The sequence below is a fragment of the Myroides sp. ZB35 genome, from assembly GCF_001865835.1.
Taxonomy (GTDB): domain Bacteria; phylum Bacteroidota; class Bacteroidia; order Flavobacteriales; family Flavobacteriaceae; genus Flavobacterium; species Flavobacterium odoratimimum.
In genome coordinates this window covers 230,687-346,029 of sequence record NZ_CP017769.1, presented here as the reverse complement: position 1 = coordinate 346,029, position 115,343 = coordinate 230,687, and the positions used below count along the sequence as shown (strand labels likewise).

At 35.5% G+C, this 115,343-nt stretch carries 90 protein-coding genes, 16 tRNA genes, 6 rRNA genes and 1 pseudogene (1 of these 113 cut by a window edge); 79 read left to right on the top strand and 34 right to left on the bottom strand.

The genetic code is table 11. The annotated features are described in order from the left end of the window. Positions 1-836: the 5' portion of an SIS domain-containing protein gene (locus BK054_RS01515; RefSeq protein WP_006260210.1), read on the bottom strand. It extends 130 nt beyond the left edge of the window; 836 of the gene's 966 nt are visible here — the first part of the coding sequence; its start codon is at positions 834-836; the stop codon falls past the left edge of the window. Between the two features lie 89 nt (positions 837-925). Between BK054_RS01515 and BK054_RS01510 the strand changes: the two genes are divergently transcribed. After that, positions 926-3,121, top strand: coding sequence for an ATP-dependent DNA helicase RecQ (locus BK054_RS01510; protein ID WP_006260209.1), 2,196 nt, complete (start codon positions 926-928; stop codon positions 3,119-3,121). A gap of 77 nt (positions 3,122-3,198) precedes the next feature. Next, on the top strand, positions 3,199-3,651 hold the full coding sequence (locus BK054_RS01505; protein ID WP_006261953.1) for a hypothetical protein: 453 nt from the start codon (positions 3,199-3,201) through the stop codon (positions 3,649-3,651). A gap of 547 nt (positions 3,652-4,198) precedes the next feature. On the opposite strand, the gene BK054_RS01500 is transcribed toward BK054_RS01505, so the two are convergent. Next, positions 4,199-4,435, bottom strand: a complete 237-nt coding sequence (locus BK054_RS01500) for a hypothetical protein (protein WP_006261952.1) — start codon at positions 4,433-4,435, stop codon at positions 4,199-4,201. A gap of 262 nt (positions 4,436-4,697) precedes the next feature. On the opposite strand from BK054_RS01500, the gene idi reads away from it, so the two are divergent. From idi to BK054_RS01445, 11 genes are all read left to right on the top strand, one after another. Beyond that, the gene (gene idi / locus BK054_RS01495) at positions 4,698-5,225 is read left to right on the top strand and encodes an isopentenyl-diphosphate Delta-isomerase (protein ID WP_006264407.1); all 528 of its coding nucleotides are present in this window, start codon (positions 4,698-4,700) and stop codon (positions 5,223-5,225) included. A gap of 4 nt (positions 5,226-5,229) precedes the next feature. Continuing rightward, complete coding sequence (locus BK054_RS01490) at positions 5,230-5,643, top strand: 6-pyruvoyl trahydropterin synthase family protein (RefSeq protein WP_006264406.1); 414 nt, start codon at positions 5,230-5,232, stop codon at positions 5,641-5,643. Positions 5,644-5,750: 107 nt separating this feature from the next. Continuing rightward, entirely contained in the window at positions 5,751-6,719 is a 969-nt protein-coding gene (locus BK054_RS01485; RefSeq protein ID WP_006267057.1) for a type I phosphomannose isomerase catalytic subunit, read from the top strand. Positions 6,720-6,784: 65 nt separating this feature from the next. Continuing rightward, complete coding sequence (locus BK054_RS01480) at positions 6,785-7,048, top strand: hypothetical protein (protein WP_006260203.1); 264 nt, start codon at positions 6,785-6,787, stop codon at positions 7,046-7,048. 81 nt (positions 7,049-7,129) lie between these two features. Further along, positions 7,130-7,203, top strand: a tRNA-Thr gene (locus BK054_RS01475). Positions 7,204-7,244: 41 nt separating this feature from the next. Next, a tRNA-Thr gene (locus tag BK054_RS01470) sits at positions 7,245-7,318 on the top strand. Positions 7,319-7,360: 42 nt separating this feature from the next. Beyond that, positions 7,361-7,434: transfer RNA gene (locus tag BK054_RS01465), tRNA-Thr, on the top strand. 41 nt (positions 7,435-7,475) lie between these two features. Next, positions 7,476-7,549: transfer RNA gene (locus BK054_RS01460), tRNA-Thr, on the top strand. Positions 7,550-7,585: 36 nt separating this feature from the next. Continuing rightward, positions 7,586-7,659 (top strand) — tRNA-Thr (locus BK054_RS01455). 144 nt (positions 7,660-7,803) lie between these two features. After that, positions 7,804-9,279, top strand: coding sequence for a cardiolipin synthase (gene cls / locus BK054_RS01450; RefSeq protein WP_006261950.1), 1,476 nt, complete (start codon positions 7,804-7,806; stop codon positions 9,277-9,279). 61 nt (positions 9,280-9,340) lie between these two features. Further along, positions 9,341-10,285 carry an alpha/beta hydrolase gene (locus BK054_RS01445; protein WP_006264405.1) on the top strand — a complete coding sequence of 315 codons (945 nt, stop codon included), beginning with the start codon at positions 9,341-9,343 and terminating at the stop codon, positions 10,283-10,285. Between the two features lie 94 nt (positions 10,286-10,379). On the opposite strand, the gene BK054_RS01440 is transcribed toward BK054_RS01445, so the two are convergent. Further along, the gene (locus tag BK054_RS01440; protein ID WP_006267058.1) at positions 10,380-12,779 is read right to left on the bottom strand and encodes an outer membrane beta-barrel family protein; all 2,400 of its coding nucleotides are present in this window, start codon (positions 12,777-12,779) and stop codon (positions 10,380-10,382) included. Positions 12,780-12,950: 171 nt separating this feature from the next. Between BK054_RS01440 and BK054_RS01435 the strand changes: the two genes are divergently transcribed. The 6 genes from BK054_RS01435 to BK054_RS01410 all read left to right on the top strand — a co-directional run bounded on the left by BK054_RS01435 (position 12,951) and on the right by BK054_RS01410 (position 18,263). Next, the gene (locus tag BK054_RS01435; protein WP_006267059.1) at positions 12,951-13,520 is read left to right on the top strand and encodes a TIGR00730 family Rossman fold protein; all 570 of its coding nucleotides are present in this window, start codon (positions 12,951-12,953) and stop codon (positions 13,518-13,520) included. 5 nt (positions 13,521-13,525) lie between these two features. Further along, a complete protein-coding gene (locus tag BK054_RS01430) occupies positions 13,526-14,104 on the top strand; it encodes a Crp/Fnr family transcriptional regulator (RefSeq protein ID WP_006267060.1) in 579 nt (192 codons plus the stop codon). A gap of 68 nt (positions 14,105-14,172) precedes the next feature. Then, positions 14,173-14,610 carry a MoaF-related domain-containing protein gene (locus tag BK054_RS01425; RefSeq protein ID WP_006267061.1) on the top strand — a complete coding sequence of 146 codons (438 nt, stop codon included), beginning with the start codon at positions 14,173-14,175 and terminating at the stop codon, positions 14,608-14,610. Between the two features lie 88 nt (positions 14,611-14,698). After that, positions 14,699-15,451, top strand: coding sequence for an NYN domain-containing protein (locus BK054_RS01420; RefSeq protein ID WP_006261944.1), 753 nt, complete (start codon positions 14,699-14,701; stop codon positions 15,449-15,451). Positions 15,452-15,564: 113 nt separating this feature from the next. After that, positions 15,565-16,128: a DUF1572 family protein gene (locus BK054_RS01415; RefSeq protein ID WP_006261943.1), complete on the top strand. Its 564-nt coding sequence runs from the start codon at positions 15,565-15,567 to the stop codon at positions 16,126-16,128. Positions 16,129-16,226: 98 nt separating this feature from the next. Beyond that, positions 16,227-18,263: a dipeptidyl-peptidase 3 family protein gene (locus tag BK054_RS01410; protein WP_071306887.1), complete on the top strand. Its 2,037-nt coding sequence runs from the start codon at positions 16,227-16,229 to the stop codon at positions 18,261-18,263. 49 nt (positions 18,264-18,312) lie between these two features. Here the strand turns inward: BK054_RS01410 and BK054_RS01405 are convergent, their stop codons facing one another. Both BK054_RS01405 and BK054_RS01400 read right to left on the bottom strand, forming a co-directional pair. After that, positions 18,313-18,630 carry a hypothetical protein gene (locus tag BK054_RS01405; RefSeq protein ID WP_006267063.1) on the bottom strand — a complete coding sequence of 106 codons (318 nt, stop codon included), beginning with the start codon at positions 18,628-18,630 and terminating at the stop codon, positions 18,313-18,315. Between the two features lie 17 nt (positions 18,631-18,647). Further along, on the bottom strand, positions 18,648-19,430 hold the full coding sequence (locus BK054_RS01400; RefSeq protein WP_006264400.1) for an AraC family transcriptional regulator: 783 nt from the start codon (positions 19,428-19,430) through the stop codon (positions 18,648-18,650). A gap of 100 nt (positions 19,431-19,530) precedes the next feature. Here BK054_RS01400 and BK054_RS01395 point away from each other — a divergent pair, with 100 nt between their 5' ends. Further along, the gene (locus tag BK054_RS01395) at positions 19,531-20,727 is read left to right on the top strand and encodes a CynX/NimT family MFS transporter (RefSeq protein WP_006267064.1); all 1,197 of its coding nucleotides are present in this window, start codon (positions 19,531-19,533) and stop codon (positions 20,725-20,727) included. A gap of 46 nt (positions 20,728-20,773) precedes the next feature. On the opposite strand, the gene BK054_RS01390 is transcribed toward BK054_RS01395, so the two are convergent. The 3 genes from BK054_RS01390 to BK054_RS01380 form a co-directional block, all read right to left on the bottom strand. Further along, a complete protein-coding gene (locus BK054_RS01390) occupies positions 20,774-21,235 on the bottom strand; it encodes a hypothetical protein (RefSeq protein ID WP_006261938.1) in 462 nt (153 codons plus the stop codon). Continuing rightward, a complete protein-coding gene (locus BK054_RS01385) occupies positions 21,225-22,475 on the bottom strand; it encodes an ATP-binding protein (RefSeq protein ID WP_006267065.1) in 1,251 nt (416 codons plus the stop codon). Before BK054_RS01385 ends, BK054_RS01390 begins: the two co-directional genes overlap by 11 nt. Before the next feature lie 107 nt (positions 22,476-22,582). Beyond that, positions 22,583-22,798, bottom strand: coding sequence for a DUF2905 domain-containing protein (locus BK054_RS01380; protein WP_232234329.1), 216 nt, complete (start codon positions 22,796-22,798; stop codon positions 22,583-22,585). A gap of 140 nt (positions 22,799-22,938) precedes the next feature. Between BK054_RS01380 and BK054_RS01375 the strand changes: the two genes are divergently transcribed. Further along, positions 22,939-23,643, top strand: coding sequence for a DsbA family oxidoreductase (locus BK054_RS01375; RefSeq protein WP_006264397.1), 705 nt, complete (start codon positions 22,939-22,941; stop codon positions 23,641-23,643). A 78-nt stretch (positions 23,644-23,721) separates the two neighbouring features. On the opposite strand, the gene BK054_RS01370 is transcribed toward BK054_RS01375, so the two are convergent. Beyond that, positions 23,722-24,189 carry a hypothetical protein gene (locus BK054_RS01370; protein WP_006264396.1) on the bottom strand — a complete coding sequence of 156 codons (468 nt, stop codon included), beginning with the start codon at positions 24,187-24,189 and terminating at the stop codon, positions 23,722-23,724. A 100-nt stretch (positions 24,190-24,289) separates the two neighbouring features. Then, positions 24,290-25,051, bottom strand: a complete 762-nt coding sequence (locus BK054_RS01365; protein ID WP_006264395.1) for a hypothetical protein — start codon at positions 25,049-25,051, stop codon at positions 24,290-24,292. A gap of 362 nt (positions 25,052-25,413) precedes the next feature. Here BK054_RS01365 and BK054_RS01360 point away from each other — a divergent pair, with 362 nt between their 5' ends. The 3 genes from BK054_RS01360 to BK054_RS01350 all read left to right on the top strand — a co-directional run bounded on the left by BK054_RS01360 (position 25,414) and on the right by BK054_RS01350 (position 30,135). Beyond that, a complete protein-coding gene (locus BK054_RS01360; protein WP_006264394.1) occupies positions 25,414-26,631 on the top strand; it encodes an exonuclease SbcCD subunit D in 1,218 nt (405 codons plus the stop codon). A gap of 6 nt (positions 26,632-26,637) precedes the next feature. Beyond that, positions 26,638-29,682 carry an AAA family ATPase gene (locus BK054_RS01355; protein WP_006267066.1) on the top strand — a complete coding sequence of 1,015 codons (3,045 nt, stop codon included), beginning with the start codon at positions 26,638-26,640 and terminating at the stop codon, positions 29,680-29,682. 150 nt (positions 29,683-29,832) lie between these two features. Beyond that, complete coding sequence (locus BK054_RS01350; protein WP_006260186.1) at positions 29,833-30,135, top strand: helix-turn-helix transcriptional regulator; 303 nt, start codon at positions 29,833-29,835, stop codon at positions 30,133-30,135. 36 nt (positions 30,136-30,171) lie between these two features. Here BK054_RS01350 and BK054_RS01345 read toward each other — a convergent pair whose 3' ends face one another. From BK054_RS01345 to BK054_RS01320, 6 genes are all read right to left on the bottom strand, one after another. Then, complete coding sequence (locus BK054_RS01345) at positions 30,172-31,335, bottom strand: MFS transporter (RefSeq protein WP_006260185.1); 1,164 nt, start codon at positions 31,333-31,335, stop codon at positions 30,172-30,174. Positions 31,336-31,411: 76 nt separating this feature from the next. After that, complete coding sequence (locus BK054_RS01340; protein ID WP_006267067.1) at positions 31,412-36,253, bottom strand: DNA repair ATPase; 4,842 nt, start codon at positions 36,251-36,253, stop codon at positions 31,412-31,414. 117 nt (positions 36,254-36,370) lie between these two features. Then, entirely contained in the window at positions 36,371-38,446 is a 2,076-nt protein-coding gene (locus tag BK054_RS01335; protein ID WP_006267068.1) for a hypothetical protein, read from the bottom strand. 25 nt (positions 38,447-38,471) lie between these two features. Beyond that, on the bottom strand, positions 38,472-39,197 hold the full coding sequence (locus tag BK054_RS01330) for an OB-fold-containig protein (RefSeq protein WP_006267069.1): 726 nt from the start codon (positions 39,195-39,197) through the stop codon (positions 38,472-38,474). 216 nt (positions 39,198-39,413) lie between these two features. Next, positions 39,414-41,747 (bottom strand): TonB-dependent receptor, encoded by a 2,334-nt coding sequence (locus BK054_RS01325; RefSeq protein WP_006267070.1) that lies wholly within the window; start codon positions 41,745-41,747, stop codon positions 39,414-39,416. A gap of 202 nt (positions 41,748-41,949) precedes the next feature. Next, positions 41,950-43,617, bottom strand: a complete 1,668-nt coding sequence (locus BK054_RS01320; protein WP_006267071.1) for a formate--tetrahydrofolate ligase — start codon at positions 43,615-43,617, stop codon at positions 41,950-41,952. Between the two features lie 303 nt (positions 43,618-43,920). On the opposite strand from BK054_RS01320, the gene BK054_RS01315 reads away from it, so the two are divergent. Further along, positions 43,921-44,502, top strand: coding sequence for a PhnA domain-containing protein (locus BK054_RS01315; protein WP_006260179.1), 582 nt, complete (start codon positions 43,921-43,923; stop codon positions 44,500-44,502). 275 nt (positions 44,503-44,777) lie between these two features. On the opposite strand, the gene BK054_RS01310 is transcribed toward BK054_RS01315, so the two are convergent. After that, positions 44,778-45,188, bottom strand: coding sequence for an NUDIX hydrolase (locus BK054_RS01310; RefSeq protein ID WP_006264387.1), 411 nt, complete (start codon positions 45,186-45,188; stop codon positions 44,778-44,780). Positions 45,189-45,565: 377 nt separating this feature from the next. Here BK054_RS01310 and BK054_RS01305 point away from each other — a divergent pair, with 377 nt between their 5' ends. From BK054_RS01305 to BK054_RS01295, 3 genes are all read left to right on the top strand, one after another. Beyond that, positions 45,566-46,159: a cell wall assembly protein gene (locus BK054_RS01305; RefSeq protein ID WP_225581973.1), complete on the top strand. Its 594-nt coding sequence runs from the start codon at positions 45,566-45,568 to the stop codon at positions 46,157-46,159. A gap of 107 nt (positions 46,160-46,266) precedes the next feature. Further along, positions 46,267-46,620, top strand: a complete 354-nt coding sequence (locus tag BK054_RS01300) for a CD225/dispanin family protein (protein WP_006261922.1) — start codon at positions 46,267-46,269, stop codon at positions 46,618-46,620. Between the two features lie 9 nt (positions 46,621-46,629). Continuing rightward, the gene (locus BK054_RS01295) at positions 46,630-47,007 is read left to right on the top strand and encodes a DUF2752 domain-containing protein (protein ID WP_006260175.1); all 378 of its coding nucleotides are present in this window, start codon (positions 46,630-46,632) and stop codon (positions 47,005-47,007) included. A 58-nt stretch (positions 47,008-47,065) separates the two neighbouring features. On the opposite strand, the gene BK054_RS01290 is transcribed toward BK054_RS01295, so the two are convergent. Next, positions 47,066-47,476, bottom strand: coding sequence for a hypothetical protein (locus BK054_RS01290; RefSeq protein WP_232234328.1), 411 nt, complete (start codon positions 47,474-47,476; stop codon positions 47,066-47,068). Positions 47,477-48,287: 811 nt separating this feature from the next. Here BK054_RS01290 and BK054_RS01285 point away from each other — a divergent pair. The 19 genes from BK054_RS01285 (at position 48,288) to BK054_RS01195 (ending at position 69,745) form a co-directional block, all read left to right on the top strand. Further along, entirely contained in the window at positions 48,288-49,358 is a 1,071-nt protein-coding gene (locus BK054_RS01285) for a type II asparaginase (protein WP_006267073.1), read from the top strand. 113 nt (positions 49,359-49,471) lie between these two features. After that, positions 49,472-50,818 (top strand): anaerobic C4-dicarboxylate transporter family protein, encoded by a 1,347-nt coding sequence (locus BK054_RS01280; protein WP_006267074.1) that lies wholly within the window; start codon positions 49,472-49,474, stop codon positions 50,816-50,818. Positions 50,819-50,848: 30 nt separating this feature from the next. Then, complete coding sequence (locus BK054_RS01275) at positions 50,849-52,036, top strand: porin (protein WP_006260171.1); 1,188 nt, start codon at positions 50,849-50,851, stop codon at positions 52,034-52,036. Between the two features lie 686 nt (positions 52,037-52,722). Continuing rightward, positions 52,723-54,240: ribosomal RNA gene (locus tag BK054_RS01270) — 16S ribosomal RNA — on the top strand. A 79-nt stretch (positions 54,241-54,319) separates the two neighbouring features. Then, positions 54,320-54,393 (top strand) — tRNA-Ile (locus BK054_RS01265). 91 nt (positions 54,394-54,484) lie between these two features. Continuing rightward, positions 54,485-54,558 (top strand) — tRNA-Ala (locus BK054_RS01260). A gap of 109 nt (positions 54,559-54,667) precedes the next feature. Continuing rightward, positions 54,668-57,561: ribosomal RNA gene (locus tag BK054_RS01255) — 23S ribosomal RNA — on the top strand. A 109-nt stretch (positions 57,562-57,670) separates the two neighbouring features. Beyond that, positions 57,671-57,780 (top strand): 5S ribosomal RNA (gene rrf / locus BK054_RS01250). A 264-nt stretch (positions 57,781-58,044) separates the two neighbouring features. After that, positions 58,045-59,562: ribosomal RNA gene (locus BK054_RS01245) — 16S ribosomal RNA — on the top strand. 80 nt (positions 59,563-59,642) lie between these two features. Beyond that, positions 59,643-59,716 (top strand) — tRNA-Ile (locus BK054_RS01240). Between the two features lie 91 nt (positions 59,717-59,807). Further along, positions 59,808-59,881 (top strand) — tRNA-Ala (locus BK054_RS01235). A gap of 151 nt (positions 59,882-60,032) precedes the next feature. Continuing rightward, positions 60,033-62,916 (top strand): 23S ribosomal RNA (locus tag BK054_RS01230). Between the two features lie 108 nt (positions 62,917-63,024). Then, positions 63,025-63,134, top strand: a 5S ribosomal RNA gene (gene rrf, locus BK054_RS01225). Together the 16S, 23S and 5S rRNA genes with 4 tRNA genes alongside form the textbook arrangement of a ribosomal RNA operon. Positions 63,135-63,393: 259 nt before the next feature. Then, positions 63,394-63,870 carry an Lrp/AsnC family transcriptional regulator gene (locus tag BK054_RS01220; RefSeq protein WP_006261921.1) on the top strand — a complete coding sequence of 159 codons (477 nt, stop codon included), beginning with the start codon at positions 63,394-63,396 and terminating at the stop codon, positions 63,868-63,870. A gap of 2 nt (positions 63,871-63,872) precedes the next feature. Continuing rightward, on the top strand, positions 63,873-64,895 hold the full coding sequence (locus BK054_RS01215) for an EamA family transporter (RefSeq protein WP_006258797.1): 1,023 nt from the start codon (positions 63,873-63,875) through the stop codon (positions 64,893-64,895). Between the two features lie 267 nt (positions 64,896-65,162). Then, positions 65,163-66,917 (top strand): 30S ribosomal protein S1, encoded by a 1,755-nt coding sequence (gene rpsA, locus BK054_RS01210; RefSeq protein WP_006258796.1) that lies wholly within the window; start codon positions 65,163-65,165, stop codon positions 66,915-66,917. Between the two features lie 180 nt (positions 66,918-67,097). Beyond that, positions 67,098-67,889 carry a hypothetical protein gene (locus BK054_RS01205; protein ID WP_006258795.1) on the top strand — a complete coding sequence of 264 codons (792 nt, stop codon included), beginning with the start codon at positions 67,098-67,100 and terminating at the stop codon, positions 67,887-67,889. Further along, a complete protein-coding gene (locus tag BK054_RS01200) occupies positions 67,889-68,647 on the top strand; it encodes a hypothetical protein (RefSeq protein WP_006258794.1) in 759 nt (252 codons plus the stop codon). The genes BK054_RS01205 and BK054_RS01200 overlap by 1 nt, the downstream gene beginning before the upstream one ends. A 9-nt stretch (positions 68,648-68,656) precedes the next feature. Next, on the top strand, positions 68,657-69,745 hold the full coding sequence (locus BK054_RS01195) for a toxic anion resistance protein (RefSeq protein ID WP_006258793.1): 1,089 nt from the start codon (positions 68,657-68,659) through the stop codon (positions 69,743-69,745). Between the two features lie 77 nt (positions 69,746-69,822). Here BK054_RS01195 and pepT read toward each other — a convergent pair whose 3' ends face one another. Then, positions 69,823-71,067, bottom strand: coding sequence for a peptidase T (gene pepT, locus BK054_RS01190; protein ID WP_006258792.1), 1,245 nt, complete (start codon positions 71,065-71,067; stop codon positions 69,823-69,825). 838 nt (positions 71,068-71,905) lie between these two features. Here pepT and BK054_RS01185 point away from each other — a divergent pair. The 3 genes from BK054_RS01185 (at position 71,906) to BK054_RS01175 (ending at position 74,423) form a co-directional block, all read left to right on the top strand. Then, positions 71,906-72,733, top strand: a complete 828-nt coding sequence (locus BK054_RS01185) for an alpha/beta hydrolase (RefSeq protein WP_006265949.1) — start codon at positions 71,906-71,908, stop codon at positions 72,731-72,733. Between the two features lie 104 nt (positions 72,734-72,837). Beyond that, positions 72,838-73,407, top strand: coding sequence for a pseudouridine synthase (locus BK054_RS01180; protein WP_006258790.1), 570 nt, complete (start codon positions 72,838-72,840; stop codon positions 73,405-73,407). An 11-nt stretch (positions 73,408-73,418) separates the two neighbouring features. Continuing rightward, the gene (locus tag BK054_RS01175; protein ID WP_006258789.1) at positions 73,419-74,423 is read left to right on the top strand and encodes a cation diffusion facilitator family transporter; all 1,005 of its coding nucleotides are present in this window, start codon (positions 73,419-73,421) and stop codon (positions 74,421-74,423) included. On the opposite strand, the gene BK054_RS01170 is transcribed toward BK054_RS01175, so the two are convergent. Next, complete coding sequence (locus BK054_RS01170) at positions 74,407-75,192, bottom strand: ABC transporter ATP-binding protein (protein WP_006265948.1); 786 nt, start codon at positions 75,190-75,192, stop codon at positions 74,407-74,409. The two genes, BK054_RS01175 and BK054_RS01170, sit on opposite strands and share 17 nt — an antisense overlap. A gap of 249 nt (positions 75,193-75,441) precedes the next feature. Between BK054_RS01170 and BK054_RS18770 the strand changes: the two are divergent. From BK054_RS18770 to BK054_RS01145, 5 genes and pseudogenes are all read left to right on the top strand, one after another. Continuing rightward, positions 75,442-78,610 (top strand): annotated as a pseudogene (locus BK054_RS18770) (SusC/RagA family TonB-linked outer membrane protein). Positions 78,611-78,621: 11 nt separating this feature from the next. After that, the gene (locus BK054_RS01160; protein WP_006264377.1) at positions 78,622-80,094 is read left to right on the top strand and encodes a SusD/RagB family nutrient-binding outer membrane lipoprotein; all 1,473 of its coding nucleotides are present in this window, start codon (positions 78,622-78,624) and stop codon (positions 80,092-80,094) included. Positions 80,095-80,099: 5 nt separating this feature from the next. Further along, the gene (locus BK054_RS01155) at positions 80,100-82,565 is read left to right on the top strand and encodes a phosphocholine-specific phospholipase C (RefSeq protein WP_006265946.1); all 2,466 of its coding nucleotides are present in this window, start codon (positions 80,100-80,102) and stop codon (positions 82,563-82,565) included. Between the two features lie 189 nt (positions 82,566-82,754). Beyond that, positions 82,755-83,606: a transketolase gene (locus BK054_RS01150; RefSeq protein WP_006258784.1), complete on the top strand. Its 852-nt coding sequence runs from the start codon at positions 82,755-82,757 to the stop codon at positions 83,604-83,606. 21 nt (positions 83,607-83,627) lie between these two features. After that, positions 83,628-84,590, top strand: a complete 963-nt coding sequence (locus BK054_RS01145; protein ID WP_006261912.1) for a transketolase family protein — start codon at positions 83,628-83,630, stop codon at positions 84,588-84,590. Positions 84,591-84,723: 133 nt separating this feature from the next. Here the strand turns inward: BK054_RS01145 and BK054_RS01140 are convergent, their stop codons facing one another. Next, positions 84,724-85,902, bottom strand: a complete 1,179-nt coding sequence (locus tag BK054_RS01140; RefSeq protein WP_006261911.1) for an EF-hand domain-containing protein — start codon at positions 85,900-85,902, stop codon at positions 84,724-84,726. Positions 85,903-85,982: 80 nt separating this feature from the next. Here BK054_RS01140 and BK054_RS01135 point away from each other — a divergent pair, with 80 nt between their 5' ends. Genes BK054_RS01135 through BK054_RS01125 form a run of 3 tightly spaced genes read left to right on the top strand, consistent with a single transcriptional unit; the run spans position 85,983 to position 87,490 of the window. After that, entirely contained in the window at positions 85,983-86,423 is a 441-nt protein-coding gene (locus BK054_RS01135; protein WP_006265945.1) for an RNA-binding S4 domain-containing protein, read from the top strand. Next, complete coding sequence (locus BK054_RS01130; RefSeq protein ID WP_006265944.1) at positions 86,416-87,000, top strand: SAM-dependent methyltransferase; 585 nt, start codon at positions 86,416-86,418, stop codon at positions 86,998-87,000. Before BK054_RS01135 ends, BK054_RS01130 begins: the two co-directional genes overlap by 8 nt. Next, positions 86,993-87,490 carry a phosphoribosyltransferase family protein gene (locus tag BK054_RS01125; protein WP_006265943.1) on the top strand — a complete coding sequence of 166 codons (498 nt, stop codon included), beginning with the start codon at positions 86,993-86,995 and terminating at the stop codon, positions 87,488-87,490. Before BK054_RS01130 ends, BK054_RS01125 begins: the two co-directional genes overlap by 8 nt. Here the strand turns inward: BK054_RS01125 and BK054_RS01120 are convergent. After that, positions 87,487-88,005 carry a shikimate kinase gene (locus tag BK054_RS01120; RefSeq protein ID WP_006264370.1) on the bottom strand — a complete coding sequence of 173 codons (519 nt, stop codon included), beginning with the start codon at positions 88,003-88,005 and terminating at the stop codon, positions 87,487-87,489. The two genes, BK054_RS01125 and BK054_RS01120, sit on opposite strands and share 4 nt — an antisense overlap. A 129-nt stretch (positions 88,006-88,134) precedes the next feature. Here BK054_RS01120 and BK054_RS01115 point away from each other — a divergent pair. From BK054_RS01115 to BK054_RS01090, 6 genes are all read left to right on the top strand, one after another. Then, positions 88,135-88,207, top strand: a tRNA-Lys gene (locus tag BK054_RS01115). Positions 88,208-88,243: 36 nt separating this feature from the next. Continuing rightward, positions 88,244-88,316, top strand: a tRNA-Lys gene (locus BK054_RS01110). Between the two features lie 48 nt (positions 88,317-88,364). Further along, a tRNA-Lys gene (locus tag BK054_RS01105) sits at positions 88,365-88,437 on the top strand. A gap of 39 nt (positions 88,438-88,476) precedes the next feature. Further along, a tRNA-Lys gene (locus BK054_RS01100) sits at positions 88,477-88,549 on the top strand. Between the two features lie 34 nt (positions 88,550-88,583). Further along, positions 88,584-88,656, top strand: a tRNA-Lys gene (locus tag BK054_RS01095). A 90-nt stretch (positions 88,657-88,746) separates the two neighbouring features. Beyond that, positions 88,747-88,828: transfer RNA gene (locus BK054_RS01090), tRNA-Leu, on the top strand. 72 nt (positions 88,829-88,900) lie between these two features. Here the strand turns inward: BK054_RS01090 and BK054_RS18415 are convergent. Then, entirely contained in the window at positions 88,901-89,059 is a 159-nt protein-coding gene (locus BK054_RS18415) for a hypothetical protein (RefSeq protein WP_006258775.1), read from the bottom strand. Positions 89,060-89,523: 464 nt separating this feature from the next. Here BK054_RS18415 and BK054_RS01085 point away from each other — a divergent pair. Further along, a tRNA-Lys gene (locus BK054_RS01085) sits at positions 89,524-89,596 on the top strand. Positions 89,597-89,648: 52 nt separating this feature from the next. Here BK054_RS01085 and BK054_RS01080 read toward each other — a convergent pair. Together BK054_RS01080 and BK054_RS01075 are read right to left on the bottom strand one after the other, a co-directional pair. Further along, entirely contained in the window at positions 89,649-90,167 is a 519-nt protein-coding gene (locus tag BK054_RS01080; protein WP_006265942.1) for a DUF4252 domain-containing protein, read from the bottom strand. Positions 90,168-90,169: 2 nt separating this feature from the next. After that, the gene (locus BK054_RS01075; RefSeq protein ID WP_006258772.1) at positions 90,170-90,400 is read right to left on the bottom strand and encodes a hypothetical protein; all 231 of its coding nucleotides are present in this window, start codon (positions 90,398-90,400) and stop codon (positions 90,170-90,172) included. 168 nt (positions 90,401-90,568) lie between these two features. Between BK054_RS01075 and BK054_RS01070 the strand changes: the two genes are divergently transcribed. From BK054_RS01070 to dnaB, 7 genes are all read left to right on the top strand, one after another. After that, positions 90,569-91,714, top strand: coding sequence for an ABC transporter substrate-binding protein (locus BK054_RS01070; RefSeq protein WP_006265941.1), 1,146 nt, complete (start codon positions 90,569-90,571; stop codon positions 91,712-91,714). A 2-nt stretch (positions 91,715-91,716) separates the two neighbouring features. Beyond that, complete coding sequence (locus tag BK054_RS01065) at positions 91,717-92,730, top strand: iron ABC transporter permease (RefSeq protein WP_006265938.1); 1,014 nt, start codon at positions 91,717-91,719, stop codon at positions 92,728-92,730. Between the two features lie 90 nt (positions 92,731-92,820). After that, positions 92,821-93,951 (top strand): tRNA guanosine(34) transglycosylase Tgt, encoded by a 1,131-nt coding sequence (gene tgt / locus BK054_RS01060; RefSeq protein ID WP_006265937.1) that lies wholly within the window; start codon positions 92,821-92,823, stop codon positions 93,949-93,951. Between the two features lie 38 nt (positions 93,952-93,989). Next, entirely contained in the window at positions 93,990-95,063 is a 1,074-nt protein-coding gene (locus tag BK054_RS01055) for an LptF/LptG family permease (protein WP_006258768.1), read from the top strand. Continuing rightward, positions 95,050-95,943, top strand: coding sequence for a DMT family transporter (locus tag BK054_RS01050; RefSeq protein WP_006265935.1), 894 nt, complete (start codon positions 95,050-95,052; stop codon positions 95,941-95,943). The genes BK054_RS01055 and BK054_RS01050 overlap by 14 nt, the downstream gene beginning before the upstream one ends. 63 nt (positions 95,944-96,006) lie before the next feature. Next, positions 96,007-96,960 (top strand): acetyl-CoA carboxylase carboxyltransferase subunit alpha, encoded by a 954-nt coding sequence (locus BK054_RS01045; RefSeq protein WP_006258766.1) that lies wholly within the window; start codon positions 96,007-96,009, stop codon positions 96,958-96,960. A gap of 135 nt (positions 96,961-97,095) precedes the next feature. After that, positions 97,096-98,673 (top strand): replicative DNA helicase, encoded by a 1,578-nt coding sequence (gene dnaB / locus BK054_RS01040; RefSeq protein ID WP_006258765.1) that lies wholly within the window; start codon positions 97,096-97,098, stop codon positions 98,671-98,673. Between the two features lie 62 nt (positions 98,674-98,735). On the opposite strand, the gene BK054_RS01035 is transcribed toward dnaB, so the two are convergent. The 7 genes from BK054_RS01035 to rsfS all read right to left on the bottom strand — a co-directional run bounded on the left by BK054_RS01035 (position 98,736) and on the right by rsfS (position 104,337). Next, positions 98,736-99,536: a superoxide dismutase gene (locus BK054_RS01035; RefSeq protein WP_006261858.1), complete on the bottom strand. Its 801-nt coding sequence runs from the start codon at positions 99,534-99,536 to the stop codon at positions 98,736-98,738. Beyond that, positions 99,523-99,795, bottom strand: a complete 273-nt coding sequence (locus tag BK054_RS01030) for an acyl-CoA-binding protein (RefSeq protein WP_006258762.1) — start codon at positions 99,793-99,795, stop codon at positions 99,523-99,525. The genes BK054_RS01035 and BK054_RS01030 overlap by 14 nt, the downstream gene beginning before the upstream one ends. Before the next feature lie 3 nt (positions 99,796-99,798). Further along, on the bottom strand, positions 99,799-100,452 hold the full coding sequence (locus BK054_RS01025) for a phosphatidylserine decarboxylase family protein (RefSeq protein WP_006258761.1): 654 nt from the start codon (positions 100,450-100,452) through the stop codon (positions 99,799-99,801). 2 nt (positions 100,453-100,454) lie between these two features. After that, on the bottom strand, positions 100,455-101,255 hold the full coding sequence (locus tag BK054_RS01020; RefSeq protein WP_006258760.1) for a phosphatidate cytidylyltransferase: 801 nt from the start codon (positions 101,253-101,255) through the stop codon (positions 100,455-100,457). A 1-nt stretch (position 101,256) separates the two neighbouring features. Then, entirely contained in the window at positions 101,257-101,868 is a 612-nt protein-coding gene (locus BK054_RS01015) for an LUD domain-containing protein (protein ID WP_006258759.1), read from the bottom strand. Between the two features lie 114 nt (positions 101,869-101,982). Continuing rightward, entirely contained in the window at positions 101,983-103,947 is a 1,965-nt protein-coding gene (ftsH, locus tag BK054_RS01010; RefSeq protein ID WP_006258758.1) for an ATP-dependent zinc metalloprotease FtsH, read from the bottom strand. A gap of 18 nt (positions 103,948-103,965) precedes the next feature. Then, positions 103,966-104,337, bottom strand: coding sequence for a ribosome silencing factor (rsfS, locus tag BK054_RS01005; protein WP_006258757.1), 372 nt, complete (start codon positions 104,335-104,337; stop codon positions 103,966-103,968). 99 nt (positions 104,338-104,436) lie between these two features. Between rsfS and BK054_RS01000 the strand changes: the two genes are divergently transcribed. After that, positions 104,437-105,168, top strand: coding sequence for a biotin--[acetyl-CoA-carboxylase] ligase (locus BK054_RS01000; protein WP_006258756.1), 732 nt, complete (start codon positions 104,437-104,439; stop codon positions 105,166-105,168). 357 nt (positions 105,169-105,525) lie between these two features. Here BK054_RS01000 and msrB read toward each other — a convergent pair whose 3' ends face one another. Together msrB and BK054_RS00990 are read right to left on the bottom strand one after the other, a co-directional pair. Continuing rightward, the gene (gene msrB / locus BK054_RS00995) at positions 105,526-106,002 is read right to left on the bottom strand and encodes a peptide-methionine (R)-S-oxide reductase MsrB (protein WP_006265933.1); all 477 of its coding nucleotides are present in this window, start codon (positions 106,000-106,002) and stop codon (positions 105,526-105,528) included. A gap of 4 nt (positions 106,003-106,006) precedes the next feature. Then, positions 106,007-106,873 (bottom strand): alpha/beta hydrolase, encoded by an 867-nt coding sequence (locus tag BK054_RS00990; protein WP_006261855.1) that lies wholly within the window; start codon positions 106,871-106,873, stop codon positions 106,007-106,009. A 115-nt stretch (positions 106,874-106,988) separates the two neighbouring features. On the opposite strand from BK054_RS00990, the gene BK054_RS00985 reads away from it, so the two are divergent. The 6 genes from BK054_RS00985 (at position 106,989) to BK054_RS00960 (ending at position 115,310) form a co-directional block, all read left to right on the top strand. Further along, positions 106,989-107,804: a M48 family metallopeptidase gene (locus tag BK054_RS00985; protein WP_006265932.1), complete on the top strand. Its 816-nt coding sequence runs from the start codon at positions 106,989-106,991 to the stop codon at positions 107,802-107,804. 51 nt (positions 107,805-107,855) lie between these two features. After that, on the top strand, positions 107,856-109,154 hold the full coding sequence (locus tag BK054_RS00980) for an MFS transporter (protein ID WP_006261853.1): 1,299 nt from the start codon (positions 107,856-107,858) through the stop codon (positions 109,152-109,154). Between the two features lie 87 nt (positions 109,155-109,241). Continuing rightward, positions 109,242-110,213, top strand: a complete 972-nt coding sequence (locus tag BK054_RS00975) for a hypothetical protein (protein WP_006261852.1) — start codon at positions 109,242-109,244, stop codon at positions 110,211-110,213. 201 nt (positions 110,214-110,414) lie between these two features. Continuing rightward, positions 110,415-112,883: an endopeptidase La gene (lon, locus tag BK054_RS00970; protein ID WP_006265931.1), complete on the top strand. Its 2,469-nt coding sequence runs from the start codon at positions 110,415-110,417 to the stop codon at positions 112,881-112,883. Between the two features lie 319 nt (positions 112,884-113,202). Continuing rightward, positions 113,203-113,889 (top strand): (d)CMP kinase, encoded by a 687-nt coding sequence (gene cmk / locus BK054_RS00965; protein ID WP_006265930.1) that lies wholly within the window; start codon positions 113,203-113,205, stop codon positions 113,887-113,889. An 80-nt stretch (positions 113,890-113,969) separates the two neighbouring features. Continuing rightward, positions 113,970-115,310: an MFS transporter gene (locus tag BK054_RS00960; RefSeq protein WP_006258747.1), complete on the top strand. Its 1,341-nt coding sequence runs from the start codon at positions 113,970-113,972 to the stop codon at positions 115,308-115,310. Positions 115,311-115,343 lie beyond the last annotated feature (33 nt).

Here is a 115,343-nt window from a genome sequence, read left to right as displayed (position 1 = left end):
CTCTCTATTGATTTAGGGTTGATAGACATAATGTCTTTTGCCTTATAATCGTTTAGATTACTACTTTTTTGTAGCATACGGCGCAAGTCTCCATCTGTTATGATTCCTATGATTTGCTCATTATCTACTACCGCAGTTACTCCTAAGCGTTTCTCTGATATCTCTACGATTACTTCTTGGATAGAAGAATCTGGAGATACAGCAGGTTTGTTTTCGCTTTTTAGTATGTTTTGCACCAAAAGTAACAATTTTTTACCTAATGCTCCACCTGGATGGTACATTGCGAAGTCTTCTGCAGTGAAGTTTCTCAATTCTATAAGACAAGCTGCTAAGGCATCTCCTAAAACTAGCTGAGCAGTTGTACTGTTCATAGGTGCTAGATTATTCTGTTCTGCCTCATGGTCTATTTTAGATAATAGGATATAGTCAGCACTTTTTGCTAAAAACGAGTTCTCATTAGCTGTGATAGCAATAAGCGTATTGTTGTGTCTTTTAAGGATAGGTGCTAATACTTTTATTTCTGGGCTATTACCACTATTAGAGATACAGATAATACAGTCTCCTGGTTGGATTAGACCTAGATCTCCATGCATTGCCTCTGCAGCATGCATATGGATAGATGGTGTTCCAGTAGAATTGAATGTTGCTACTATTTTCGCTCCAATTAGTGAACTTTTGCCTATTCCTGTCACAATTATTCGCCCCTTGCAGTTGAAAATCGCTTTAACAGTTTTTTCAAAATCATCCGTTAGATAATCGATTAGTTTTTTAATGCTTTCACTCTCAGAAAGTAAAGTATTCTTGGCGGTGTTTAATATGTTAATTGATGTATTCAAAATGAGCGAATGTTAAATATTATGATTGAACTAAAGAAATTTTGTACCTTTAGGTACTGCAAATTTATGTAAAATACCATACAAAAATAATGAAATCAACTGAAATTGACTTGCACAAAGAGTTAAAGAGATTTTTTGGATTTTCTCAATTCAAAGGTCTTCAGGAAGATGTGGTCAAAAGTATTATTTCTGGACACAATACTTTTGTGATTATGCCGACTGGAGGAGGGAAGTCTCTTTGTTATCAATTACCTGCATTGGTGTTAGAGGGAACTGCTATTGTTGTTTCACCGTTAATTGCTTTGATGAAGAATCAAGTAGATGCTATTAGAAGTTTATCTTCAGAGCATGGTGTGGCTCATGTGCTTAATTCATCTCTTACGAAGACTGAGATAGCTCAGGTAAAGGAAGACATTAAAAGTGGGATTACAAAGTTGCTATACGTAGCACCTGAATCTTTAACTAAGGAAGAGTATGTTAGCTTTTTACAAGGGGAAAAATTATCTTTTGTAGCTATTGACGAGGCCCATTGTATTTCTGAATGGGGACATGACTTTAGACCAGAGTATAGAAATCTGCGCAACATTATTAGAAGTCTTGGTGATATACCTATTATAGGACTGACTGCAACAGCCACTCCTAAAGTACAAGAGGATATCTTAAAAAACTTAGAAATTCCAAACGCGAATACCTTCAAAGCATCGTTTAATAGACCTAACTTATTCTATGAGATACGTCCTAAAACGAAAAATGTAGAGACGGATATTATTCGCTTTATTAAACAACACCAAGGAAAGTCAGGAGTGATCTACTGTCTAAGTAGAAAGAAAGTAGAAGAAATCGCAAATGTACTTCAGGTAAATGGGATCAGTGCTGTGCCTTATCACGCAGGACTAGATGCCAAGACCCGTGCTAAACATCAAGATATGTTCTTAATGGAGGATGTAGATGTAGTAGTAGCTACTATCGCATTCGGTATGGGGATAGATAAGCCAGATGTACGCTATGTAATACACCATGATATTCCTAAATCATTAGAAAGTTATTATCAAGAGACGGGTAGAGCTGGACGTGATGGAGGTGAAGGACACTGTCTAGCCTATTACTCATATAAAGATATAGAGAAGCTTGAGAAGTTTATGGCTGGTAAGCCTGTCGCTGAGCAAGAGATAGGGTATGCATTATTACAAGAAGTAGTAGCGTATGCTGAAACATCGATGTCTAGAAGAAAATTTATCCTGCATTATTTCGGAGAAGAATTTGACGAAGTCAATGGCGAAGGGGCTGATATGGATGATAATATCCGTAATCCTAAGACTAAAGTAGAAGCTAAAGATAGTGTAGTTCAATTATTGAAAGTAATTAGAGACACGAAACAATCTTATAAGACGAAAGAAATAGTATTCACTCTACTTGGGAAAATCAATGCATTGTTAAAAGTAAATAAGACAGATACATTAGACTTTTTCGGTTGTGGTAAGGATCACGATGAGAAGTACTGGATAGCTCTTATTAGACAAGTATTAGTAGCAGACTTATTGCGCAAAGATATTGAAGCTTATGGAGTGTTAAAACTGACAGAAGCTGGGCTACAGTTTATAGATAATCCTAAGTCATTTATGATGACTGAAGATCACGAATATTCTGATGCTGAAAATGATTTGGATGTGATCGCTAGTAAAGCTAGTCTAGTGATAGACGAGGCTCTGATCGGTATCCTAAAAGATCTGCGTAAGAAAGTAGCGAAGAAATATGGTGTACCTCCATTCGTAGTATTCCAAGACCCTTCATTAGAGGAGATGGGGCTTAAGTATCCAGTTACTCTAGAGGAGATGTCTAATATTATAGGAGTAAGTGAAGGTAAGGCTAAGAAATATGGTAAGGAGTTCGTAGATGTGATTAGTAAGTATGTAGAAGATAATGATATCATCAGACCTGATGATTTAGTTGTTAAATCTACAGGTGCTAATTCCGCATTAAAACTTTATATTATTCAGAATGTAGATAGAAAGTTATCTTTATCGGATATAGCGAGTGCTAAAGGATTAGATATGGATGGTCTGCTAAAAGAGATGGAGCAGATCGTATATTCTGGTACGAAGTTGAATATATCATATTGGATAGATGATGTCTTAGACGAAGATCAGCAAGAAGAAATCTATGATTACTTTATGGAATCAGAGACAGATAATATTAAGGCTGCGATGACTGAGTTTGACGGAGATTATGATACTGAAGAGTTGCGATTAATGCGTATTCAGTTTATTAGTAAAGAAGCGAACTAGTTCATAGTAGAAATAGAACAATTAAAATCTTCAGTAGGTGACTACTGAGGGTTTTTTTATATACTCTTTTTAAAAATATGGAAAAAATATTTAAATCGTGTTTTAGACGATCTTCGTTAGTCAAGATTAGTATCGTTACTATGGTGCTTTTAATGATAAATATTTTATTTATAATCTTAATATTAAAAGCAAAGAAAGGCGATATCGGGGTGAGTAATATCGAGAGTGCTATAGCAAGTGGAGTAGTGACGGCTTCTATATTAGTCTACTATGTAGTTAAAATATATCCTTATCTCAACAAAATAACGATTGATGGAGAAAAGATATATTATAAGAAAGTATTGGGACAGGAGAGAGTTATAGATATAGCTGCAGAAGATGTGCAGATACATATAGATACATTATATATGCGGTGGACTAACCAAGATGGCTATATAGAAGTGAATAGTGGAAAGAAAAAAATCAAGATTATAGAAAGTTATTATAAAAACTATGTAGTGCTAAAAGAAACTTTGGTCGCTTTAGCTTAACAAAAGATATATAGATAAAAGGTGTTCTTATAGAGCACCTTTTTTTGTGGATATTAGACACTTTGTTTAGGTAGGTATTTAGTAATCATACAGTTTAGATAGAAGGAGAATAGGTGATGAGTAAATGGAGGATTGTTCGACAAAGTCACCTCTAGCTCCACCAATCTCGAGTAATTGTCCATGAATTGTCGAGCGAATTGCTTATAACACCTGTATTATAAGGGGATATGCTATAGAGGGTGTTTGTGTTTATAAAGGATATTTTTTGTTTAACTTGTTGTTTGTTAGTGTTTTGTGTTGTTTTAAGGGCTAAAAAGTACATCTTTTTTTCTTATAAGACAGATCTTTGCTCTTATTGAGGAGATAGAATAGAAAAAAAGACCTTTCAGAACATGAAAAAGTACTTATAAAAGTGAAATATAGATTCGAATATTAAAAAAAATAGTGTCCTTTTTCTTAATAGTTAAAAGATGTACTGAGTTGTAAAAAAGAAAGAGGTAACTTATTACATAGGTTACCTCTTGATATATGTATTCACAGATGCGGTCTATTCGTATAGCTCTCCTCGATGTGGTTTTAGGATATCTCTTAGTTGTCTCATTTGCTCATCATTGACTACCATATACGCGATAGTATGCTCTGGTGCTAGTACTGTATAGTCTATGATAGAGATAGGTAGTTGTTCTATAGCGACATACTCTTTAAGATGTATTACGTGATGTTCGGCTGTTTTTTCTCCAGCAGGCCCTTTAAAATCCCAAATAAGTTTGATTTGTCTTTCCATTTTCTAATTGTCATTTGTACAAAAGTAGTCAAAAAATAAGTAGAAATAGTTGAAGAATCAGTAGAAGTGGTTAGAAGGAAAAGCACTGCGTACGAATAGTATTGAAAGATAAAACGAGGGAGTAGATAACAAAAGAAGGAATGTAGTCGTTTATAAATGAGTATTATAGAATAAAGACAGGTTTATAACGATGCTATCTGATAAAGAGATTAGTTTAACCGTATCTTTTTTGTATTTTTGAGGTTGATATAAATTATTAGGTATGAAAGAAGAGTTAGTGGTATTAGTAAATGAACAAGATGAACAAGTAGGAGTAATGGAAAAGATAGAAGCTCATGAAAAAGCTTTGTTACATCGTGCATTTTCTGTTTTTATTTTGAATAAAAATAATGAAGTAATGTTACAACAACGTGCTTCAGAAAAGTATCACTCGCCTTTATTGTGGACTAATACTTGTTGTAGTCATCAACGTGTAGGCGAAACAAATATAGAGGCTGGTAGACGTAGATTAATGGAAGAAATGGGGTTCGAAGTGCCCCTAAAAGATGTTTTTAGTTTTATCTATAAAGCCCCATTTGACAATGGTCTGACAGAGCATGAGTTTGATCATGTGATGATTGGATATTACGATGATGAACCAAATATCAACCTAGAAGAAGTAGAGGCATGGAAATGGATGTCTATAGAAGGGATAAAGGAAGATATGGAGGCTAATCCTAATATATATACAGCTTGGTTTAAAATCATTTTTTCTAAGTTTTATCATTTTATAGAAGCTCAAAAGAAATAATAGTATGAGATTAACTGTTAGTAGAAAAGCTCATTTTAATGCAGCACATCGCTTGCATAGAAAAGAATGGTCAGAAGAGAAGAACCAACTTGTTTTTGGTAAATGTAATAATCCTAACTATCATGGACATAATTATGAATTAATTGTTCAGGTAACAGGAGAGCTAGATCCAGAGACAGGATTTGTGATGGATTTAAAAGAACTATCCGATTTAATAAAATCGGAGATAGAAGAGAACTTTGATCATAAAAACTTGAATTTAGATGTACCAGAGTTTTTAGAGTTAATCCCTACAGCAGAAAATATCGCAGTAGTGATATGGCAAAAATTAAGACCTTTTATTAATGATGATAAAGAGTTAGAAGTGATATTGTATGAAACTGCTAGAAACTTTGTTTCTTTTAAAGGAGATTATTAATTATAGGGTATGCTAATGGGAAAAGTTGTAACTTGCACCCTCGTTTTTTATAGCGATTGGGAAAGATAAATAAGCAATAGCTTATTTTTAATAGAAGTGATTAATATATGGGTTTTAAACAATATCCGATACTATTTCAACCGATTCTGAAAGACAGAATTTGGGGAGGAACGAAGTTAAAATCAATACTTGGTAAAGATATTGATTCAAATGAGGTAGGAGAGAGCTGGGAGATTTCTGGTGTATCTTCTGATGTAAGCGTTGTCGCAAATGGGGTATATGAAGGATTAAGTTTAAATGATTTAATTCAGAAGTTTCCTGAAGAAATCTTAGGTGATTATATTATAAACCGTTTTGATAAGAAGTTTCCTCTTTTGTTTAAGTTTCTAGACGCAAAAGAAGATTTATCTATACAGTTACATCCGAATGATGATTTAGCTCAGAAGCGCCATGGGTCTTTTGGAAAGACTGAGATGTGGTATGTGATGCAAACGGATGAAAATGCAAGAATAGTAGTAGACTTTAAAGATGGAGTGACTCAAGAGGACTATCTACATCATTTAGAGGCTAAGACATTGCCTTCTATATTAAAAGAGATACCTGTAAAGAAAGGAGATGTATTCTTCATCGAGACAGGTACTATCCATGCTATTGGGGCTGGTGTATTATTAGCTGAGATTCAGCAGACTTCAGATATTACTTATAGAGTATATGACTGGGATAGACTAGATGCTTCGGGTAATTCTAGAGAACTCCATATCGATATGGCACTAGATGCTATCAACTATGATAAGAAAGAAGTAGAGTTGACTTATACTAAAGATGCGAATGTATCTAACGAAATAGTAGCGTGTCCATTCTTCTCAGTGAATTATATACCTCTAAAAGGAAGTTATCACAAAGAGAAGGATGCTTCTAGATTCTATCTATATGTGTGTACAGAAGGAGAAGGAGAGATCACATTAGGTGATGAAGTGTATTCTATACGATGTGGACAAACTGTGCTAATACCAGCAGCAGTATCACAAATAAGTTTAAGTGGTGAGGCTACAATCTTAGAGATATTTGTTTCTTAAAAGAGTAGTATACCCCATTTTTATATTGTAGATTTGCGTAAAATTAATACTAAATAAAGGAAATTATGGCAAGCGTAAGAAACCTAAAAAAAGATATTCACTATGTATTAGGTGATATCATCCAAGCAATTTATATTCAAGAAATGACAACTGGAGGACCAACTGCAGAGACTAATGCATTACTTGAAGAAGCGTTTGTTTCTTTCGATGAATTAATCGGAGCAGTGAATGCAAAAAACGTTGAGAATAAAAAAGCACATTTTAAAGGAGTTTATAAAAAACTAGAAGATGTTGCAGGTCAGTTAGTTGAAAAAATCAACGCAATGTAATCGAAAAAAAGATTTAAAAAAGATACATTTTGTGTTGCAAGATTGAAAAACCATGCTATCTTTGCACTCGCAAAATGAGTCGCCGGTGTAGCTCAGCTGGCTAGAGCAGCTGATTTGTAATCAGCAGGTCGTGGGTTCGAGTCCCTCCATCGGCTCAGATGTTTTTTGAAAAATTGATATTGTAATACTTTGAGTCGCCGGTGTAGCTCAGCTGGCTAGAGCAGCTGATTTGTAATCAGCAGGTCGTGGGTTCGAGTCCCTCCATCGGCTCAAAAGTTTTAAAAGAGATTAGTATTACAATAATATTGAGTCGCCGGTGTAGCTCAGCTGGCTAGAGCAGCTGATTTGTAATCAGCAGGTCGTGGGTTCGAGTCCCTCCATCGGCTCAATAATTTTTTGAAGATTAAATATTGCAATATATTGAGTCGCCGGTGTAGCTCAGCTGGCTAGAGCAGCTGATTTGTAATCAGCAGGTCGTGGGTTCGAGTCCCTCCATCGGCTCAAATGTTTTAATATTGTATTGCAGGCATTCATTTTGCCGGTGTAGCTCAGTTGGCTAGAGCAGCTGATTTGTAATCAGCAGGTCGTGGGTTCGAGTCCCTCCATCGGCTCAAAAGTCTCCCCTTAAAGGGAGACTTTTTTGTTTTCAAATACTTTGTGTACTAAATGCTCTTCTAACTGCTTTTTATTTTTTACTTTTAGATAACCTAAATCTAACTTATATAGAAAGGTTATTATTAAAAATACGCTGAAGTATGTTTTTGAGAGTTCAAGCAGATTGGTTTATCTATTTGGAGATAGTATATTTTATTATAGCTATTGCTGTGGCTGTACGCATTATCTATGATACAGACTCTATCTCGAAGACATTAGCTTATCTGTTGTTAGTTTTCTTTGTGCCTATCTTTGGTATTTTATTTTATTTTTCTTTTGGGATCAATTATCGACGAAGAAAGATGTATTCTAAGAAGCTTAAGGTAAATGATGAGTATAGCACTAAATTAACAAAACGTCTAAATGACATTCACCTAGATCAGAGACAACAAGGAAACCCTATTGTACAAAGGAATCGTTCTTTCATTAAGATGTTGTCTAGTGCGACTATGGGAGAAGGTCCATTATTAGTGGATAATAAAGCCGAAATATTAGAGAATGGAGAAGAGTTCTTTCCAAGACTAATAGAAGACTTAAAAGCAGCTAAAAGTACGATTCATATCGAGTATTATATTTATGAGAATAATGATATCGGTAAGGAGATAGAAAGTATCCTGATCAATAAAGTAAAGGAGGGGGTTAAGGTACGTTTTATCTATGATGACTTTGGGTGTAAAAGCATTCGAAAGAATATTGTCCGCAATCTTCGTGCGAATGGAGTCGAAGCCTATCCCTTTAATAAGATTATTCTATTAGCTTTTGCTAACCGTATGAATTATCGAAATCACCGCAAAATAGTGGTGATAGATGGAACGATAGCTTATACAGGAGGGATAAATATCTCTGATCGCTACGATAACCGTAAGAAAGATTCTAATCAGTATTTTTGGAGGGATACGCATATTAGAATAAAAGGTTCGGGAGCTTATGGGTTACAATATATCTTTTTGGCAGATTGGAATTTCTGTAGTAAGCAAGACTTAGCCTTTGATGAGAAGTATTTCCCTATTCATGATAATGATGAGATAGGAGTGCCGTTACAGGTTATTTCGTCTGGACCTGACTCAGATGTACCTTCTATTCTATATAGTGTCTTAAAAGCGATACAAACTGCTGAAAAAGAGATCTGCATCACTACGCCATATTATATACCTGACGAATCATTACAACTAGCTATTAAAATGGCTGCATTAAGTGGTAAGCGCGTTAGAATGATACTGCCTGGAATTACAGATTCTAATATCGTGAAATGGGCTTCGGAGTCTTATTTTCAAGAGTTATTAGAGTTTGGTGTAGAGATTTATTTATATAAGAAAGGATTTATCCACGCGAAGACCTTTGTTACAGATGCAGGAGTGAGTTCTATAGGTACATGTAATTTAGATCACCGTAGCTTTGATTTGAATTTCGAGGTGAATGTTGTGGTTTATGACGAGGCTTTTGCACGTAAAATGAAAACAATGTTTGATAGAGACTGTAGAGATTCTATTAAACTAGAGTTACACAGGTGGAATAAAAGATCTTGGAAACAACGTCTTAAAAACAGTTTTATTCGTTTGTTCTCTCCTTTATTATAGCATGTGTAGACATCAAATAAAGTGAGTAATGAAGGATAAGTAAACTTTAAATAAGGATACTATGAATTTACATTTGACATTTGATAAATATATAACACATCAACATCCCTTTGAGAATGATTATGAAGGGAAGGTAATCACCACATTAATAGAATCAAGAGGAAATAAGAAAGAGCATAAGCAGACTATTCTGTATATACACGGATTTTGTGATTACTTCTTTCAGATACACTTGATGGATTATTTTAATGAGCATGGAGTAAACTTCTATGCAATAGATTTGCGCAAGTATGGTCGTTCGTTATTGCCTCATCAGCATCCGAATTATTGTAAGTCGATGCGAGAGTACTTTCCTGATATCGATTATGGAATAGAGTATATTCTAAAGGAAAAGAGAGATACCCAACTATTTTTATTAGGGCATAGTACAGGAGGATTATTAGCAACGTATTATGCTATGTTTGGGTTGTTAAAAGAAAGGTTGTCAGGACTAATATTAAATTCTCCTTTCTTTGATTTTAATGTACCTTTTTATGTAAAGCCTTTTATGGGGAGTGTTGCTAGGAGTAAAGTGAGTAAGGATATCTTTGCTAATGCAGAGCAGATGCCTGAGTTATATGGTAAGACATTGCATAAAGATCATGAAGGAGAATGGGAGTACAAGAAAGAGTGGAAACCAATAAATCCTTTTGCTGTATACTATAGTTGGATATTAGCAGTGCAACATACACAGGAGTTAATTCAGGAGGTAGTATTGCATGAAGACTTTCCTATTCTACTAATGTATAGCGATAAGTCTGGAAGTACTTCAAAATGGACTGCTACTTCTATGACATCAGATATCGTCTTGAATGTAAAAGATATTGAGAAGATAGGTAGTAAGATAGGACATCGTGTAGAGAAAGCTGTAATAGAGGATGGAATGCATGACTTATTTCTCTCGAAGAAAGAAGTTAGAAATAAAGCAATGTTTAGTGTATTACAGTTCTTAGAGAAGCACAGATAGATATTAAAAGTAAAAAGCTGTTACCATTTAAGGTAACAGCTTTTTTAGCAATAATTGAAAAAAGTTGTTGTTGATTGGTTGGTAGGGGAGCTTTTTAGAATAATCCTCCAGCACCTCCACTTTCTTTTGTATTCGAATCTCTGTTCTTTCTTTGTAATGCACGTCCTTTTCCTCCTCCGAACATATAGTTTACTCCGATGTAAACTGATCTACTTTCCCATGTAAATTGTCCATTAGAAGCATAAGGGTACTGAGAACTGTATTTGAACTTCATAGTATTGAAGATATCATTGAATCTTGCACTGATACTTAATTTGTTTTCAAGTAAAGAGTATCTAGCTCCAGCATCTATTTTATACATCTCTTTAGAGTCCATTGTGATACCATCTACGGGACCTCTATAGAATCCGAATAAGTTAAATCTTAAGTTTTTAGTCGCTTTGAAGTTACTGTTTAAACGAGCATTGAATGCACTAGCAGTAATATCGCGTTCGATAAAATCCATTTGATTTGTCGTACTGTTTAACTGAGATACAAAACCAGTCTGTTTAATACTAGAGAAATCAATACCAGGTTGCATATCCCACCATGGAGTTAATTTGATATTAGCAGAAAGTTCAAATCCATAAGCATCATTAGACTTATAGTTATCAAAAGTCATTAATAAAGCATTTGGGTTATCATTGTCTGGGTCATCGTAGATAACGTGGTTGATTTCTTTATTGATCTTTCTATAGTACACTCCAGCAGTCACACTACTTTTGTTATTAAACATTCTTGTGTAATTTAATTCTACAGAGTTCGTAAACTGTGGTTTTAATTCAGGATTACCTACCATTGTCATTAATGGAGTAGAGAATTGTCTAACAGGGTTAGTCTGAGAAATACTAGGTCTATCTACACGTCTACTATAACTTAAGTTGAACATATCATTATCTGTCATAGAATACCCTAAGTATACAGACGGATATAAGGTAACGTAATCATCTTTAAAAGTAGTTGTTCCTCCTAATTTAGATTCTACTTTATAGCTTTCTAATCTTGTTCCTACTTGGTAGTTAAACTTACCATAAGTTTGACCAAAAGTTACATAAGCAGAGAAGATATCTTGGTTGTATTCATTGTTAATCTTTTTATTCTTCTCAGGAATCAAAGGATTATTAGAATCAAAGTTGTTATCCGCTCTAGAGATTCTAGCTTCAGCTCCTACTTCTAGTTTAGTATGATCGTTTAAAGGATTCACATAATCAATGTTGATTGTTGTTAAATCACTTTTATCATTGTTTCTATCTTGATAAATTTGGTTAGGATTTTTACCTATAATCGTATTGTAGTCTCCGTCATTCGTAGATTTGTTACGACTAAAGTTTCCTTCGATATCTAAAGTATGACCTTTTTTCTCAAATAGGTGTTTATAAGCTAAGTTATACGCACTATATCTATTATCTCCATCATAAACAGTTTTTTGGAATATATCTTCGAATAAGTTTTTAGGATATGTAGTCGCGTTATCCATATCTGTTGTTCTATCATTTGTACTTTGATTAGTATAGAATGACAATGTATTGTTATCGTTGATATAATAATCCATACCTACTTTATAGAAGTAGTTCTTGTTCTTATTATTCATACGAATTTCTGTAGGAGACATAATATCTGTACGTAGCATATCACCATCGTTTTTATACTTTCCATACGAGTAGCTACCATTAGCGAAGAAGTTTAACTTACCTTGTCTATAGTTAGCATTGATAGAGTTAGTATTCTTAACAGTATGAGCAAATGTAACTCCTGTGTCTACAGAACCATTAAAGCCATCCATTGTATTTTTGTGTAACACGATATTGATAATACCTGACATTCCTTCAGGATTATACTTAGCACTAGGGTTAGTAATTAACTCAATGCTTTTAATAGAAGTAGAAGGAATTTGTTTTAATACCTGTTCAGAAGACATATTAGTAGGACGCCCATCGATAAGGATACGTACATTTTCATTTCCTCTTAGAGATATCTTACCATCTTTATCCACATTTACAGAAGGGATATTATTCATAATCTCACCAGCAGTAGCACCAGCAGTAGTTAAGTCTTTACCTACATTGATTACTTTTCTATCTATCTTTTGTTCTATCGTAGATGATTCAGCGATAATATTAACTCCTTCTAAAGTTGTCGCTTCAGGAGTTAAGTTAATTGTACCGAAGTTATAAGTAGCTTCAGTTAACTCAAATTCTTTAGTATATGTTTGGTAACCGATAAACTGCACTTCTAAAGTATATTTTTTTTGAGGAACAGTTAATTCGAATTTTCCATTGTCATCAGACATAGCACCTGTTACAATCGTCTCTCCATCTTTAATAGAGATAGTTGCATAAGGAACGGATTGATTAATTGATTTGTCAAAAATCGCTCCTGTGATTTTTCCTTTTTGTTGCGCATAAATAGAGCAAACCATGGTAAGGAAAAGGATAACACTTAATTTGAATTTCATAATAGTTCTTTCGTTAAGTTTATTTCTAATAATTGATTAAGGTTTCTATAATAGTCATACTTTTGAGTAAATTGTTACAACAAAAAATGTTTGATTTTATATAAAATATTTATTTTTATTTGTAATTTATTGATATTCAGTTTTTTATTTCGCTATTTAAAATTAATATAAATGAGATATACAGTGTTTTGTGGTTCTAGTTCAGGTACTAAGGATATTTATGTTAAACAAGCTTTTGCATTAGGAGAACAATTAGCTAAACATCATATCGGGCTTGTATACGGAGGCGCTAAAGTTGGATTAATGGGAGCAGTTGCTGACGGTGTTCTTAAGGGGGATGGCGAAGTTATCGGTGTATTACCTAGTTTTTTGGCAGATGTAGAGTTAGGTCATAAGGGATTAACAGAATTAATTATGGTCGAAACAATGCATGAACGCAAAGCTAAGATGGACGAATTATCTGATGGTGTAATCACAATGCCTGGTGGATATGGTACCTTAGAAGAATTCTTTGAAATGCTAACATGGGCTCAATTAGGATTACACAAAAAGCCTGTGGCATTATTAAATATAGATGGATTCTATAATCCACTATTAGAAATGATAGATACGATGGTAGCTATGGGGTTCTTAAAAGAGATAAACAAAGACATGATTGTGGTAGCTGATGAGGTAGAAGAACTTTTAGAAAAGATGAAAGCTTATGAAGCGCCTAAAGAAGGTAAATGGATTCAAAAATAAATAATATGAATAAAGCCTCATTAATAGATAATTTTGAACGCAAAGGCGTTATATTAACACAAGAAGAGAAGGAATTAATACTCTCTTCTTTTCAGACTGTTTATGTAAAGAAGAAAGATTATCTATTAACAGCAGGTGCTGTATGTGACTTCGAAGCCTTTGTAGTACAAGGATGTTTTAAAGAATATTGTTTGGATGAAAAAGGAGAAGAACACATCATACATTTCTCTATAGAAGATTGGTGGTTAGCAGATCTAGAAAGCTATAATTATGAACGACCATCGAAGATATTTATACAAGCATTAGAAGATAGTGAGGTATTACTCATAAAGAAAGAACGCAAAGAAGCGCTCTATGATGAAATACCTGTCTTAGAAAAGATATATAGAAGGATGACTCAGCAAGAGTGTATCGCTCTTCAGCGTCGTATTGTAAATAAGTTGTCAATGGATGCTACAGCAGAGTACGAAGATTTCTGTAAGCGATATCCATCCTTAGTACAACGTCTAACTAATATTCAGATAGCTTCTTATCTAGGTATTTCCCAAGAGTTTTTGAGTAAAATACGCAGTAAGAAAAAATAATAATTATTGAACTAGTTCAATGTTTTTGATCTTAGAGCAATTTAATTTTGCTTTAAAATTATAGAATAATGAACAACAAAATAATAATAGCTTCATTGGCAATAGCCTTGTCAGCAGGAGCATGTCAGTCAAAGACAGAGAAAGAATCTACTCCATCAGAAATATTAGAAAGTACTAGTGCTAGCCACACTAGTACCTTAATTGGGCATAAAGCAGAAATACAGTTCCCAGAGATGAAAGCTACTATTGAGTACACGAGTACAGATACCTTACACTGGAGTACAGTAGGTGAGAATGGAGCAGTAAATGAAGGCGATGAGAAAATGAGTTACAAAGCACTTGGTGAGGACTTACACTTTCTGAACTGGATAGAACAAGATGGCTTTACAGTTAGTCAAATCATCAATACGAAGACAGGAGAAGTAACTGCTTTTTGGTCTTATGACGGAGCTGATCACAAACGTGAAAGTCAGTTTGTAACAGGAACTTTTAGATTAATTGATTAAAGAAATCAATTATTAACAGATGTTTTGGACATCAATGCCCTTTACGTAGTTCTATTTTTTGTATTTTAGAGCTTTCGAAAAGGAAAATATGATGGAAAAACAAAATAACAACATTGCAATCTTAGTGGATGGGGATAATGCTCAAGCTAAGTTGTTGGATAAGATTTTAGAAGAAGTTTCTAAATATGGGAAGGTGACTGTCCGTCGTATTTATGGAGATTGGACAACACCACAAATGAATAGCTGGAAGGAATTACTAAATGACTTGTCATTTTCGCCTATACAGAAGTTTAATTATACTAGTGGAAAGAACTCTACAGATAGTTCACTCATCATAGATGCTATGGATATTCTCCATGCTAAGATGGTAGATGGATTCTGTATCGTATCTAGTGATAGTGACTATACTGGTTTAGCTAAGCGTATCAGAGAAGAAGGTATCTTTGTGATGGGAGTAGGAGAGAAGAAGACTCCGAATGCTTTCGTTCAGTCATGTGAGATATTTACTTATTGTGAGACCTTAATGCCTAAAGCAACTACAGCAGTTAAAGAAGCGAATGGTAATGCTAAAAAGGTAGAAGCTACAGATGATGACGATACTAAATCATTGACTAAGAAAGAGTATAGACTGATAGATAAAGCGTTCGATATGTCTGTAGATGAAGAGGTAGAAGCTTATATCGCTACAGTAGGAGGTAACCTTCGTAAGCTTAATCCAAGTTTTGATGCGAGAGACTATGGTTTTAGAAACTTGACAGAGCTTTTCAAACATCTAAAGACATACGATGTAATTAACAATAATGTTAAGGGGTTAAATCATCCCTTAGTAAAGAAAAAATAACCTTCGGGTTATTTTTTTTGCTCATAAACGAATGGTATGGTCTATAAACTTTAAATTGCAAATGGTCAAATATTGACTATAACAAAAAATACTAACTCAATACAATTTATATTATGACTATACAAGAATTAGCAGGTATTCGCAAGCAATTCGAGTACTATAGAATGATCGTAGATAAAACAGTTTTAGTTCTATCCCAAGATGAATTAAATCAAAAGGTCAATGTAGAGAGTAACTCTATAGCGATGTTAATGCGTCATATTACGGGTAATCTGCTTTCTCGTTTTACTAACTTTTTTACAGAAGATGGAGAGAAGCCATGGAGAAACAGAGATGATGAGTTCACAGATGGGATTTATGACAGACATGAACTTATAACGAATTGGGACAAGGCATGGAATGTTCTCTTCAGTACCATAGATAGTATTAATGAAGAGAACATTAATACAGTAGTAAAAATCAGAAACCAAGACCATACGGTAGCAGAAGCTTTATATCGACAGTTAGCACATTACCCTTACCATATAGGGCAGATCGTATTTATCGGAAAGATGATACGCAATGAAGAGTGGAAGTCTTTAACCATTCCTAAAAATAAATCAAAAGAATACAATCAAGATAAATTTGAAAATCCTAATTCAGAGACTCATTTTGTAGATGATTATCTAAAGAAGTAAGAGATAATTTTTTAGATTCCTAATTTTGAATGAGAATTAGTAGAGTCGTTCAGTGCAATATTTTATATATTTGTCAAAAGACGGTAAAAAACTACAATATGAAATTAAATACAATGGCCTGTATCGTATTGGCTTCCGCTATGTTATTATCATGTGGAGACAAGAAAGAGGCAGAAAAAGGAGCAAGCGAAGTGACTACAACAGAAAAGTTTGATTACAGTGTGGATCAGTTTGGAGATATCGAAGTATTGAGATATCAAGTACCTGGATGGGACGATCTAACATTAAAAGAAAAAGAATTAGTGTATTATCTAAGTCAGGCAGGGTATGCTGGACGTGATATCATCTGGGATCAGAACTATAAACACAATTTGACTATTCGTAAAGCATTAGAGAATATTTACGAAAACTATAAAGGAGACAAAGAATCAGAGGATTGGAAAGAGTTCGTGACGTATGTGAAGAGAGTATGGTTCTCTAATGGTATTCACCACCATTATTCTAACGAAAAGATAAAACCTGGATTCTCTCAAGCTTATTTCTCTATTTTATTAAAAGAGACTAATACTACATTAGATCAGAATGTAGCGAATGTTCTATTTAATAATGTAGATAGTAAAAAAGTAAATCTTGATTTAGCGAAAGGTCTTGTAAAAGGATCTGCAGTCAACTTCTATGGAGAAGGGATTACAGAAGATGAGGTAGAGGCATTCTATAATGCGATGAAGAGTCCAGACCCACATCGTCCATTATCTACAGGACTAAACTCTAAAGTAGTAAAAGAGAATGGTAAGTTAGTAGAGAAAGTATGGAAGAGTGGTGGAATGTATGGAGCAGCTATTGATCAAATCATCTTTTGGTTAGAAAAAGCTGTTACAGTTGCAGAGAACCAAGAGCAAGCAGATGCGCTTAAGTTATTAATCAAATATTACCAAACTGGAGATCTTCAGCTTTGGGATGATTATAACGTTGCATGGGTGAAAGCTACTAAAGGAAATATTGATTACAACAGTGGATTTATCGAAGTATATGCAGACCCATTAGGACATAAAGGATCTTACGAAAGCGTTGTTCAAATCAACGACTTTGATATGTCTAAGAAGATGGCTGTTCTTTCTAAAGAAGCTCAGTGGTTCGAGGATAACTCTCCATTAATGGCAGAGCATAAAAAGAAAAATGTAACAGGAGTATCGTATAAGACAGTGATCGTAGCGTCTGAGTCTGGTGATGCATCGCCAAGTACACCTATCGGAGTGAATTTACCGAATGCGGATTGGATTAGAGCAGAGCACGGTTCTAAGTCTATCTCTTTAGGTAATATTATCGATGCATATAATCATGCAGGTGGTTCGGATAAATTAAAAGAGTTCGTTCACGATGAGGAAGAATTACAATTAGAGGAGAAATATGGTGAGTTAGCAGATAAGCTACACACAGCTCTTCACGAGGTAATCGGACATGCATCTGGACAAATCAACAAAGGAGTAGGACAACCAAAAGAAACATTGAAGAGTTATGCTTCTACATTAGAAGAAGGACGTGCTGACTTAGTGGGTCTATTCTATTTATACAATCCTAAGTTACAAGAGTTAGGATTAGTTGACGATTGGAAGTCAGTAGGTAAAGCAGCTTATGATGGATATATCCGTAACGGATTAATGACGCAGTTAGTGCGCTTAGAGCCAGGTGCTGATATCGAAGAAGCTCATATGCGTAACCGCCAATGGGTGAGTGCTTGGGTATTCGAAAAAGGGAAGAAGGATAATGTAATAGAGAAAGTAGTTCGCGATGGTAAGACATATTATAATATTACGGATTATGATAAATTACACGATCTATTCGGACAACTTTTAAAAGAGACTCAACGTATCAAATCTGAGGGTGATTATAAAGCAGGACAAGCGTTAGTAGAGACTTATGGTGTGAAAGTAGATCAAGCTATCCACAAAGAAGTTTTAGAGCGCAATGCTAAGTTTAACTCTGCTCCATATAGAGGATTTGTAAACCCATACATTGTACCAGTGAAGAATGATAAAGGAGAGGTGACTGATTATGTAATCGAACAACCTAAATCATTTGAAGAACAAATGTTGCGTTATGCTAAAGAATATGGTTTCTTACCACTTGTAAACTAATTACAAGAAGATTATACAAGAAAGTCGGTTTATAATAAACCGACTTTTTTTATTTTTTGACTATAATGATATCTCCCATACACATCTCTATAGGACGATTATGAGGAGTATATTCTATCCAATCTACGGGGTCACTACTTTCACAGTCTATCATCAGGTGATAATAAGACATACCATGAGTAGTATCAGGTAGAGCATGTACATCATAGTGATTAACCGTGTCTAACTGATGATCTTCTACCATCGTTAGCCAAGAGATAGACTTGTCTAATTGGGCTATTAGGTATTGATTAGTGGTATCACCATGTTTTAGCTCTATGATTATGTCTTGTTTCTGTTTTTGTAGTAGAGAGATAATATCTTTCATATACGATAGGATATAAGTTATAGCGTGAATGTATGTTGTATAAACTCAGTCGGGCGTTGTCCCATCAGTTTAGTGAATACATTACTGTAAGACTGAGCACTGTTATACCCTACGAGTAACGCTATCTCATTGATAGTATATTGTCCTTCACTCAGCAGTTCTATAGACTTGATGATACGTGCCATCTGTATATATTTAGCGATACTGATACCCGTTTCTTTCTTAAACTGACGTTCTAAGGTACGAATACTCATAAAGGACAGTTGAGCTAACTCATCTATAGTGATAGTAGATTGATAATGTTTATGTATATAAGCAGTTACTTCTAGTAGTGCATTGGTACGTGGTACGGGAGTGATAAGAGGTACAGCATTCTGTACAAAAGAAGGCAATTCTAATAAGATAGCTCTTAAGAACGTCTGTTCACTCTCCTCATATTCCATATTCATAGACCACTTCTCAGTGTACATAATCATTTCTCTTAATACACTAGGTATAGAGAATAGGTATAACTCATCATAAAACGGAGGTAAGTCATCCACATCGAAGTATAGTGTATGTAGAGAGATATGCTCAGACGCATGCGTAGTCTTATGCGGCATATTGGATGGGATATAGGCCACATGATTTTGAGGTAATAAGAATTGGCACGACTCTACGTGTAGATGTTGATATCCTGATTCTACATATACGAGTTGAGCTTTCTTATGATGGTGAAACTCATTGTTGTGCTTCCAAAGCTCAGCATGCCAAGAAAAACCTTTCTTTCCAACTTGATCGACTAATTGTGATGTATTCATTCTTGTCGTTTTAGTTATGATTTATGGCGAATATAAACATTTATAATCATTTAATTTTGCACCTAGAAATAACAATGTGTAAATAATAAATTAAATAACAATGGAAAATAAGATAGAAGAGATATCTAAAATGAAGAAATTACTGATGTTGTTAGGTATCATATTTATTGCTTCTAATCTAAGAGCTCCACTTACATCTGTAGGTCCTGTTATATCAGAGATAAGTAAATCACTAGCTCTGTCTAACACTACAGCAGGATTAGTAACGACGATACCCTTAATGGCATTCGGATTCTTATCTAGTATGGTGCCAAAGATCTCACGTAGATACGGTATGGAGCTTGTATTATTAGGATCATTAATTCTATTGAGTATAGGATTAGTCATTAGACCTTATGGTAGTTTAGTTACTTTGTTTTTAGGAGCTGCCTTAGTAGGGATAGCGATTACAGTAGGTAATGTATTGATGCCAGCTTATATCAAAAGTAATTATCAGAAGAATGTAGGGACCATGATGGGAATATATTCAGTAGCTATGAACCTAACAGCAGCGTTAGCAGCAGGGTTTAGTATTAGCTTGGGTAAATTCACAGAGATGGGATGGAAAGGTTCGATAGGAGTATGGTTAGTACTGAGTATCGCGACTATATTGATTTGGCTTCCTCAAGTAAAAAAGAAACAAGCAATCGAAGGAAGTAATAGAGGCTTCACAGAAGAGAAAAAAGTAAATATGTACTCATCTAAGCTAGCATGGGCAGTTACAGTATTTATGGGAGTACAGTCTCTACTGTTCTACTGTTTAGCAGCATGGTTACCTAAAGTGGCTATCACATGGGGTATACCTAAAGAGGATGCAGGATGGTTATTGTCTTATATGCAGTTCGCACAGTTGCCTATGACATTCATTGGAGCTATTATAGCGAGTAAGTTATCTAATCAAAAACTGCTAGCTATCGGTACAGGAGTATTGTTTGCCATAGGGATAGCAGGTTTATTGATCTTTAAGGTAAATATGATCGCGCTATGGTGTGTATTAATCGGTACAGCGAGCGGATTAGCCTTTAGTTTATCGATGCTATTCTTCGTATTGCGTACAAGTAGCACTACCCAAGCAGCAGAATTATCAGGTATGGCACAGTCTATCGGATACCTAATCGCAGCATGTGGGCCTCCTGTATTTGGAGCATTATTCGATGTGACACAGTCTTGGTCTATGTCCTTGATATTTTTATTAGTTATGTCTATTACTTTGATTGTATCAGGAGGTATCGCTGGTAAGAACGATTGGGTCAAGTAATCCATAATAACTAACAAAGGAGACTAAATCATATTAGTCTCCTTTGTTAGTTTATAGGTTCTTCGTGTTTAATACTTTTAGGGATTACTTCTCCTTTATATGATTTTACTAGTGTTTTTAGTTTTTTCATTTTAGTCGTAAGTAATGCAGGTGTATTAAATTTCTTAGCTACTAGTATCGCATATAGTTTAGTGACAGAAATATTAGGACGTTTGATTAATACATCTATTGTCTGTATTAACTGTTCAACTCCATCATCTATATTTCCTCCTTTTAGTTCTATCAGACGGACAGAATCCGATGATGGTACATAGATAGCGAAGTCACACTGTTTCGTTTCATTTGTACTAATGAGTCCTTTATCCACTCTATATACAGTATACTCTATCGCATTTTTATTAGTACCGATGTACTTAACACCTTTAGTCTCTTCTAAAGATAAAGTTTTACGATTATCATCACAGTAGATATGTTGCTTTAAGGAATAGTATTTCTCATTAAACTTCATGGTACTGTGTATCTAATAGATTATCAAACTCATTATTTAACAGCTGAGATACCTCGTCTATCTTGCTAGCATCTATTTGTCTTTCTTCATAATCTAGTATATCTTCTACTACACCATCTCTAACGAACCATACTCCTACATCATTAAAATCAACCCAATACTCTTCCCCTATGATATCTTTTACTTCTTCACTAGCTGCCTTAGCACAGTCATTCGCATAGATAAGATTATTCAGCGTAGTCAGTATATAAGGACTATGCGTAGTCAGGAACAGACTGTGTTCTCTACCTTCAGCATTGTGATAGGTTGATTTAACTAGATGTTTAACTAATTCTCTTTGAGTAACAGGAAACAAGTTTACTTCTGGTTCTTCTAAGAATATATTAGATTGTTGTATGTTTTCTAAATTATTTATAACAGATTGAAGTACATATTGAAAAGAAGATTCTGTAGTTTTTAGTTCTAATTTAATCTTATCTATAACACTTAAATCTTTTTCTGCTGATTTATAGATACTGTTTTTTAATTCTCTTTTTACACTAACCTCTTCTACACTGTCTTTTGTTTCTTGATTATATACTTCATTATTAATGTATTCAGTCAACATATATAGTGGAACGATAGATTGTAATCCGCTTGATGCATTCTTGATATTAATTGTCTTATTGACAGAAGTTAAATACAATTCGTCTGTATCTTTTTCTTTATTGTATTTATAATTAACTCCTAAGTCTAAGATAGGTTGGAATTTATCACTAAATGAATATCTCGTTTCTTGCCAATGTGCAAGAAAGTTTCTTAAGTTGGTGTTTTCTAGTTTTATTTGAAACCAATTTGGAATAACAGCAACTATATTTCGTTCAGCAGGGATGTATATGGTCTTATTTCGTTTATAAGACCACCAATAATCCTCAGTTTTCCATTTAAAACTAAAGGTGCTTTTATCATATGAAAAAGAAAAATCGATAAGATCTGTCTCAAATTTTATATATGAATGTTTGCTAAAGAATCCCTCTAGTTTATGGAATTCAATTAGGGTTTCTATAAAATAAGATGAGATTTGTACATGATTAAGCATAGGATTAGTGTATAATTCTTTCTCTACCCATGAGCAATGGCACGCTATCTTGTTAATAGTACTTTTACCTGAGCTTTGAAGTCCTATCAAAACATTAATGCGTTTTAAATCAATAGTTATTGATTTAATAGGGCCAACATTTTTAATAGTTAATCTTCTCATCTTTAGTATGATATTAGTGTTTATAGATATAGCATAACTGCTGTTATACAAAAGTAATAAAATTATTGTAGCAATTGTGTTTATAGATTAGGTGAAGTAAACCTTTATCAGCTAAAGAACTTTCTGTATAACCATAGTAATCCTGTGCCTACTACAGATACGATAATCATAGAGGTAATCGGCATAAAGAATGAAAAACCTGGGCGCTGGATACGGATATCACCAGGCAATTTGCCAAACCAATCCAGATTAAACGAAGTGAATTGTATCAATAGACCTATGATGACGATGATACAACCGATAAATATGATTGTTTTTCCCATAAGAGTAAAGGTATAAAAATACATGCACTTCCCTTTAGGAAACTATTTAATTATTGTTAAGGAGACAGGTATTAGGGTGTTTTAATAGTATCTTTGAGTATAGAGTTATTTAGGTAACTCCTCATTTAAAAAGATAAGATATGAAAGTAGAGATATGGTCGGACATTATGTGTCCGTTTTGTTACGTCGGAAAGAAGAATTTTGAGAATGCATTGGTACAGTTGCCTTTCGCAGATAAGATAGAAGTAGAGTGGAAGAGCTTTCAGCTAGATCCAGACTTACCTGTAGAAGGGTTGGATATGTCTACTAAGGAGTACCTAGCTAAGCGCAAAGGTATGCCAGAGCAACAGATACAAGGGATGCTAGAGAACTTAAAACAAGCAGGTAAAGCAGTAGGTATCGAGTTTAACCAAGACCAATCTATTCCTGTGAATACGATTAGAGCTCATCGCTTTGTACACTTTGCACAGTTACAAGGAAAAGGGAATGAGGCTAAAGAAGTAGTGTTTAAAGCTTATTTTACAGATGGAAAAAATGTAGGTGATATTGAGGTTTTAGCTGCTTTAGGTACTGAAATAGGACTGAGTGCTGAGGAAATCAAAACATTTTTAGCTACTGATGGACAACTAGAAGAAGTGAATGCAGATATTACAGAAGCACGTGCTCTAGGGATATCAGGAGTGCCATTCTTCGTATTAGATAGAAAATACGGTGTATCAGGAGCTCAACCTACAGAGTCTTTTGTAGAAGCACTGACACAAGCATTCCAAGAAAGCCAACCTAAATTCGAAATGAAAGGTGGTAGTGATGCGGCAGCATGTGGCCCAGAAGGATGCGAGATATAAGTACCTATAGTTGATTTATAAATACGAACAGCCCATTTATACAGTGTATGAATGGGCTGTTTTATTATTAGATATATTTTAATCAAAGTCTATATAAACAAAGTAATCATACTTGTTTTTAGGTTTTTCGTTTTTCTCTAAACCGTCTAAGTATAGCTTTGCAGGAGTGCCTTTATTGAGAAATTGCTCATGAAGTTTATATAACAACTCTAAGGCAGGAAAATTTTGGTTATTATCTGCTTTTAAAGTTGCGTGAATAGTACTATAAAATTCGGGTCTATCTGATCCTGCCTCTTTCCAATGTGGTAGTAATTCGAATTTGATAATTTCTTCATTATTGTATTTGTCGTCTTTAGAATACATGATTGCATCGTAACAAATCACTACCTCTGGCTGATCTATTATAATCTCAGTAGGATCCCAATTGTCGGAGTTTCCGAAGTTTCTAATTTGCTTAGCAATTACTTCTTGGTTTAGTTCTTCTCGGGTTTCAGGTAATTCTTCTGAGAAGTCCCATATCACATTGTGAAATATTCTCTTTTCCATCTTTTTATTTTAAAGATAGTAAAATAGTAACCTCTATTAAATTGAAGGAGAATAATGTTTGAATAGTGTAAGGAATTTATTCTACTCTAATAAGAGCATTCTATTGAGGAAGTCTTCGATCCTTGGTAGGTGTGTCATTGTATTGCATATACGCCCATTCTCCTCGGTATAGATTGTTGAACACAAGATCTTTGTACTTATTGTTGATACTGAACAGTCTTACTTGTACACGAGAAGGAGTGTAAACTTCTTGTTCTTCAGCAGAGATATGTTCTGCTATAAAGGGAGGTTCAGTTATCTCGTGGTAGCGCACTACTAAGGCTAATACCCTGTCCTCTTTTTGCCAAGTATAGACGATACAGTCATACACCATAAAAGCGATTTTCTCTACAGGTTCTCCTTCTTTAGAGATGATATAGTCACGGAGTTGTATAACCTTGTTTTCGTCACCTTTTAGGTCAGAGCAGGCTACCCCGATTAGGTCTTTATTTAGACTCTGTAGCATATCTACCTTATCGAAGTAATAGTCCCCATACTTCGCCACACTGTCAGACTCTATCCACATCCTCATACTATACTCTTTGCCGATTATGTCTCTAAGAGAATCATTATATCTCTTAGGAGCTACTCTATAGTGTGTGATCTCTATAGGTTTAAGTTCTTTAACTACTGTCATCACACTAGCATCTGCATCAGCTGTGATACTCCCATCGTTATTGCCATTAAAAGCATAAAAGTCCTCTACTGGGAAGTCATAATTGAATGTCTCAATATCCATCTTAATGTCTCCAAATTTCTTAGGCTCTTGACAAGAGAGTAGAACTATAGGAAGTATGAGGTATAGTAAGCTTCTTTTTATCATAGTGGTTTAAGTAAAGTTGTTAGATAGGCGAATAGGTATTAGAATCAATATTAAATTGAAAACGAATTGTTTAATTTAAAATTGTGTGTGGGTATGAATGTCTTTTTACTGCCATTTTAGATAGGGTGGTCGGCATGTGGTCGGCTAGTGATGGGCATTTGGTCGGCTTAAAAGTGCCAAAAATAGCCTATCACTATCCTATCACAAGGGGAGCAGTATGGAATCACGTGGAAGAAAGTCGCTATAATTCTTTTGTATCATCGGTTTTGAGACAAAAAAAATGAGGAAGCTAATCCTAAAATAGACTGAGAAACCTCTATATAGTTAGTATCTTTGAGGCACTAGAAAACAAAGAAAGATACATGGGATTGAAGATTCTACATACAGCCGACTGGCACTTAGGGAAGAGATTAGATAACTTTAGCCGCCTAGACGAACAGCGTATAGTGCTAGACGAAATATGCGAGATAGCAGAACGCGAAGCAGTAGATGTAGTCTTAGTAGCAGGAGATTTATTTGATACGTTTAACCCTCCAGTAGAGGCTGTAGAATTATTTTATAAAACACTTAAACGCTTAGCGAAGAACGGAGAGAGACCTGTCATCGCTATAGCTGGTAACCACGATAGCCCTGAGCGTATAGACGCACCAGATCCGTTAGCACGAGAGTGTGGGATTATCTTAGTCGGACTACCTCATACTGAGGTTACTCCTTTTGAGATCGAAAATCAGTTTAAAATATCGAAGTCAACAAATGGTTTTTTTGAATTGAGATTAGATCGATTTAAACAACCGATACGCATATTACACACTCCTTATGCAAATGAGGTAAGGCTAAAGAAAGCACTAGATACAGAAGATAAAGGAGCAGCTCTTAATGAGGTGTTAGGAGAGAGTTGGCAAGCTTTAGCAGATAAGTATTGTAAGACTAAAGGGGTGAATCTATTGATCTCGCATCTGTATATGATGAACCGAAATGGAGAGTTATTAGAAGAACCTGATGGAGAGAAACCGCTGAAGGTAGGTAATGCAGATATTATATACAGCGATATTATTCCAGAGCAAGTGCAGTACACGGCACTTGGGCACTTACATAGAGCACATCAGGTGGGGGTAGAAGATAGACCTGTGGTTTATTCGGGGAGCCCATTGAGTTATAGTTTTAGTGAAGCAGGTCAGCAGAAGTATGTGATGATCTTAGAGGCAGAAGCGGGCAAACCTATTACCTATACGAAGGTGGCACTAGAGAGTGGAAGACAACTGTCACGAGTGAAGTTTAATAGTGTAGATGATGCTGTGGAGTGGTTAGTAGCAAATCCGTATCATCTAGTGGAGTTAACCATAGTAAGTGATACCTTCTTAAATGGAGATGATATCAAGAGGTTATACACTGCGCATGATGGTATTATTACAATTATCCCACAAGTAACATTGGGGGATAAAGGAGAACAAGCGAATGTAAAACAGGTGAACTTAGAGCAAGATATGCAAGGACTGTTTAGAGATTACTTTAAACAGCGCAATAAGGGGCAAGAGCCTAATGAGGAGTTGATGGATTTGTTTAACGAGATTTTAGATTAGAGCAGTATGATACCAATTAAGTTAACGATAGAAGGACTGTATTCTTATCAAGAAAAACAAGTTATTGACTTCACCAGTCTTATAGAAGCAGGGTTATTCGGTATATTCGGTAAGGTCGGATCGGGAAAGTCTTCTATTTTAGAAGCTATTTCTTTTGGGCTTTACGGAGAGACAGAGCGTATGAACTCTCGTGATAACCGTGCATATAATATGATGAACCTAAAGTCTGACCGTTCGGTAATAGACTTTGAGTTTTATAATTTTAAAGATGAGAAATACCGCATCTATAGAGAGTTTAGAAGAAACTCTAAGCGCTTCGATGATGTAAAGAGAGGTGAGGCAACACTGTATAAGGATGAAGATGGTATCTGGGTACCTCAGAAAGAGTTGAATATACAGGAAGTAGTGGGTCTGAGCTATGAGAACTTTAAGCGTACTATCATTATCCCACAAGGGAAATTCAGAGAGTTTATAGAATTAGGAGGGAAGGACAGAACGAAGATGATGCAAGAGATATTCAGCTTAGATCGTTTTGACCTTGCTGATAAGACTAAACGATTATATAGCTCGACTAAGGAGAGTCTGAATATAATAGAAGGAGAGCTAAAGAGCTTTAGCCAAGTCACAACGGAGCAGATAGCAGAGCAGAAGGCGCTACACCTACAGGAGACTGAGAATTTTAACCTACTGAATAAGAATTTTAAGGAAGAAAACGATAGTTATCAGAAGGTCAAAGCAGTGAAGGATGACTTCGAAGCCTTGGCAATAAAGAAATCAGAGTTAGGCACATTAGAAGAGAAGCTACCTGAGATAACTGCTCAAAAGAATGAATTGTCTCAGTATGAGCAACTAGATAAAGCATTCTCTGCTGTACTGTTAGAACAACAAAAGACAGTTGATAAAGCAGTAAACAGAGAGGCTCGATTAGCTATATTAACAAAAGAAACTACAGAGCTACAAAGTCAGTTTAAGAAGGTGACAGATGAACTCAAAGTGGCAGAACAACAGTATGCAGGTTTAGAACACCTCAAAGCAGAGTTGTATGAGTTGAATTTGATCAAAGAAATCAAGAAAGCTAATCTCGCTAAGGAGGCCTTATTAGAGCGTTATCACAAAGGAAAGTCTTTTGTAGTAGATGCTGAGAAGGCATTAGAAGGGAGCAAACTTGCTTTAGCACAAAAGGAGATAGAACTAAATACTGCCAAAACAGCTAGAGTAGATACAACGATGCTGATGGCTATAGAGGCATGGTTCGGTCAGCAATCTTTTATTCACAAAGGGATTCAAGATGTGCAACAGCATATGAATGCACTACAGACAGAGTTACAAATAGTAGAAAAGGATATCTTAGGTCTAAAGTTAAAGGATATCAATCATTGGGAACAAGAGATAGAGAAGTATAGAAATCACTTTGAACAAGAGATTAATACGATAGAAGTAGAGTTGCGCAATCATAGAGTAGCACAACAGTTAGTACAGTACGCTAATGAGCTTCACGAGGGGCAACCTTGTCCTTTATGTGGTTCTGCACATCACCCTCATATTCTTCAGGGAGACGATGTGTCTTCTGCTATACAGCAGTGTGAACTTCGTCTAAGTGATATAAAGGATAAACAAGAGCGCTTAAAGAAGTATGAAAGAAAAGCTACTGGTCTTTTTGATAAGAAGAAACTCTTAACAACACAATGGCAAGAAAGCCAGCAGAGAGAACAACACTTCCAACAGGAGTTAGTCTCTCATCAGCAGAACTTTGTTTGGACTGTGATAGAAAAGGGGAATGAAGCACAGTTTATTGAGTTAAAACAAAGAGCTGAGTTAGCGAATAAGCAAGTAGAATCTCTGGAAGCACAGTTTGCTACAGTAGGAAAAGAAGTAGAACAGCACAGAGGACATGTAGATAAGTTTACCAAAGAACTAAATGCGATAGAAGTAGAAGGTGCAAGTCTAGAGAGTGAGATCAAGTCTAAGAGTACACAGATTATAAGATTGCAGATAGAGACCTATCTAAGTTTAGAGGAGACTTTATTAGTACAACAAGTACAACAACGAGAAGCTAATGTAACCTTAGTAGAACAACGCTATAAAGATCTAACGAACCAATATCAGATGATGTCTCCTAAGTTGGCAAGCTTACAGACAGAGAGCAATAGTGTACAGGTAGAATTAAATGAACTGAAAGTAGCTGTTGATCAGTTTAACGAGCAGATTAAAGCTTTATTAGTCAATCATCAAGTACAATCTGTAGAGGAAGTGCGTAGTGTGTTGGATAAGCAGATTAATGTTGTAGAACGTAGAGAACAAATACAAGCATTCGAAGTACAACTAGAGGTAGTCCGTAATGCAGTGAGTACTTTAGAAGTGAAGTTAGAAGGTATTTCTTTTGATCAAGAGAAGTTTGCTAAACAGCAAGAAGTAATAACGAAGTTAGAACTACAGGTCAAAGAAGCGACAGAGGCTGTGGCTAAATTGGCAGGAGAAATAGACCGTTTAGAAAAAGACTATGCGAAGAAGCAGAACTTACAGAAGCAGTATGATGCAATAGAAAAACGAGTGAAGAATCTGAATACACTATTGACGATGTTTAGTGGAGCTGGTTTTGTAAACTATGTGTCAGCTATCTATTTAAAGAACTTATGCGATATGGCGAATGCTCGTTTCCATCGATTGACGAATAACCAATTGAGCTTACAGTTAAATGAAGCGAATGAGTTTGAGATCATAGATTATTTGAACAATGGGAAAGCGAGAAGTGTGAAGACCTTATCAGGAGGACAGAGTTTTCAGGTGTCTTTATCTCTAGCGTTAGCATTAGCAGAGAGTGTACAGAGTCTGTCTAAGTCAGATAGAAACTTCTTCTTTATAGATGAGGGGTTCGGTACGCAGGATAGTGAGTCAGTTAATATTGTATTCGAGACGTTGAGCAATCTGCATAAAGAGAATAGGATAGTAGGTATTATCTCTCACGTAGACGAACTACAAGAGCGTATCCCTATGTCTCTATCCGTTGTAAAAGATGAAGAACGAGGTAGTGAAGTAGTGATAAATTATTAGTAAATCTTATTAGATACTACAGCCCAGTCAGCGATGATTGGGCTTTTTTATGGTATAGTTTTAGTGGCTTAATACATTGATTTATAGTTTGTATTGTTTTTAAGTAACTTTTAAATTACCTTTGAAGTGTTAAAATAAATTAATAGCACCATGAAAGAAAATAGAGATGTGAAGACTTGGTCACAAGTAAAAGATGAGGTGTTTGGTGTAGTTGGCGAACCGAAAAGAGATGAGATAGAGAGAGAAGTAGAGACTTTTAAAGTAGGATTATTGCTTAGAAAGGCAAGAGAAGAGAAAAAACTAACTCAAGCAGAACTAGCTAGTTTAGTGAATAAGAAGAGAGAATATATCTCTCGAGTAGAAAATAATGGAAGTAATATGACATTAAAGACGTTATATGATATTGTAGAAAAAGGATTAGGCGGAAAGGTGACAATATCCATTGAACTATAAATATACAGCCCAGTCAGCGATGATTGGGCTTTTTGTTTATTTTGATGAGGTAGATTCGATAACTATAAATCTACTCAGTAGAGAGATAGCTAACCCAAAAAAGGCTACTATAGCAAAGGCGGTCTTAAGAGAAGAGTGCTGTGCAATAAACCCTATAACTGGTGGCCCTAAAAAGAAACCGATAAAACCGATACTAGTAATTAACGTTAAGGCCTGCTGAGGTGGCATTGTTTTAGTATGTCCTGCTAAGTTATAACACATGGGTACTACTGCGGATACACCTAAACCTACAATCATAAAAGAGATAATAGTAGTATATACTCCAGGAAATAATACTGAGGCTCCTAATCCTATAAAAAGGAGGATACCACAGAAGAGTAAAGTTCTCTGCTCTCCAAATCGCCTTACTGTGAAGTCTGATATAAAACGACCACTAGCCATCGCAAACATATAAGCGGTCAGCCCATACCCGATAAGCTGTATAGGAGCATGCGTAACATGCTTCATATATTCACTTGACCAATCTGTCATCATTCCTTCTGCTACCATAGCGAAGAAAGCTAATAGCCCTAAAAGGACTAAGTTCTTATCAGGTAATTGAAAGCCTTTCTTTTCTGTTAGTATAGGATTATCACTAGTAGTGTCGTTCGTCTCAGGAATAAGGTATTTAAAAAGTAGAAGAGAAATAATAATCCCTACGGTAGAGTAATAGATAAAATGTTCTAAAGGTGGGACATAGCTACTGATCATTTCTGCGCCTAACCATGAAGCAACAAAGCCTCCTATACTCCAAGTGCCATGTAAAGAGCCTATGATTTGCCCTTTATATAGTTTAGAGACCTTAATAGCCTGTGTATTGATAGAAATATTAGTGATATTACTAATCGCTCCAAATAAGACTAAGTTTACTTTTAATTGCCATAATACCTCCCAATATCCAATACCTACTAACAGTACTAAATAAGTTAATAGAAAGAGTAGAGTTGCTTTTTTACTGCCTAATTTCTCTATTATTCTACCAGCTATAGGAAGAGTTATTAAAGTTCCTATAGAGATGTATAATAAGACAAATCCCCAAGCAGAGTCATTTACTCCGAAAGCTTCTTTAATAGTAGGAATACGCGATGCCCATGAGGCAGATATCCCTCCAAAGATGAAGAATAGTGCAGTAACGGCTATGCGGGCTAAGTGTTTTGACATAAGGTTTTAGATTGAAGGCAGTAAATGTATAAATAAAAAAACGGTCTGTTGTTTAGACAGACCGTTTAGGTGATTATTATTTTTTGATTGCTTTAGCAATGCTTTCTAAGTTTTGGTTGAAGTCCATCAGCTGACCTAATACTTGAGCCACTTGATTGTCTTTACCTGCCATACCTAATTTGTTTTGTTTAATAAAGATATCTTTAATATCCTCCCAACGTTTGCGCTCTACATCTGTCAGTCGGTTAGCCAGTTCTTTTAGTTTAAGTAAGTTTGCTTCTGTATCAGATGTCAAGGTCTGTGATTCGTTCTCATAGTGTGTTAAGATTAACTCATCTATTTCACTATCGTTCATCAGTGGAACTATCCTACTCATCATCTTATTCATATCACGGTAAGAACCTTGTAGCTTAAAGGCAGGCTCTGTTCTATAAGCATTGTCCATACTTGCACTTAAGATATATTGCTGATTTACCTTTAGTACAATATCTCTTACTGTGATTGATTTCTTTAATACAGCAGTAAACTCTTCTATCTCCTGCCCACTAAAGTTCCCTTCTAATGATAAAGATTCTTCTGATTTTGTTTCGATGTGGTTAATCAGTTTATAGAAATCATCTAAAGAGTTACTACTTAATTTTTGTAAATAGGTATTCTCAGCAATAGCGTTTTCTAATAAACTTAGCTTAAACAAATGCTCTGTACTACCAATCACATCTCCTAAGTTATAGGTATCAGCACGGTTAGCTAACATATCAGGTATCTGAAACTTCTCTCCTGATTCTGTGTATGGGTTACCTGCCATAATGATACAGAATCGCTTACCTCTTAGGTCATAAGTCTTACTCTCTCCTTCGAAGATTCCATCCATCTTACGCTGTCCATCGGCTAGAGATATAAACTTCTGTAGAAATTCAGAACTACAGTGCTGTATATCGTCTAAGTACAGCATTACGTTGTCCGCCATCTCAAAAGATAAGTTTATTTTCTTTAGTTCTTCTCTTGCACCAGAAGTCTTAGCTTCTGTAGGGTCAATAGAGGTAATAGAGTGTCCAATAGTAGGTCCGTTAATCTTAACGAAGTGAAGACCTAAAGCATTGGCTAAGTATTCCATTAGAGTAGTCTTACCATATCCAGGAGGAGATACTAATAATAACATTCCCATACGTGCTGTACGTTTGTTATCACCATAAACTCCTATCTGTTTGGCTAAGTTATTTCCAATTAATGGAAAATAAACTTCATTAATCAGTTTATTACGAACAAAAGAAGTCAGTACACGAGGTTTCAGTTCGTTTACTTTTAATGATTTCTTGTATTCGCTTAACAACATATCTTTAGTAGCAATAAAGTCTGTAAACATTGGGACACGCTCAGTCTCGAATACTTCAAGCTTGTGCATATATTCGTGATAGTCTAATGTATAAGTATCTTGTACTATTAAAGCGTGGTTCCCTTTTAAGTTGTTTAAGATTATAGTGTCAGTACTCTCTTTTAAAGTATAGTTATATTGCTTTTCAAATAACAATAAACAACATGCTTCATCAATATACTTTTTATATATAGCAGCTTTAGGTTCATTATCTATATAAGAATACAACCAGTTCTGTATTAAATAAAAAGCATCTAATGTAGATAAGGTGGTATCGTTAATATCATTCTCAAAGATTACACTAGCATTCTTTTGTTGTAAGAAAGTAACAAACTGTTTCTTTAATATAGAAGCCTGTTCTGCTTTTGTAAAGAATACTCCTGATGAGAACTCTTCAAAAATATAATTAGCGACCTCTTTCTTGTATGCTAATTCACGCAATGGTGATTGCCATTGTGCATATAGCTCCTCTAATTGATTAATTATATATTGATAATTAGTACTGCTAGGAAATACCTTTTGTACAGCAGCAGCATTATTGATATTCTTCAATAAAGACTCCCTTACTTCCGCTTCTAATTTATACCAGAATACTTGTGCCGAAACACGGATAGCAGGAGCATACGTCAATATTCCTAATTCTGCTTTTAGTTTCAGTAAGGCTTGTGTAATTTCTAATCCGTCAAAGTCGTGTACACCTTTTAGATATCCTTCAGAGTAGTTCTGTTCTGTTCTAAATTTAACTGCTTCATTAATATCTAAAGAAGGATTAGTACGTAGTTCTTTTACTATTTGATAAGCTAAGTACTCTGCTCTATATACTTCGTTATTCTCAGAGATAATGTCTTGATTCCATATCTCCTTATAGGCATAGATCTTATCATTTTGAATAGGATAAGTAAAGCTGGTACCTGTTAAGTGATAATACAGAATATCGTTACGTCTAACGATAGTAAGGTCTAATGGCTGTTTGTTGACTAAGAATTTGTGAGTACCTAAACTGATGACATTTTCTCCATCAGCGAATAGGTCTTGTTTATCTCTCAGTGTACGCAGTGCATCTTCTTGACTCGTCTTAACGCTGTTCTCTAAATTTTCAGCTTTAGATACATCTCCTAAGTCATTTAACTCAATAACTAATTGACGTACCTTATCGACCATAAGGTCAGTAGAGAAAAATGCAAGTATCTCCTCTTTCGTTTTGAAAGAAGAAGACTTATTCTCTATATTCTTTAATATACGTAGACCTATCTGTTCTAACGAACTCGTACGTCTATTGATTTGTTCTACTAATTGAGTTTTACGCGTATCAAAAGCTTTAGACACTTCCTCTCGCTTATCTGCTATCTTTAGAATAAAATCATCAAAGTCAGCAAACTTACTTTCTAACTCTTCTACTTGAACACTTACTTTAGAATGGTATTCGTCACACTTCTCAGGTGAATTAGATAATTCTAAGAAGTTGATGATACTTTGGTCAAGTAAGGTTAATTGAGCATGAAACTCTGCGATAGATTCATTCGTACGTAGAGAGTCTATCTTTCTCTTCAGTTGAGAACGCACCTCATTAAGCGAAGCAAATATTACAGATATCTTCTCTATAATCTTTGTCGCCTGTGTAGTGTCTTCTATTTTTAAACTGTTTAGTATGTCTATCAGCAGTTCTAATTCAGCTGATATTGCCTTACAGTTTTCGTCTATAGCATTAGCATCAATTACTTTGACTACCTCATTTACTTTAGCCTTTTGATCTACTACTTTTTGCTCATAAGGAACGAGTGCTTGTTCTTGTAGTAAGAAAGCGATTGTTTTATCAGATAGTGATTCATTGGTTTTACCTAATTGCTCTTGATAATTCTCTAAGATAGTTAAGTCAACATATTTAGTCTGACGAGCACTGATGACTTCACCTAATAGCTTTCTGTTTTCAGCTAATAGATGTACTAATCCTTCCAGCGTATCACCTTTAGCATTCTTAACATTAAAGAGCTGTTTATCTACTTTCGCTTTTAGATCAGTTAATAGACCAGCGGCTCTCTTGCGTTGCTCTTGTACTTTTTCAAACTCATCTATAGCAGTATTAGCGATACTTCTTATCTGCTCTAATGGTTCATCTAAGCTTTTAGTTTCTTTGGTTCTTATCCAGAAGTAGGCATCTATAATGTCATTTGCTTTCTTAGCTATATCACCGTACAGCCCTTCATACGAATCTTCTTTATCGATGAGGTGGATGATCTCTTGACATTCAGCCATCGCTTTAACGATGTCCTTATTCCCTATTTTGTATAAGTGATTCTCTTTTTGTTCCTTATTCTCTATTAATGTAGCAGCATAAGGAGTTTCCCATATTTGTACTACGTGATGTCTTACTGCCTCATTCTCTGAGCGAAAATAGATTAACTTACCATCGTTAAACAACGTAAAACCACTACATACGATAGGAGTTTCTACTTGTTGTTTGATGATGTTATAAGACATCAGGGTATAGATATTGTTCTCTGCTTGATAGAATAGATATAAGTAGTCCTCCCCATTATGAGAAGGGATAGTTCTTACAAATTCTAAGTTGTGAACACTGTTATCAAATATTTTATAATCTCCATTCTGTAAATAGTATCCATTAGAGAATAAAATACCTTGGCCATCAGGGAGAAGTATACCTGTTTCATTTAAGGCAGGTACATTGATAACTTGTTTTGTTCTATTATTAAAGATAAAAGCACGGAAATCCTCTTGGTAAGGTTTAATGCGTATAGCAATAAAGTTACCTAAGTCAGCGTAGAAGTAATCAGCATCATCTAACTGCTGATCGGCATTCTTTACAGGTTCAGAGTATATTCCTTGTCCATTATCTGTGTTGTCTTCTATTTTAAAAGTAATATCACCACCTACTGCTTCTATAAATACCTTGTCTTGTATAGATACGTGAGGGTGTACTCCTAAGCGTCTGTTCTCAAGATTAGTCTTAATCCAATTGAACTCAAACTGAGGACTCTTTACTACTTCGTGAATGCTACGGTCATCCTGATAAATCAATTGATTATCTTTGATTAACCACTTAAATGCTTTTAAGTTATCTGCATTCTTACTTGTTTGGAATACCATATAGAGGTAATTCTCTGTCTTCTTAAATCTGCTGAAGATAGAGTCTCTATAGTATTTATATAAGTTTTTATAATCACTGATGAAGTTCTCATCATAGATAAAATCTAAAGGTTGAGGTAAGAACTGATCATTTTCAAAGCGGTATATACTAAATACATCACTTAACTGAATATCAGTCTTTAGCCCAAAGTGTACGTTATAGGCAAAAATACAAGTCGTGTCAAAGGCAATAATACCTCTGGCAGTACAGTTGTTTTCTGTCGTAATACGTTGATTGGCGATAAGTTTTAGATCAACAGAAGTAAAGACTTCTTTACGGTCGTCATTCAGTGCATTTAATCGTTGGATTAAATCGCTCTTCTGACTTTGTAGTCTCTTCTGTATAATCTCATAAGTGTTAGAATCTAATGATTCTATATTTTGGTTTTCTAATTCAGCCATATATAAAGGATACTTTGTACTAGAACGATAAGACTAATACGTAGGTAAATTAAAAATAGAGTAGGGGTAAATAGGAGAAAATCACTCTTCTCTACAGAGAAGAGTGATTAGTATACATTAAGATAACTTCTTATTCCCTATACCGAAACTCTGAACAGCATCAGCTATATTGCTTAATAAGCCCATATTGTCCTCAGTTGCGTTTTGTTGCATTTTAAGTACTAATGATGCAATACTAAGATTCTTTAAGTCTTCAGTTGTGATATTAAACTGACTTGCATAGTGCTTAATATTATTAAATAACTCACCTTGACTGATAGTAGAGCCATCACCTAATAAAGCAAGTTTAATATCTTGAGCATTCTGACTCTTGTCGATTAATTGGTCAAATCCTTTTGCACGACTTACTTGATTGATAATGTTTTCGAAGAACATTGTTTCTCCACCTACGATATCAATCTTAGCAGTCTGAAGTGCAGAAGATAATACGTTAGCTTGTGATTGAGCAATATCTTTTTGGATTGTGATAGCAGCCAATTCCACTTCTTTTTCTTTCTGAAGTTGAAGTTTGAACTCTTCGTGTTCTTTACCTACACCATCCATTTGCTTCATAGCATTTGCTTTCTCTTTTAATCCTTCAGCATCAGCTATTGCTTTTTCTTTCATTACTTCTGCTTCAGCTAATCCTTCTTTTCTCTTCGCTTCTGCTTTCGCTTCGATACCAGCTGCTTCAGCAGTAGCTATACGTTGTATTTTAGCAGCATCTACGATACTTTGTTGTTCTACAGCCTCTGCTTTTGCTTTGATTACTTCTGCCTCAGCTAATCCGATAGTAGCATCTTCACGAGCTTTTGCATCTGCAAGTATCTTACGTGCCTCAGCTTGTTTAATAGAAGCTTCTTTCTCTGCTTCTGCTTCGATCAGCATTTGTTGAGAGATTTGCTCTTGAGCAGATTTTTTAGCTTCTGCTTCTTTCACTGTTCTGATTAAGTTTTCTTCTGCTTGTCTACTTGCTTGAGTGATACCTACTTGTTTCTCTCTTTCTACAGCGCGTAGTGCTTCGACGTCTTTGATATTTTGTTGTTCTTCCACAACTCCTTTTTCAAGCTGTACTCTTTCGCGAATAACATCTTGTATTGTCTTTTTCTCTTCCTCTACAGCGCGTTCTTTGTTGATTTGAGCCAATGTTACGATACGCTCTCTTTCAGTTTGTTCTAACGCTCTGTCTTTTTCTACTCTTTCTGTTTCCACAGCATCAGTACGCTCTTTATTTTTAGCAGCGATAATTACTTGACGTAGTTTATTCTCTTCTAATACAGCCAGACTTTCTTCAGTAGAGATGCGTACACTCTCAGATTTAAGACGTTCTTCCTCACGTACCTTTTGAATCTCAGCTTCTTCACGAGCACGGATATTATCCACTTCTCTGCGTTGTTTCTCTTCTTTTTCTGATAACTGTCTTTCAAGTTCTAAGATAGCTTCACGAGCTTCTACGTCTTGCTTCTTGATTACCTTTTGCTCATCTCTACGGATAAGGTTAGCATTGATGTTTTGTAATGCAGTAAGTTCAGTAATCTTCTTGATACCTTCAGAGTCAAGAATGTTCTGTGGATCTAAGTAAGAGATATTTGTTTGTTCTAAGTAGTCGATAGCACAGTCATCTAAGATGTACCCGTTTAAATCTCTACCAATGATATTAATAATCTCTTCTCTAAACTCTCTACGAGCTTCGTATAATTCGATAAATTCAAATTTCTTACCTACTGTTTTTAAAGCTTCAGAAAACTTCGCTTCGAATATGTTTCTTAGCGTTTCTACATCACTTGCACGCTCACAACCTAATGTTTGTGCCACATTAATTACGTCTTCTATAGACTTGTTAACTCTGATAAAGAAAGCTACTTTAATATCTGCACGAATATTGTCTTTACAGATAAGACCTTCGTTTTGCATTCTATCGATTTGTAATTTTTTTACAGAGATATCCATAATCTCCATTTTATGGAATACAGGGATTACATAAATACCTTTGTTGAAAGCTACTTTAGTCCCACCAACCCCAGTTCTTACTATAGATTTACCTTGCGGTATCTTCTTATAGAAAGATGCAAGTATTGCAAAAAATAATAATACTAATAGAAAAAGTGCGCCTATAATAATAGCTATTAATGTCCCTAGACCAAACTCACCCATAGATTTTAGTGTTTATAGTTAATAATTAATGTATTCTTCTTACTTGGAAGATATTTTCTTTATCACATTTTTTAATGATAATGACTTTCTCTCCATATTTTATTTGATTACCATCTGTACTCTGTACCAATATCTTGATTGGATCTTGATCGATGACTACCTCCATATTTCCTTGTTTATCTGCAGTGATACTTGATAACATAACACCTTCTTTTCCGATAAAGTCTATTGCCTTCTCTCCGTGATAGCCTGTATTTTTTAAAAACTGAACTAGCGGAAGTGTAGCATAGTGTGTTAAGATAATCGCTATAAAAGAAAGTGGAATTAATATCACAACAGACCAAAAGCCTAGATTCACTACTTTAGGAATTGTAGTAGTTAATAATGTACCTGCCCAAGTAAAGAATTTAAAGATGGTTAATACAATCATGAAAGGGATCTTCCCTACATTCATAAACTCAAGTATCTGCATAAAGATACTTGGCTGACGTACATCTACATGATCTGCTACCTCCACTTCTTTGTCATGAGTAATGTCTACATGACTTTGTTGTAAGTCAAAGTCTGTATCTACATCAGCATCAATGTCTATGTCAACATCTATTTCAGGATTGACATCCATATCAATATCAAAACCATCAAAACCTCCTAATAAAGCCGAGAATATCCAATAGATAAAGGTTATCCCCATTAATACACTCATAATAGCGTTCGGAAGTGGATTGAATAAATGATGAATTATTTCTGTCATTTATGAGTAAGGTATTATATTAATATGTGTTTAAAATTTACCAAATATAACTTAATTTTAAGAAAGTGTTCTGCTTTATTTTGACAATATTATAACATGAACGAACAATTTATCCTTTTAGGATACCTCTTTTGAGAAATAGGACTTGGATACATTTGTTTTTAAGATTTCAAATAGGATATAAAGAACTTTATGAGTAATTATTGCTCTACTTTATTAAAAGGAATATGTTGCATTAAAGGACATTGTAGTTCCAACTCCTCTAGTATAATCAGCGTGAATACCTCTGTATTGGCTTACTGGTGGGTAGTAGGTTTTATTGAATAGATTGTCTATACCAAGAGAGAGTGACCAATGGTCGTTAGGTTTATAATTAGCATTAAGGTTAAATAGATTAACTTCACTTATGGGACCTTGTCCGTTTTTATATTTTCCATTGTTATTTGGGCTGAAGTGTTTTCTGCTTCCTGTATTTATCCAGAATAAAGATAGAGTAGCTTTGCTGAACGGAGTATATGTAATAAATGCAGTCGCTTTATTAGGAGGTATTCTATCTCCACCTAGGTATTCTAAGACACCTTTTTTATTCTCTGTTTTTCCTTCTATAGTGGTGAAAGTACCACCCATTTTTAATCTCTCTATTATTCTTGCCTCTAAAGCTATTTCAAAACCTTTAATCTTTTCAGGTTCTCTACTAGGCATCAGATACCCTCCGACATCTATAAGATTAATACCATATTTAGAAGTACTGATGTAATATGAGGTTTGTAGTGAGAAAATGCTGTTTTTACTAGAGAAACCTATTTCATAATTATTAGTAATGACAGGAGAAGTCTCTAAATTATCCAGTGTATTAGTATCTGCTCTTCTCAATATCTTACCTACTTCATTGAGAGAAAAACCTTGTGAATAACTGATAAATGGATTGAAGTAATCATATTTAGTGTATCGGATACCTGCGTTAAATACTGTTGCTCTATAAGTTAGTTTACCTCCATTCACAGCTATAGAACCTTCGTTATTAGGGCCTGTTGCTATAGTGGTATAGTCATTGATTCTTACATTCGAATTTTCATAACGAATCCCTCCTTTAAAGATAAAGTCATCTAGTAAATCTATCTTTAACTGTGCATAAGGAGCTACGCTTAGCATTTTCATTTGAGGAGTTAATATTCTACCATCTGTGAGGTCTTGCATAGTCATATCACTGAGTAGGTCAAAACCGTAAGTGATTTCAATAGGAGTGTTATAAAGCGTGAATGGGGTATTAAAGTTAGCTCTCAGTCCTTTCTTTTTTGATATTATCCTAGTCTGACCTGGACCATACCAGACTGTTCCTTTCGGTACATAGCGATTCATAGATTGGAAGGAGGTGAGGTAAGCACTAATGTCTAATCGGGTATTAGCATAAAGAGCATTATTAGTATAGGTCAGCATAGCATTGTGATTGTATGGTGTGCCTACAGGCTTTCCGCCTTCATTACCTCTTATGCCTATAGCAGGCTCCTGTCCATAACGACCCAGTTTAGTTTTGTACTTCTCATCTTGTACGGTAGTGTAATAATTGTAGAATAGTTGTAATGAGGAGGAATCATTGAGCTGATAAGACAGTTTTGTAAAGATGTTTCGCTCATAAGAATTAGATAGACCACCTAGTTGCCCTAATGGCAAACCTTCACCATCTCTTTGTAAGCCATTGTATTTAAGATGACCACCTATAGCGTAGCTGAAGTTATTTATTCTACCTGAGAAATATTGTCCTATTTGATAGCCTAAGGTTCCACTACTGTGATAAGGGTTAAAGGTAGTACCTATTTTAGTTTGTCCACTTAGTGGTTTGTTGCCTACATCTTTTCTAGTAATATAATTGATAATACCACCCGCAGATCCATTGCCATAGATAGATGTTGCTCCTTTTATTACTTCTATTTTTTCGATAACATAAGGGTCAAGAGAGCGTATACTCCGGGCTCCATTCATTAAAGGAAGAGATTGAGGGATACCATCTATTAAGATTAATAGAGGTCTTCCTCTCAGTGTCTGTCCTGTATTAGCTACTTTATTAGTAGCTGTAGCGAGTCCAGGTACTGTATTACCTAAAATATAGCTGATATTACTATTAATATCACTTTGTGTTTCTATTTCTTGTTTGGCAAGTATCGTTACAGAAGAGGGGACTGTAGAGATGTGTTCTGGTTTTCGGCCAGCAGTAATGATAATTTCATTTATAGTTTCAGGATTAGCAGTAAGTGTAATTGTAAAGTTGTTAATCGTATCTTTTTGTAACTCAAGAGTCGTATAGTAATCAGCGTAATCTAAGGCTTTTAACTTTAAGTCAACAGTACTAGAATGAGTATCTGTTAGGGTGAATATACCAGTATCGTCAGTGATACCTACATTTTGATTATTTATCTCTATCACTGTATTAGGAATGGCTTGACCAGAAGAGTTTTTTACTCGAAGATTTAAATGCTGTGCCTGTGAGAACATTGATAATGAAGATAATAGTGTGATGTACAGTTTCTCTTTTCGGGAGGATAGTAATTTCATAATAAATTTATTTAGAATTATTCTAAACAAATTTATACAAAAGCATCACTTTATTTAAAAAAACAGATCGTAAATTGAGAGGGATATGTAGTTAAAGTTTTGAATAGTAGGTGTTTAATTTTGATTATTTCACAGTTATTATAAAATGAATAGGGCCACCTTTATAAGGCGACCCTACTATTATAGTATATGATATCAGCGATTAGCTCAATCCTTCTATTAATCCATCTACTAAGTCAATTCTTAGCGCTTGTGGAGATTTAGGCAATCCAGGCATACGCATAATATCTCCTGCTATAGCCACGATAAACTCAGAACCTCTATTGATCACTAAGTCATTGATCACAATGTCAAAATCTTTAGCGACACCGTATGCCGTTGCGTCTGCAGAGAATGAATATTGTGTTTTGGCAATACATACAGGATATTGATCCATATCTGTGTTTTTTAGTTGGGCTAATTTCTTCTTAGCAGCAGAGGAGAACTCTACTTTATTAGCTCCATATATCTTCTTAGCGATATTCTCTATTTTTACAGCTATTGTTTCACTGTCTTGATAAGGGAACTGAAGAGGCTTACTTGGGTTGTTTGCTATTGTGTTTACAACTACTTCAGCTAGGGCTTTAGCGCCTTCACCACCTTCTACGAATGCATTGTTAATCGCAAATCCAATGTGGTTATCCTTACAGTATTGCTCTACGATTTGTAGCTCCTCTGTATCATCAGTTGCATATTTATTGAAGGCAACTACTATGCTTTGCCCATAAGATTTAATATTCTCTACATGCTTAGCTAAGTTCTCTAATCCTTTGCGGATACCATCTGTATTTTTAGCTTTGATATCTTCGATAGCTACACCACCGTGCATTTTTAATCCTTGCGCAGTAGCTACTACCACTGTCAGTTTTGGTTGTAAACCAGATTTACGACACTTGATATCAAAGAATTTTTCGGCACCTAAGTCTGCACCAAAGCCTGCTTCAGTGATAACATAGTCTCCATAGCTCATAGCCATTTTAGTAGCGATAACAGAGTTACAACCATGTGCAATATTAGCGAATGGTCCACCGTGAATAAAGGCGGCAGTGTTTTCCGTAGTTTGTACTAAGTTAGGATTAAGTGCATCTTTTAATAGTACCGTAATAGCTCCAGCTACACCTAGATCTTTTACTGTAAACATACTTCCGTCATATCGATATCCTAATAAGATATTTTCGATTCTGCGTCTAAGGTCTTCTATATCTGTCGCCAGACACATAATAGCCATAATCTCAGAGGCTGGAGTAATGTCAAATCCTGATTCTTGTGGTACTCCATTAGCACTACCTCTTAGCCCAGTGTTGATATAACGCAAGCTACGGTCATTCACATCCAATACTCGTTTCCACAATATTTCTTTAATTCCGTTTTCATTAGCTCTATTCTGATAGATATAGTTATCAAATAAAGCACTTATCGTATTATGAGCTGATGTGATAGCGTGAAAATCTCCTGTGAAGTGTAGGTTGATATTCTCCATAGGCAATACCTGAGCATATCCACCTCCTGCAGCTCCACCTTTCATCCCAAAGCATGGGCCTAATGAAGGTTCGCGTAAGGCTACTACAGCTTTCTTACCTATTTTATTTAATCCCAACGCTAGACCTATAGATACAGTCGTTTTACCGATACCTGCTTTAGTAGGAGTGATTGAAGTAACTAATATTAAATTTGACTTATTGATGTTCTCTGTATTCATAGCATCTAGAGGAACCTTAGCCATATACTTTCCGTAAGGGATAAGCTCTTCTTCATTTACACCGATAGAGTGTGCTACATCTTGTATTCTCTTTAACTCACATTCACGAGCAATTTCGATATCTGTTTTCATTTATAATGATAGTTTGTGTTATTGAAGAGTAAAGATAAGGTTTTTTGTAAGGGCAATTATCGCTATTGTACTTAATTAAAGAAGGTATAAGTATTATGGCGAATTGTGTAATGAAAACCAGGACATATAAGTCGAAACCATAATTCTAGGATTCAATTTTTAGAAGCAATCTAAAAAATTAAGTGTTTTGTTAAATTCATATCTGTGTAGTGCAAATGGTTTAATTACTGAAGTGTTTTATTATTTTTTATATCTAAATAATAACATATATCTTTACAACTTTAATAATATATTGTTTTATAAATGAAGACTGAAGCACAATTAATAGAAAGAAGTGGTAATAAATGCGAACTATGTGAGGCAACTGGACATTTAAATGTATATGAAGTACCACCTGCAGCAGCAAATGAAGCAGATAGAGAAATCTATATTTGTGATACTTGTTTAGAGCAAGTAGAGAAGAAAGCTGAATTAGATGCTAATCACTGGCAATGTCTGACTACATCAATGTGGAGTGAATTTCCAGCTGTACAAGTAGTAGCTTGGCGTATGCTGAACCGTTTCCGTAACGAAAGTTGGGCAGCAGATAGTTTAGAGATGATGTATTTAGACGATGAACTTTTAGAGTTTGCTAAACTTACAGGAGATCATACAGGGGATGGAAGTGTAGACCTTCATAAAGACTGTAATGGTAATGTATTAGTAGGAGGAGATACTGTGACATTAATTAAAGATCTTGATGTAAAAGGATCTACTATTAATGCTAAGATTGGTACTGCTGTTAGAAATATCCGTTTAGTACACGATAATACAGAACAAATCGAAGGAAAGATAGATGGTCAACAAATCGTTATTTTAACCAAGTTCGTAAAGAAACAAGCATAATTAGCATATACTGATATAATAGCCTCTTTGTTTTAGACTTAGAGGCTTTTTTATTGGCTTTTGGTAGCGGTGAGTCCGTAGTGAGTCCGTAGTGAGTCCGTTATGAGTCCGTAGTGACTCCGTTAATTCTCGATAAATAACGCAGTCATTACTTAGGTGTTAGAGTAAGGTAATACTGATATTGCAAAGTAAATAGGTACAGTACTAGATGAAACTAGAAACCTTAGAGGGTCTTGGTGATTATGTTGAGAGTACGTTGTAGTACTATCAGAGGATTAGAATAAACTTAACCAAATAGGAACACTAAATTCTTCTAATAGATGTGCAAGTTTAGTTTCTTTATAAGTTTCTCTTGTGAGCCACTTTGCTTCCGCTATTTCTGAAGCTACTTCTAGCGTTTGATGATTGATTATAATATGATAGATATGAGCTTTCACTATAGTATTCTTTTCATTCACAGCTTCTGTACTATGTGTACCCAGTAGGGTTAGTTCATTTGTGTTTACTGTTAAGTTTAGCTCTTCTTTTAACTCTCTTATTAATGTTTGTTCAGGAGTTTCTCCTTTTTCGATTTTACCACCTGCCATCATATAATAGGTAGACGTTTTTTTGCGTACAGTCAGTAATCGGTTATCTTGATCTGTTATTAATGCTGATGCTAAATATAGAATAGTAGGAGTTGTCATATTAGACAGTTTTTTAAAATGTAAAGATAGTATTATTAAAAATAACTGTTCAATCATGTTTTGCGAAACTTTATCTTGAGTAAAACAGTACAAAAAGGTTAATTAAAGAAGAATAAGTACTAAAATTAAATGGTTAATATTTAAATAATTAGTCGTCCATTTAGTAAAGTTTATTACTTTTACCAACGAAATAAATGAATTACATATATCAATCGACTTAAATGATAAAAAAAATATAAGTTTGTTGTGGAAATATGTTTTTCAATAAAAAAATATTTTATCTTTATTCTATCAAAGTAATTACTAATATAGAATAAGATTTAGTGTATTACATTAGTTTTAATTTTTAAAATCCGTAAGCCTGATAAGAGGCGAAAATGAACATCACAATGGTAAAAGAAGAATTTACTGCATTATTTAAAGGGTATAAAGTACCTAATGAAATTAAAAGTTTATTGGAATTTCAGACATCTGAGAATATTCCATCTTATTATTCTAACGCTATCTATTTAATAGACGAGGATCCAGGAATCATCGAATCTATTTCAGAAGAAGAAGAATTTGTAAATTCGTTTGTTCCTTTTGCAGAGGCTAATAGTACTGGTAGTATTTTTGCTTTTTGGGTACAGGATAAAGCGGTAAAAAGTTTAGATAACTGTCCTATCGTTGTTTTTGGTGATGAAGGTGGAGTTTTTATCGTTGCTAAAAATATCAAAGAGCTATTACAGATATCAGCTTATGATGTGGAAGCAGTTGTGTTTATGGAAGAATTCTATTTCCCTGATAAAGAGGAACTGATAGAAGAAGGAGAATTCGATGCTGCAGAGTTCAATAAAGAATTCTTAGATTGGCTTCGTACTGATGCGAAATTAAAACCGATTCTTACGATAGAAGCTATAGATGAAGTGATTGCAAATGCACAAGATCAATTTGCTGATGAGTTAGAGCAATTTATAGCAAAGTTTGCATAAGGATAAAAGAAATAAGATAAGTATAATGAAAAGAGAGGAATTTCCTCTCTTTTTTGTTATAGATATGTTAATAAAAATAACTATCTTGCTCAACAAAATAAAAAAATATGGAATTTAATCAATTTGAAAATCAAGTTACAGAACAACGTGAGAAGCCTAATAACTATATGGGGCTGTCTATTACTTCTACAGTATTAGGTATGTGTTCTTTCTGGTGTATTGGGTTAATATTAGGTATTATCGCTATCGTAATGTCTAGTCAGTCTACTAGTAAATATAATAATGGTGAGTATGAGGCTTCTGTTAAAGCAGCTAGTACAGCGAAGAAATTAGCTTTAGTAGCTATTTTATTATTTGTAATCGCTATTGGTAAAGCTGTTTTTGATATTGTGAGTGCAGGAGGTATTAATGCATACTTCGAAACAATTATGGAGCAAGTGAGAGCAGCTCAAAATATGTAATAGACTATAATGAAGAATTGGATACTTAGAATCATATTTCTAATAATTCCTCTTTTTGGATTATATTATTACTATCAGTTTTTTGGGAGTGGTGATAATGGTGGTCTATCGTGTATGTTCTATCGTGAGACAGGATGGTTATGCCCTGGATGTGGAGGACAGCGTGCCTTGCATGCATTACTACATGGACATTTTAGAGAGGCTATAGAATATAATGTAATGATATTAGTATACTTTCCTCTACTTGCTTTTTTATATATAGCATTAGTGGAAGTGTATATTGTAAAGAATGATAAGTTTTTGCAGAAATATGCTATTCCGAATTGGTTTGCCTATTCTTTTCTAGCACTTATTATTGTATTCTTTATAGTCAGAAATATATGGTAAAGTAAAAAGCCCCTTAGTTAATCTAAGGGGCTTTTGTATTTATAAGAAGATTAGGTTCTTATTTATCTTTAAAAGTGCGTAGTTCATTTTTATATACATAGTATATACTACTTGTGATAGGGTCTATTTCGTATAGAGGTCTATTGTTATCAATAGCTATTTTATCTACTTCTTTACCGTCTTTCTTTCTCACTTTGACTAGTTGTGTAGTTTCTCCTTCAGTACCTCTAGCGAATACATAAGCGTATTCAGCAGTTTGTTTAAGAGCATTAAATCTACTTTGTACCAATGGAGTAATAGTACTATTCAGGTCATTCATAAGGGACTGTTGAGTATTTAGTGTTTTTTGTGCTTTAGCACGATCTTTCTCACTGAATACATAGTCTTTGCTTTCTATTACTTGACCATTAGCATTGCGATAAGATACAGAATAGGTCGCACTTGTTATGGCTTGGTTTTTAGTATTCATAGCCCCCATATAAGCATTACCAGCTATAGACGCTGATTTTAATAAACGTCTTCCTGCTTCTCCTGGTTCTTTATACGTGTTGTGGTATATAACATTTCCATCTTGACCAACTCCGATAACATCGTTTTGCCCAATGATACAGATTACACCATCGATGACTTCTAGACTAGTAGTTAAATTGTCGTTATATATAGTTAATAGACGTTGTCATTAAAAGTGTATGGAGTAAAGTTTTATTGTGTTTTTTTTAACAGAATTGATTCAGAAAAATGATTGTATTATTTTTTATCTAAAATTTTACTATTTATCGAATAAAAGAGACGAAATAATAGGCTCTTATAGCTGCAGTTTTTTTTATTATATTGAAATATGTTTAAAAAAAAGCTGTAGTTTGGAATATTATTGCTGAATATTTATTTATTCTTTTTTACTTTTACTTATTTGATATTGTTAATTATTGTCGTAGTTTTATATATTATTTAGATCAGTGTTGTGTTAAAGTGACTTTATTTGGCATTTTTTTGATTATATTTTTCTGTTTTAAAACAATGGCAAAATAAAAAATATAGAAGTTTAGTGCTCTGAGGTAAAAGTGTGAAAAAATAAAGTGATGTAGGGTATTGATATATTTTTAAGAGAAATTATTTTTAGGAAATAGGAGATTTTATTATTCGTTTTTTTAAAAAAAAATAAGAAAAGGGAATGAAAGTTGTGGTGTGTAGTTTAGAACGATATGAGTTATCTATCTCTGATATAGAATAGAAGATTGGTTTAAAAAAGTAGAAGTTGATTAATTATAATTATAGTAACCATGAAAAAGGTATTTAGTTTAATGTTCGGTGTATTGTTAGCATTTCAAATGCAAGCTCAGACTAAAGGAGCTTCAAATACATCAAAGGATGAACCTCGTGTGATTATCCTTGCAACAGGAGGAACAATAGCAGGGTCAGGAGAGTCGGCAACGAAGGCAGCTTATACTGCAGGTAAAATTCCGATTGAGAATCTTCTAAATGCTGTACCTGAGATGCATAAGTTTGGCAAAGTTAAAGGGGAACAGATTGCTCAGATTGGTAGTCAAGATATGAATATTGAAACTTGGTTGAAATTAAGTAATCGTATTAATGAGATATTCGAGAAAGACGAGGCTGATGGAGTAGTGATCACTCATGGAACGGATACCCAAGAGGAGACTGCTTATTTTTTAGAATTGACTATTAATTCTAATAAGCCTGTGGTATTAGTGGGAGCGATGAGACCTGCGACAGCGATGAGTCAAGATGGGAATAGAAACTTATTAGATGCTGTGATGGTGGCTGCATCTCCTGAAAGTAAAGAAGCAGGGGTGGTGATTGCAATGAATGAAGCAGTATTTGCAGCTAGAGATGTCACAAAAACAGTGACAACTAATATGGCTACATTTCAATCTAGAAATTTTGGACCAATAGGATTGATCTTTGATGGGAAAGTGAGTTACTACTATAAAACATTGAGATCTCCAGAGAAGAAGTTTAATGTAAAGGGATTAACTAAACTTCCTCAGGTAGAAATCGTTTACGGTTATGCTGATGCTAGTCCTAGAGCAGTGACTGCTGCCAAAGAAGAAGGTGTAGCTGGTATAGTATACGCTGGTATGGGGAATGGTAACTTTAATGTTCCTGTAGGAGATGCTTTAATAGCAGCTGCAAAATCAGGTATTATAGTTTGTCGTTCAGCAAGAGCTGGAGCAGGTAGAGTGACTTTATTTAATGAGGTGGATGATAATGCGCTTGGTTTTGTGGTAGCAGATGATTTAAGTCCTCAGAAAGCTAGAATCTTATTAATGTTAGCACTTACTGAGACCAAAGATAGAGCTGTGATTCAAGATATGTTCTTCAAATATTAAAAGAGATAAGTTATAACCATTAATATAAGAGGAGCGCCTACTGAATGTATATACAGTGTAGCGCTCCTTTTATATAGAATCTATACTAAAGGTATAATTAAAATTTTGTGGCTATGTTACTATTACAGTTCTGCATCTTGATAGGAATGATTCTTATCGGATCGCAAATGAAAGGAATTGGTCTTGGTGTTATGGGAATGGTTGGCTTAAGTATATTCGTATTTGTATTCGGTATGCGTCCTGGCGACCCTCCTATAGATGTAATGCTTGTGATTATGGCAATTGTGTCTACAGCTGCTACACTTCAAGCCTGTGGTGGACTTGATTACTTAGTACAATTAGCGGAAAAAGTGATTCGAAGTAACCCTTCTAATATTGTGTTTATCGCACCATTTACGGTTTATTTCTTTTGCCTTTTTGCTGGTACAGCGCACTTACTATATTCTTTATTACCTATTATTTCTGAGGTAGCAGCTAAAAAGAGAATTAGACCTGAGCGCCCTTTAAGTATATCAGTTATCGCTTCTCACTTAGCTATAACAGGAAGTCCGATGAGTGCCGCGACAGCTGCTTTTGCAGGAGCTAGTATTTTAGCTTATCAAGGAGCTTTGATAGATATTATGAAGGTGTGTATACCAGCTTGTCTTATTGGTATTTTAATAGGTTGTTTATCTGTTCTTAAGAAAGGGAAAGAGTTAGAAGATGATCCTATATTTATTGAGAAGATGAGAGACCCTGAGTTTGCTAAAAGTCTTGATGCAGACGAGGTAGGAGAGAAAAAAGAGTTAAAAAAAGGAGCGAAGAGTTCTGTTGTTATATTTTCTATAGCAGTGTTATTAATTGTTCTAGCGGGTGCTTTTCCTCAATTACTTCCTGTGTTTGAACCTGGGGCTGCAAGCTTAGTGCTTAAGGCTAATGGAGAACTACAGATGGTAGCAGTGATAAGTATGATTACATTGACTGCGTCTGCTCTAATGATGATTACGACCAAGACAAGTGCTATAGCAGTGACAAAGGTTAGTCTCTTTAGTTCTATGGCTACTGCGGTAGTCTCTGTGTTTGGGGTAGTATGGATGAGCTCTACTTTTATGGCGCATAATGAGGTGGTGATAAAAGCATTTATGACCGATGTGGTTTCTGCATATCCGTGGACTTTTGCTATTGCTGTATTTATTTTAGGTGCCTTGATGTTTAGTCAAGCAGCTACAACTAAAACGATGATGCCTCTAGGGGTGTCTTTAGGATTGTCTAATCCAGCGTTGATTGCAATTTTCCCAGCAGTAAATGCGGATTTCGTATTGCCAGGTTATCCAACATTGCTAGCAGCAATTAATTTTGATAGAACAGGAAGTACTAGGATTGGAAAGTTTGTAGTGAATCACAGTTTTATGATTCCAGGGTTAGTTGCTATAGGTGTTGCAGTAGCAGCCGGTTTCTTATTAGGAGCTATATTATTATAAAAAATGAAGTATTAAATAAAAAAAATGAAAATGAAAAAGGCATTATTATTAATGACGATGTTTGTAAGTGCGGGAGCAATGGCTCAGGAACCGCAATCTTCTACAGACACAATAGTAAAACCTATTATCCCCGTCGAGAAAGTAGGATTGTTAAAAAATATAGACGTTCTATTTCATACTAGAGTAGGGTTTGAGAGTTATTTTGATAACGGAACTTTTACAAACTCTGAGTTTGATAATAATCAAGCACGTATTGAGATAAAGGGGAAAATACATGATCGAGTGTATTTTAGATTTAGGAATAGATATACTCAGAAATCTGAAATAGGAACTAAAGATCATATCGAAAGAGGGGTTGATATGGCATTTGTTGGAATTTACCTTGATCCTAAGACTAGATTAGACATTGGTAAGATGAGTACTGACTGGGGAGGATTTGAGTTTGATTTAAATCCAATCGAGATTTTACAGTATAATGATATATTGCAACATGCTGATAATTTCTTGACAGGAGTTGGGGTTACACATACTCTGGATAATGGGCATTCTTTTGGATTGCAAGTGCTAAATTCTAGAACACAGCATTTTGAAGACCAGTATCAGGATTTTGATATTACTAATATAGAAAAAGCAAAAATGCCTTTAGCTTTTGTTACGAATTGGAGAGGTAATTTCTTTGGTGGTAAGTTCCAAACAAATTATAGTTATAGTTACTTTCAAGAAGCCAAAAGTAAAGTGATGAACTATGTGTCCCTTGGTCATAAGTATCAAGATGATAAATTAACCATTATGTATGACTTCCAGTATAGCAAGGAAGATCTAGATCGTAAAGGGATGGTTAGTTATATGGTGAATAATACCTTAGCAGATGGTGTTAAAGGACATGTGAGTGAAAATGTAGCTTATATGGATAACTGGATTAAGGCAGATTACTTAGTTACTCCTAAGTTAAATTTATCATTAACATTGATGACTAGTAACGCTTATGGTAAGAATATAGAGAGTACTACAAGTGGTACAGATCGCTTGAGAACAAGTTATGGTTTTATACCAACAGTACAGTATATACCATTTAAGGATATTAATGTGAGGTTCTTTGTGTCTTATGTAGGAAGATATTACAATTACTCATCTTATGCTAAGAATAATTTAGGATTAGAAAATTATAATACAGGAAGATTGACAATAGGATTTGTTGCTCCTTTATTGATACTATAATAAATATGTCATAAAAAAGATAAGCTCTAAGTCTACTGACTTAGAGCTTATCTTTTTTATAGGAGTAGGTCAATAGTGCCTTACTATATATACTATAGTACAATATTAAATATATTTCGCCCTCTAGCGTTACGTATATATAGTATAGAGACGCCATAAGGTTATAACCTTTAAAAAAAGATAAAAAAAACTTTTGCTCGTAAAAGGTAATATAATAGAGAGTTATGAAATACTTTTCAAAAACCTTTAAAAAAAGACAAAGATAAGTTTGGAAGTAAGGGAAAAGATACTACTTTTGCATCCGCATTAGAGAAGTAGTTGCTACGGTAACAATGTCTCGAAGAGCAGACGATCATAAACAAAAAGTGAAGCAAGAACGACTAAAAATAAGCTTTGAAAAATTTATAAAAATAAATTTGGATAAGTAAAAAATAAGGTAGTATCTTTGCAGTCCGCTTCAGTAAAAACGGGAGTTGAGTGAAAAAATAAAGAAAAATATTTTCTAGAAAAGTTTTGCTAATTCAAAATAAGTTTTTACTTTTGCACTCGCTTTGAAAAACAAGTGAGACTTAGAAATAAGAAGACAACGTTCATAAACATATTGGATTGACAGCATACAAATAAGAGAGTAAGGCAAATCGAAAGATTTGGAATTATACTTTTTTAATTTACGAAATTTAAAATATACGATGAAGAGTTTGATCCTGGCTCAGGATGAACGCTAGCGGCAGGCCTAACACATGCAAGTCGAGGGGTAGAAGAAGCTTGCTTTTTTGAGACCGGCGCACGGGTGAGTAACGCGTATGCAACCTACCTTATACAGGGGAATAGCCCGAAGAAATTCGGATTAATGCTCCATGGTTTATCGATATGGCATCGTATTGATAATAAAGATTTATCGGTATAAGATGGGCATGCGTATCATTAGCTAGTTGGTGTGGTAACGGCATACCAAGGCAACGATGATTAGGGGTCCTGAGAGGGAGATCCCCCACACTGGTACTGAGACACGGACCAGACTCCTACGGGAGGCAGCAGTGAGGAATATTGGTCAATGGAGGCAACTCTGAACCAGCCATGCCGCGTGCAGGATGACGGTCCTATGGATTGTAAACTGCTTTTGTACAGGAAGAAACCTCCCTACGAGTAGGGACTTGACGGTACTGTAAGAATAAGGATCGGCTAACTCCGTGCCAGCAGCCGCGGTAATACGGAGGATCCGAGCGTTATCCGGAATTATTGGGTTTAAAGGGTTCGTAGGCGGCTTTGTAAGTCAGTGGTGAAATTTCCTAGCTTAACTAGGACACTGCCATTGATACTGCAGAGCTTGAATAGTATGGAAGTAACTAGAATATGTAGTGTAGCGGTGAAATGCTTAGATATTACATGGAATACCAATTGCGAAGGCAGGTTACTACGTATTTATTGACGCTGATGAACGAAAGCGTGGGGAGCGAACAGGATTAGATACCCTGGTAGTCCACGCCGTAAACGATGGATACTAGCTGTTCGGTTTTCGGACTGAGTGGCTAAGCGAAAGTGATAAGTATCCCACCTGGGGAGTACGTTCGCAAGAATGAAACTCAAAGGAATTGACGGGGGCCCGCACAAGCGGTGGAGCATGTGGTTTAATTCGATGATACGCGAGGAACCTTACCAGGGCTTAAATGTAGATTGACAGATTTGGAAACAGATTTTTCTTCGGACAATTTACAAGGTGCTGCATGGTTGTCGTCAGCTCGTGCCGTGAGGTGTCAGGTTAAGTCCTATAACGAGCGCAACCCCTATTGTTAGTTGCCAGCGAGTAATGTCGGGAACTCTAGCAAGACTGCCGGTGCAAACCGTGAGGAAGGTGGGGATGACGTCAAATCATCACGGCCCTTACGTCCTGGGCTACACACGTGCTACAATGGCAAGTACAGAAAGCAGCTACCTGGCAACAGGATGCGAATCTCCAAAGCTTGTCTCAGTTCGGATTGGAGTCTGCAACTCGACTCTATGAAGCTGGAATCGCTAGTAATCGGATATCAGCCATGATCCGGTGAATACGTTCCCGGGCCTTGTACACACCGCCCGTCAAGCCATGGAAGCTGGGGGTACCTGAAGTCGGTGACCGCAAGGAGCTGCCTAGGGTAAAACTAGTAACTAGGGCTAAGTCGTAACAAGGTAGCCGTACCGGAAGGTGCGGCTGGAACACCTCCTTTCTAGAGAATAATTATAGAAGTATGATACTTTACTCTCGCTGTTAATACCAAAAAAAGAATAAAGAATTAAGTAATACAGAGTCTCGTAGCTCAGCTGGTTAGAGTACTACACTGATAATGTAGGGGTCGGCAGTTCGAGTCTGCCCGGGACTACTAAAATACTAATTTAAAGGAAATACTAGAGGTTAAACTAACCGCCCAAAAGTTACTGTTAACTGTAAGCTGTTAACCAAACACTAGATACGGGGGATTAGCTCAGCTGGCTAGAGCGCCTGCCTTGCACGCAGGAGGTCATCGGTTCGACTCCGATATTCTCCACTAGGACAAAGGTCCACAAGTTCATTGACATATTGATAAAACTTAACTAACAAAACAGTTAGAAAGAATAAAAAAGATATAGAAAGTACGATTCGAAAGAATTGTAAGCACATAAGCAAAATAAGGGCGTATGGGGAATGCCTAGGCTCTCAGAGGCGAAGAAGGACGTGATAAGCTGCGAAAAGCTACGGGGATTGGCACACACGAATTGATCCGTAGATATCCGAATGGGGCAACCCAGTATGTTGAAGACATACTATCCAATATGGAGGCGAACCCGCTGAACTGAAACATCTAAGTAGGCGGAGGAGAAGAAAACAAAAGTGATTCCGTAAGTAGTGGCGAGCGAACGCGGAGTAGCCCAAACCAAAGTTGTTACGGCAATTTTGGGGTTGTAGGACCACGAGATTTCTTGCGGATTTAATTAGAATTACCTGGAAAGGTAAACCAAAGAGGGTGATAGTCCCGTATAAGTAAGAGAAGATAAGAATAGTGGTATCCTGAGTAGGTCGGGGCACGTGAAACCTTGATTGAAACTGGCGGGACCATCCGCTAAGGCTAAATACTCCTGAGAGACCGATAGTGAACCAGTACCGTGAGGGAAAGGTGAAAAGAACCGTGAATAACGGAGTGAAACAGATCCTGAAACCATACGCCTACAAGCGGTCGGAGCTTCTACGTGAAGTGACGGCGTGCCTTTTGCATAATGAGCCTACGAGTTACCGTTGCTGGCAAGGATAAGTGATTAAGTCATGGATCCGTAGCGAAAGCGAGTCTTAATAGGGCGCTTAAGTCAGTAGTGGTAGACGCGAAACCGTGTGATCTACCCATGGGCAGGTTGAAGTTTAGGTAACACTAAATGGAGGACCGAACCGTTTAACGCTGAAAAGTTTTCGGATGACCTGTGGGTAGGGGTGAAAGGCCAATCAAACTCGGAAATAGCTCGTACTCCCCGAAATGCATTTAGGTGCAGCGATGATCGATAGTTACTTAGAGGTAGAGCTACTGATTGGATGCGGGGGCTTCACCGCCTACCAATTCCTGACAAACTCCGAATGCTAAGTAATGATAGTCATCAGTGAGGGCATGGGTGCTAAGGTCCATGTCCGAGAGGGAAAGAACCCAGACCATCAGCTAAGGTCCCCAAATGTATGCTAAGTTGAAAAAACGCGGTTTGATTGCCCAGACAGCTAGGATGTTGGCTTGGAAGCAGCCATTCATTTAAAGAGTGCGTAACAGCTCACTAGTCGAGCGATCGAGCATGGATAATAATCGGGCATAAGTATACTACCGAAGCTATGGATTTGCGCATTTAGTTGCGTGAGTGGTAGGGGAGCATTCTAACGGCGCAGAAGGTGATTTGTGAGAATTGCTGGAGCTTTTAGAAAAGAAAATGTAGGCATAAGTAACGATAAGGGGTGCGAGAAACACCCCCGCCGTAAGACTAAGGTTTCCTCAGCTATGCTAATCAGCTGAGGGTTAGTCGGGACCTAAGGCACACCCGAAGGGGGACGTCGATGGCCAACGGGTTAATATTCCCGTACTACTAATAATTGTGATGGAGTGACACAGTGATGAAAGCACCGCGAACTGACGGAATAGTTCGTTGAAGCACGTACCTATAGGTTTGATAGTAAAATGCGTCAGACTTGGAGAAATGCGATAGTACTTTGAGTCTTCGGACAACGAGATAGTGTGCCTAAGGGCTGTCAAGAAAAGCTTCTAAACTTAGATTATTAGTACCCGTACCGTAAACCGACACAGGTAGTCGAGGAGAGTATCCTAAGGCGCTCGAGAGATTCATGGCTAAGGAACTAGGCAAAATAGACCTGTAACTTCGGGAGAAAGGTCGCCAGCGCAAGCTGGCCGCAGTGAAAAGGTCCAGGCGACTGTTTATCAAAAACACAGGGCTCTGCAAAATCGTAAGATGACGTATAGGGCCTGACACCTGCCCGGTGCTGGAAGGTTAAGAGGAGATGTTATCGATGAGTAATTGTTGAGAAGCATTGAATTGAAGCCCCAGTAAACGGCGGCCGTAACTATAACGGTCCTAAGGTAGCGAAATTCCTTGTCGGGTAAGTTCCGACCTGCACGAATGGTGTAACGATCTGGACACTGTCTCAGCCATGAGCTCGGTGAAATTGTAGTATCGGTGAAGATGCCGATTACCCGCAGTGGGACGAAAAGACCCTGTGCACCTTTACTATAGCTTAGTATTGTTCTTGGATAAGTGATGTGTAGGATAGGTGGGAGACTGTGAAATGGCGTCGCTAGGCGTTGTGGAGTCATTGTTGAAATACCACCCTTTGCTTATTTGAGATCTAACTCCTTGTGTAAGGAGGACATTGCTTGGTGGGTAGTTTGACTGGGGTGGTCGCCTCCAAAAGAGTAACGGAGGCTTCTAAAGGTTCCCTCAGCACGCTTGGTAACCGTGCGTAGAGTGCAATGGTATAAGGGAGCTTGACTGAAAGACTAACAAGTCGAACAGGTACGAAAGTAGAGCATAGTGATCCGGTGGTTCCGCATGGAAGGGCCATCGCTCAAAGGATAAAAGGTACGCCGGGGATAACAGGCTGATCTCCCCCAAGAGCTCATATCGACGGGGGGGTTTGGCACCTCGATGTCGGCTCGTCACATCCTGGGGCTGGAGAAGGTCCCAAGGGTTGGGCTGTTCGCCCATTAAAGTGGCACGCGAGCTGGGTTCAGAACGTCGTGAGACAGTTCGGTCTCTATCTACTGTGGGCGTTAGAAATTTGAGTGGATCTGATTCTAGTACGAGAGGACCGAATTGGACCAACCTCTAGTGCATCTGTTGTCTCGCCAGGGGCATCGCAGAGTAGCTACGTTGGGAAGGGATAAGCGCTGAAAGCATATAAGTGCGAAACCCACCACAAGATGAGATTTCTTTAAAGGGTCGTTGGAGATTACAACGTTGATAGGCTATAGATGTAAAGACAGTAATGTCAAAGTCGAGTAGTACTAATAACCCGTAAGCTTATGTGAATCTCCCTCTGCTAAGGCAGGGGGAGGGCAACTTTCTAAAGTATAGTTAAGTTTAAAATATCAATATAGTTAAAAATATTAGTTACGCTCAATCGTGTAACAACCGATTTAAGGTGGTTATTGCAGCGGGGCTCACCTCTTCCCATTTCGAACAGAGAAGTTAAGCCCGCTAGCGCAGATGGTACTGCTAACCAGTGGGAGAGTATGTCGCCGCCTTTCTTTAGAAATCCTCGCTGATTTTCTAGCGAGGATTTTTTATCTACAAATTTTACTGAAAAAAGGAAAAACTTTAAATAAATATTCAAATTCATTTGGATTGTAAAAAATAAAGTTCTACTTTTGCATTCGCTTTGAAAAACAAGTGGGAATAAAATAAGAAGACACGTTCATAAACATATTGGATTGACAGCATACAAATAAGAGAGTAAGGCAAATCGCAAGATTTGGAATTATACTTTTTTTAATTTACGAAATTAAAAATATACGATGAAGAGTTTGATCCTGGCTCAGGATGAACGCTAGCGGCAGGCCTAACACATGCAAGTCGAGGGGTAGAAAGAGCTTGCTTTTTTGAGACCGGCGCACGGGTGAGTAACGCGTATGCAACCTACCTTATACAGGGGAATAGCCCGAAGAAATTCGGATTAATGCTCCATGGTTTATCGATATGGCATCGTATTGATAATAAAGATTTATCGGTATAAGATGGGCATGCGTATCATTAGCTAGTTGGTGTGGTAACGGCATACCAAGGCAACGATGATTAGGGGTCCTGAGAGGGAGATCCCCCACACTGGTACTGAGACACGGACCAGACTCCTACGGGAGGCAGCAGTGAGGAATATTGGTCAATGGAGGCAACTCTGAACCAGCCATGCCGCGTGCAGGATGACGGTCCTATGGATTGTAAACTGCTTTTGTACAGGAAGAAACCTCCCTACGAGTAGGGACTTGACGGTACTGTAAGAATAAGGATCGGCTAACTCCGTGCCAGCAGCCGCGGTAATACGGAGGATCCGAGCGTTATCCGGAATTATTGGGTTTAAAGGGTTCGTAGGCGGTCAGATAAGTCAGTGGTGAAATTTCTTAGCTTAACTAAGACACGGCCATTGATACTGTTTGACTTGAATAGTATGGAAGTAACTAGAATATGTAGTGTAGCGGTGAAATGCTTAGATATTACATGGAATACCAATTGCGAAGGCAGGTTACTACGTATTTATTGACGCTGATGAACGAAAGCGTGGGGAGCGAACAGGATTAGATACCCTGGTAGTCCACGCCGTAAACGATGGATACTAGCTGTTCGGTTTTCGGACTGAGTGGCTAAGCGAAAGTGATAAGTATCCCACCTGGGGAGTACGTTCGCAAGAATGAAACTCAAAGGAATTGACGGGGGCCCGCACAAGCGGTGGAGCATGTGGTTTAATTCGATGATACGCGAGGAACCTTACCAGGGCTTAAATGTAGATTGACAGATTTGGAAACAGATTTTTCTTCGGACAATTTACAAGGTGCTGCATGGTTGTCGTCAGCTCGTGCCGTGAGGTGTCAGGTTAAGTCCTATAACGAGCGCAACCCCTATTGTTAGTTACCAGCGCGTTAAGGCGGGGACTCTAGCAAGACTGCCGGTGCAAACCGTGAGGAAGGTGGGGATGACGTCAAATCATCACGGCCCTTACGTCCTGGGCTACACACGTGCTACAATGGCAAGTACAGAAAGCAGCTACCTGGCAACAGGATGCGAATCTCCAAAGCTTGTCTCAGTTCGGATTGGAGTCTGCAACTCGACTCTATGAAGCTGGAATCGCTAGTAATCGGATATCAGCCATGATCCGGTGAATACGTTCCCGGGCCTTGTACACACCGCCCGTCAAGCCATGGAAGCTGGGGGTACCTGAAGTCGGTGACCGCAAGGAGCTGCCTAGGGTAAAACTAGTAACTAGGGCTAAGTCGTAACAAGGTAGCCGTACCGGAAGGTGCGGCTGGAACACCTCCTTTCTAGAGAATAATTATAGAAGTATGATACTTTACTCTCGCTGTTAATACCAAAAAAAGAATAAAAGAATTAAGTAATACAGAGTCTCGTAGCTCAGCTGGTTAGAGTACTACACTGATAATGTAGGGGTCGGCAGTTCGAGTCTGCCCGGGACTACTAAAATACTAATTTAAAGGAAATACTAGAGGTTAAACTAACCGCCCAAAAGTTACTGTTAACTGTAAGCTGTTAACCAAACACTAGATACGGGGGATTAGCTCAGCTGGCTAGAGCGCCTGCCTTGCACGCAGGAGGTCATCGGTTCGACTCCGATATTCTCCACTACGGCATAAAATCAAAACTGGTTTAATTATCAGTGGCGATTCGCCACAAGTTCATTGACATATTGATAAAACTTAACTAACAAAACAGTTAGAAAGAATAAAAAAGATATAGAAATATATAGAAAGTACGATTCGAAAGAATTGTAAGCACATAAGCAAAATAAGGGCGTATGGGGAATGCCTAGGCTCTCAGAGGCGAAGAAGGACGTGATAAGCTGCGAAAAGCTACGGGGATTGGCACACACGAATTGATCCGTAGATATCCGAATGGGGCAACCCAGTATGTTGAAGACATACTATCCAATATGGAGGCGAACCCGCTGAACTGAAACATCTAAGTAGGCGGAGGAGAAGAAAACAAAAGTGATTCCGTAAGTAGTGGCGAGCGAACGCGGAATAGCCCAAACCAAAGTTGTTACGGCAATTTTGGGGTTGTAGGACCACGAGATTTCTTGCGGATTTAATTAGAATTACCTGGAAAGGTAAACCGAAGAGGGTGATAGTCCCGTATAAGTAAGAGAAGATAAGAATAGTGGTATCCTGAGTAGGTCGGGGCACGTGAAACCTTGATTGAAACTGGCGGGACCATCCGCTAAGGCTAAATACTCCTGAGAGACCGATAGTGAACCAGTACCGTGAGGGAAAGGTGAAAAGAACCGTGAATAACGGAGTGAAACAGATCCTGAAACCATACGCCTACAAGCGGTCGGAGCCCCTTTGTGGGGTGACGGCGTGCCTTTTGCATAATGAGCCTACGAGTTACCGTTGCTGGCAAGGATAAGTGATTAAGTCATGGATCCGTAGCGAAAGCGAGTCTTAATAGGGCGCTTAAGTCAGTAGTGGTAGACGCGAAACCGTGTGATCTACCCATGGGCAGGTTGAAGTTTAGGTAACACTAAATGGAGGACCGAACCGTTTAACGCTGAAAAGTTTTCGGATGACCTGTGGGTAGGGGTGAAAGGCCAATCAAACTCGGAAATAGCTCGTACTCCCCGAAATGCATTTAGGTGCAGCGATGATCGATAGTTACTTAGAGGTAGAGCTACTGATTGGATGCGGGGGCTTCACCGCCTACCAATTCCTGACAAACTCCGAATGCTAAGTAATGATAGTCATCAGTGAGGGCATGGGTGCTAAGGTCCATGTCCGAGAGGGAAAGAACCCAGACCATCAGCTAAGGTCCCCAAATGTATGCTAAGTTGAAAAAACGCGGTTTGATTGCCCAGACAGCTAGGATGTTGGCTTGGAAGCAGCCATTCATTTAAAGAGTGCGTAACAGCTCACTAGTCGAGCGATCGAGCATGGATAATAATCGGGCATAAGTATACTACCGAAGCTATGGATTTGCGCATTTAGTTGCGTGAGTGGTAGGGGAGCATTCTAACGGCGCAGAAGGTGATTTGTGAGAATTGCTGGAGCTTTTAGAAAAGAAAATGTAGGCATAAGTAACGATAAGGGGTGCGAGAAACACCCCCGCCGTAAGACTAAGGTTTCCTCAGCTATGCTAATCAGCTGAGGGTTAGTCGGGACCTAAGGCACACCCGAAGGGGGACGTCGATGGCCAACGGGTTAATATTCCCGTACTACTAATAATTGTGATGGAGTGACACAGTGATGAAAGCACCGCGAACTGACGGAATAGTTCGTTGAAGCACGTACCTATAGGTTTGATAGTAAAATGCGTCGAACTTGGAGAAATGCGATAGTACTTTGAGTCTTCGGACAACGAGATAGTGTGCCTAAGGGCTGTCAAGAAAAGCTTCTAAACTTAGATTATTAGTACCCGTACCGTAAACCGACACAGGTAGTCGAGGAGAGTATCCTAAGGCGCTCGAGAGATTCATGGCTAAGGAACTAGGCAAAATAGACCTGTAACTTCGGGAGAAAGGTCGCCAGCGCAAGCTGGCCGCAGTGAAAAGGTCCAGGCGACTGTTTATCAAAAACACAGGGCTCTGCAAAATCGTAAGATGACGTATAGGGCCTGACACCTGCCCGGTGCTGGAAGGTTAAGAGGAGATGTTATCTTCGGAGAAGCATTGAATTGAAGCCCCAGTAAACGGCGGCCGTAACTATAACGGTCCTAAGGTAGCGAAATTCCTTGTCGGGTAAGTTCCGACCTGCACGAATGGTGTAACGATCTGGACACTGTCTCAGCCATGAGCTCGGTGAAATTGTAGTATCGGTGAAGATGCCGATTACCCGCAGTGGGACGAAAAGACCCTGTGCACCTTTACTATAGCTTAGTATTGTTCTTGGATAAGTGATGTGTAGGATAGGTGGGAGACTGTGAAATGGCGTCGCTAGGCGTTGTGGAGTCATTGTTGAAATACCACCCTTTGCTTATTTGAGATCTAACTCCCTTATTGGGGAGGACATTGCTTGGTGGGTAGTTTGACTGGGGTGGTCGCCTCCAAAAGAGTAACGGAGGCTTCTAAAGGTTCCCTCAGCACGCTTGGTAACCGTGCGTAGAGTGCAATGGTATAAGGGAGCTTGACTGAAAGACTAACAAGTCGAACAGGTACGAAAGTAGAGCATAGTGATCCGGTGGTTCCGCATGGAAGGGCCATCGCTCAAAGGATAAAAGGTACGCCGGGGATAACAGGCTGATCTCCCCCAAGAGCTCATATCGACGGGGGGGTTTGGCACCTCGATGTCGGCTCGTCACATCCTGGGGCTGGAGAAGGTCCCAAGGGTTGGGCTGTTCGCCCATTAAAGTGGCACGCGAGCTGGGTTCAGAACGTCGTGAGACAGTTCGGTCTCTATCTACTGTGGGCGTTAGAAATTTGAGTGGATCTGATTCTAGTACGAGAGGACCGAATTGGACCAACCTCTAGTGCATCTGTTGTCTCGCCAGGGGCATCGCAGAGTAGCTACGTTGGGAAGGGATAAGCGCTGAAAGCATATAAGTGCGAAACCCACCACAAGATGAGATTTCTTTAAAGGGTCGTTGGAGATTACAACGTTGATAGGCTATAGATGTAAAGACAGTAATGTCAAAGTCGAGTAGTACTAATAACCCGTAAGCTTATGTGAATCTCCCCTTGTTAATACAAGGGGAGGGCAACTTTCTAAGGTATAGTTAAGTTTAAAATATCAATATAGTTAAAAATATTAGTTACGCTAATTGTGTAACAACCGATTTAAGGTGGTTATTGCAGCGGGGCTCACCTCTTCCCATTTCGAACAGAGAAGTTAAGCCCGCTAGCGCAGATGGTACTGCTAACCAGTGGGAGAGTATGTCGCCGCCTTTCTTTATAGAATCCCCAATCTCGTATGAGGTTGGGGATTTTTTGTTTATTTGGGTTAGTCGTATTTTGTTTCTGCAGACAATATGTTGTTCTATTTTTGTATATTATCTTTTTTTACTTCCCCACAATTCTATTTCTTTGTTTTTTATTTGTATATAATTCTGTTATTAAAATAATTGACCGAATTATATTCTAAATTTATTTAAAATGTTTGTATATAATTCTTTTTGTATGTATCTTTGCACTCGTTAAATACGATATGATGGAGTATAAGTTAGATGAGATTGATTTAAAGATTCTGCGAATGATGCAGGATAATGCTAGAATTAATAATTCAGATATAGCAAAGGAACTTGGTATGGCTCCTTCTGCAGTATTGGAAAGAGTGAAGAAGTTAGAGAATAAGGATGTTCTATTAGCTTATCATGCAAAGGTTAATCCTAAAGCTTTAGATCAAAAAATGCTTTCTTTTATTTTTATTAAAGTTGATGAAATTATTGGAGATGAAGAAACAGGGAGACTCTTGGCAGAGATTCCAGAAGTTTTAGAAGTTCATGATATAGCAGGTGATGATGGTTATATGATTAAAGTACGAACAACAGATTCATTAGCTTTAGTGCATTTAATGAGAAATTCACTATCAAGAATTCAAGGAATTATTTCAACTAGAACAATTATAGTTTTACAAACAGTTAAAGAAGAAAATAAATTAATTATACCAGAAAGGTTAGAGTATTAGTTATGGGAGCAGTTAGTACAAATAGCACAAGTAAAAGCACTGTTGTTGCAGCTTATATCGTTGTATATTTTGTTTGGGGATCAACATTCTTTTTTATTCACAAAGCATTAAGTGATTTTACACCTTTTGTTTTAGGAACGTTACGTTTCTTTAGTGCAAGTATTCTTTTATTGACTTACTGTAAAATGAAAGGGTATAAATTGTTTAATAAGAAAGTAGTTAAGCAAGCATGTATTACTGGGTTCTTATTACTATTTATTGATATGGGGGCTTTGATTTGGGCAGAACAACATGTATCTAGTGGTATTGCCGCTATTATGGCAGCAGCAGCAGCTTTATGGTTTGTCATATTGGATAAGCCTCAATGGAAGAATAACTTTTCAAGTATACCAACTGTATTAGGTTTGATTCTTGGTTTTGTTGGTGTGATTATGTTATTTGCTGAACAGATTAATATTGCTAGTGATGAATCACAACGTCTGTTGAATATTTTCTGTATGGTATTGCTGATTTTAGGATCTATAGCTTGGACAGCTGGATCATTGTATTCGAAATATTCTAAAGATAAGAATACTGATGAAGGAGAAGATCTTCATGTTATGGTTAAAACGTCTTGGCAGATGATTACTGCAGGTGTGCTATTTTGTTTAGTAGCATTATTAAATGGAGAGTTTGCTGCATTTGATCCTATAGAAGTGTCTGTGTCAGGATGGTTTTCATTAGGATATCTAATAACTTTTGGTTCTATTTTAGCTTTTGGCTCTTATATTTGGCTAATTCAGAATAGACCAGTAGTAGAGGTTAGTACTTATGCTTATGTTAATCCTGTTGTAGCTGTGGCATTGAGCTATTTCTTTACAGATGATATTATCACTAGTTTACAAATTGGAGGATTAGTAGTTGTATTATTAAGTGTAGGTTTAATGAACTGGGACTTATATAAGAATAGTAAGTTTATTAAGATATTTAATAAAAAAGCTAAAGCTTCAACTAGTGATAACGAGAAGTTAAACATGACTAATTAGATATTTAATTCTTTTAATATATAATTAAGGTCTATCGCTTATAGCATAGACCTTTTTTGTTCTATAATGAGATTGATTAGCAAGCTATTAATAATAAAATTATGTTATTATATAGTTGTATATATAATATAAAGTTATACTTTTGCACCGCTTTTAGTTCAGAGAAGTTTCGCTAAGGGTGTTTATTTTAAATGTTAAACAACTTCTAGTATTTTATTCTGATATATAGAAACTTATAAAATCTAGAATACAAATTTTTTATCAGAGATGTCTGAAAATATTAAAACACAAGAAGAGTTCTTAAAGGATTTTAACTGGGAAAACTACGAAAATGGTATCGATGCAGTTGAAGAGACTCAATTAAAAGAATTCGAAAGCCTAGTAGAAAAAACATTTATTTCTACTGATGACGAAGAAGTAGTAGAAGGAGTTGTAGTTAGAATTACTGACAGAGACGCTATCGTTGATATCAACGCTAAATCTGAAGGTGTTATTTCTTTAAACGAGTTCCGTTACAATCCAAACTTAAAAGTTGGAGACAAAGTTGAAGTATTAATCGACGTAAGAGAAGATAAATACGGACAATTAGTATTATCTCACAGAAAAGCTCGTACAATCAAAGCTTGGGATAGAGTTATCGCTGCTCACGAGTCTGGAGAGATTGTTAATGGATTCGTTAAATGTAGAACTAAAGGTGGTATGATCGTTGACGTATTCGGAATCGAAGCATTCTTACCAGGTTCTCAAATTGACGTTAAACCAATCCGTGATTACGATCAATACGTGAACAAAACAATGGAATTCAAAGTAGTTAAAATTAACCACGAATTCAAAAACGTTGTTGTATCTCACAAAGCACTTATCGAGGCTGATATCGAAGTTCAAAAGAAAGAAATTATCGGTCAATTACAAAAAGGTCAAGTGTTAGAAGGTGTTGTTAAAAACATCACTTCTTACGGTGTATTCATTGACTTAGGAGGTGTAGATGGATTAATCCACATCACTGACTTATCTTGGTCAAGAATCAATCACCCAAGTGAAGTATTAGAATTAGACCAAAAATTAAACGTTGTTATCTTAGACTTTGATGATGAGAAAACAAGAATTCAATTAGGTTTAAAACAATTATACGCTCACCCATGGGATGCTTTAGATGCTAACTTAAACGTTGGTGACAAAGTTAAAGGTAAAGTAGTTGTTTTAGCTGATTATGGTGCTTTCATCGAAGTTGCTGAAGGTGTTGAAGGTTTAATCCACGTTTCTGAAATGTCTTGGTCTACTCATTTAAGATCAGCTCAAGATTTCGTTAAAGTAGGAGACGAAGTAGAGGCAGTTATCTTAACTCTTGATAGAGAAGAGAGAAAAATGTCTTTAGGTATCAAACAATTAACTCAAGACCCTTGGACTGATATCACTTCTAAGTATCCTGTAGGTTCTAAACATAATGGTATCGTTCGTAACTTTACTAACTTCGGTGTATTTGTAGAATTAGAAGAAGGAATTGATGGATTAATTTACATCTCTGACTTATCTTGGACTAAGAAAATCAAACACCCATCTGAGTTTGTAAACGTAGGAGATAAATTAGACGTAGTTGTATTAGAGTTAGACGTTGAAGGACGTAAATTATCTTTAGGACACAAACAAACTACTGCTAATCCTTGGGATAAATACGAAGATGCTTACGCTGTTGGAACTGTACATTCAGGAGAAATCTCTGAATTAGTTGACAAAGGTGCTACTGTAGTATTCGAAGATGATGTTGTAGCTTTCATCCCAACTCGTCACTTAGAAAAAGAAGACGGTAAAAAGTTGAAAAAAGGTGAAACTGCTGAATTCAAAATTATTGAGTTCAACAAAGAATTCAAAAGAGTAGTTGCTTCTCACACTTCTATCTTCCGTGAAGAAGAAGAGAAAAATGTAAAAGCTGTTGAAACTGCAAATAATTCTGCAGAAAAAACAACTTTAGGTGATATCGACGCTTTAGCTGAATTAAAAGAAAGAATGGAGAAAGGAAAATAATTCCTAACCTATAAATTTCAAAAGCCCTAACATTTATGTTGGGGCTTTTTTTATGTAGTAAACTCAAGTATGTCATTTCTTTTATGAATTTACTTTATAATCTTGTAACTGCTTAAGTGTAATTTATTGAGTATTATAGAATATTTTAATATCTTTAAAATATCTATTAAACAAATATAAATGGGGTGGTTTACTAACCGAAATAAGACTTGGGAAATAAGGGAAGGGCTTGTACTATTAGGTACTGTAGGTATTATTAGCTTTTTAAGTTTAGGAGTTCTTACCCCTTTAGTGGTGATGATATTTGGCTATCAAGTAAAGGTTACGCGTTGGATTAAGACCTCTTTCTTGATTTCACTTGTTTACTTATTAGTTTTATTGATTGCTTTATTTGTTTATTTAGCAGGAGAAAGCCCTGTTTCATTGTTAACGTTGAATTATATAAGCTTTTATATTTATGTTGTGTATTTGGCACTGTACTTACCTGAGTATCTACAGAGGTTAGATTTAAAAAACTATATTAAGTTAGAAAAGAACAAAGAATACAATTATTATGTAATCATGGAACAGCTGGAAGATGTACAGTCTTCAGAGTCATTAAAAGAGTCTTTTATGGCTAATTTAAGGACATTTAGAAGACAGATATCTAATCCTAGTATAGTTAATGAGATCGATGAGATTCTTCGCTTAATAGACGTTATAGTACTAAAAGAATCAGCTAGTACTGATTTGCTGTTAGAACGTCATGTGTCTACTATAGAGAATGCTTTAATTCAGTATATAGAGTTGAATAATAGCTATCATATAAATAACGAAGTAAAGCAATCTATATCTAAGTTAGAAAACTTAGTTAAGTATGCACGAATTGCATTAGAGAACGAGCTATCTAAGATAATAGAGACTCAAGTTCTAACAGTAGATGGAGAAGCTTCAGTTTATTTATCAGTATTAAAAGGAAAAGGATTGTTATAATGGGATGGTTTACACATCAATCTAAAAATTGGGAGTTAAAAGTAGGGTGGCTTAGTTATTTAGCTATTCTCTTTCCTTTTGTACTACCTCCATTGGCTATGCTTTATATGGGAGTGGTAGGTAAGATTAAGAATTTAGTTATTGCTAGTATCTTATGGAGTGGTTTATATGTAGGAGGTTATTTTCTGTATCTCTTTTATAAGGACTCTGGTAGATTAGACATTTTGTTGTTTGCTATTCTTTTGAGTGGTGCATTGGTTATCGCTATGTATTTAAAAGAATTCTTGAGGAGAGTGCACCTTAAGTCTATTATTAAAATAAGATGGAATACTGATTATGACTATTTAGACTTTATGCGCAGAAAGAAAATATCAGAAGTATTGTCTGTTAGTGATTTTATAGATCATTTAGTAACTTGGCAACAAGAGATAAAACAACAAGAAGTAAGAGGAAGTATTGCTAGCATGATTCAGTTGACTAAATCTATTACTAAAGATAATAAGCATATCAGCGAATTGTTTATTGAACGACACGCTTACTCTATAGAAAATATGTTACAACAGTATCATCAGATAGAATTATCAAAATTAGATAATGATATTATTCGATTAGCTGAAAGTAAAATAAGAACAACCCTTCTTAGTGTTATTAGTGCATTCGAAAATGAATTAAGTAATAAAACGAGATTTAACCATTTAACCATAGATTTAGATTCTGAAGTCTATATACAAGATCTAAAAAATAGAGGTTTATTATAAAAAGAAGTTATGGAAAAAGATATTCAACAAATGCGTGATGAGAACGTGTTAGCACCTTCAGTGAATGTAGAGTTCACGCCACAAGAACTAAAACAAATCGAATCATATAAGAAAGGTATTGACTTAAGTAATACAACTCAAGTGATACAGTATGGAGCTAATAGTCAGTTAAAAGCAAGTACTTTTGCTACAGAAATATTAAAACAAGTACAGACGAAGGATTTAGGAGAAACTTCTAGTGTATTAGTCAATTTAAAAGAAGAAGTAAAGTCTTTTGAAGGTATTGCGAATAAGAAAAGCTTATTCCCAATGTTTGATTCATTTAAGAAAAAGATAGCACGTCTTCAGACCCAGTATAGTAAAGTAGAAACCAATATCAATGCTATAGAACTTCAGCTAGAACGTCATTATAAGATTATGATGAAAGATGTAGCGATGTTCGATAAGCTGTTTGAAGAGAATAAGAATTACTTTAATGAGTTGTCTTTATATATAGCAGCTGGAGAAGAGAAACTAAAAGAATTAAATACAGTAGAATTACCACAATTAAAAGCTGAAGCGGAGAAGGATAATGATCCAGCGAAGATACAAGAGTATAAAGATTTAGAACAACAAGTAATTCGATTTGACCGAAAGGTACATGATTTAAAGTTGACTAGAATGGTTGTTCTTCAGTCTTCTCCACAGATCAGGATGGTACAGAACAATAGCTTGATGCTAATGGAGAAGTTACAATCAAGTATTGTAAACACTATTCCATTATGGAAAAATCAGATGGTCTTGACACTTGGTATAGCTCGTTCACAGCAGGCACTAGGAGCACAACGTGCCGTGACAGATGCGACTAACGAATTATTGAGTCGCAATAGTGAGTTGCTTAGAGACTCTACAGTTCAGATCGCACAGGAGACAGAGAGAGGTATCGTAGATATAGAGACTATTCGCAAGGTTAACTCTGATATTATTAACACTATTGATGACATAGTGCGTATCCAAGAAGAAGGAAAAGAAAAGAGACGTGCTGTAGAAGTGGAGTTAAGAGAACAAGAGAATGAACTAAAGAAACATTTGCTAGGCAATAGTGATACTGTAAAGTAGTATGTAATATTATAAAAGGTAGAAATACAAAAAGGAGATTCATCAGAATCTCCTTTTTGTATATAGTCAAATAAGAATTACTTTGCTTTTGCAGCAGTAAGCTCAGCGATCTTAACGATTACTTGTGTTGCTTTAACGATGCTTTCTACAGGTACATACTCATATTTTCCGTGGAAGTTATGTCCTCCAGCGAAGATATTAGGACATGGTAATCCCATATAAGAAAGTTGAGAACCATCAGTACCACCACGAATAGCTTTGATTAATGGTTTGATATCTAATTGCTTCATAGCTTCCTCAGCGATATCTACGATATGCATCACAGGTTCTACCTTCTCACGCATATTGAAGTATTGGTCACCGATTTCGCAGTTAACGATAGGTCCACCAAATTTCTTAGCATGCTTTTTATTAAACTTATCTGCTAATTTAGCAACAAGCTTTTTGCGTTTCTCGTATTTCTTAAGGTTGTGGTCACGGATGATTAGTTCTACCACAGACTCTTCTATACTACCTGTTACAGTATGTACGTGGAAGAATCCTTCATAACCTGTTGTTTTTTGAGGAACTTCATCTTTAGGTAATTTAGACATAAATTTGTTTGCTAATAAGATAGAGTTAACCATCTTACCTTTAGCATATCCTGGGTGAACACTTTTACCATTAAAAGTAAGTTTAGCATACCCAGCATTGAAGTTTTCGTATTCTAATTCACCGATTTGGCTACCATCCATAGTATACGCCCACTCAGCACCGAATTTTTTAACGTCAAATAAGTGTGCTCCTCTTCCGATCTCTTCATCAGGTGTAAATCCGATACGGATTTTACCATGTTTGATTTCTGGATGTTGGATTAGATATTCCATAGCAGATACGATCTCTGTGATCCCTGCTTTATCATCAGCTCCTAATAAAGTCGTACCATCAGTAGTGATGATCGTTTGTCCTTTATATTGAAGAAGGTCTTTAAAGTAAGACGGAGATAAAACAACGTTTAACTCTTCGTTTAATACGATATCACCACCATCATAGTTTTCTACGATTTGAGGTTTAACATTAGCACCACTAAAGTCAGGAGAAGTATCGAAGTGTGCGATAAACCCGATAGTAGGCACTTCGTGATCTACATTACTAGGTAATGTAGCCATGATGTAAGCGTTCTCATCGATAGTTACGTCTTCTAGACCTATTTGTTTTAACTCTTCAACTAATTTGTTAGCTAAATCCCATTGTTTCTCAGTACTTGGACAAGTATTTGAAGATGAATCAGATTCAGTATCAACAGTTACATAACTGATGAAACGGTCAATGATATGTTGCATAATGTATAATATTTTAGTGTAACAAAAATAATAATTAAAAGTTGATTAGAAGGATTATCACTAGGCTATTATTAAAAAGATAAGTCTCAGCTATAAAAACCAGTTGTTTTTAAAGGATTTACGGACATTGTATTAAAACCCTCCTTTTTGAATTTGTTCATTGAAATTGATAAACAGCTCTTTTTATTTGCTCGTTAATCTATATTCTAGGTGAATTGATGTTTTCTATTGGAGATGATTTATAGTATTGATACTTAGATATAATAGTAGTGTTTTATTTATATATCTGTGGCTTGTTGTAAATCTATCAAGAAGGGACGGGTATTTATATAATGCAATATAGTACCAAGTGAGTGGAGAATACGAGGAATATAAAAGGAGGTTTGTTGGACAAAAGTGCCTCTAGCTCCACTAAACTCGACTTATTGTCCATGTATTGTCGAAGGATCTGGCTGTATAGTCCGTATTTGTTGGGTTTATAACTAGGTTTAAATTTGTTGTAAATTTATTAAAAGAGGTTAATTTGTTGTTTATTAGTACGTTGTGTTTTTTGAGTAAATAAAAAAAGAAGGTGTTTTTTTCAATAATGGGCTTATAAAATGGCTAAAAGGAGTCAATTAGAGAAAAAATGTAGTGAATTTTCTGAAATAGAAGCTTTTTAAACTCTTTTTTATCCTAAATAACAAAAAAATAAATGCTTCTTTTTTAGACTATCTGTACTATTGAAATTTAGAAGAAGGGAAAGGAGGTTAGGAACTTATTGTTAGAAAGTAAGTTTAATGGCGTCAGACTATTGTAAAATTGTATATTTGAGTGAAGAAACAAAATAAGAGTTGAGATGAGAATTATTCTATCTATATTTTTAGTATTAATCAGTTATATGTCTTGGGCAGTAGAGCCGTTGAAGGAGTATGTAGATCATCCTGCTAATTCGACAGTGAATTTTGAAGCCTTAGAGATTGTAACGAAGGATGATTATAAATTGAAATCTTGGATTTGTTTTCCACCTAAGGATAAGGACTTAAAGAAAGTCTTGGTATTAGCCTATGGCGATGCAGGCAATATGTCTTATTATGTAAGACAAGTCTTAGAAGTAGCGAAGCATGGGTATACTGTCGTGATGTTTGATTATAGAGGATATGGAGAGAGTCAGGCATTCGATATGATAGAGACACAGCTGTATTATGACGAATTCGTCACAGACTTAAAAGCAGTAGTAGAGTATAGTCAGAAGAGATTTGAGCAGCCAGTAGGTGTTTGGGCCCTTTCGATGGGCACGATAACTAGTACATTATTATATACAGATTTGAAGTTTGATTTCTTGATAGCAGAAGGGTTTGTATCTAGTCCGCAGGATATCATTAGTAAGCTAAAACAGTTTTTAGAGAAAGAGTACACATTGCCTAGCAGTGCAGCACAGTATGAGTTAGCGTTGAGTAAGCTGACTTTACCAGTCTTATATTTTGCAGGAGATAGGGATGGACTGACGTCTCCTAATGATAGTTATCGAGCTAAGTTTCTGAATGCTAAGAGTGAAGTGGTTTTGTATAAAGGGGCTCATCTTCAGGGATTTCAGGCGTTGTCTGATACCACACATGGAGAGCGATATATTAAGGCTATAGATACCTTTATGAATAATATGAATGCCGTAGTAGAAAGTAAGTAAGAGAGATAACACATTAGAAATAAATTATAATCAAATCCTAATAATCATACTCTATTTAATAACTAACTTTGTCCGCAGAATAAATCCCCATAGAGACATTAATAATGGAATCTACACATAGACATTTTTTGTTATATAAACCACATGGTTATATCAGCCAATTCATATACGAGAAGAAGAGAACCAAGCATAAGTTAGGAGAGTTATATGATTTTCCAGAAGGGACTATGGCTATCGGTAGATTAGATGAGAATTCTGAGGGATTGCTGTTTTTGACTACAGACGGGATGACTAGTGAGCGCGTAAGAGGAGCACATTATGAAAAGGAGTATTATGCGCAGGTAGATGGTGTTATCTCAGAAGAGGCTGTAGAACAAATGAGAAATGGAGTGCTTATCGGAGTAAAAGGAGAGAAATACTTAACTAAGCCTTGTGTAGCAGAACGATTAGAACAATTACCGGAGTGGGTAGGAGTAGGCAGACGTATTAGAGATGAGAGACATGGTCCTACGAGTTGGGTACGTATAGTCCTGACAGAAGGTAAGTTTAGACAAGTAAGAAAGATGACAGCTCATGTAGGACATGCGACACTAAGATTAGTGCGTGTGCGCATCGGAGAGATATCATTAGAGGGGATGCAAGTAGGAGAAGTAAAAGAAGTAGATCAATTATAATCTAAGCCAGTATGAATACTAAAGCAAAAGAAAATTATCAATTTCAGAAGATAGTAGCCATAGTAGGAGTATTATTATTTGTTATTAAAATACTTGCTTGGTCTTTAACGCATTCAGTAGCTATATTGACAGATGCCTTAGAAAGTGTCATTAATGTGATTAGTGGCTTTGTAGGACTATATAGTTTATATTTATCAGCATTACCCCGAGATAGAAATCACCCTTATGGGCATGGAAAGGTAGAGTTTATTTCGGCCACTGTAGAAGGGGGAATGATTATTCTAGCAGGGCTAGTGATTATTTTCGAAGCAGTGCGTAATTTACTACATCCACAACCTGTAGGACAACTAGATTACGGAATTATCCTTGTAGCGATAACAGCAGTAGTAAACTATATTCTAGGTTGGTACGCTATTAAAAAAGGAAAAACGAATAAGTCGCTTGCTTTAGTGGCGAGCGGTAGACATCTTCAGTCAGATACCTATTCTACTATAGGTATTATTATCGGTTTGATTTTACTTTATTTTACGGGATATGGATGGTTAGATAGTGGTGTTGCATTATTATTTGCAGGGATTATTATTGTCACGGGATACAAGATTGTACGTGGTGCGATATCTGGTATAATGGACGAAACGGATGAACTTTTGTTAAAAGAAGTTGTAGAATATCTACAAGAACACCGCAGAGCTAACTGGATAGATCTTCATAATCTACGTATTATTAAGTATGGAGCAGTATTACACTTTGACTGTCATATGACCATACCATGGTATTTTAATATCGTCGAAGGACATAAAGAAGTAGAACAATTAGAACAGGAGATAATCGAGAAGTTCGGAGCAGATATGGAGTTATTCGTTCACATGGATGACTGTAAGCCCTTCTCATGTGTGATCTGTAAAGTGGAGAATTGTGCTTATCGTCAGGCCGAATTTGAACATCAGATAGAATGGACGATAGAGAATATCTCTAAGAATAAGAGACATAATAGCTCAACTACTCCGCAAGGATAAAACGCTTTTGTGTTCTATCAAAGCTAAGATTTTCATCTTCGAAGAAGTTGTCGAAGACCCCTTGTTCTATTAGTGTGTCAGTTTCTCCCTGTGTATTCGAATCTTTTTTGAGTACAATAATATCATCGCTAAAAGCGATGGCCAAATCCATATCATGACAAGAGAATAGAATAGCTTTCTGTTCTTCATGGGCTAACTTTCGCAGTAGTTTAAACAGGGCTACTTTATGATGCAAGTCTAAGTGATTAGTAGGTTCGTCTAAGATAATGATAGGTGTATCCTGAGCGATGGCTCTAGCGATGAGCACACGTTGTAACTGCCCATCACTGAGTTGGCTCATATTCCTATCGACTAGCTCTTGTATATATGTTAGTTCTATAGCTCTATTTATTAGTGTATAGTCCTTGTCGGTTAAGGTACTATAATGATTTAGATAAGGAGTTCTTCCTATCTGTATTAATTCTCTTACTGTTAGTTCAGAGACTGGTATTTTCTCTGTTAGTACTATACTGATGATGGTCGCTAATTTTGAGTTGCTGTAAGTGTGTAGCTCTTCTCCTAATAATTGTATTTTTCCACTTATTATCTGTTGGTTAGCAGATAGTGTTCTTAATAAAGTGGATTTTCCTATTCCATTAATCCCCAAAAGAGAAGTCAGTGTACCTGGCTTTAATTCAATATTCAGTTGTTGCTGAACTATTTTATAATGTCCTTTCTTTAGTGGGTACCCTATACTCAGTTCTTGTGTTTTTAAAATAGGTGTGTTCATGTGTTATATATACTAGAATAAGAAAAATTAAATGTAGTTAAATGAACTGTATTATGAAAGTAATATGTTTAAGCATCTTCGTGAGGTTAAGATAGAGTAATGTTTTTTATGATATTGTTTCTATATAGTTAAGTGATTATTTAAAATCTATCATTTTGAAAATGAGAATATAGTGATTAGTTAGTGTTGTGTTAATATTTAGATAAAATGCCTAGTCTAGATTTGAGTACATAATAACAACATGATCAAATGAAACAAAAATTACTTATAGGAGTTATTCTCCAATTCTTTTGTGTAACCCTTGTTTATGCTCAAGAAAAGCGTACACTTCAAGGAAGTGTAGTAGATGAATCAGGTGTTTCTTTACCAGGAGCATCAGTGTCTATAAAAAATACAGCAGAAGGTACTAGTACTGATCTAGATGGAGCATTTAAAATAGAAGTAATGGACACTGATATATTGGTATTTTCATTTATAGGATATAATAATAAAGAGGTGCCTGTAGGAGTACAGCAGACTGTGATGGTAGCTTTAGCACCACAGAGTTCTTCTTTAGACGAGGTTATTATTACTGCTTTAGGTATTAGTAAAGCCGAAAAGAAAGTAGGGTATTCTACACAAAAAGTAGATGTCGCTAGAACTCAAGAGGTAGCTACTCCTAATATGGGAAGTTTATTATCAGGACAGGTGTCAGGACTTCAGGTGTCTAATGCTCCTGGACTATTACAAGGATCTAAGTTCTCTCTTAGGGGAAAAACTCCTTTAGTCATCGTAGATAATATCCCTGTAGATACAGATTTTTATGATATAGCACCAGAAGATATAGCAGATATTAATGTACTGAAGGGAACAAGTGCTTCTGCTCTATACGGGGCTCGTGGGCGTAATGGTGCTATCCTTATCACAACTAAAGGAGCTAAAAAAGAAGGACTAGAAGTGACGCTTACACAGAACACGATGATAAGTGCAGGATTTACAGTCTATCCAAAAACACAAAAAGAGTATGGTAACGGATCAGATGGTAAATATGAATTCTGGGATGGAAAAGACGGTGGTATTAGTGATGGAGATATGAACTGGGGGCCTAAGTTTACACCAGGGTTAAAAATAGCTCAGTGGAATAGCCCTATTCGTGATAAGCAAACAGGACAAGTAATTAACTGGTATGGAAACGTTGAAGGGACAATGTACAATGATAAGTCTAGATATGAGCGTGTGCCTATAGCATGGGAATATCACGATAACTTAAAAGAATTTCTAGAGACAGGAGTGAACTCAAGAACAAGCTTTTCTGTTGCTAATAGAGGTGAGAAAACATCTTATCGACTAGGAGGGGAGTTTAACTATAATAAAGATCGCGTACCGAATACGAGTTTATATAGAGGTAACCTTTCTTTTAAATCAACAACTCAATTAACAGAGAAACTAGCGTTAGATGCTAAACTTACTTATGCAAATATCTATTCTCCTAATATTCCTAATTACGACTATAATCCGAGTGGGCATATGTATACTGTCCTAATATGGTTGGGGTCAGATGTGAATGGTAGAGACTTAAAGAATAATCTATGGGTACCTGGTATGGAAGGATATCGCCAAGCGAACTGGAATTATGCGTGGTATAATAACCCTTGGTTTGGGGTTGAAAATTTTAAGAGAATTTGGAATAAAGATATTGTGACAGGACAGATGGCGTTAAGATATGATGCTACGGATGACCTAAAGTTTCAAGGAAGAGCTTCTGTAGTATCATCAAGCAATAAAGAAGAGTTACAGAGTCCTAAATCTTACTTTAATTACAGCGCTAGTAGAGAAGGTGGTTTTAGTATCAATAATATTAAAGATTTAAAACTAGAATATGATTTCTTAGCGATGTATACGAAGGATCTAACTGACTATATGAGTATAGATGTCAATGCTGGGGGCAGCGTCTAGATATAGTCAGTACAACAGAAGTTATTCTGCAGCAGATGGATTAACAGTACCAGGGGTATATAATCTAGGGAATTCTACAGGTCCTGTGACAGCAGAGAATCGTCTAGAAAAGAAAGCTGTAAATAGTGTATATGGTACTGTAGAGTTAGATTTCTTTAACTCGTTCTTCTTTACATTTGCCGCTAGAAATGACTGGTCATCAAGTTTAATAAAAGAAAATAGGTCATATTTTTACCCTTCTACTTCTTTGAGTGTATTGTTATCTAATCTGATAGAAATGCCAAAACAAGTAGATTATTTAAAACTATATACTTCATGGGCTCAGGTGTCAAGTGACTTAGACCCTTACCAGTTGCAGTCAGCTTATTCTCCAGTTACACCTTCATTTAATGGTAATCCTATGGTAGAGTATCCTAATTCTATATTAGATTTAAGTCTTCTACCAGAGAAATCTAAATCTTTTGAACTAGGATTGTCATCAGCCTTTTTTAATAAGCGATTAAACTTTGACTTGACTTATTATAGAGTATTGGATTCTAACTTCTTAATTAAATTCCCAGTATCAGAAGCTTCAGGCTTTGATAATATGTTGCTTAACGGAAATGAATATACTACTAAAGGATGGGAACTTAGTCTATCAGGAGCCGTGATTAAAAAAGATGATTTTCAATGGAACTCTACTATAAATTGGAGTACAAGAGAACGAAGAATTACGAAGATACATGGAGGCGTTGCTAAATACGGAAATTTAAAATTGAACGATAGAGCAGATTCTTATTACGATATAGAATGGATGAAAGCTCCAGATGGTCAAGTAATCTTAGATGCTAAAACAGGAATGCCAACAGGGAATAAGCAAGCTACTAAACTAGGAAACTTCGATCCTAAATGGACTTTAGGGTGGAATAATAACTTTAAGTATAAAATGTGGAATGTAAATATTGGTATAGATGGAATATGGGGAGGAGTTACTCGCTCTCAAGTGGTAGAAAAAATGTGGTGGGGAGGAAAACATCCTAAATCAACCCAATATAGAGATCAGGAGTATGCTACAGGTAAACCTATTTATGTACCAGAAGGAGTAAATATAGTATCTGGAGAATTAATTACAGATGTAAATGGCAATGTAGTATCTGATACACGTCAGTTCCAAAAGCATACAGGAGCAGTAAGTTGGCAAAGTTGGGCACAGAATTATCCTTATCGTGCTCGAGTAACAGAGAAAGAGAATAAACTATTCGCGAACGTATTTGATCGAACGTATTTTAAGCTAAGAACACTAGCTATCTCTTATGACTTTACAGCGATGATTAAATCTAAGAAAATTACTCAGTTATCAGCTTCTTTAACAGGGTATAACTTATTGATATGGAAAAAATCAAAAGGACTTTATTCTGATCCAGATTACGAAATCACTACTTCTAATGATATTCAAGATCCATCAACGAGATGGGTAGGTTTAGGAGTGAATATTAAATTTTAATACTGATACAAATGAAAAAATATATAAAAATAGCTGCATTAGCTCTAGTAATTATATCAATGGGGAGTTGTCAAGATTTAGATAAATTAAGCGAAGACCCTAACCGAGTAAAAGAGGCAGATCCTTATTTACTATTGCCCAAAGTAAGTAAGTCAGCTTTTGCATTAAATGGAATTAGCAAAGAGTATGCTTCTAGAATGATTATTCAGACAGATGGAGAGAATACTAGTCAATACTTTAAGTGGAATAGTTCTAGTTTTTCAGCGTATCAGGAGTTGTTACAAGTACAAAAAATGATGGATGAAGCGAAACGTACCAATAAGGAAGAATATATAGCGGTAGGTCATTTTCTTAAAGCTAGGTTCTTTTATGAATTAGCGATTACCTTCGGTGATGTACCTTACTCAGAAGCCTTATTAGGAGAGAAGAAAGTTCCTTTCCCTAAGTATGATAAACAAGAAGATGTTTTTGTAGGAGTTTTAAAAGAATTGGAATTAGCAGCCTCTATGATTCAAAACAAACCCTCTATTAAAGGAGATATAATCTATGGAGGAAATACTGATAAATGGAAAAAGTTAATAAACTCATATCAATTAAAGGTATTGATGAGTTTATCTAAGAAAAAAACAGTTGGTACGATTCAAGTAGCAGAACAATTTGCAAAAATATATAACGCAGGAAACCTATTAGAAAGTAATGCAGATAGTGGACAACTTATGTATTTCGATCAAGCAGGTAGTCGCTATCCTCAGTTTAACTCAAGTTCTTATGGATCAAGTATGTATATGTCAGGAACATTTATTAATTTACTACAAGATTTAAAAGATCCTAGGTTATTTGCTTTTGCACAACAAACGTCAACAGCATTAGAAAAAGGTTTACCTATTACAGATTTTAGTGGATATAATGGAGGGGATCCTACAGTGCCTTATGCAGAGAATGAAAAGTTAGTGCAAACCAAGAATATTTCTAAAATCAAGAGTCGTTATTATTTAGATCCTACTAACGAGCCTACTTCTATATTGAGTTATTCTGAGTTGCAGTTTATATTAGCTGAGGCTGTAGCGCGTAACTGGATAGGAGGTAGTGCAGCTGATTTTTATAATAAAGCGATAGAGGCAAACTTTAATTTCTATAATACGTATGCGAAGGGAATGGCTAGTTATTATATAAAAGAAGCTTTTATCAATTATATAAATCAGTCTAAGGTGAAGTATCAAACAGGAAGTCTGAATGTACAATTAAAACAGATTCTGACTCAGAAGTATATTACTATGTTTCACCAATCGAATTGGACGATTTATTACGACCATTTGCGTACAGGATATCCTGAGTTTAAAATACAAGAAGGAATAACACCTCCTACAAGATGGCTATATCCACAAACAGAATACAATAGAAATCAGGCTAAATTACAAGAAGCATTAAATAGCCAATTCGGTGGAGCTGATAATATTCGCGGTATCACTTGGTGGTTAAAATAAGATATATGAGTACAACAAGAAGAGATTTTATAAAGAAATCCGCTTTATTTTCAAGCGGACTCTTTTTCGCAGAGGCTATGCCTGCATCTATTCAGAGAGCATTTGATATCAAAGCTCCTGAAGGATCTACGTTCTTAGATGCAGAACATATTGTTTTCTTAATGCAAGAGAATAGATCTTTTGATCATTGTTTTGGGACTTTAAAAGGGGTAAGAGGTTTTAATGATCCTAGAGCGATGAAGTTAAAAGATGGGTTACCAGTGTGGTTTCAGACAGATACTAATCAGAAAACGTATGGTCCGTTTCGATTAGATATAGAGAATACTAAGGTGACCTGGATGGGAGGATTGCCACATAGCTGGAAGGATATGGTAGAGGCTCGTAATGAAGGTAAAATGGATAATTGGTTGATAGCCAAACGACCAGGAAATACTGAGTATAAAGACTTACCTCTGACGATGGGATATTTCTCACGAGCTGATATTCCTTTTTATTATGCTCTAGCAGATGCCTTTACAGTATGTGATCAGCACTTTTGTTCTTCTCTGACAGGTACGAGTGCTAATCGATCTTATTTTTGGGCAGGGGCTATCCGTGAGAAACCAAGAGACCCTAACTCTGTAGCTCATGTAGATAATGGACAGATAAACTATAAAGATGTCAGTTGGACTACTTATCCAGAGCGATTAGAAAAAGCGAATGTGTCGTGGAAAGTATATCAGAATGAGTTAAGTGTTCCTGTGGGATTTGATTGGTATGCAGAGAGTTGGTTAGCGAATTTTACAGATAATAATTTAGAGTTCTATAAGCAATATAATGTGCGTTTTCACAAAGCTCATTATGACTATATGGTACTAGAGTTGGAGAGACTAAAAGGAAGTCTGAATGATAAAGCTCTTACTAAGGATAAAGTACAAGAGATAGAAGGTAAGATACAGCAGCTAGAAAAAGATATTGATCTATACTCTCCTTCTAAATTTGAAGCATTAAGTGAATTTGATAAAGCTATTCACAAAAAGGCATTTACTACTAACACAAGTGATCCAGATTATCACAAGCTAGAACAGATGACTTATATGGAGAAAGGCGTGGAGAAAACGATGGAGGTGCCTAAGGGAGATATTTTTTATCAGTTTAGAAAGGATGTAGACGAAAATAAGTTGCCTATGGTAAGCTGGTTAGTTGCACCGTGTAACTTTTCGGATCATCCTTCAGCGCCTTGGTTTGGGGCGTGGTATTTATCAGAAGCGATAGATATCCTAACGAAGAACCCAGAGGTGTGGAAGAAGACAATATTTGTGTTGACATACGATGAGAATGATGGTTACTTTGATCATATTGCTCCTTTTGTACCACCATTAACGACTGATAAGACGATGGGAAAAGTGGCTAAGGGAATGGATACACAAGATGAGTGGGTCACTAAAGAACAAGAAAGAGTAAGAACTGGTAAACCTGATAGTCAATTAGCTAGCCCGATAGGATTAGGGTATAGAGTACCTATGATTATAGCCTCGCCTTGGACTAGAGGAGGCTGGGTAAACTCAGAGGTGTTAGACTTGACCTCTACGATACAGTTCTTAGAATATTTCATCGAAAAAAAGACAGGTAAACAAGTTATCGAAGAGAATATATCTAGCTGGAGAAGAGAGGTGTGTGGTAATATGACGAGTGTATTCCAATCTGAATGCGATCTAAGAGAGGTAAACTTAGACTTCGTAGATCGGAAGGACTATATCGCTAGAATCATGAATGCAAAAGAGAAGAAGGTACCTGGAGACTTTAATGCGTTTACAAAAAAAGAGGTATTAGGGGCTAAACATTGGACACTGTTATCCAAATTTCCTAAACAAGAAGAAGGAATAAAGAAGGCATGTGCTTTACCTTATAATCTGAATGCAAATGTGAAACTGGCAGGAAGTAAAACGCAGTTACAAATGGATTTCACGGTTGAGTCTAATCAGTTAAAGAATAAGGTGTATGCAGCTCCTGTACAAGTATATGATATGTTAGGAGCTAGCCCGTCAAGAGGCATTTGGGACTTTGCGGTTAGAGATAATGAACCAATGGATTATTACTGGAAGGTAGAAGATGGAGAGCAGTATCACTATAATATACATGGACCTAATGGGTTCTTTAGAAGCTTTAAGGGAAGTAAGAGTAATTTAGATATTTATATTGAGGTTTTTTTACACACGGATTTAAGTATCTCTGTGAAATTAAAAAATAATGGCGCGGATACTGTAAATGTTGCTTTAGATAATAGTTTGTATCTAAAAAAGGCAATGATTATAGAGTTGTCTCCTAATAAAGAAGAGTTACTTAAATGGGATTATACCGGATCAAATGGTTGGTATGATTTAATGATAAGTTGTAAAGAAGATAAAGAGTGGAAGCAACATTATGCTGGTCATATCGAAAATGGTCAATCAAGTATAACGGATCCATTTATGGCAAGTCTGTCTAAATAACAGCAATCTATATGAGATAGAAGAGGAGACTGATAAGGTCTCCTTTTTTTGTTTTAAATAAGTATTCATAAAGAGTTTTATAAGAAGACTTCTTACGGTAAAGATTTATGAACTATTTAGTGTTTTAAAAAGACAGTGATTACCGTAAAATAATCTTATATTTGTGTGTAAATATTTATTGAAAAAATAATGAAACCAAACACACAACAATTAACAGAGTTAACTACTCAAGTAAGAAGAGATATTCTTAGAATGGTACATGCTGTAAGTTCTGGACACCCAGGAGGATCTTTAGGATGTGCAGAGTTTTTAGTGACTTTGTATCAAAAGTTAATGGATAGAAAAGAAGGGTTTAATATGGACGGAACAGAGGAGGATATCTTCTTCTTATCTAATGGACATATTTCACCAGTATTTTATAGCGTATTGTCACGCAGTGGATATTTTCCAGTAAGTGAATTAGCTACTTTCAGAAAAATCAATACGCGTTTACAAGGACATCCATGTACTCATGATAGATTACCAGGAGTGCGTATGGCGTCAGGTTCATTAGGACAAGGACTTTCAGTAGCAGTAGGAGCAGCTCAAGCTAAAAAATTAAATAAGGATAATCACCTTGTTTATGTTTTAATGGGAGATGGTGAGTTACAAGAAGGACAAAACTGGGAAGCTATTATGTATGCATCTGCTAAGAAGGTGGATAATGTAATCGCTACTGTAGATTTAAACGGAAAACAAATCGACGGACCAACTGATGATGTATTAAATTTAGGTTCTATGAAAGCTAAGTTTGAAGCATTTGATTGGGAGGTTATAGAGATAGAGAAAGGAAATGATATTGATTCAATCGTAGCTGGATATGAATTAGCAAAAGCTAAAACAGGTAAAGGAAAACCTGTATGTGTATTGTTAAAAACAGAAATGGGTAATGGAGTAGACTTCATGATGAATACACATGCATGGCATGGTAAAGCTCCTAGTGATGCACAATTAGAAGAAGCTTTAAAACAAAATCCAGAAACATCATTCGGAGATTATTAATCCACTTAAATTGAATCAAAAATGAAAAAATATACAAATACAGGAAGTAAAGATACACGTTCAGGATTCGGTGCAGGACTTACTGAATTAGGACAAAAGAATGAGAATGTAGTAGCATTATGTGCTGACTTAATCGGTTCGTTAAAAATGGATGATTTTAAAAAGAATCACCCAGAGCGTTTCTTTCAAGTAGGAATTGCTGAAGCGAATATGATTGGATTAGCTGCAGGTATGACTATCGGAGGTAAAATTCCTTTTACAGGAACTTTTGCTAACTTCTCTACAGGACGTGTTTATGATCAAATTCGTCAGTCTGTAGCATACTCTGAGAAGAATGTGAAGATATGTGCTTCTCACGCTGGATTAACACTAGGTGAAGATGGTGCTACTCACCAAATCTTAGAAGATATCGGATTAATGAAGATGTTGCCTAATATGACTGTAATCAATACATGTGATTACAACCAAACCAAAGCGGCTACTTTAGCTATTGCTGAGTATGATGGACCTGTTTATTTAAGATTTGGACGTCCAGTAGTGCCTAACTTTATGCCTGCTGATGAGAAGTTTGTTATCGGTAAAGCTGTTATGTTAAACGAGGGTACAGATGTGACTATCGTAGCTACAGGACACTTAGTATGGGAAGCTTTAATCGCTGCTGAAGAGTTAGAAGCAAAAGGAATCTCTGCTGAGGTAATCAATATCCATACTATCAAACCTCTTGATGAAGAGGCTATCTTAAAATCTGTAGCAAAAACAGGATGTATAGTTACTGCTGAAGAGCACAACTTCTTAGGAGGTCTAGGAGAAAGCGTATCTAGAGTATTAGCTTTAAATAACCCATTACCACAAGAATTTGTAGCTGTACAAGATACTTTCGGTGAATCTGGTACTCCAGAGCAATTAATGGAAAAATATGGTTTAAACGCTGCAGCTATCGTTGAGAAAGCACAGTTAGTAATCAACCGTAAATTCAAAAGATAATTAAGAGTATATCTAATATATAAAAACCTGCTTGAGCAATCAAGCAGGTTTTTTTGTATAGTAGTATAATGAATGGAGTAGGACAAAAAAAAGAGGTAGAATCAATCTACCTCTTTGTATATAATCTTATTTGTTATTTTTTAGTAGGCCAAATTACCTCACCATCTTTTTGATCTGGGAAACATGCTCTGTCTAGGTATCTAAATACATTAGAACAAGTTTTTAGAATAGAGTCATAGTATTGGTAATATGCTTTTTTGTTGTTTTTGTCTTTATACTGTAATTCAGTTTTAGTAAGTACACCATCACCATCATCGTCATCGTCTAAGAAGTTAGGTACACCGTCACCATCTGTATCAAAGTCAAAGTAATCTTTAATCGTTAATTTAAGTGCACGTATCTCATCATCTGTAAGTGCTCTTCCTAGTTCTGATGATTTTTCGATTACTTGTTTCGCTTCATATTTTGAAAGGATACCATCCCCATCGTGATCACGCTCTCTTTTCGCTACAAGCGTCATATCGATGATATGTGGTTGGTATGCTTTAAGTTTAGACCCGAATCCAGCATTGAAATATCCTACACCTGATGGGATAAAAGCAATAATTCTACCTGCTGATCCTTTTTCATAAGTAGGGATACCATTATCACCTAATTGTATACCAGTAGCTGTTTTTACTTTAGTTAATAGTTGTCTTTCTGCTGTTTTTAACTGAGCAGGTATAAGACCATAATTACCTTGTGACATAAGAGCGAACTCCTGTAGTGTAATAGGGAATGAGTAATAATTACCTATACTTCCATTATTGTCAAAAGATTCATTCTTTAAAGAATAAGATTTAGTCTTTACAAATACAGAATCTATAGTAGAGATATAGTCTCCTTTTCCTTCTTGTTTGTTTCCATCAGCATCAGGAACAATAAAATAAGCTATAGTATATTCTAATTCGTCTTTAGGTTTAGAAAACTTTAAAGAAGTAGTACCATTAGGGTTTCTAACAGCTTCGTATTCGTAGTTGTCAGATGTAATGATTTGTTGCTCTATTTTGATTCTTTTATCATCTTTAAGAGGTACTACATTAGGATTAGGTTTATTAGGATTACTAATACTATCAAAACGAATATTATCTCCTTCAATAATCAAGTAGTTTTTAGCTAAGAACTCTTCTATTTGCTTTGCATTTTCATCACGAACTTCTTTACGGTCTCTTAGGTTTACAACTTCATTTCCACCATTACCGTCATCTTTATTACAATTGGCAGCTGTTAGTCCTAGAAAAGCAAGACCTAAAACTGTAAATAATCTATTCATTTTTTGACTTATTTTAGTAGTGCAAGATACAATTTTACTTTATTTTTGTGTACTTTGTTAGAGAAATTTAATACGAAATTATGCGAATTGATAAATATTTATGGTGTATTAGATACTATAAAACTAGAAATATAGCAACAGAAGCTTGTAAAAAGGGGCATATCACGGTGAATGGACAAGCGGCTAAAGCCTCTAGAGAAGTCTTCCCAACGGATAAAATCACATTGAGAAAAGATCAAATAACTTATAAATTAACAGTATTAGATATACCTGCTAATAGAGTAGGAGCTAAATTAGTTGATATTTACCGCAAGGATGAGACTCCTGCAGAGGCATTTGAGCACTTAGAGTTATTAAAGTTATCGAAGGACTATTATAGAGCTAAAGGGACTGGACGTCCTACTAAGAAAGATAGAAGAGATATAGATGATTTTCACGACTATGAAGACGATGATATCATAGAAGGAGAAGATAGTATAGAGAGAGATAATTCTTTTAAAGAGAGGGAAGAGGATGTTTGATAAAGAGTTTTGGGAGAAGAAGTATGCTAATAGTGAGGCACAATGGAATGCTGGTAGTATAACAACACCTATTCAGCAATACATCGATCAATTGACCAAAAAGGATTTAGCTATTTTAGTACCAGGTATAGGCCATGGGCATGAGTTGATGTATTTATATGATAATGATTTTACTAATATTAGTGGATTAGACTTTACTATTGCTGGTGCTTTAGAAGCGTATGGATTGATGAATAACTTTCCTTATGGTGATGTGATTTTAGAAGATTTCTTTGAACATGAGGGACAATATGATCTTATTATAGAACAAACGTTCTTCTGTTCGTTGCCTATCAATAAGAGAAGTGATTATGTAGAGAAGATGCATGACTTATTAAAACCAGGAGGAAAGCTAGTAGGGGTATTATTTGATTGTTACTTTAATCAAGAGACTCCTCCTTTTGGTGGTAATAAAGAAGAGTACTTAGAGTTGTTTAAGGAAAAGTTCAATATACAAGTTTTAGAAACAGCACATAACTCTATTAAGCCTAGAGCAGGTAGAGAGTTATTTTTTATAATTAATAAACAACATGACTAAAAAAATCATTTTAACTAAAGAGCAAATTAAGTTTACTACTAAACGTATAGCTTATCAGATCTATGAGACTTATATAGATGAGGATGAAATAGTAATCGCTGGTGTAGCAAATAGTGGATATACTTTTGCTCAAAAGATCAGTGAAGCATTACAAGAGATTTCTTCTATAAAAGTAATTCTTTGTGAAGTGCGTATAGATAAACAGAATCCGATTAATCCAATAGAGACTTCATTAGAGAGTACAGTCTATACAGATAAGTGTGTTGTACTAGTAGATGACGTGCTAAATTCTGGAGCAACATTAATATACGGCGTAAAGCATTTCTTAGAAGTGCCATTAAAGAAATTAAAAACGGCGGTACTAGTAGACCGTAACCATAAAAAATATCCCGTTAAAGCGGACTTTAAAGGGATATCATTATCTACATCATTATTAGAGCATATTCAGGTTGTCTTTGATGGAGACGAAGAGTATGCTTATTTAAGCTAATTAAGATGATTAAGGATGTCTTGGGTTACTTGCTCAGGAGTTTTATCATCTATAGCTATAATAGTTTTAGCCTGATGGTAGAAATAACTACGATCAAATAAATGCTTAGCAATGAAAATTTCAAGAGTATCGTCTGAATTCTGATTAAGAAGAGGACGATGCTCTTTTTCTTTTTCTAGACGATCTGCTAGTGTTTTAATAGAACCTTTTAAATAGAATGAGGAGATATCCTCTCTCTGTAGAGCTAAATGATTATTAGCATAGCATGGTGTTCCTCCACCTAAGCTAAGAATAAAGTTATCTTGAGTATCTATTATCTCGTGTAATAATAGGTGTTCTTGCTTCCTAAAATAGATTTCTCCTTTCGTTTCAAACAGGGTTGAAATCGATATTTGATGTTTTTTCTCTATTTCGTTGTCTAAATCTATAAAGTTTAGTTTTAGTTGTTCTGCCAGTATTTTACCAATAGTTGATTTACCAGAACCCATATAGCCTAAAAGAATAATTTTTTTCATAAAAACAAGGGGTTGTTTATTAGAGTGTTAGGATGAATTGAAAAATAAAAGTCAAAAATAAAACAAATATGTGTCGGATTTTTAAAAAAAGCTTCTATATTTGCACCCGCAATCAGGAATTGAAATAACGACTCGATAGCTCAGTTGGTAGAGCACAACACTTTTAATGTTGGGGTCCTGGGTTCGAGCCCCAGTCGGGTCACTAAGAAGACTTAACATTTCTATTTCAAAATTGCATGACTCGATAGCTCAGTTGGTAGAGCACAACACTTTTAATGTTGGGGTCCTGGGTTCGAGCCCCAGTCGGGTCACTAAGAAAACACATATATTATTATATCAATTTTTAGGAATTGGTATTTGACTCGATAGCTCAGTTGGTAGAGCACAACACTTTTAATGTTGGGGTCCTGGGTTCGAGCCCCAGTCGGGTCACAAAATAATACATACAGATATCAGTTTTAGAAATAAATTGACTCGATAGCTCAGTTGGTAGAGCACAACACTTTTAATGTTGGGGTCCTGGGTTCGAGCCCCAGTCGGGTCACTAAAATAAAAAATCTATTTCAAAAACGATATCGGACTCGATAGCTCAGTTGGTAGAGCACAACACTTTTAATGTTGGGGTCCTGGGTTCGAGCCCCAGTCGGGTCACAAAAGCTATTCTAACAAGAGTAGCTTTTTTTGTTTTTGAATATTAATTTTCTTTACCTTTAGTAAGGTGTTGGTAAATGTATTCGTTTAGGCCATGTGGAGGAATTGGTAGACTCGCCATCTTGAGGGGGTGGTGTCGCAAGACGTATGGGTTCGAATCCCATCATGGTCACATATAAGATAGAAGCGCTGTAGGGGGTCTTTAAAAGAAAAAGCTACTTAATTTGGTTAAGTAGCTTTTTTTTTACTGTTGATTTGTCTCATCACTATTCTCGTCATTTTTCTTAGAAGGCCCCATTAGTAAAAATAAAGCCACAACTAGACCTACGCAGACTAATCCAAAGATAATAATCATGAAGGTACCGTTGTTGAAGTTGTAAAGAGGTAGGTTTTGTAAAGTCATAATCTGTTTATTTTTGTTATTTTAACACTAAAGTATAGAATATTTTTAACATTTAAAATGATAATTGTCATCTAATTTATATGGGAGTTATTTGATGAGGTAGAAGCGAGGTTTTATCGTGAATTAGGAGAGTAACTAATTGTATATAAAAAGTATATGTTCTTTTTTTAAATGGAGGGTGATAAGTTAAATAAGATATTTGTAGTCAAAAAATAGGAGAATGTTTAGAAGCTGTGTCTAATTGTATAGTTAGAAAGTCTATTTAGATTAATCGTTATTCTTAAAAATAGCAAGAAAGTAGTATAATAAAAAAGTTTATATTTTTTTAAAATGCTATTAATTCATTTACTGTGTTTTACGGCTATCCCTTGATAAATCTAGGAAAAAAGGTTGGTTTGTAATTTGTGAGATATAAAAAAAGGTCTACCTTTGCATAGCAATTGAGAAACAAACAGTTTGTCAATGACTCGATAGCTCAGTTGGTAGAGCACAACACTTTTAATGTTGGGGTCCTGGGTTCGAGCCCCAGTCGGGTCACAAAAAAAAGCAGAGATTATAATCTCTGCTTTTTTTATGCTTTATATTTTGATTACTTTATTTTGTTTAATGAATCTCCAATCGGTAAATTCATTTTAGAGGTTAAAGACGATATCTCATTTAGTGAGAACTGCCCTGTCAAGATCATTACTATATTCTCTTTACTGTTTTCGTTGAAAAGAAGTAGGTTGCTTATGTTGTTAGCAGACCCATTTTGATTGATATATATCGTGATATTACCACCATTATCTTTATTGCTAGAGAACTCTTTTAAAGAAGCAGAAGAGACATGCTTAGATACTGCTGCTTTCATTTCTTCTTTTAAAGAAGCTGAAGCGGTATTAAATACCTTTAATGAAGTTAATTTTTTGATTAGATTTAAATATGCTTTTTCTTCTTGGCTTGTAGGTTCTACCTTTACATTGGCCATCATTTCGAACATCTTTTGATTTACAACTACAGCATTTACTTGTTTGTTCTTTTCGAATGCTTGAAATTCATCTTGAGCAAATGTATTGATAGCGCTCAAGGTAAATAAAAAGATAAATATTGCTTTTACTGTATTTTTCATGGTTACTTTGTTTTGTTAGTAGGGATCCCTTTATTCAGGTCATTAGAAAGTTGAATTAGTAATTTTTGACATTCTTTATAAGCCACTTCTGGATTATTAAAAGTTCCATACTCATTTTGTTTTAAAGTAGGTTTGGTGTCACTTTTGGTTGGGAAGTATATAAAAGTCATAATAGCTCCTAATACTAGTGCTCCAAAAAAAAGTAAGTTTTTAATAGATGTCTTTTTCTTCATTTATATTGATCTATATGTACAAACATAATATAAATGTAAATAAGTTTTTGAATAATTCCTACGTAGTTTTCGAAAATCGTATTTGATCAATCTATTACTGAGGTAGTCGATTTATATTTTTAATATTTAATAATGTTCTATTTTTGTATTTAAACCAATTAGATAATTATGAAAAACTGGAAGATTTATTCTTTATTCTTTTTAGTAACTACTGTATTTATATCTTGTAAGAAAGAGAGTAACACTGATACTAGTTCTAACGCTAAGGTAAATGTTATAGAATATGCACAAGGATTAAGTATTGAAGCACATGAGCAATACTCGGTGGTAAATGTAAAACAGGCTTGGGTAGGAGCGGATAAAAGCTTTAAATATGTGTTGTATAAAGGAGGTAAACAGGAGATACCTGATTCGTTAAAAGCACTTCCTAGTATAAAAGTACCAGTACAGTCTATAGTAGTTACTTCTACTACACACCTTCCTTCATTAGTAGTGTTAGAAGAAGAAAAGTCATTGAAAGGTTTTCCAGGGTTAAATTATGTATCATCTCCTTCGATTAGAAAGTTAATAAATGATAATCATATTAAGGAAGTAGGACAAAATGAACAATTAAATACAGAGTTATTATTAGATTTAAATCCTTCAGTTATTGTAGCATTCGCTATGGATGGTTCTAATCAAGCTTTACAATTAATAGAAAAGAGCGGGATACCTGTAGTATATAATGGTGATTGGGTGGAGCAGACACCTTTAGGTAAAGCGGAGTGGATTAAACTATTTGGTGCTTTATATGGTAAAGAAAAAGAGGCTAAGACCTTTTTTGATAACATAGTTCAAGATTATAAGGATGCACAAGCTTTAGTGAAAGATGCTAAAAATAATCCGACTGTGATGAGTGGTGCTATGTATCAAGATGTGTGGTACACTCCTCAAGGGCAAAGTTGGATGGCTATATATTTTAAAGACGCTAAGTCTGACTATTTATGGAAAGAAACAGAAGGTACGGGGAGTTTATCTCTGTCATTAGAGGTGGTACTTGATAAAGCTATAGATGCATCTTTCTGGATTAACCCAGCCCAATATGAAACTCTTCAACAGTTAGTAGATGCTAATCCGCACTATGCTAAGTTTAATGCTTTTAAAAATAAGAATGTATATTCATTCTCTCCAAGAAAAGGAGAGACAGGAGGAAGTCTATTCTATGAATTAGGACCGACACGCCCTGATTTAGTATTGAAAGATTTGATCTATATTTTACATCCAGAGATATCTATACCTAATTACCAACCTGTGTTTTTTGAACAACTAAAGTAATTATGAGTAAAAAAGTAGGTCTCATAGGTTTAATAACAGTCTTGTTAATTCTTTTTGTTCTCAATATATCTATGGGTAGTATACATATTCCTTTTAGTAAAGTGATAAGTGTGCTACTAGGAGAGGAAGAGGTGAAGGAGACATGGCGTTATATTATTCTTAATTATAGATTGCCTAAAGCCATTGTAGCTGTTCTGGTAGGAGTAGCCCTTTCTATAAGTGGGCTGCTTATGCAGACGCTGTTTCGGAACCCTATGGCAGAAAGTTATGTGTTAGGAATAAGTTCTGGAGCGAGCTTAGGTGTTGCTATATTGATATTAGGTGTATCTTTTTTACCAACAACTGTTGTTTCTATTTTTACTTCTACTTATGGTATCGCTCTTGTATCTATTTTAGGAAGCTTAGGTTTACTTTTTTTAGTGTTATTAGTTTCTAATTCTGTCCGAAATACAGTTACTGTTCTAATTGTAGGATTAATGTTTGGAAGCTTTGCTAATGCGATAGTTGGTATATTGACCTATTTTAGTTCTGCAGAGCAGTTAAAGCGTTTTGCGTTTTGGTCATTGGGAAGTTTAGGTAACTTGAGTTGGGAAAGTATTACTCTTTTTGCTATTGTTGTTGGGATAGGAGTATTAGGAAGTATGTTACTTATTAGAGCTTTAGACGCAATGTTATTGGGTGATAATTACGCATCTTCTATGGGGATTAATGTTAAGAAGGCGCGTAATATGATTATTTTAGTCACTAGTCTTCTAGCAGGGATATCGACTGCATTAGTAGGGCCTATTGCGTTTATCGGATTAGCAGTGCCTCATATAGCAAGGTTGTTATTGAAAGTGAGTAGTCATCGCTATTTGATTATTACTACAGCTTTATTAGGAGGAGTCTTAATGTTGATATGTGATATGCTTACCCAAATAAAAGGAGAGCAGTTCTTGTTGCCTATTAATGCTGTTACTTCTATATTCGGAGCACCTATTGTAATATGGCTTATTTTAAGAAGAAAAGTTCAGTAAGAGTTCGTTTGAGAGTAGAATAGAAAAAAATATTAAAAATTAAAAGCATCCATAGTTTTGCTTTATCTTTGCGAGTTGTAAATAATAATTATGAAGTTCGATTTATTACATACAGACGTAAATTCTCGTGCACGTGCTGGGAAGATTACGCTTGATCACGGTGTTATTGAGACACCTATTTTTATGCCAGTTGGAACTGTAGCTTCTGTAAAAGGAGTTCACCAACGTGAATTATCAGAAGAGATTAACCCTGACATTATTTTAGGTAATACTTATCACCTTTATTTAAGACCTAAAATGGAGATTCTTAAGCAAGCTGGAGGGTTACACAAGTTTATGAATTGGGATCGTAATATCTTAACAGATAGTGGAGGATTCCAAGTATATTCTTTATCATCTAATAGAAAGATTAAGGAAGAAGGTGTGAAGTTTAAGTCTCATATCGATGGTTCTTATCACTTCTTTTCACCAGAGAGTGTAATGGAGATTCAGCGTACTATCGGAGCTGATATTATTATGGCTTTTGATGAGTGTACTCCTTATCCATGTGATTATAGATATGCTAAGAGGTCTATGCATCGTACACACAGATGGTTAGATAGATGTGTAGATCATTTAACTAAAGTACCAGAGATGTATGGATATTCTCAAACGTTATTCCCTATTGTACAAGGAAGTACTTTTAAGGATCTACGTGAACAGTCTGCAGAGTATATTGCTAATATAGGTGCTGATGGTAATGCCATTGGAGGGTTATCAGTAGGTGAGCCAGCAGAAGAGATGTATGCAATGACAGAGTTAGTAACAAATATTCTACCACAAGATAAACCTCGTTATTTAATGGGAGTAGGTACACCTATTAATATTCTAGAAAATATTGCTTTAGGAGTAGATATGTTTGACTGTGTAATGCCTACACGTAATGCTCGTAATGGTATGTTATTTACTGCTCATGGTTCTATGAACATGAAGAATAAGAAATGGGAAGATGATTTTTCTCCTATTGATGAGAATGGATATACATGGGTAGATACAGCTTATTCAAAAGCTTATTTACGTCACTTGTTTGCAGCTAATGAATCATTAGGTAAACAAATCGCAACGATACATAACTTAGGATTCTATTTATGGTTAGTACGTGAAGCTCGTCGTCAGATTTTAGCAGGTACTTTTACAGAGTGGAAAAATAAGATGGTGAAACAAATGGATAACCGTTTATAATTTAATCAAAATATAAAGAAGCATCAAATAGTAATTATATGAAAATATTAGATTGGTATATACTCAAAAGATACTTAGTAACGTTCTTTGTGTTATTATTGCTTTTTGTGCCTATAGGAATCATAATTGATGTTTCTGAAAAAATAAACAAGATATTAGCAAATAAGGTACCCTTGCCAGCAGTATTAATGTACTACTTGGACTTTACAATCTATTTTGCTAATATGTTGTTTCCTATATTGTTATTTATCTCTATTATCTGGTTTACTTCTAAGCTAGCTAATAATACAGAAATTGTAGCAATACTTAGTTCGGGAATTTCCTTTACTCGTTTTTTACGCCCTTATATTATCGGGGCTACTTTTATTTCTATTTTTGCTTTAGTAATGTCTGTTTTTATTGTACCTAAAGCTAGTCAAGGGTATAATGATTTCCGTTATAAGTATATGAAGAGTACAGAGGTACGGGAGAGCCAGAACGTATATCGACAGATTAGCCCTACTGAGTTTATTTATGTAAGTAACTTTAACTACAATAGTAAGACAGGATATAACTTTTCATTAGAAGTATTCGATGGAAATAAGATGACTTCAAAAACGACGGCTAACCGTATTGTATGGAATCCTGAGACAGAGACCTATACGTTATTTAGTTATTTTAATAGAGAGATAGGAGAAACTGAAGATCATTTTGAAAGAGCTGATGAGAAAGAAATGAAGCTTGACTTCGATATAGATGATCTTACTCCTGTAGTATACGCTGCAGAAACAATGCAATTAGGGCCTTTAAAACGATTCATAGAAAAGGAGCAAATGAGAGGGTCTTCTAATATTAATGTATATTTAGTCGTTTTGTATAAAAAATATAGTGTACCTGTATCAGCGTTTATTCTAACGATTATTGCGGTATCTGTTTCTTCTATGAAGAGAAGAGGAGGGATGGGAATGAACTTAGCCATAGGGATTGCTTTAGCGTTTATCTATGTCTTCTTTGATAAGATATTTGGTACATTGGCAGAAGCGTCTAGTATTCCACCTTTAGTAGCGGTATGGCTACCTAATGTTGTTTTTGGTATTCTAGCAATATTCTTACTTCGAAATGCTCGCAGATAATATAAAAAGTCAGATATATCTCCATTTAATTGTTTTTATATGGGGATTTACAGCTATTCTAGGACAATTAATTTCTCTAGAAGCTCTGCCATTAGTATGGTATCGAATTTTAATAGCAGTAATTACATTATTAGTATTTTATGTTTTTACAAAGCAATCTATAAAAGCGCCCAAACATCGTATTATACAGTTTTTAGGAGCAGGTGTAGTTATTGCGCTACACTGGCTAACTTTCTTTTTAGCCATAAAGGTTTCTAATATTTCTATCACATTAGCTTGTTTGTCCACAGGAGCTTTTTTTGCCTCCATTTTAGAACCACTAATTTTAAAGAGAAAGGTAGTAAGCTATGAAGTTTTCTTTGGCTTTATAGTTATATGTGCTTTGACTTTAATCTTTAGTGTGAGTGGAGAGTATATAGAAGGAATACTCTTAGGACTAATTGCAGCTTGTTTATCAGCTTTGTTTTCTATCATTAATAGTAAACTAATCGTGCATACTGCTGCTCCTGTTATTACATTTTATGAAATGTTAGGAGGGCTTATAGTCCTTTCCTTAGTATTATTGATTACAGGAGGTTTTACTATAGAATTCTTTGAGGTTAGTCTAAATGATTGGATGTGGCTTTTACTTTTAGGTACAGTATGTACTGCATTTGCTTTTTTAGGCTCTGTGTATATTATGCGCTATTTAACGCCTTTTACAGTGATGCTGACTATTAACCTAGAGCCAGTGTATGGTATTTTATTAGCTGTGGCTATCTTTAAAGACAGTGAGAAAATGACCCTAGAGTTTTATATAGGAGCCTTGTTGATTTTGAGTACAGTGGTACTAAATGGTATTGTTAAAAATAGAAAAAAGAGAAAACTTAGTACTAGATAGCTTATCTATCCGAGTATTGTTTTATCTTTGTCATTCGTAATTGAAACTAAAACTTAATCATAAATGGAATATTTAGATTTTGAACTTCCAATTAAAGAGCTTGAAGAACAGCTGAATAAATGTGCTTTGATCGGTGAAGAATCTGATGTTGATGTGTCAGCAACTTGTAAGCAAATTGAGAAGAAATTAGAAGAAACTAAGAAGAATATATACAAAAACTTGACTGCTTGGCAGAGAGTTCAATTGTCTAGACATCCTAATAGACCTTATACATTAGATTATATCAAGGCTTTATGTGGAGATACTTTCCTAGAGCTTTTTGGTGATAGAAATGTAAAAGACGACAAAGCAATGGTAGGTGGTCTTGGTAAGATTGGTGATCAAAGTTTTATGTTCGTTGGTCAACAAAAAGGATATAATACTAAGACTAGACAGTATAGAAACTTCGGTATGGCTAATCCAGAAGGATATAGAAAAGCTTTGCGTTTAATGCAAATGGCAGAGAAGTTTAATATTCCTATTGTTACTTTAATTGACACTCCGGGTGCTTATCCTGGTTTAGAAGCAGAAGAAAGAGGACAAGGTGAAGCTATCGCTCGTAATATCTATGAAATGTTCCGTATTAAAGTGCCTATCATCTGTATTATCGTAGGTGAAGGAGCTTCGGGAGGTGCCTTAGGTATTGGTGTTGGTGATAAAGTAACGATGTTAGAGAATACTTGGTATTCTGTAATTTCACCAGAATCATGTTCTTCTATTTTATGGAGAAGTTGGGAGTATAAAGAAAGAGCAGCAGATGCTTTAAAGTTGACTTCTTATGATATGAAGAAAAACAAATTAGTAGATGATATTATTCCAGAACCACTTGGAGGAGCACATACTAATAGAGAAGAAACTTTCGCTACTGTTAAGAAATATATCGTAGATACATATAGTAGCTTAGCTAAGTTATCAACAGATAAGTTAATAGAAAAACGCATGGAGAAATACTTCGAAATGGGTGAGTATAAAGACTAGTTCTGAATATATAGAAATACTAAAATCCGAGAGTCTATCTCGGATTTTTTTTTCACTAATTATTAGTTATCTTATTAACAAGCTAATTGTATAAATAAGGATTGAGTTATCGTCAAAAAGGATTAATTTCGCATTATGGAACAAGCAAAAGAATTTAGACCAAAGCAATCTTTTTCTAGAGAAGTTGTGTCTTTAGAGAAAGGAAAACTTCCACCACAGGCTATTGACTTAGAAGAGGCTGTATTGGGAGCCATGATGATTGATAAGAAAGGTATTGATGAGGTTATTGATATATTACAACCTGATGCTTTCTATAAAGATGCTCACAAACATATATTTGAAGCAATCGATCAATTATTCGTAAGTAATCAACCTATAGATTTATTAACTGTATCTACGCAATTGCGTAAGAATGGTAAATTAGATCAAGTTGGTGGTGATTATTACCTGGTTAGTCTTACACAAAAGATTACTTCTTCTGCGCATATTGAATTCCATTCACGCATTATTTTACAGAAATTCATTCAACGTAGTTTGATACGTATTTCGAATGAGATAATTGAAGATGCTTATGATGAGACAAGTGATGTATTTGACTTATTAGATAAAGCTGAATCTAGATTATATGAAGTTACACAAGGAAATATAAAGAAAAGTTCGGAGACAGCTCAGTCTTTAGTTGCGCAAGCAAAGAAAAGAATTGAGGAAATCAGTACTAAAGAAGGACTAAGTGGATTAGCAACAGGTTTCCATAAGTTAGATGAGCTTACGTCTGGATGGCAACCAAGTGACTTGATTATTATAGCAGCTCGTCCTGGTATGGGGAAGACAGCCTTTGTATTATCTATGGCTAGAAATATTGCTATTGAGACAGGTGCTGGTGTTGCGGTTTTCTCATTAGAGATGTCTTCTGTACAGTTGATTACACGTCTTATTTCTTCGGAGACAGGACTTTCATCAGAAAAACTGCGTACAGGAAAATTAGAAACACATGAGTGGGAACAATTAAACGTAAAAGTAAAAGACTTAGAGCGTGCACCATTGTATATAGATGATACTCCGTCTTTATCTATTTTTGACTTAAGAGCTAAAGCTCGTCGTTTAGCTTCTCAGCACGGAATTAAATTGATTATTATCGATTATTTACAGTTAATGACAGCTGGTGGGAACTCTAAAGGGGGAGGGAACCGTGAGCAAGAGATTTCAACTATCTCAAGAACGCTTAAGGCATTGGCAAAAGAATTAGACGTGCCTGTTATTGCCTTATCTCAGTTATCTCGTGCGGTAGAGACACGAGGTGCTTCTAAAAGGCCTTTATTATCCGATTTAAGGGAGTCTGGAGCGATTGAGCAGGATGCGGATATTGTATCGTTTATTTATCGTCCAGAGTACTATAAAATTGAAGAATGGGATGATGAGGAAAGAAGTCCAACTGCAGGACAAGCAGAATTTATCGTAGCGAAACACAGAAATGGTGGATTAGATAATATTCGTCTTAAGTTCTTAGGGCAGTTCGGTAAGTTTGATAATTTAGATGATGATATGATTGGATTTGGTAATACATTCTCATCTGCAATGAATAATCAAGAGGGAGGAGATTATAGACAGAACTTTGTAGGGAATTTACCATCTGGTGATTCTGTATTTGGTTCAGCTCCTAGTCAAGGTAGTTACCAAGGGGGCTATCAGAATGATGATGATGTTCCTTTTTAATTAAATATACAAAAAACGCCTACTTTATAAAGTAGGCGTTTTTTTGTATAGATGATATCTTATTATTGAACTTGTGTAATAGGAGTTGTAGTAATAACTTTAGGTCTATAAAGTTTGTTAGCATAATCCCAATTCAAATGTTTAAAACACATTTCTAAATAGGCTGTAATGTCTTCTTCGTAAGTAGGGTAATAGGCATGTTCCCATAAGTCTATTCCCAGAAGAGGACTTCCTTTAGCTACTTCAGGCATCATAGGAGAGTCATTATTCGCTGTTGTAATGACTTGTAGTGTTCCATTTACCTGAACTAACCATAACCAACCTGAACCAATTAAAGCATTTCCTTGTGCTATAAACTCTTTCTTAAACTCTGCCATAGAACCAAAGGATTCTGTTATAGCATTTTTAAGGCTCTCATTAGGAGTTTTTTCTTCTAATGGAGAAATAGAACGCCAGTAGATATTATGATTGTAATATGCTCCTGAGAAATTCTTTAGTTTAGGGTAATTATTATCAATTTTAGCCACTAAGCCAGATATACTATCTCTTTCAAATGGAGTACCATGTACAGAGGTGTTTAATTTATTAGTATAGCTTAGATGGTATTTGTCGTAATGTATATAAACGCTTTCAGGTTTTAATATATCAACATAATCACCAAAACCATGACCAATACCTTGCATTTCGAATGGTCCTTGTTTAGTTTTGATAGTATTAGGATCCGGAAAGTTAGAATTTTTAGTGATAAAAGATTCCCTTTCTGGTATCTGTACTTCTGTTAGTTCTTCCTTGTTATTACAAGAAGTAAGTAGAACAAAGTTCAGAGTGATTACAGTGATTAATGTTACCTTAAGCTTTTTCATTATCTAATATTTCTTTCGCTAACTTAATGTATTCTAATTTAGCTTCTTCTATTGTTAAATGACTTACTTGTGTCCAAGCATTAAATTTAAAAGCACGTTTAAGATCACTAGACATATCTTCGAAATCTTGGTGGCTTAATCCATTTGTAGCTTGTTTGTAAAAAGCATAGATGCGCAACATTACATCAGGAGGAAGGTTCTTAGCCTCTCTTGAAATTCGCTCGTATGCTTCTGTAAAATCTAAATCTAAATTGCTCATTATTTATTTGTGCGCAATAACAGTTTTATTACCAATTGCTTTTTGATTTAATACCACATCAACTTTTGTGCCTAATGGTAAATATAAGTCTACTCTTGAACCGAATTTAATAAATCCAGCATCAGTACCTTGTACTACTTGCATACCTGGTTTAGCATAGTTAACAATACGTTTAGCTAATGCTCCAGCGATTTGTCTGTACATTACTTCTCCGAAAACAGGATTTTCTACTACTACAGTAGTACGCTCGTTCTCTTCACTAGCTTTTGGATGCCAAGCTACTAAGTATTTACCAGCGTGGTATTGGCTGTATTTGATAAGTCCGCTTAAAGCATAACGTGTTACGTGTACATTGATAGGGGACATGAACACAGATACCATTAATCTTTTTTCTTTAAAGTATTCTGGTTCGTAAACTTCTTCTATAACAACAACTTTACCGTCTACGGGAGCTAAGATTTTATTATCATCAGCCGTAACAGTTCTGTCAGGGTTTCTAAAGAATTGTAATATTAGAATTAAAAAGATTAATACTATTGATTGCAGGACTACTCTTAGCCATGGAATACTAGCACATAGTACATCAGCTAAAACTACTAATACAGCAGCTATTACTAATGAAAAGAAAATGATTTTAGTTCCTTCTTTGTGAAACATAGTTATAAAATTTGATATATTAAATACAAAAATGGTGCTACAAATATAACACTGTCTAGTCGATCTAAGATCCCACCATGCCCTGGCATGATAGCACCGCTGTCTTTTACACCAGCCTCTCTTTTGAAATGAGATTCTACTAAATCCCCGATCGTTCCAAAAATGCTGACAAAAATAGCACTACTTATCCAAATTACAATATTAAAAAAGTCGAAATATTGACTTAAGATTGTTCCTGCAATAATTGTAAACAACATTCCCCCTAAAAAACCTTCTATTGTTTTCTTAGGTGATATTCTTTCGAATAATTTATTTTTACCAAATTTCTTTCCTGTGATATAAGCAAAAGTATCATTAGTCCAGATCATTATTAAAATACCAATAATGATTTGAGGAACATATACAGGCTGATTACCATCATTAACAAACGGTAAGTACTGAAGTGTCACAAATGATGATATTACATAACCTAAGAATATAATCATTTTGATAGGAAATGATCGATTAGGTTTTTTTGTAGTGAATAGTTCTGCTAATAATGCAAGAAGTACTACTGCTGCGAATATAGCTATCGCGTTAATAGGTAATATATCTCTATACCACGCAAGACATGCAGAAGCCATAAGAGAGATAATCATGGCTAATGATTTTGGTAGCTTGATTAGTTTTGCAAATTCGTATGATGCAATGAACATAAATGCTCCGAAAAGAATTTCAAAGCTAGTAGGTGAGTACAACGTTGCTCCAATCAAAAGCGCAATGTATACAACGCCTGATATTGCTCGAGTAACTGTTTCTGACATATTATAGATCTTCTAAAAGTAATAAATACAAATTCTTGGGAGTTCTACCATAACTTAAAAAATCGCTTTCATTGGTAGATTGTTTAAAGCAATTAAATGTTGTAATGTTACTAGGTAGTGCACTACCATATTTTCTCTTGATTTCTCTTAAGCCATCACTTTTTGTTCTTGTCATTTGACTAGTCTTAGCTAGGACTACAATATTATCAGGTAAATCGTGTGCTTTGTTATTCTTGATTTGTTTATCACAAAATAGAATAGAACCGTCTTCGGCTATTAAGTTTTCGCACCCAGAGAAAAAGAAAGTTGGGTTCTTTACTTCGCCATATTTTATATTGTTCTCTTGTAACATTGAGTACAGAGGACTTTCATACGTTTGTGCTTCAGTTTCAAACCAATCATTCTCTACGAGAATATTGATAAAAGATTCATTTAGTTCATCTAGCGTTTCACAGTATAGAAACTTGCCGCCATTCTCTTTAAAGTTTAAAGTAAAAAGTTCATCCACAGGAAGTTTTTCTTCAGGTAAGTATTGACTTTTATGCACAGCAGGGCTTTCCTCTACTGGGTCAGAAGGTTGAAATACTTTTAATAACTTCTTGAAAAAACTCATATTAAAATAAACTCCGATGAAATAAATTGATTAAGTATTCAAAGATAAAAAAAATCTTAACTTAAAGTTGCCTTTAGGTTAAGATTTTTAATGTTTATAGAGCTTGAACCTCTATTATTCTATGTTATCTTCAGTTTTTGTTTCAGTAGTTAGATTAAGTTCTACTGCTCCTTCTTTATCAAAGGGTCTAGGACCGAAGATGTTCTCTAAATCTTGTTTGAAGATTACTTCTTTTTCACAAAGTAAATCTGCTAGTTGTACTAGTTTTTCTTTGTTCTCTGACAAGATAGAAATAGCTCTTGCGTATTGACCTTCTATCAGAGAAGATATCTCTTGGTCTATTACACGAGCAGTTTCTTCTGAGTACGGTTTAGCGAAACTGTATTCACTTTGTCCAGACGAATCATAATAAGTAATATTACCTAGTTTTTCGTTTAGACCGTAAATAGTAACCATAGCCTTAGCTTGTTTAGTTACTTTCTCTAGATCGCTTAATGCACCAGTAGATATCTTATCGAAGATTATCTTTTCAGCAGCACGTCCACCCATAGTAGCACACATCTCGTCTAACATTTGTTCTGTTCTCACGATTTGTCTTTCTGTAGGTAAGTACCATGCAGCTCCTAAACTCTGTCCTCTAGGAACGATAGTTACTTTCACTAGTGGAGAAGCGTGCTCACACATCCAGCTTACTGTAGCGTGACCTGCCTCATGTATAGCGATAGCATATTTCTCTTCAGGAGAGATGATTTTATTTTTCTTCTCTAGACCACCGATGATTCTATCTACAGCGTCTAAGAAGTCTTGCATATCCACCTCTTTTTTATCTTTACGAGCAGCTGTTAATGCAGCCTCGTTACATACGTTAGCGATATCAGCACCAGAGAAACCAGGTGTTTGCTTAGATAAGAAGTCGATATCTAGGTTATCTACTTTCTTAATGTTGCGTAAGTGTACCTTAAAGATAGCCTCACGTTCTTTAACGTCTGGTAAGTCTACATAGATCTGTCTGTCAAAACGTCCAGCTCTTAGTAATGCTTTATCTAATATCTCAGCACGGTTAGTAGCGGCTAATACAATCACGTTAGTATTAGAACCAAAACCATCCATCTCTGTTAGTAATTGGTTTAAAGTGTTTTCTCTTTCGTCGTTAGAACCAGAGAAGTTACTCTTACCACGAGCACGTCCTACAGCATCAATCTCATCAATAAAGATAATTGCAGGAGATTTCTCTTTCGCTTGTTTAAATAAGTCTCTTACACGAGAAGCACCTACTCCTACAAACATCTCTACGAAATCAGATCCCGATAGAGAGAAGAAAGGAACTTGAGCCTCACCAGCAACAGCCTTAGCTAATAAAGTCTTACCTGTACCTGGAGGACCTACTAATAGTGCTCCTTTAGGTATCTTACCTCCGATAGAAGTATATTTTTCAGGGTTCTTTAAGAACTCAACGATTTCAACGATTTCTTCTTTAGCACCTTCTAGTCCAGCTACATCTTTAAAGCTAACTTTAATGTCGTTTTTCTCGTCAAATAATTTTGCTTTAGATTTACCGATAGAGAAGATTTGTCCTCCACCACCAGCTCCACCACCACCAGTCATTCTTCTCATCATGAATAACCAGAATCCGATGATGATGATGATAGGTAAGAAGCTGATTAAGATATCCCCCCAGTTGCTTTCTGGTTCAGATTTATATTCTTTAATCTTTCCTTCAGTAGTAGCTTTGTCTAGTTTTTCTTGAAACAGTTTAGAATCTCCAATATCAGTTAAGAATTGAGGTCCTGCGTTTTCTCTTCCAAGAATATTATTTTTATTTAAATCTTCAAACTCTTTGCTCTTTTGAGCTTCTGGTGTTAAATATACTTTAGCAACAGAACGGCTAAAGTCAATTCTTTCAACATATCCTTTATCTACATATTCATATAGCTTAGAAAGTCCCAGTTGTCTTGAGTTTCCAAAGCTGCTTCCATTAGTAAGGAAATTTATCACCAATATAATTACCAAGATACTACCATATAATACCCATGGATTAAATCTTGATTTATTTTGGTTAGGTTTCATATTTTCCGACATGAAATTTTGGTTTAGTGGTTAATACTGGCTGTCAATAGTCGTGATTTTAGCGTCTCCCCATAAGCTTTCAATGTTGTAGAATTCACGGATGTGTTTTTGAAACACGTGTACAACAACGTTTACGTAGTCCATTAAAATCCATTCTGCATTATCTTCACCTTCTACGTGCCAAGGTTTATCACGTAATTCTTTAGAGACTAATTTTTGTACAGAACCTGAAATGGCATTAACTTGAGTGTTAGAGTTACCATCAGCTATGATAAAGTAATCGCAAGGAGTGTTGTCTATTTCTCTTAAATCGATTATTGTAATGTTCTCACCTTTAACTGATTCTATCCCTTTTACAATGTTTGCAATCAATTCGTCGTTATTAATATTTTTGTCTGCCATTTATTTTTTGTCTTATTTTATTCTAGTTTAAATGTAATGTTTGCTAATTTTGGATTCAAATATAATGAAATCGATCAGATTAGTCTATAATTATTTTACATGAATATTATCAAACTCGATGCCATAGGGTCAACGAATACTTATTTGAAGGAAATATTAACGCATTCGAATCTAGAAAACTTTACTGTTGTCGTTACTGAAAACCAGTTTCAGGGCAAAGGTCAAAGAGGAAGTGTATGGAAGGGGGAAGTAGGTAGTAGCTTAACGTTTAGTGTGTTAGTGAAAGAATTGTTAGAGACCCCTGAGCACGTTTTTGATCTAAATATTCTAGTTGCTTTAAGTGTATATTCTAGTCTTAAAAAGTTATACAATCTGCCATTTAGTATAAAGTGGCCAAACGACATATTGTCATATAATAAGAAAATAGGTGGCATTTTGATCGAAAATATTATCAAAGCTTCCGGAGAAACCTTGTCAATAGTAGGTATAGGTATAAATGCTAACCAAGAAAACTTCGATCATTTACCACAAGCCACGTCATTATTCAAATTATGTGGTGATAAAGTAAATAAGGATGAACTTATGCATAGCATACTAGAGTCACTGACAGTATACTGTCAGAAGTATCTAGCTTCTGGTAGCACATTTATATGGGAAGAATATCATCGAAGTCTATACCGTATTAATGTTCCTAGTGTTTTTGAACTGCCTAGTGGTATTCGTTTTATGGGAATTATACTAGGGGTGACTAAGAATGGACTACTCAGTGTGAAAAAAGAAGATGATAGTGTAGCGCTATTTGATATTAAACAAGTGAAGTTATTATATTGATAACTGCTCAGGAAGGAAGAGCCCTTCTTAAGGGCAGTACAGCCAGTAGATTTAGTATCTTATCACTTATTGTGATAAAGTAGTATGGTATAGTTAAGCTGTAGTGTTGTGTTTAGTGTGTCTTCTTTCTCTTTCCTTTATATCTTGTTTTATACTTGTAAGTGATGCGTACTTAATCATAGTATGGTTTGTCTGTGTTGACTCCGTTATATTAGATGTTTTAACGGACTCACTACGGACTCATAACGGACTCACTACGGACTCATTCGCTGCTAGATAGAAATATGAGTGAAGTGAAATAGGAAGTATACAAACAAAAAAAGAGAATAATTAAATCATTATTCTCTTTATCTATAGTTATTCTTGTTTTTTGAATTTTAATGAGATGGAGTTCATACAGTATCTCATACCTGTAGTCTCAGTAGGTCCGTCAGGGAAGATATGTCCTAGATGTCCATTACAGTTAGAACACGTTACTTCAACTCTCTTCATTCCATGTGATAGATCTTCTATATAGTTAACAGAACCTTCTATCGCTTTATCAAATGATGGCCAGCCACAGTGTGCATCAAATTTAGTATCAGAGCTGAACAATAGTTGTCCACATCCTGCACAGTGATATGTTCCTTTTTCGTTAAAGTCGTTGTATTCTCCAGTGAATGGACGTTCAGTCCCTTTTTCTCGTAGTACATAGTACTCAGCAGGGGTAAGGGCTTGTTGCCATTCTTGTTCTGTTGTTGTTTTATCTTTTTTCATCTTTGGTATCTTTTGATAGTTTACATCTTTACAGGCTAATATACTTAGAATGATACAACCGAATACAACTGTTTTCATTTATCTATTGTTCTATGAAAGCTTTGATGCGTTCTATTATTTTTTTATCTCCTAAGATCTTGCGGTGTCCAAGACCTGATGTGATCATAATCTCTGCATTCTTGCTGTGTTTTTTGATTGCATAAGCTGCTCTTACATTAACGTCTAAATCATCTTCATCATGCATAATTAGAAGCGGAATGTCTATTTCTTCTGCTGCTAAGTGTACAGTGTAGCTCTCCATAGTTTGGTTAAACTGAGTTTCGAATCGTTCTTGAATCTTTTTAGAGATAATAGGTTTTAGTTCTATTTGTTTGACGAAGTCATCTATTACATCCTTTACCACGTCTCCACTTCCTAGTATGACAGCTTTTTTAGCTTTTAGACCATCTCTAAGCGCATTCATGGTAGTCATTCCTCCTAGTGAGTGACCGATAACGAGTTCGAATGGACCGAACTGTTTCTCTACTTCGAATGCAGAAGCAATAAATTCTGTCATATTCGTCTTCGTCTTAGGAGACTTGCCATGACCAGGTGCATCGAAGCTAACGACGTCATATCCAGACCTCATGAGCATATTAGCAATAGTCACTAGCTGTGTACCTCTACCGTTCCATCCGTGTATAAGAAGTGCTTTTTTATCAGCAGCTTTATTGGTTCCATATTGGTATACTACGATGTCTTTGCGCAGAGCTGGCACGGTTATTTTAGTGACAACACTTTTATCAAACATCTCCTTCTCTCTTTTTGGTGGTTTAAATTTAAGAGGAGTGATGAATAAGTTCTGAGCAAATCTAGTCGCTAGGTTATTTGAAAATAATTGTAATGTTTTTCCTATTACTATTATGCTTTTTGGTATTTCAAGCGATTGTTTTGGTTTTTGACTTTGCATTATAATAATGTTCTAAGGAGGTAAAATTACAAAATAAAAGAATCTAAAAGAATTATTATAAAAGTAAAAGTTTTTGAATTATGCGAATTCCTATTAATTTTGAAAATAAAAAATAATGAAAAAAATCGTATTCTCTATCGGAACTTTTTTGTTGTTAACTGCTTGTGCAACAAATCCTTTTACAGGTAAAAAAACGATGGCATTTACTTCTAATGCTGAGTTGTTTCCAATGTCTTTTTCACAATATGATACTTTCTTAAAGGAACATAAGGTGGTAAAAGGGACAAAAGATGCACAACGTGTAGCTGACGTAGGTGTAAAAATTAAGAAAGCAGCAGAGGTTTGGTTGACGGCTAATGGGTATGGGAGTTATCTTAATGACTATAAGTGGGAGTATAACTTAGTAGATGATAAGGAAGTGAATGCGTGGTGTATGCCTGGAGGTAAGATTGTGTTCTACACAGGTATTTTGCCATATTGTCAGACAGATGCAGGAATAGCTGTAGTGATGGGGCATGAAGTAGCTCACGCGTTAGCTAATCACGGACAACAGCGCATGAGTGCAGGTATGTTACAGCAGGCAGGAGCTGTGGCAATAGATGCAGCTACTGCTAAGTCTAGTGCTACGACTAAGCAGTTAAGTGCTGGTCTATATGGATATGGTAGTAATGTAGCAGGGATGTTACCATTCAGTAGATCACATGAGACAGAGGCTGATAAGATAGGTCTGACACTAATGGCTATCGCTGGATATAATCCAGAAGAAGCAGTTAGTTTCTGGAGTAGAATGGCTGCTAGAGATGGCAGTGGAGGTGGGGGCTCATGGATGAGTACACACCCTAGTAATCAAGAGCGTATTGCTAATTTGAAGAAATTAATTCCTGAAGCGAAAGCTGAAGCAGCAAAATTTGGTGTATCTTTCGGAAGATAAAAATAGAGTAAGCTACCTTTGGGTAGCTTATTTTTTTAAATAGACTAGACTATGAAAAGTTTTGTAAAAGGGGATAAAAAACTTTTAAATGCATGGGCGTTTTATGATTGGGCTAATTCTGTATATGCTTTAGTTATTTCGTCATCTATCTTTCCGTTGTATTATGGATCTTTATTTAGAGAGTTGAACATTGATAGTTTTGACTTTTGGGGAACCTCTATTAAGAGTGAGTCAATTATTAGTTATATCACTGCGATAGGATTCTTAATAGTATGTATACTATCGCCTATATTATCAGGAATAGCAGATTATCTAGGGACTAAAAAGTTCTTTATGAAGTTGTTCTGTGGTGTAGGGTCTATATCGTGTATGCTTCTTTATTTTTTTAGTCTAGACTATATGCTATTGAGCTTATTGATCTATATGTTTGGGTTAATTGGTTTTTGGGGAAGTTTAGTTTTCTATAATTCTTATTTGCCTGATATAGCATTTACTGAACAACAAGATAGAATAAGTGCAAAAGGATATGCACTAGGATATATCGGGAGTGTGATACTGTTATTGTTAAACTTATTGTTAGTCATGAAGTATGACATCTTTGGTTTTACAACAGCGATGACAGCGATGCGTTTCTCCTTTATATTAGTAGGGCTATGGTGGATAGGGTTTAGCCTTTATACTTTTAGGTATTTACCAGATTTTAAAAATGAGAAGAAAATCACTAAATCGTTGTTTTTTAAAGGATTTAGAGAGTTAAAAAGAGTGTGGGGAGAGCTAAAAGAGTATGTTGCATTAAAGAGGTATTTAGTCGCTTTTTTTGTTTATAGTATGGCTGTACAGACGGTGATGATTATCGCAGCTTATTTTGGAGAAAAGGAAATCGCATGGGAAAACGATACTCAGCGTACGACAGGCTTAATATTAAGTATACTGATGATCCAGTTAGTTGCTGTACTAGGAGCTTATTTGACTTCTCTATTGTCAAAAAAAATTGGCAATATTTATACGTTATGTGTATTAAATGCGTTATGGATTATAATATGTCTATATGCATATACTATAATCACACCTAATGAGTTCTATGTGGCAGCTAGTTTTGTGGGATTAGTAATGGGAGGAATACAATCGTTGTCTCGATCTACTTATTCTAAACTACTACCAGAGACCACAGATACTACTTCATTCTTTAGTTTTTATGATGTGACAGAGAAGTTAGGTATTGTACTAGGGATGTCTATGTATGGGCTAGTCAGTGATATAACAGGTAAGATGCAGAATGCTATATTGTTTTTAATCTTATTTTTTGCTGTAGGTTTCGTTCTACTATTAAGAATACCTAATAAAAGATAGAATTAGTATTAAAAAAGAAATAAGATTGTATTTTTGTTATTGAAATATTTTTAAAAATTGATTACTTTACGAATAGTAAGATATAATATGAAAAAGACATTTAGAATATTAGCGATTAGTTTATTTTCTATCACAGCTATGACCGTAGCTTCGTGTGATAATGAATCTTATGACTCTATCATAGAAGGTGAGCAGGGAGTAGGTAAGCCGATTATGACTATTCATAATCAGGGAGAGACTATCTTAATGAGAGAAGGAATAGTAGCTGAGTTAGATAAAAACGGACGTTTAGAAATAAAAGTGAAGTTAACAGGAAGTGAGAATTATGAAAATGACGAACTGATCCTTAGAACTTTAAAGTTTCAGTCAGGTAACTTTCCTACTAATGTGAATGAGAGTAATTACTATTCTTGGGAGAATAAGCTTCTGTATACTACGAAGGACACATTGCGTCCTAATATCGTGACAGGGATTATGTCTATAGGTAATATTAATAGAAAGGCAAGAGTATTGTCTGGTGATTTTGATATTAAGCGCATGATGCCAAGTATACAAGATGACCCTAACTTAAAGTCATTTCCTATTAGTGGAAACTTTGTAGATATCCCTTTTGTTAGAAAAGAGGCTACGTACTTAGAAGCGTTTGCAGATAATGAACCTTTTACTAATCCTGAGGAGTCTGTAGAAGTAAAGGCAGGAAGAGCATACGTATCTAGTATAGATGGTGTAGAGAAGACACAGAAGATAGTATTAGATTTTCCTTATAATAATGATATCGTTGTATCGAATGATCCTAAAGATTTTAAGAAATTAGGATGGTTTAACGTAGAGTATACTTCTCCTTATGGAGTTAAGTACACGTCTAAAGATGTGGCAGAGAGTGAAGGTTTCTTGCGTTTTGATTATGCAGAGAAAGATAAAGATGATCCTAATAAGTTTTTATTAAAAGGTAGATTTGAAGCTACTTTAGTAGGAGTGGAAGAAGAAGACCAAGATAAAAGAGTAAAAATCACTTATGGAGATTTTTCTGTTATAATTATTTCTTCTCCGAGTAAATAATATTTTGTATTTTAACATAAAAGAGAAAAAATCCTTGCCATAAGAGTAAGGATTTTTTTGTGGCATAAAGATTGAAATATTATATAGGTAGAACAATTAAAAATTAATGTTTTTGTTGGTAATCAGTTGGTTATGGGTGTGGTTGTAGTTAGGCTATGTCGAGAAAAAATTGTTAACTGACAAAATGACGTAAAAATACATATGGCAAATCAAAAAATAATAACATTTGACAACTTGTCGTTACAAGATTTAGGAGATGGAGATTCAGAGTTTATTCCAATTTTTTCGAGTGAAGATGAAGAAGAAATGAATAAAGAAGAGTTACCTACTTCACTTCCGATATTACCATTGCGAAACATGGTATTATTCCCAGGTGTAGTGATTCCTATTACAGCAGGTAGAGATAAGTCTATTGAATTATTAAATAGAGCAAATAAAGGAGATAAAACGATAGGTGTAGTAGCGCAGATAGATGAGGGTACAGATGATCCTGGTATCAATGAGATATACCATACAGGGACAGTGGCTCGTATTATCAAGTTATTAAAGTTGCCTGACGGAAATATCACAGTTATCTTACAGGGTAAAAAACGTTTTGAGATTACAGAACTAACACAAGAAGAACCTTATATGAAGGCTAATGTGGTGGCTCGTGAAGAGAAGCGCCCTAGCAAGAAGAATAAAGAGTTCTCAGCTATAGTAGATTCTATTAAGGAGACTGCTTTAGAAATTATCAAAGAGAATCCTAATATACCATCAGATGCAGCATTTGCTATTGAGAATATTTCTAGTGAATCTTTCTTAATTAACTTCGTTTCTTCTAATATGAGTATGGATATTGCTGATAAGCAACGATTACTTAATATAGATGATCTAAATGCTAGAGGATTAGAAGCTCTAAAGATGATGACTTTAGAGTTGCAAAAACTTCAGTTGCGCAATGATATTCAAACGAAAGTTAGAGTTGATCTAGATCAACAACAAAAAGAGTATTTCTTACATCAACAAATGAAAACAATCCAAGAAGAATTGGGTGGTTTCTCAAATGAAGAGGAGTTTGAAGAAATGCGTAAGAAAGCTGCTAATAAAAAGTGGTCTAAGGAAGTACAAGAACGCTTCGATAAGGAGTTAATGAAGTTCCAAAGAATGAACCCTCAAGTAGCTGAGTTTGGTATTCAACGAAACTATCTAGAGTTGTTCCTAGAGTTACCTTGGAATCATTATTCTAAAGATGTCTTTAATTTAAAGAATGCTCAGAAGCAGTTAGATAAAGATCATTATGGAATAGAAGAGGTGAAGAAGCGTGTCTTAGAGCACATGGCTGTTCTGAAGTTAAGAAACGATCTTAAGTCTCCTATTCTATGTCTATATGGACCTCCAGGGGTAGGTAAGACCTCTATCGGTAGATCTATAGCAGATGCATTAGGTCGTGAGTATGTACGTATTTCTTTAGGAGGATTGCGTGACGAAGCTGAGATTAGAGGACATAGAAAGACATATATCGGGGCTATGCCTGGACGTATTATTCAGAGTCTAAAGAAAGCAAAGACATCTAATCCTGTGTTTTTATTAGATGAGATAGATAAGCTGTCTTCTAGTCATAATGGTGATCCTTCTTCTGCATTGTTAGAAGTATTAGATCCAGAACAAAATCACGAGTTCTATGACAACTTCTTAGAGATGGGGTATGACTTGTCTAAGGTGATGTTCATCGCGACATCTAATAGTTTAAGTACTATACAACCTGCATTAAGAGACCGTATGGAGATTATCGAGATGACAGGGTATACGATAGAAGAAAAAGTAGAGATAGGAAAACAGCACCTGTTAGAAAAACAATTAAAGGCACATGGAGTAACTTCTAAAGATGTAGTGATTGGTAAAAAGCAGATGGAGTTTATTATCACAAATTATACAAGAGAGTCTGGAGTACGTGGCTTAGATAAACAACTAGCGCATATCGCTAGAGGTGTGGCTAAGAATATCGTGATGGAAGAGGAGTATAATGTGAAGATGACAGAAGAGGATATCAAAAAGATCTTAGGTACACCACGTTTTGAAAATGATAAGTATGAGAATAATGATGTGGCTGGTGTAGTAACAGGATTAGCGTGGACTAGTGTAGGAGGAGATATTCTATATATAGAGTCAATTATCTCTAAAGGTAAAGGAGAACTATCTATCACGGGTAACTTAGGTACAGTGATGAAAGAGTCTGCTACTATCGCATTAGAGTATATAAAGGCTCATGCAGAAGAACTGGGTATAGCTCAAGAAGTATTTGACAATTATAAGATACATATCCACGTACCAGAAGGAGCGACGCCTAAGGATGGGCCTAGTGCGGGTATTACGATGTTGACTTCTATGGTGTCGTCATTTACTCAACGCAAAGTGAAAAAGAACTTAGCGATGACAGGTGAGATAACTTTAAGAGGTAAGGTGCTTCCTGTAGGAGGTATTAAAGAGAAGATTCTTGCAGCTAAGCGTGCTAATGTGAAAGAGATCATCTTGTGTAAAGACAATAGAAAAGACATCGATGATATTAAAGAAGAGTACCTTAAAGGATTGACTTTCCATTATGTAGATAAAATGGAAGAAGTCCTAGAGATCGCAATTACAAATCAGAAGGTAAAGAATGCTAAGAAGCTAGAAGTAGCTAAAAAGTAAAACTTATTAGATAGGATAGAGAAAGCTTCACTTTTATAAAGTGAGGCTTTTTTAGTTATAAGAGGCTCTTGACTGTATTTTGTGTCCTTAAAATGATGGGAATTTTTACAGATTAACTTACTTTTGCTAGCCATTATTGTAGAAAATAGTCGTATTTTTAAGGTGCTTTTTTAGTATTTGTTTTACAATGAGTGTTTTAAAAAGGTGTTTTGATTAGAAATAGCTATTTATAAAGTGTTTTTAAAAAGATATGAAAGCTTATAAATACTACTATATTTGACAAATCAATGAGTTTTAAACTAATTTTAAATTTTTCAATTTGAAAAAGATTACTATAGCGATTGATGGGTTTTCCTCTACGGGGAAAAGTACATTAGCGAAATCATTAGCGAAGTCTCTTAGCTATGTATATATAGACACAGGAGCTATGTATAGAGCGGTTACTTTGTCTGCAATGAGAAAAGGTTTGATAAAAGAAAATTACTTCAATAGAGAAGGGTTAATAGAGTCATTACCATCAGTAGAATTACACTTTGAGTACAATCCAGAGAAAGGATTTGCAGAAGTGTTCTTAAACCAAGAGAATGTAGAAGGTGTGATACGCAGTTTAGAAGTATCACAGTTCGTAAGTCAGATAGCAGAAGTACCTGAGGTAAGAAGAAAGCTGGTAGAACAACAACAAAATTTAGGTAAGTCTAAGGGAGTAGTAATGGATGGAAGAGATATAGGAACAGTTGTGTTTCCTGATGCAGAGTTAAAGATATTTATGACTGCCTCTCCAGAGATACGTGCTCAAAGACGTTTTGACGAATTGAAAGATAAAGACCCTAATGTGAGTTATGATGCAGTGTTTCACAATGTAGTAGAAAGGGATAAAATAGATACAAGCAGAGCAGATTCACCACTAGTAAAGGCAGATGATGCGATAGAGGTAGATAATTCTAATTTAACTATAGAAGAACAGTTTAATTTAATTCTGGAGTTAGCGCAAAAAAGAATTAAATAAATTATTATAAACACACTTATAAAACGAGGTTTAAGGGTATAAACTCTTAAACTAATAACACAGAAATAATATCACACGTAATGAATGTAAAAGCAAAATTGACGTTGATGAGTTACCTCGAATTTGCTGTTTGGGGGGCTTATTTAACATCTATGGGGAACTATTTAGGATCAGTTGGGCTAGGGCCTAAGATTGGTCTTTTTTATGCCATGCAAGGTATAGTATCTATTTTTATGCCTGCTATCATGGGAATAGTAGCTGATAGATGGATACCAGTTCAGAGGTTGTTAGGATTGAATCACTTAGCCGCAGCTATTTTTATGATTGCTACAGGTTATTACGGTTTTATAGCAGGAGGGGATGTAGACTTTACAACGATCTTTACACTTTACACTTGTAGTGTAGCTTTCTTTATGCCTACAATCGCTTTATCTAATTCAACTTCTTATGCAATATTAAAACAGAATCACCTCGATACGATTAAGGCCTTTCCGCCTATACGTACTTTTGGTACAGTAGGATTTATCTGTGCGATGTTGTTTGTTAACTTCTTTGGGTTCCACAGTGATGGTTCTTTAGGATTTAACTTTGGTGGAGATATCGCTTTTGAGAGTTTTCAATCTAATTATTATCAATTCTTTGTATCAGGTGTTTTAGGAATAGTTCTTTTCTTATACAGTTTCGTATTGCCTAATTGCCCTATTAATAAATCTAATGAGAAGCAGAGTTTAGCAGATGCTTTTGGACTAAAGGCATTCAGTTTGTTTAAAGAGAAGAAGATGGCTGTATTCTTTATCTTCTCAATGTTGTTAGGAGTGTCATTGCAGATTACGAATGGGTATGCTAATCCTTTTATCACGAGTTTCTCTAAAGTACCAGAATACGCTGACTCTTGGGGGGCACATAATGCTAATGCGTTAATCTCGTTATCTCAAGTTTCAGAAACCTTGTGTATCTTGTTAATTCCATTTGTTCTTAGAAAATTTGGTATTAAAGTAGTAATGTTGATGTCAATGTTTGCTTGGGTTCTACGTTTCGGATTCTTTGGTATAGGTGATCCAGGAAATGGAGTATGGATGTTTATATTGTCTATGATTGTTTATGGAATTGCATTTGACTTCTTTAATGTATCAGGTTCTCTATATGTAGATAATGAGACAAGTGAAGATATTCGTTCTTCAGCACAAGGAGTATTTATGATGATGACTAACGGTTTTGGAGCAACAATAGGTATGCTTATCGCTCAGTACATTGTGAATCACTTTGTATATAGCCAAGAAGATGTTACTTTACAGTTAGAAGGTTGGAGACATTCATGGCTTATATTCGCAGGATATGCTTTAGTAGTAACTATATTGTTTGCTATTATATTTAAGTATAAACACAATCCACAGGCTGTAGAAGAAAACATAAAAGAGTAAATATGTATTCTTTCTTTTAAGAGAATATTTTTA

Excerpts from the sequence above, each read along its gene's own strand:
- BK054_RS01510 (WP_006260209.1), top strand. The coding sequence starts at position 926 with ATGAAATCAACTGAAATTGACTTGCACAAAGAGTTAAAGAGATTTTTT.
- BK054_RS01505 (WP_006261953.1), top strand. The coding sequence starts at position 3,199 with ATGGAAAAAATATTTAAATCGTGTTTTAGACGATCTTCGTTAGTCAAG.
- BK054_RS01500 (WP_006261952.1), bottom strand. The coding sequence starts at position 4,435 with ATGGAAAGACAAATCAAACTTATTTGGGATTTTAAAGGGCCTGCTGGA.
- idi (WP_006264407.1), top strand. The coding sequence starts at position 4,698 with ATGAAAGAAGAGTTAGTGGTATTAGTAAATGAACAAGATGAACAAGTA.
- BK054_RS01490 (WP_006264406.1), top strand. The coding sequence starts at position 5,230 with ATGAGATTAACTGTTAGTAGAAAAGCTCATTTTAATGCAGCACATCGC.
- BK054_RS01485 (WP_006267057.1), top strand. The coding sequence starts at position 5,751 with ATGGGTTTTAAACAATATCCGATACTATTTCAACCGATTCTGAAAGAC.
- BK054_RS01480 (WP_006260203.1), top strand. The coding sequence starts at position 6,785 with ATGGCAAGCGTAAGAAACCTAAAAAAAGATATTCACTATGTATTAGGT.
- cls (WP_006261950.1), top strand. The coding sequence starts at position 7,804 with ATGTTTTTGAGAGTTCAAGCAGATTGGTTTATCTATTTGGAGATAGTA.
- BK054_RS01445 (WP_006264405.1), top strand. The coding sequence starts at position 9,341 with ATGAATTTACATTTGACATTTGATAAATATATAACACATCAACATCCC.
- BK054_RS01440 (WP_006267058.1), bottom strand. The coding sequence starts at position 12,779 with ATGAAATTCAAATTAAGTGTTATCCTTTTCCTTACCATGGTTTGCTCT.
- BK054_RS01435 (WP_006267059.1), top strand. The coding sequence starts at position 12,951 with ATGAGATATACAGTGTTTTGTGGTTCTAGTTCAGGTACTAAGGATATT.
- BK054_RS01430 (WP_006267060.1), top strand. The coding sequence starts at position 13,526 with ATGAATAAAGCCTCATTAATAGATAATTTTGAACGCAAAGGCGTTATA.
- BK054_RS01425 (WP_006267061.1), top strand. The coding sequence starts at position 14,173 with ATGAACAACAAAATAATAATAGCTTCATTGGCAATAGCCTTGTCAGCA.
- BK054_RS01420 (WP_006261944.1), top strand. The coding sequence starts at position 14,699 with ATGATGGAAAAACAAAATAACAACATTGCAATCTTAGTGGATGGGGAT.
- BK054_RS01415 (WP_006261943.1), top strand. The coding sequence starts at position 15,565 with ATGACTATACAAGAATTAGCAGGTATTCGCAAGCAATTCGAGTACTAT.
- BK054_RS01410 (WP_071306887.1), top strand. The coding sequence starts at position 16,227 with ATGAAATTAAATACAATGGCCTGTATCGTATTGGCTTCCGCTATGTTA.
- BK054_RS01405 (WP_006267063.1), bottom strand. The coding sequence starts at position 18,630 with ATGAAAGATATTATCTCTCTACTACAAAAACAGAAACAAGACATAATC.
- BK054_RS01400 (WP_006264400.1), bottom strand. The coding sequence starts at position 19,430 with ATGAATACATCACAATTAGTCGATCAAGTTGGAAAGAAAGGTTTTTCT.
- BK054_RS01395 (WP_006267064.1), top strand. The coding sequence starts at position 19,531 with ATGGAAAATAAGATAGAAGAGATATCTAAAATGAAGAAATTACTGATG.
- BK054_RS01390 (WP_006261938.1), bottom strand. The coding sequence starts at position 21,235 with ATGAAGTTTAATGAGAAATACTATTCCTTAAAGCAACATATCTACTGT.
- BK054_RS01385 (WP_006267065.1), bottom strand. The coding sequence starts at position 22,475 with ATGAGAAGATTAACTATTAAAAATGTTGGCCCTATTAAATCAATAACT.
- BK054_RS01380 (WP_232234329.1), bottom strand. The coding sequence starts at position 22,798 with ATGGGAAAAACAATCATATTTATCGGTTGTATCATCGTCATCATAGGT.
- BK054_RS01375 (WP_006264397.1), top strand. The coding sequence starts at position 22,939 with ATGAAAGTAGAGATATGGTCGGACATTATGTGTCCGTTTTGTTACGTC.
- BK054_RS01370 (WP_006264396.1), bottom strand. The coding sequence starts at position 24,189 with ATGGAAAAGAGAATATTTCACAATGTGATATGGGACTTCTCAGAAGAA.
- BK054_RS01365 (WP_006264395.1), bottom strand. The coding sequence starts at position 25,051 with ATGATAAAAAGAAGCTTACTATACCTCATACTTCCTATAGTTCTACTC.
- BK054_RS01360 (WP_006264394.1), top strand. The coding sequence starts at position 25,414 with ATGGGATTGAAGATTCTACATACAGCCGACTGGCACTTAGGGAAGAGA.
- BK054_RS01355 (WP_006267066.1), top strand. The coding sequence starts at position 26,638 with ATGATACCAATTAAGTTAACGATAGAAGGACTGTATTCTTATCAAGAA.
- BK054_RS01350 (WP_006260186.1), top strand. The coding sequence starts at position 29,833 with ATGAAAGAAAATAGAGATGTGAAGACTTGGTCACAAGTAAAAGATGAG.
- BK054_RS01345 (WP_006260185.1), bottom strand. The coding sequence starts at position 31,335 with ATGTCAAAACACTTAGCCCGCATAGCCGTTACTGCACTATTCTTCATC.
- BK054_RS01340 (WP_006267067.1), bottom strand. The coding sequence starts at position 36,253 with ATGGCTGAATTAGAAAACCAAAATATAGAATCATTAGATTCTAACACT.
- BK054_RS01335 (WP_006267068.1), bottom strand. The coding sequence starts at position 38,446 with ATGGGTGAGTTTGGTCTAGGGACATTAATAGCTATTATTATAGGCGCA.
- BK054_RS01330 (WP_006267069.1), bottom strand. The coding sequence starts at position 39,197 with ATGACAGAAATAATTCATCATTTATTCAATCCACTTCCGAACGCTATT.
- BK054_RS01325 (WP_006267070.1), bottom strand. The coding sequence starts at position 41,747 with ATGAAATTACTATCCTCCCGAAAAGAGAAACTGTACATCACACTATTA.
- BK054_RS01320 (WP_006267071.1), bottom strand. The coding sequence starts at position 43,617 with ATGAAAACAGATATCGAAATTGCTCGTGAATGTGAGTTAAAGAGAATA.
- BK054_RS01315 (WP_006260179.1), top strand. The coding sequence starts at position 43,921 with ATGAAGACTGAAGCACAATTAATAGAAAGAAGTGGTAATAAATGCGAA.
- BK054_RS01310 (WP_006264387.1), bottom strand. The coding sequence starts at position 45,188 with ATGACAACTCCTACTATTCTATATTTAGCATCAGCATTAATAACAGAT.
- BK054_RS01305 (WP_225581973.1), top strand. The coding sequence starts at position 45,566 with ATGAACATCACAATGGTAAAAGAAGAATTTACTGCATTATTTAAAGGG.
- BK054_RS01300 (WP_006261922.1), top strand. The coding sequence starts at position 46,267 with ATGGAATTTAATCAATTTGAAAATCAAGTTACAGAACAACGTGAGAAG.
- BK054_RS01295 (WP_006260175.1), top strand. The coding sequence starts at position 46,630 with ATGAAGAATTGGATACTTAGAATCATATTTCTAATAATTCCTCTTTTT.
- BK054_RS01290 (WP_232234328.1), bottom strand. The coding sequence starts at position 47,476 with ATGAATACTAAAAACCAAGCCATAACAAGTGCGACCTATTCTGTATCT.
- BK054_RS01285 (WP_006267073.1), top strand. The coding sequence starts at position 48,288 with ATGAAAAAGGTATTTAGTTTAATGTTCGGTGTATTGTTAGCATTTCAA.
- BK054_RS01280 (WP_006267074.1), top strand. The coding sequence starts at position 49,472 with ATGTTACTATTACAGTTCTGCATCTTGATAGGAATGATTCTTATCGGA.
- BK054_RS01275 (WP_006260171.1), top strand. The coding sequence starts at position 50,849 with ATGAAAAAGGCATTATTATTAATGACGATGTTTGTAAGTGCGGGAGCA.
- BK054_RS01220 (WP_006261921.1), top strand. The coding sequence starts at position 63,394 with ATGGAGTATAAGTTAGATGAGATTGATTTAAAGATTCTGCGAATGATG.
- BK054_RS01215 (WP_006258797.1), top strand. The coding sequence starts at position 63,873 with ATGGGAGCAGTTAGTACAAATAGCACAAGTAAAAGCACTGTTGTTGCA.
- rpsA (WP_006258796.1), top strand. The coding sequence starts at position 65,163 with ATGTCTGAAAATATTAAAACACAAGAAGAGTTCTTAAAGGATTTTAAC.
- BK054_RS01205 (WP_006258795.1), top strand. The coding sequence starts at position 67,098 with ATGGGGTGGTTTACTAACCGAAATAAGACTTGGGAAATAAGGGAAGGG.
- BK054_RS01200 (WP_006258794.1), top strand. The coding sequence starts at position 67,889 with ATGGGATGGTTTACACATCAATCTAAAAATTGGGAGTTAAAAGTAGGG.
- BK054_RS01195 (WP_006258793.1), top strand. The coding sequence starts at position 68,657 with ATGGAAAAAGATATTCAACAAATGCGTGATGAGAACGTGTTAGCACCT.
- pepT (WP_006258792.1), bottom strand. The coding sequence starts at position 71,067 with ATGCAACATATCATTGACCGTTTCATCAGTTATGTAACTGTTGATACT.
- BK054_RS01185 (WP_006265949.1), top strand. The coding sequence starts at position 71,906 with ATGAGAATTATTCTATCTATATTTTTAGTATTAATCAGTTATATGTCT.
- BK054_RS01180 (WP_006258790.1), top strand. The coding sequence starts at position 72,838 with ATGGAATCTACACATAGACATTTTTTGTTATATAAACCACATGGTTAT.
- BK054_RS01175 (WP_006258789.1), top strand. The coding sequence starts at position 73,419 with ATGAATACTAAAGCAAAAGAAAATTATCAATTTCAGAAGATAGTAGCC.
- BK054_RS01170 (WP_006265948.1), bottom strand. The coding sequence starts at position 75,192 with ATGAACACACCTATTTTAAAAACACAAGAACTGAGTATAGGGTACCCA.
- BK054_RS01160 (WP_006264377.1), top strand. The coding sequence starts at position 78,622 with ATGAAAAAATATATAAAAATAGCTGCATTAGCTCTAGTAATTATATCA.
- BK054_RS01155 (WP_006265946.1), top strand. The coding sequence starts at position 80,100 with ATGAGTACAACAAGAAGAGATTTTATAAAGAAATCCGCTTTATTTTCA.
- BK054_RS01150 (WP_006258784.1), top strand. The coding sequence starts at position 82,755 with ATGAAACCAAACACACAACAATTAACAGAGTTAACTACTCAAGTAAGA.
- BK054_RS01145 (WP_006261912.1), top strand. The coding sequence starts at position 83,628 with ATGAAAAAATATACAAATACAGGAAGTAAAGATACACGTTCAGGATTC.
- BK054_RS01140 (WP_006261911.1), bottom strand. The coding sequence starts at position 85,902 with ATGAATAGATTATTTACAGTTTTAGGTCTTGCTTTTCTAGGACTAACA.
- BK054_RS01135 (WP_006265945.1), top strand. The coding sequence starts at position 85,983 with ATGCGAATTGATAAATATTTATGGTGTATTAGATACTATAAAACTAGA.
- BK054_RS01130 (WP_006265944.1), top strand. The coding sequence starts at position 86,416 with ATGTTTGATAAAGAGTTTTGGGAGAAGAAGTATGCTAATAGTGAGGCA.
- BK054_RS01125 (WP_006265943.1), top strand. The coding sequence starts at position 86,993 with ATGACTAAAAAAATCATTTTAACTAAAGAGCAAATTAAGTTTACTACT.
- BK054_RS01120 (WP_006264370.1), bottom strand. The coding sequence starts at position 88,005 with ATGAAAAAAATTATTCTTTTAGGCTATATGGGTTCTGGTAAATCAACT.
- BK054_RS18415 (WP_006258775.1), bottom strand. The coding sequence starts at position 89,059 with ATGACTTTACAAAACCTACCTCTTTACAACTTCAACAACGGTACCTTC.
- BK054_RS01080 (WP_006265942.1), bottom strand. The coding sequence starts at position 90,167 with ATGAAAAATACAGTAAAAGCAATATTTATCTTTTTATTTACCTTGAGC.
- BK054_RS01075 (WP_006258772.1), bottom strand. The coding sequence starts at position 90,400 with ATGAAGAAAAAGACATCTATTAAAAACTTACTTTTTTTTGGAGCACTA.
- BK054_RS01070 (WP_006265941.1), top strand. The coding sequence starts at position 90,569 with ATGAAAAACTGGAAGATTTATTCTTTATTCTTTTTAGTAACTACTGTA.
- BK054_RS01065 (WP_006265938.1), top strand. The coding sequence starts at position 91,717 with ATGAGTAAAAAAGTAGGTCTCATAGGTTTAATAACAGTCTTGTTAATT.
- tgt (WP_006265937.1), top strand. The coding sequence starts at position 92,821 with ATGAAGTTCGATTTATTACATACAGACGTAAATTCTCGTGCACGTGCT.
- BK054_RS01055 (WP_006258768.1), top strand. The coding sequence starts at position 93,990 with ATGAAAATATTAGATTGGTATATACTCAAAAGATACTTAGTAACGTTC.
- BK054_RS01050 (WP_006265935.1), top strand. The coding sequence starts at position 95,050 with ATGCTCGCAGATAATATAAAAAGTCAGATATATCTCCATTTAATTGTT.
- BK054_RS01045 (WP_006258766.1), top strand. The coding sequence starts at position 96,007 with ATGGAATATTTAGATTTTGAACTTCCAATTAAAGAGCTTGAAGAACAG.
- dnaB (WP_006258765.1), top strand. The coding sequence starts at position 97,096 with ATGGAACAAGCAAAAGAATTTAGACCAAAGCAATCTTTTTCTAGAGAA.
- BK054_RS01035 (WP_006261858.1), bottom strand. The coding sequence starts at position 99,536 with ATGAAAAAGCTTAAGGTAACATTAATCACTGTAATCACTCTGAACTTT.
- BK054_RS01030 (WP_006258762.1), bottom strand. The coding sequence starts at position 99,795 with ATGAGCAATTTAGATTTAGATTTTACAGAAGCATACGAGCGAATTTCA.
- BK054_RS01025 (WP_006258761.1), bottom strand. The coding sequence starts at position 100,452 with ATGTTTCACAAAGAAGGAACTAAAATCATTTTCTTTTCATTAGTAATA.
- BK054_RS01020 (WP_006258760.1), bottom strand. The coding sequence starts at position 101,255 with ATGTCAGAAACAGTTACTCGAGCAATATCAGGCGTTGTATACATTGCG.
- BK054_RS01015 (WP_006258759.1), bottom strand. The coding sequence starts at position 101,868 with ATGAGTTTTTTCAAGAAGTTATTAAAAGTATTTCAACCTTCTGACCCA.
- ftsH (WP_006258758.1), bottom strand. The coding sequence starts at position 103,947 with ATGTCGGAAAATATGAAACCTAACCAAAATAAATCAAGATTTAATCCA.
- rsfS (WP_006258757.1), bottom strand. The coding sequence starts at position 104,337 with ATGGCAGACAAAAATATTAATAACGACGAATTGATTGCAAACATTGTA.
- BK054_RS01000 (WP_006258756.1), top strand. The coding sequence starts at position 104,437 with ATGAATATTATCAAACTCGATGCCATAGGGTCAACGAATACTTATTTG.
- msrB (WP_006265933.1), bottom strand. The coding sequence starts at position 106,002 with ATGAAAACAGTTGTATTCGGTTGTATCATTCTAAGTATATTAGCCTGT.
- BK054_RS00990 (WP_006261855.1), bottom strand. The coding sequence starts at position 106,873 with ATGCAAAGTCAAAAACCAAAACAATCGCTTGAAATACCAAAAAGCATA.
- BK054_RS00985 (WP_006265932.1), top strand. The coding sequence starts at position 106,989 with ATGAAAAAAATCGTATTCTCTATCGGAACTTTTTTGTTGTTAACTGCT.
- BK054_RS00980 (WP_006261853.1), top strand. The coding sequence starts at position 107,856 with ATGAAAAGTTTTGTAAAAGGGGATAAAAAACTTTTAAATGCATGGGCG.
- BK054_RS00975 (WP_006261852.1), top strand. The coding sequence starts at position 109,242 with ATGAAAAAGACATTTAGAATATTAGCGATTAGTTTATTTTCTATCACA.
- lon (WP_006265931.1), top strand. The coding sequence starts at position 110,415 with ATGGCAAATCAAAAAATAATAACATTTGACAACTTGTCGTTACAAGAT.
- BK054_RS00960 (WP_006258747.1), top strand. The coding sequence starts at position 113,970 with ATGAATGTAAAAGCAAAATTGACGTTGATGAGTTACCTCGAATTTGCT.